This is a genomic window from Mesorhizobium sp. WSM4813, assembly GCF_055811555.1.
This window is the reverse complement of sequence record NZ_JBVVQU010000020.1, coordinates 1-113,730: the sequence shown is the minus strand read 5'-3', so window position 1 is coordinate 113,730 and position 113,730 is coordinate 1. Positions and strand designations below refer to the sequence as shown.

Annotated in this window: 112 protein-coding genes and 6 pseudogenes (1 of these 118 only partly in view); 65 read left to right on the top strand and 53 right to left on the bottom strand. The window is 59.9% G+C overall.

Features of this window, described 5'->3' with window-relative positions; genetic code table 11:
* The 18 genes and pseudogenes from AC0L25_RS14145 to AC0L25_RS14060 all read left to right on the top strand — a co-directional run.
* Positions 1–861: part of a hypothetical protein coding region (locus AC0L25_RS14145; protein ID WP_473596049.1), annotated on the top strand (this coding region is incomplete at its 5' end). Its footprint begins 657 nt before the window's first position; the window shows 861 of its 1,518 annotated nt.
* A 604-nt stretch (positions 862–1,465) separates the two neighbouring features.
* Positions 1,466–1,839, top strand: a pseudogene (locus tag AC0L25_RS14140) (transposase); the annotation flags it as partial.
* A gap of 112 nt (positions 1,840–1,951) precedes the next feature.
* A pseudogene (locus AC0L25_RS14135) lies at positions 1,952–2,485 on the top strand (IS5 family transposase); the annotation flags it as partial.
* Positions 2,448–2,906, top strand: coding sequence for a hypothetical protein (locus AC0L25_RS14130; RefSeq protein ID WP_473596065.1), 459 nt, complete (start codon positions 2,448–2,450; stop codon positions 2,904–2,906). The pseudogene AC0L25_RS14135 and the gene AC0L25_RS14130, both read left to right, overlap by 38 nt.
* Before the next feature lie 107 nt (positions 2,907–3,013).
* Positions 3,014–3,175 (top strand): hypothetical protein, encoded by a 162-nt coding sequence (locus AC0L25_RS14125; protein WP_473596048.1) that lies wholly within the window; start codon positions 3,014–3,016, stop codon positions 3,173–3,175.
* Between the two features lie 154 nt (positions 3,176–3,329).
* Positions 3,330–5,324, top strand: a complete 1,995-nt coding sequence (locus AC0L25_RS14120; protein ID WP_473596047.1) for a conjugal transfer protein TraG — start codon at positions 3,330–3,332, stop codon at positions 5,322–5,324.
* On the top strand, positions 5,325–5,783 hold the full coding sequence (locus AC0L25_RS14115) for a CopG family transcriptional regulator (protein WP_473596063.1): 459 nt from the start codon (positions 5,325–5,327) through the stop codon (positions 5,781–5,783).
* Positions 5,784–5,938: 155 nt separating this feature from the next.
* Positions 5,939–6,979: a P-type conjugative transfer ATPase TrbB gene (gene trbB / locus AC0L25_RS14110; RefSeq protein WP_473596046.1), complete on the top strand. Its 1,041-nt coding sequence runs from the start codon at positions 5,939–5,941 to the stop codon at positions 6,977–6,979.
* A gap of 49 nt (positions 6,980–7,028) precedes the next feature.
* The gene (locus AC0L25_RS14105) at positions 7,029–7,298 is read left to right on the top strand and encodes a TrbC/VirB2 family type IV secretion system protein (RefSeq protein ID WP_473596062.1); all 270 of its coding nucleotides are present in this window, start codon (positions 7,029–7,031) and stop codon (positions 7,296–7,298) included.
* On the top strand, positions 7,298–7,561 hold the full coding sequence (locus AC0L25_RS14100; protein WP_473596045.1) for a VirB3 family type IV secretion system protein: 264 nt from the start codon (positions 7,298–7,300) through the stop codon (positions 7,559–7,561). Before AC0L25_RS14105 ends, AC0L25_RS14100 begins: the two co-directional genes overlap by 1 nt.
* A gap of 13 nt (positions 7,562–7,574) precedes the next feature.
* The gene (gene trbE / locus AC0L25_RS14095) at positions 7,575–10,073 is read left to right on the top strand and encodes a conjugal transfer protein TrbE (protein WP_473596044.1); all 2,499 of its coding nucleotides are present in this window, start codon (positions 7,575–7,577) and stop codon (positions 10,071–10,073) included.
* A gap of 32 nt (positions 10,074–10,105) precedes the next feature.
* On the top strand, positions 10,106–10,816 hold the full coding sequence (gene trbJ, locus AC0L25_RS14090) for a P-type conjugative transfer protein TrbJ (protein ID WP_473596061.1): 711 nt from the start codon (positions 10,106–10,108) through the stop codon (positions 10,814–10,816).
* A 13-nt stretch (positions 10,817–10,829) separates the two neighbouring features.
* Positions 10,830–11,198, top strand: coding sequence for a putative entry exclusion protein TrbK-alt (trbK-alt, locus tag AC0L25_RS14085; protein WP_473596043.1), 369 nt, complete (start codon positions 10,830–10,832; stop codon positions 11,196–11,198).
* Positions 11,195–12,559 carry a P-type conjugative transfer protein TrbL gene (trbL, locus tag AC0L25_RS14080; protein WP_473596042.1) on the top strand — a complete coding sequence of 455 codons (1,365 nt, stop codon included), beginning with the start codon at positions 11,195–11,197 and terminating at the stop codon, positions 12,557–12,559. The genes trbK-alt and trbL overlap by 4 nt, the downstream gene beginning before the upstream one ends.
* Positions 12,560–12,561: 2 nt before the next feature.
* Positions 12,562–13,248, top strand: a complete 687-nt coding sequence (gene trbF, locus AC0L25_RS14075) for a conjugal transfer protein TrbF (RefSeq protein ID WP_473596041.1) — start codon at positions 12,562–12,564, stop codon at positions 13,246–13,248.
* A gap of 50 nt (positions 13,249–13,298) precedes the next feature.
* On the top strand, positions 13,299–14,303 hold the full coding sequence (gene trbG / locus AC0L25_RS14070) for a P-type conjugative transfer protein TrbG (RefSeq protein WP_473596040.1): 1,005 nt from the start codon (positions 13,299–13,301) through the stop codon (positions 14,301–14,303).
* Positions 14,300–15,514: a TraB/TrbI/VirB10 family type IV secretion system protein gene (locus AC0L25_RS14065; protein ID WP_473596039.1), complete on the top strand. Its 1,215-nt coding sequence runs from the start codon at positions 14,300–14,302 to the stop codon at positions 15,512–15,514. Before trbG ends, AC0L25_RS14065 begins: the two co-directional genes overlap by 4 nt.
* Positions 15,511–15,738 (top strand): DUF2274 domain-containing protein, encoded by a 228-nt coding sequence (locus AC0L25_RS14060; protein WP_473596038.1) that lies wholly within the window; start codon positions 15,511–15,513, stop codon positions 15,736–15,738. Before AC0L25_RS14065 ends, AC0L25_RS14060 begins: the two co-directional genes overlap by 4 nt.
* Here the strand turns inward: AC0L25_RS14060 and AC0L25_RS14055 are convergent.
* Entirely contained in the window at positions 15,730–16,146 is a 417-nt protein-coding gene (locus tag AC0L25_RS14055; protein WP_473596037.1) for a LysR family transcriptional regulator, read from the bottom strand. The genes AC0L25_RS14060 and AC0L25_RS14055 overlap by 9 nt on opposite strands.
* Positions 16,147–16,665: 519 nt before the next feature.
* Here AC0L25_RS14055 and AC0L25_RS14050 point away from each other — a divergent pair.
* From AC0L25_RS14050 to AC0L25_RS14025, 6 genes and pseudogenes are all read left to right on the top strand, one after another.
* Complete coding sequence (locus AC0L25_RS14050) at positions 16,666–17,028, top strand: MarR family transcriptional regulator (RefSeq protein ID WP_473596036.1); 363 nt, start codon at positions 16,666–16,668, stop codon at positions 17,026–17,028.
* A 689-nt stretch (positions 17,029–17,717) separates the two neighbouring features.
* On the top strand, positions 17,718–18,026 hold the full coding sequence (gene ligD, locus AC0L25_RS14045; RefSeq protein ID WP_473596035.1) for a non-homologous end-joining DNA ligase LigD: 309 nt from the start codon (positions 17,718–17,720) through the stop codon (positions 18,024–18,026).
* Between the two features lie 57 nt (positions 18,027–18,083).
* Positions 18,084–18,273, top strand: a pseudogene (locus AC0L25_RS14040) (hypothetical protein); the annotation flags it as partial.
* A 342-nt stretch (positions 18,274–18,615) separates the two neighbouring features.
* Positions 18,616–20,121 carry an Ig-like domain-containing protein gene (locus AC0L25_RS14035; RefSeq protein WP_473596034.1) on the top strand — a complete coding sequence of 502 codons (1,506 nt, stop codon included), beginning with the start codon at positions 18,616–18,618 and terminating at the stop codon, positions 20,119–20,121.
* A 265-nt stretch (positions 20,122–20,386) separates the two neighbouring features.
* A complete protein-coding gene (locus AC0L25_RS14030; RefSeq protein ID WP_473596033.1) occupies positions 20,387–21,445 on the top strand; it encodes an alpha/beta fold hydrolase in 1,059 nt (352 codons plus the stop codon).
* A gap of 151 nt (positions 21,446–21,596) precedes the next feature.
* A complete protein-coding gene (locus AC0L25_RS14025) occupies positions 21,597–22,646 on the top strand; it encodes a class I SAM-dependent methyltransferase (protein WP_473596032.1) in 1,050 nt (349 codons plus the stop codon).
* A 717-nt stretch (positions 22,647–23,363) separates the two neighbouring features.
* Here the strand turns inward: AC0L25_RS14025 and AC0L25_RS14020 are convergent.
* Positions 23,364–23,670 (bottom strand): annotated as a pseudogene (locus tag AC0L25_RS14020) (proline iminopeptidase-family hydrolase); the annotation flags it as partial.
* Between the two features lie 815 nt (positions 23,671–24,485).
* Here AC0L25_RS14020 and rnk point away from each other — a divergent pair.
* Positions 24,486–24,935, top strand: coding sequence for a nucleoside diphosphate kinase regulator (gene rnk, locus AC0L25_RS14015; protein ID WP_473596031.1), 450 nt, complete (start codon positions 24,486–24,488; stop codon positions 24,933–24,935).
* Between the two features lie 145 nt (positions 24,936–25,080).
* On the top strand, positions 25,081–25,620 hold the full coding sequence (locus AC0L25_RS14010; protein WP_473596030.1) for a GreA/GreB family elongation factor: 540 nt from the start codon (positions 25,081–25,083) through the stop codon (positions 25,618–25,620).
* Positions 25,621–26,303: 683 nt separating this feature from the next.
* Here the strand turns inward: AC0L25_RS14010 and qhpR (AC0L25_RS14005) are convergent.
* The gene (qhpR, locus tag AC0L25_RS14005; protein WP_473596029.1) at positions 26,304–27,365 is read right to left on the bottom strand and encodes an AraC-like transcriptional regulator QhpR; all 1,062 of its coding nucleotides are present in this window, start codon (positions 27,363–27,365) and stop codon (positions 26,304–26,306) included.
* Between the two features lie 217 nt (positions 27,366–27,582).
* On the opposite strand from qhpR (AC0L25_RS14005), the gene AC0L25_RS14000 reads away from it, so the two are divergent.
* The 7 genes from AC0L25_RS14000 to fabG (AC0L25_RS13970) all read left to right on the top strand — a co-directional run bounded on the left by AC0L25_RS14000 (position 27,583) and on the right by fabG (AC0L25_RS13970) (position 35,378).
* On the top strand, positions 27,583–29,877 hold the full coding sequence (locus AC0L25_RS14000; RefSeq protein WP_473596028.1) for a propanediol/glycerol family dehydratase large subunit: 2,295 nt from the start codon (positions 27,583–27,585) through the stop codon (positions 29,875–29,877).
* Entirely contained in the window at positions 29,874–30,314 is a 441-nt protein-coding gene (locus tag AC0L25_RS13995) for a diol dehydratase small subunit (RefSeq protein WP_473596027.1), read from the top strand. Before AC0L25_RS14000 ends, AC0L25_RS13995 begins: the two co-directional genes overlap by 4 nt.
* A 262-nt stretch (positions 30,315–30,576) precedes the next feature.
* Positions 30,577–31,740: an ABC transporter substrate-binding protein gene (locus AC0L25_RS13990; protein WP_473596026.1), complete on the top strand. Its 1,164-nt coding sequence runs from the start codon at positions 30,577–30,579 to the stop codon at positions 31,738–31,740.
* Positions 31,741–31,829: 89 nt separating this feature from the next.
* Entirely contained in the window at positions 31,830–32,894 is a 1,065-nt protein-coding gene (locus tag AC0L25_RS13985) for an ABC transporter ATP-binding protein (RefSeq protein ID WP_473596025.1), read from the top strand.
* 7 nt (positions 32,895–32,901) lie between these two features.
* On the top strand, positions 32,902–33,759 hold the full coding sequence (locus AC0L25_RS13980; RefSeq protein ID WP_473596024.1) for an ABC transporter permease: 858 nt from the start codon (positions 32,902–32,904) through the stop codon (positions 33,757–33,759).
* A 3-nt stretch (positions 33,760–33,762) separates the two neighbouring features.
* On the top strand, positions 33,763–34,581 hold the full coding sequence (locus tag AC0L25_RS13975; RefSeq protein ID WP_473596023.1) for an ABC transporter permease: 819 nt from the start codon (positions 33,763–33,765) through the stop codon (positions 34,579–34,581).
* Positions 34,582–34,598: 17 nt separating this feature from the next.
* Positions 34,599–35,378, top strand: coding sequence for a 3-oxoacyl-ACP reductase FabG (gene fabG, locus AC0L25_RS13970; RefSeq protein ID WP_473596060.1), 780 nt, complete (start codon positions 34,599–34,601; stop codon positions 35,376–35,378).
* Positions 35,379–35,404: 26 nt separating this feature from the next.
* Here the strand turns inward: fabG (AC0L25_RS13970) and qhpR (AC0L25_RS13965) are convergent, their stop codons facing one another.
* On the bottom strand, positions 35,405–36,415 hold the full coding sequence (gene qhpR / locus AC0L25_RS13965) for an AraC-like transcriptional regulator QhpR (RefSeq protein WP_473596059.1): 1,011 nt from the start codon (positions 36,413–36,415) through the stop codon (positions 35,405–35,407).
* A 335-nt stretch (positions 36,416–36,750) separates the two neighbouring features.
* Here qhpR (AC0L25_RS13965) and AC0L25_RS13960 point away from each other — a divergent pair, with 335 nt between their 5' ends.
* From AC0L25_RS13960 to AC0L25_RS13920, 9 genes are all read left to right on the top strand, one after another.
* A complete protein-coding gene (locus AC0L25_RS13960; RefSeq protein WP_473596022.1) occupies positions 36,751–37,776 on the top strand; it encodes a phosphotransferase enzyme family protein in 1,026 nt (341 codons plus the stop codon).
* On the top strand, positions 37,769–39,061 hold the full coding sequence (locus tag AC0L25_RS13955; RefSeq protein ID WP_473596021.1) for a class-III pyridoxal-phosphate-dependent aminotransferase: 1,293 nt from the start codon (positions 37,769–37,771) through the stop codon (positions 39,059–39,061). Before AC0L25_RS13960 ends, AC0L25_RS13955 begins: the two co-directional genes overlap by 8 nt.
* A gap of 12 nt (positions 39,062–39,073) precedes the next feature.
* Complete coding sequence (locus AC0L25_RS13950; RefSeq protein ID WP_473596020.1) at positions 39,074–40,669, top strand: aldehyde dehydrogenase family protein; 1,596 nt, start codon at positions 39,074–39,076, stop codon at positions 40,667–40,669.
* Between the two features lie 18 nt (positions 40,670–40,687).
* Positions 40,688–41,287, top strand: a complete 600-nt coding sequence (locus tag AC0L25_RS13945; RefSeq protein ID WP_473596019.1) for a BMC domain-containing protein — start codon at positions 40,688–40,690, stop codon at positions 41,285–41,287.
* Positions 41,288–41,292: 5 nt separating this feature from the next.
* The gene (locus AC0L25_RS13940) at positions 41,293–41,706 is read left to right on the top strand and encodes a hypothetical protein (RefSeq protein ID WP_473596018.1); all 414 of its coding nucleotides are present in this window, start codon (positions 41,293–41,295) and stop codon (positions 41,704–41,706) included.
* An 11-nt stretch (positions 41,707–41,717) separates the two neighbouring features.
* Complete coding sequence (locus AC0L25_RS13935; protein ID WP_473596017.1) at positions 41,718–41,969, top strand: EutN/CcmL family microcompartment protein; 252 nt, start codon at positions 41,718–41,720, stop codon at positions 41,967–41,969.
* A gap of 14 nt (positions 41,970–41,983) precedes the next feature.
* Complete coding sequence (locus AC0L25_RS13930; RefSeq protein WP_473596016.1) at positions 41,984–42,265, top strand: BMC domain-containing protein; 282 nt, start codon at positions 41,984–41,986, stop codon at positions 42,263–42,265.
* 136 nt (positions 42,266–42,401) lie between these two features.
* Entirely contained in the window at positions 42,402–43,040 is a 639-nt protein-coding gene (locus AC0L25_RS13925) for a hypothetical protein (RefSeq protein ID WP_473596015.1), read from the top strand.
* A gap of 92 nt (positions 43,041–43,132) precedes the next feature.
* The gene (locus AC0L25_RS13920; RefSeq protein WP_473596014.1) at positions 43,133–43,894 is read left to right on the top strand and encodes an SDR family NAD(P)-dependent oxidoreductase; all 762 of its coding nucleotides are present in this window, start codon (positions 43,133–43,135) and stop codon (positions 43,892–43,894) included.
* A gap of 427 nt (positions 43,895–44,321) precedes the next feature.
* Here AC0L25_RS13920 and AC0L25_RS13915 read toward each other — a convergent pair whose 3' ends face one another.
* The 3 genes from AC0L25_RS13915 to AC0L25_RS13905 form a co-directional block, all read right to left on the bottom strand.
* Positions 44,322–45,125, bottom strand: coding sequence for a sensor histidine kinase (locus AC0L25_RS13915; protein WP_473596013.1), 804 nt, complete (start codon positions 45,123–45,125; stop codon positions 44,322–44,324).
* 87 nt (positions 45,126–45,212) lie between these two features.
* Entirely contained in the window at positions 45,213–46,313 is a 1,101-nt protein-coding gene (locus tag AC0L25_RS13910) for a CBS domain-containing protein (protein WP_473596012.1), read from the bottom strand.
* 313 nt (positions 46,314–46,626) lie between these two features.
* Positions 46,627–47,475, bottom strand: a complete 849-nt coding sequence (locus AC0L25_RS13905) for a LysR family transcriptional regulator (protein WP_473596011.1) — start codon at positions 47,473–47,475, stop codon at positions 46,627–46,629.
* A 699-nt stretch (positions 47,476–48,174) separates the two neighbouring features.
* Between AC0L25_RS13905 and AC0L25_RS13900 the strand changes: the two genes are divergently transcribed.
* Positions 48,175–49,728: an FAD-dependent oxidoreductase gene (locus AC0L25_RS13900; protein ID WP_473596010.1), complete on the top strand. Its 1,554-nt coding sequence runs from the start codon at positions 48,175–48,177 to the stop codon at positions 49,726–49,728.
* Between the two features lie 42 nt (positions 49,729–49,770).
* The gene (locus AC0L25_RS13895; protein WP_473596009.1) at positions 49,771–50,088 is read left to right on the top strand and encodes a hypothetical protein; all 318 of its coding nucleotides are present in this window, start codon (positions 49,771–49,773) and stop codon (positions 50,086–50,088) included.
* Between the two features lie 349 nt (positions 50,089–50,437).
* On the opposite strand, the gene AC0L25_RS13890 is transcribed toward AC0L25_RS13895, so the two are convergent.
* The 7 genes from AC0L25_RS13890 to AC0L25_RS13860 all read right to left on the bottom strand — a co-directional run bounded on the left by AC0L25_RS13890 (position 50,438) and on the right by AC0L25_RS13860 (position 58,355).
* Entirely contained in the window at positions 50,438–51,565 is a 1,128-nt protein-coding gene (locus AC0L25_RS13890) for a porin (protein WP_473596008.1), read from the bottom strand.
* A gap of 365 nt (positions 51,566–51,930) precedes the next feature.
* Positions 51,931–52,647 (bottom strand): antitoxin Xre/MbcA/ParS-like domain-containing protein, encoded by a 717-nt coding sequence (locus AC0L25_RS13885; protein WP_473596007.1) that lies wholly within the window; start codon positions 52,645–52,647, stop codon positions 51,931–51,933.
* A gap of 264 nt (positions 52,648–52,911) precedes the next feature.
* Positions 52,912–53,649, bottom strand: a complete 738-nt coding sequence (locus tag AC0L25_RS13880) for a response regulator transcription factor (protein WP_473596006.1) — start codon at positions 53,647–53,649, stop codon at positions 52,912–52,914.
* A gap of 101 nt (positions 53,650–53,750) precedes the next feature.
* Positions 53,751–54,527, bottom strand: coding sequence for a 3-oxoacyl-ACP reductase FabG (gene fabG, locus AC0L25_RS13875; protein WP_473596005.1), 777 nt, complete (start codon positions 54,525–54,527; stop codon positions 53,751–53,753).
* Complete coding sequence (locus tag AC0L25_RS13870) at positions 54,524–56,239, bottom strand: acetolactate synthase catalytic subunit (protein WP_473596004.1); 1,716 nt, start codon at positions 56,237–56,239, stop codon at positions 54,524–54,526. The genes fabG (AC0L25_RS13875) and AC0L25_RS13870 overlap by 4 nt, the downstream gene beginning before the upstream one ends.
* A 10-nt stretch (positions 56,240–56,249) precedes the next feature.
* Positions 56,250–57,581: an aspartate aminotransferase family protein gene (locus tag AC0L25_RS13865; RefSeq protein ID WP_473596003.1), complete on the bottom strand. Its 1,332-nt coding sequence runs from the start codon at positions 57,579–57,581 to the stop codon at positions 56,250–56,252.
* Between the two features lie 72 nt (positions 57,582–57,653).
* On the bottom strand, positions 57,654–58,355 hold the full coding sequence (locus AC0L25_RS13860; RefSeq protein ID WP_473596002.1) for a GntR family transcriptional regulator: 702 nt from the start codon (positions 58,353–58,355) through the stop codon (positions 57,654–57,656).
* A gap of 268 nt (positions 58,356–58,623) precedes the next feature.
* Between AC0L25_RS13860 and AC0L25_RS13855 the strand changes: the two genes are divergently transcribed.
* The 5 genes from AC0L25_RS13855 to AC0L25_RS13835 all read left to right on the top strand — a co-directional run bounded on the left by AC0L25_RS13855 (position 58,624) and on the right by AC0L25_RS13835 (position 64,093).
* Entirely contained in the window at positions 58,624–59,727 is a 1,104-nt protein-coding gene (locus AC0L25_RS13855; protein ID WP_473596001.1) for an ABC transporter ATP-binding protein, read from the top strand.
* Between the two features lie 2 nt (positions 59,728–59,729).
* The gene (locus tag AC0L25_RS13850) at positions 59,730–60,626 is read left to right on the top strand and encodes an ABC transporter permease (RefSeq protein ID WP_473596000.1); all 897 of its coding nucleotides are present in this window, start codon (positions 59,730–59,732) and stop codon (positions 60,624–60,626) included.
* Between the two features lie 85 nt (positions 60,627–60,711).
* Positions 60,712–61,470: an ABC transporter permease gene (locus tag AC0L25_RS13845; RefSeq protein WP_473596058.1), complete on the top strand. Its 759-nt coding sequence runs from the start codon at positions 60,712–60,714 to the stop codon at positions 61,468–61,470.
* A gap of 39 nt (positions 61,471–61,509) precedes the next feature.
* A complete protein-coding gene (locus AC0L25_RS13840) occupies positions 61,510–62,562 on the top strand; it encodes an ABC transporter substrate-binding protein (RefSeq protein ID WP_473595999.1) in 1,053 nt (350 codons plus the stop codon).
* A 19-nt stretch (positions 62,563–62,581) separates the two neighbouring features.
* The gene (locus AC0L25_RS13835; protein ID WP_473595998.1) at positions 62,582–64,093 is read left to right on the top strand and encodes a M81 family metallopeptidase; all 1,512 of its coding nucleotides are present in this window, start codon (positions 62,582–62,584) and stop codon (positions 64,091–64,093) included.
* 174 nt (positions 64,094–64,267) lie between these two features.
* Here the strand turns inward: AC0L25_RS13835 and AC0L25_RS13830 are convergent, their stop codons facing one another.
* Genes AC0L25_RS13830 through AC0L25_RS13820 form a run of 3 tightly spaced genes read right to left on the bottom strand, consistent with a single transcriptional unit; the run spans position 64,268 to position 66,098 of the window.
* Positions 64,268–64,513, bottom strand: coding sequence for a GNAT family N-acetyltransferase (locus AC0L25_RS13830; RefSeq protein WP_473596057.1), 246 nt, complete (start codon positions 64,511–64,513; stop codon positions 64,268–64,270).
* Positions 64,450–64,791, bottom strand: coding sequence for a GNAT family N-acetyltransferase (locus AC0L25_RS13825; RefSeq protein WP_473595997.1), 342 nt, complete (start codon positions 64,789–64,791; stop codon positions 64,450–64,452). The genes AC0L25_RS13830 and AC0L25_RS13825 overlap by 64 nt, the downstream gene beginning before the upstream one ends.
* On the bottom strand, positions 64,788–66,098 hold the full coding sequence (locus AC0L25_RS13820) for an aminotransferase class I/II-fold pyridoxal phosphate-dependent enzyme (RefSeq protein WP_473596056.1): 1,311 nt from the start codon (positions 66,096–66,098) through the stop codon (positions 64,788–64,790). Before AC0L25_RS13820 ends, AC0L25_RS13825 begins: the two co-directional genes overlap by 4 nt.
* Before the next feature lie 311 nt (positions 66,099–66,409).
* Here AC0L25_RS13820 and AC0L25_RS13815 point away from each other — a divergent pair, with 311 nt between their 5' ends.
* Positions 66,410–66,649 (top strand): hypothetical protein, encoded by a 240-nt coding sequence (locus tag AC0L25_RS13815; protein WP_473595996.1) that lies wholly within the window; start codon positions 66,410–66,412, stop codon positions 66,647–66,649.
* A gap of 622 nt (positions 66,650–67,271) precedes the next feature.
* On the opposite strand, the gene AC0L25_RS13810 is transcribed toward AC0L25_RS13815, so the two are convergent.
* The 4 genes from AC0L25_RS13810 to AC0L25_RS13795 all read right to left on the bottom strand — a co-directional run bounded on the left by AC0L25_RS13810 (position 67,272) and on the right by AC0L25_RS13795 (position 68,952).
* The gene (locus AC0L25_RS13810; RefSeq protein WP_473595995.1) at positions 67,272–67,601 is read right to left on the bottom strand and encodes a hypothetical protein; all 330 of its coding nucleotides are present in this window, start codon (positions 67,599–67,601) and stop codon (positions 67,272–67,274) included.
* A gap of 308 nt (positions 67,602–67,909) precedes the next feature.
* The gene (locus tag AC0L25_RS13805) at positions 67,910–68,209 is read right to left on the bottom strand and encodes a PRC-barrel domain-containing protein (protein WP_473595994.1); all 300 of its coding nucleotides are present in this window, start codon (positions 68,207–68,209) and stop codon (positions 67,910–67,912) included.
* A 188-nt stretch (positions 68,210–68,397) separates the two neighbouring features.
* The gene (locus AC0L25_RS13800; RefSeq protein ID WP_473596055.1) at positions 68,398–68,739 is read right to left on the bottom strand and encodes a transposase; all 342 of its coding nucleotides are present in this window, start codon (positions 68,737–68,739) and stop codon (positions 68,398–68,400) included.
* A gap of 21 nt (positions 68,740–68,760) precedes the next feature.
* Positions 68,761–68,952: a hypothetical protein gene (locus tag AC0L25_RS13795; RefSeq protein ID WP_473595993.1), complete on the bottom strand. Its 192-nt coding sequence runs from the start codon at positions 68,950–68,952 to the stop codon at positions 68,761–68,763.
* 492 nt (positions 68,953–69,444) lie between these two features.
* Between AC0L25_RS13795 and AC0L25_RS13790 the strand changes: the two genes are divergently transcribed.
* Together AC0L25_RS13790 and AC0L25_RS13785 are read left to right on the top strand one after the other, a co-directional pair.
* Positions 69,445–69,666: a DUF768 domain-containing protein gene (locus AC0L25_RS13790; RefSeq protein WP_473595992.1), complete on the top strand. Its 222-nt coding sequence runs from the start codon at positions 69,445–69,447 to the stop codon at positions 69,664–69,666.
* Between the two features lie 122 nt (positions 69,667–69,788).
* Positions 69,789–70,127 (top strand): hypothetical protein, encoded by a 339-nt coding sequence (locus AC0L25_RS13785; RefSeq protein ID WP_473595991.1) that lies wholly within the window; start codon positions 69,789–69,791, stop codon positions 70,125–70,127.
* 19 nt (positions 70,128–70,146) lie between these two features.
* Here AC0L25_RS13785 and AC0L25_RS13780 read toward each other — a convergent pair whose 3' ends face one another.
* From AC0L25_RS13780 to AC0L25_RS13765, 4 genes are all read right to left on the bottom strand, one after another.
* Positions 70,147–70,878, bottom strand: coding sequence for a DUF4336 domain-containing protein (locus AC0L25_RS13780; protein ID WP_473595990.1), 732 nt, complete (start codon positions 70,876–70,878; stop codon positions 70,147–70,149).
* A 144-nt stretch (positions 70,879–71,022) separates the two neighbouring features.
* Positions 71,023–72,117 (bottom strand): sensor histidine kinase, encoded by a 1,095-nt coding sequence (locus AC0L25_RS13775; protein ID WP_473595989.1) that lies wholly within the window; start codon positions 72,115–72,117, stop codon positions 71,023–71,025.
* A gap of 85 nt (positions 72,118–72,202) precedes the next feature.
* A complete protein-coding gene (locus AC0L25_RS13770; RefSeq protein ID WP_473595988.1) occupies positions 72,203–73,243 on the bottom strand; it encodes a sensor histidine kinase in 1,041 nt (346 codons plus the stop codon).
* Positions 73,243–74,730 carry an ATPase domain-containing protein gene (locus AC0L25_RS13765; RefSeq protein WP_473595987.1) on the bottom strand — a complete coding sequence of 496 codons (1,488 nt, stop codon included), beginning with the start codon at positions 74,728–74,730 and terminating at the stop codon, positions 73,243–73,245. Before AC0L25_RS13765 ends, AC0L25_RS13770 begins: the two co-directional genes overlap by 1 nt.
* Before the next feature lie 399 nt (positions 74,731–75,129).
* Between AC0L25_RS13765 and AC0L25_RS13760 the strand changes: the two genes are divergently transcribed.
* The 3 genes from AC0L25_RS13760 (at position 75,130) to AC0L25_RS13750 (ending at position 77,262) form a co-directional block, all read left to right on the top strand.
* A complete protein-coding gene (locus AC0L25_RS13760; protein WP_473595986.1) occupies positions 75,130–75,417 on the top strand; it encodes a potassium channel family protein in 288 nt (95 codons plus the stop codon).
* Between the two features lie 286 nt (positions 75,418–75,703).
* On the top strand, positions 75,704–76,921 hold the full coding sequence (locus tag AC0L25_RS13755; RefSeq protein WP_473595985.1) for a pilus assembly protein TadG-related protein: 1,218 nt from the start codon (positions 75,704–75,706) through the stop codon (positions 76,919–76,921).
* A gap of 56 nt (positions 76,922–76,977) precedes the next feature.
* A complete protein-coding gene (locus tag AC0L25_RS13750; protein ID WP_473595984.1) occupies positions 76,978–77,262 on the top strand; it encodes a PilZ domain-containing protein in 285 nt (94 codons plus the stop codon).
* A 306-nt stretch (positions 77,263–77,568) separates the two neighbouring features.
* Here the strand turns inward: AC0L25_RS13750 and AC0L25_RS13745 are convergent, their stop codons facing one another.
* On the bottom strand, positions 77,569–77,721 hold the full coding sequence (locus AC0L25_RS13745; protein WP_473595983.1) for an excalibur calcium-binding domain-containing protein: 153 nt from the start codon (positions 77,719–77,721) through the stop codon (positions 77,569–77,571).
* Positions 77,722–78,026: 305 nt separating this feature from the next.
* Between AC0L25_RS13745 and AC0L25_RS13740 the strand changes: the two genes are divergently transcribed.
* On the top strand, positions 78,027–79,262 hold the full coding sequence (locus AC0L25_RS13740; RefSeq protein ID WP_473595982.1) for a GGDEF domain-containing protein: 1,236 nt from the start codon (positions 78,027–78,029) through the stop codon (positions 79,260–79,262).
* Positions 79,263–79,477: 215 nt separating this feature from the next.
* Here the strand turns inward: AC0L25_RS13740 and AC0L25_RS13735 are convergent, their stop codons facing one another.
* The gene (locus AC0L25_RS13735; RefSeq protein WP_473595981.1) at positions 79,478–80,314 is read right to left on the bottom strand and encodes a recombinase family protein; all 837 of its coding nucleotides are present in this window, start codon (positions 80,312–80,314) and stop codon (positions 79,478–79,480) included.
* Between the two features lie 316 nt (positions 80,315–80,630).
* Between AC0L25_RS13735 and AC0L25_RS13730 the strand changes: the two genes are divergently transcribed.
* On the top strand, positions 80,631–82,826 hold the full coding sequence (locus AC0L25_RS13730) for an adenylate/guanylate cyclase domain-containing protein (RefSeq protein WP_473596054.1): 2,196 nt from the start codon (positions 80,631–80,633) through the stop codon (positions 82,824–82,826).
* 11 nt (positions 82,827–82,837) lie between these two features.
* On the opposite strand, the gene AC0L25_RS13725 is transcribed toward AC0L25_RS13730, so the two are convergent.
* The 7 genes from AC0L25_RS13725 to AC0L25_RS13695 all read right to left on the bottom strand — a co-directional run bounded on the left by AC0L25_RS13725 (position 82,838) and on the right by AC0L25_RS13695 (position 86,655).
* Positions 82,838–83,362 (bottom strand): YHS domain-containing (seleno)protein, encoded by a 525-nt coding sequence (locus AC0L25_RS13725; RefSeq protein WP_473595980.1) that lies wholly within the window; start codon positions 83,360–83,362, stop codon positions 82,838–82,840.
* Between the two features lie 13 nt (positions 83,363–83,375).
* Positions 83,376–83,966, bottom strand: a complete 591-nt coding sequence (locus tag AC0L25_RS13720; protein ID WP_473595979.1) for an ankyrin repeat domain-containing protein — start codon at positions 83,964–83,966, stop codon at positions 83,376–83,378.
* A gap of 165 nt (positions 83,967–84,131) precedes the next feature.
* Positions 84,132–84,365, bottom strand: coding sequence for a P27 family phage terminase small subunit (locus tag AC0L25_RS13715; RefSeq protein WP_473595978.1), 234 nt, complete (start codon positions 84,363–84,365; stop codon positions 84,132–84,134).
* On the bottom strand, positions 84,323–84,481 hold the full coding sequence (locus AC0L25_RS13710; RefSeq protein ID WP_473596053.1) for a P27 family phage terminase small subunit: 159 nt from the start codon (positions 84,479–84,481) through the stop codon (positions 84,323–84,325). Before AC0L25_RS13710 ends, AC0L25_RS13715 begins: the two co-directional genes overlap by 43 nt.
* Before the next feature lie 351 nt (positions 84,482–84,832).
* Positions 84,833–85,138, bottom strand: coding sequence for a hypothetical protein (locus AC0L25_RS13705; protein WP_473595977.1), 306 nt, complete (start codon positions 85,136–85,138; stop codon positions 84,833–84,835).
* On the bottom strand, positions 85,110–85,625 hold the full coding sequence (locus tag AC0L25_RS13700) for a hypothetical protein (protein ID WP_473595976.1): 516 nt from the start codon (positions 85,623–85,625) through the stop codon (positions 85,110–85,112). Before AC0L25_RS13700 ends, AC0L25_RS13705 begins: the two co-directional genes overlap by 29 nt.
* Before the next feature lie 361 nt (positions 85,626–85,986).
* Positions 85,987–86,655, bottom strand: coding sequence for a DNA-methyltransferase (locus tag AC0L25_RS13695; RefSeq protein WP_473596052.1), 669 nt, complete (start codon positions 86,653–86,655; stop codon positions 85,987–85,989).
* On the opposite strand from AC0L25_RS13695, the gene AC0L25_RS13690 reads away from it, so the two are divergent.
* The 5 genes and pseudogenes from AC0L25_RS13690 (at position 86,634) to AC0L25_RS13670 (ending at position 91,448) form a co-directional block, all read left to right on the top strand.
* A complete protein-coding gene (locus AC0L25_RS13690; RefSeq protein ID WP_473596051.1) occupies positions 86,634–86,897 on the top strand; it encodes a DUF2924 domain-containing protein in 264 nt (87 codons plus the stop codon). The genes AC0L25_RS13695 and AC0L25_RS13690 overlap by 22 nt on opposite strands.
* Positions 86,894–87,661: pseudogene (locus tag AC0L25_RS13685) on the top strand (recombinase family protein); the annotation flags it as partial. The gene AC0L25_RS13690 and the pseudogene AC0L25_RS13685, both read left to right, overlap by 4 nt.
* A 142-nt stretch (positions 87,662–87,803) precedes the next feature.
* A pseudogene (locus tag AC0L25_RS13680) lies at positions 87,804–87,887 on the top strand (site-specific recombinase); the annotation flags it as partial.
* 87 nt (positions 87,888–87,974) lie between these two features.
* Positions 87,975–88,202, top strand: a complete 228-nt coding sequence (locus AC0L25_RS13675) for a hypothetical protein (protein WP_473596064.1) — start codon at positions 87,975–87,977, stop codon at positions 88,200–88,202.
* A gap of 825 nt (positions 88,203–89,027) precedes the next feature.
* Positions 89,028–91,448, top strand: coding sequence for a bifunctional diguanylate cyclase/phosphodiesterase (locus tag AC0L25_RS13670; protein ID WP_473595975.1), 2,421 nt, complete (start codon positions 89,028–89,030; stop codon positions 91,446–91,448).
* Positions 91,449–91,738: 290 nt separating this feature from the next.
* Here the strand turns inward: AC0L25_RS13670 and AC0L25_RS13665 are convergent, their stop codons facing one another.
* The 11 genes from AC0L25_RS13665 to AC0L25_RS13615 form a co-directional block, all read right to left on the bottom strand.
* Positions 91,739–91,921 carry a P27 family phage terminase small subunit gene (locus AC0L25_RS13665; protein ID WP_473596050.1) on the bottom strand — a complete coding sequence of 61 codons (183 nt, stop codon included), beginning with the start codon at positions 91,919–91,921 and terminating at the stop codon, positions 91,739–91,741.
* Between the two features lie 20 nt (positions 91,922–91,941).
* A complete protein-coding gene (locus AC0L25_RS13660; RefSeq protein ID WP_473595974.1) occupies positions 91,942–92,298 on the bottom strand; it encodes a hypothetical protein in 357 nt (118 codons plus the stop codon).
* A 214-nt stretch (positions 92,299–92,512) separates the two neighbouring features.
* The gene (locus tag AC0L25_RS13655) at positions 92,513–93,610 is read right to left on the bottom strand and encodes a 2Fe-2S iron-sulfur cluster-binding protein (RefSeq protein WP_473595973.1); all 1,098 of its coding nucleotides are present in this window, start codon (positions 93,608–93,610) and stop codon (positions 92,513–92,515) included.
* A gap of 8 nt (positions 93,611–93,618) precedes the next feature.
* A complete protein-coding gene (locus AC0L25_RS13650; RefSeq protein WP_473595972.1) occupies positions 93,619–94,659 on the bottom strand; it encodes an aromatic ring-hydroxylating dioxygenase subunit alpha in 1,041 nt (346 codons plus the stop codon).
* Between the two features lie 80 nt (positions 94,660–94,739).
* Positions 94,740–95,894: an aromatic ring-hydroxylating oxygenase subunit alpha gene (locus tag AC0L25_RS13645; protein ID WP_473595971.1), complete on the bottom strand. Its 1,155-nt coding sequence runs from the start codon at positions 95,892–95,894 to the stop codon at positions 94,740–94,742.
* Between the two features lie 151 nt (positions 95,895–96,045).
* Positions 96,046–97,674, bottom strand: a complete 1,629-nt coding sequence (locus tag AC0L25_RS13640) for an aromatic amino acid lyase (protein WP_473595970.1) — start codon at positions 97,672–97,674, stop codon at positions 96,046–96,048.
* 92 nt (positions 97,675–97,766) lie between these two features.
* Positions 97,767–99,422, bottom strand: a complete 1,656-nt coding sequence (locus AC0L25_RS13635) for an ABC transporter ATP-binding protein (RefSeq protein ID WP_473595969.1) — start codon at positions 99,420–99,422, stop codon at positions 97,767–97,769.
* 1 nt (position 99,423) lies between these two features.
* Positions 99,424–100,242 (bottom strand): ABC transporter permease, encoded by an 819-nt coding sequence (locus AC0L25_RS13630; RefSeq protein ID WP_473595968.1) that lies wholly within the window; start codon positions 100,240–100,242, stop codon positions 99,424–99,426.
* Between the two features lie 41 nt (positions 100,243–100,283).
* Positions 100,284–101,237 (bottom strand): ABC transporter permease, encoded by a 954-nt coding sequence (locus AC0L25_RS13625; RefSeq protein ID WP_473595967.1) that lies wholly within the window; start codon positions 101,235–101,237, stop codon positions 100,284–100,286.
* A 180-nt stretch (positions 101,238–101,417) separates the two neighbouring features.
* The gene (locus AC0L25_RS13620; RefSeq protein ID WP_473595966.1) at positions 101,418–102,074 is read right to left on the bottom strand and encodes a GntR family transcriptional regulator; all 657 of its coding nucleotides are present in this window, start codon (positions 102,072–102,074) and stop codon (positions 101,418–101,420) included.
* Between the two features lie 243 nt (positions 102,075–102,317).
* Complete coding sequence (locus tag AC0L25_RS13615) at positions 102,318–103,874, bottom strand: aromatic amino acid ammonia-lyase (protein ID WP_473595965.1); 1,557 nt, start codon at positions 103,872–103,874, stop codon at positions 102,318–102,320.
* 286 nt (positions 103,875–104,160) lie between these two features.
* Between AC0L25_RS13615 and AC0L25_RS13610 the strand changes: the two genes are divergently transcribed.
* On the top strand, positions 104,161–105,759 hold the full coding sequence (locus AC0L25_RS13610) for an ABC transporter substrate-binding protein (RefSeq protein ID WP_473595964.1): 1,599 nt from the start codon (positions 104,161–104,163) through the stop codon (positions 105,757–105,759).
* Between the two features lie 850 nt (positions 105,760–106,609).
* Here AC0L25_RS13610 and AC0L25_RS13605 read toward each other — a convergent pair.
* Positions 106,610–107,230, bottom strand: a complete 621-nt coding sequence (locus AC0L25_RS13605; RefSeq protein ID WP_473595963.1) for a DUF6647 family protein — start codon at positions 107,228–107,230, stop codon at positions 106,610–106,612.
* Between the two features lie 316 nt (positions 107,231–107,546).
* On the opposite strand from AC0L25_RS13605, the gene AC0L25_RS13600 reads away from it, so the two are divergent.
* A complete protein-coding gene (locus AC0L25_RS13600) occupies positions 107,547–108,176 on the top strand; it encodes a TetR/AcrR family transcriptional regulator (protein WP_473595962.1) in 630 nt (209 codons plus the stop codon).
* A gap of 107 nt (positions 108,177–108,283) precedes the next feature.
* Here AC0L25_RS13600 and AC0L25_RS13595 read toward each other — a convergent pair whose 3' ends face one another.
* The 6 genes from AC0L25_RS13595 to AC0L25_RS13570 all read right to left on the bottom strand — a co-directional run bounded on the left by AC0L25_RS13595 (position 108,284) and on the right by AC0L25_RS13570 (position 112,067).
* On the bottom strand, positions 108,284–108,517 hold the full coding sequence (locus tag AC0L25_RS13595; RefSeq protein WP_473595961.1) for a hypothetical protein: 234 nt from the start codon (positions 108,515–108,517) through the stop codon (positions 108,284–108,286).
* 278 nt (positions 108,518–108,795) lie between these two features.
* Positions 108,796–109,038 carry a hypothetical protein gene (locus AC0L25_RS13590; protein ID WP_473595960.1) on the bottom strand — a complete coding sequence of 81 codons (243 nt, stop codon included), beginning with the start codon at positions 109,036–109,038 and terminating at the stop codon, positions 108,796–108,798.
* 478 nt (positions 109,039–109,516) lie between these two features.
* Positions 109,517–110,407, bottom strand: coding sequence for a hypothetical protein (locus AC0L25_RS13585; protein ID WP_473595959.1), 891 nt, complete (start codon positions 110,405–110,407; stop codon positions 109,517–109,519).
* Positions 110,408–110,565: 158 nt separating this feature from the next.
* Positions 110,566–110,997, bottom strand: a complete 432-nt coding sequence (locus AC0L25_RS13580) for a hypothetical protein (protein ID WP_473595958.1) — start codon at positions 110,995–110,997, stop codon at positions 110,566–110,568.
* Positions 110,994–111,686 (bottom strand): SOS response-associated peptidase, encoded by a 693-nt coding sequence (locus AC0L25_RS13575; protein ID WP_473595957.1) that lies wholly within the window; start codon positions 111,684–111,686, stop codon positions 110,994–110,996. Before AC0L25_RS13575 ends, AC0L25_RS13580 begins: the two co-directional genes overlap by 4 nt.
* A gap of 9 nt (positions 111,687–111,695) precedes the next feature.
* Positions 111,696–112,067 carry a hypothetical protein gene (locus AC0L25_RS13570; protein ID WP_473595956.1) on the bottom strand — a complete coding sequence of 124 codons (372 nt, stop codon included), beginning with the start codon at positions 112,065–112,067 and terminating at the stop codon, positions 111,696–111,698.
* 17 nt (positions 112,068–112,084) lie between these two features.
* On the opposite strand from AC0L25_RS13570, the gene AC0L25_RS13565 reads away from it, so the two are divergent.
* Positions 112,085–112,519 carry a hypothetical protein gene (locus AC0L25_RS13565; RefSeq protein WP_473595955.1) on the top strand — a complete coding sequence of 145 codons (435 nt, stop codon included), beginning with the start codon at positions 112,085–112,087 and terminating at the stop codon, positions 112,517–112,519.
* 14 nt (positions 112,520–112,533) lie between these two features.
* On the opposite strand, the gene AC0L25_RS13560 is transcribed toward AC0L25_RS13565, so the two are convergent.
* Positions 112,534–113,223, bottom strand: coding sequence for a recombinase family protein (locus tag AC0L25_RS13560; RefSeq protein ID WP_473595954.1), 690 nt, complete (start codon positions 113,221–113,223; stop codon positions 112,534–112,536).
* Positions 113,224–113,730 lie beyond the last annotated feature (507 nt).

Sequence of the window (113,730 nt, the reverse complement as noted above, 5' to 3'; positions counted from 1 at the left end):
CTCGACGGCGCCGACACGATGACCGGCAATGGCGGCAACGACACCTATTATGTCGACAATGCTGGCGACAGGGTCGTCGAGGCGGTGGGCGGCGGCACCGACAAGGTGCTCGCCTCGTTGAGTTATGCTCTGTTGGCCGGCTCGCAAATCGAGCTTCTCGCCACCACCAGCCAGTCCAGCACGACGGCAATCAACCTAACTGGCAATGAGTTCGCCCAGACCATCCAGGGCAATGCCGGCACTAACATCATCAACGGCCGCGCCGGTGCCGACACGATGGTCGGCTATAGCGGTAACGACACCTATTATGTCGACAATGCCGCCGATAGGGTGCTCGAGGCGGCGGGGGGCGGCACAGACAAGGTGTTCACTTCAGTAAGCTATGCGCTTTCGGCCGGCTCGTCGATCGGGCTCCTCGCCACCACGAACTCCGCCGGCACGGGAGCGATCAACCTCACCGGCAACGAGATTGGCCAGACCATCCAGGGCAATGCCGGCGCCAACGTCATCAACGGTGGGCGAGGCGCCGACATCCTGACCGGCAACGATAGCAACGACACCTTCGTTTTCAATAGCGCCCTTGGTAACGGCAATGTCGACAGGATTACCGACTTCAACCCGTCCCAGGACAAGATCCATCTCGAGAATGCCATTTTCGCCGGGCTGGGCGGGGGCGCGCTCACATCCGCCGCTTTCTTTGCGGGTGCATCCGCGCACGACAGTTCCGACCGTATCCTCTACAACAATTCAACCGGAGCGCTCTCGTTCGACAGCGACGGGATTGGCGGCGCGGTTCAAACACAATTCGCCACTCTCTCTCCAGGTCTGTCGCTTACGGAAGATGCATTCTTTGTGATTTGAATAAGTTGGCGAAGGCGTCCGACAAGCCGATCGCCAATACCGCCCGGGTGGCGGTGAGTTTCTGTACGACACGCCTGAAATGCAAGGCCAATTGGCCGAGCCTCTGCCTATCTCAGCCGACTTCATTCGCGGCTCTAGCCGCCATACTTGTCAAGTGTACAATCCCGAAAGATCTGGCGAACATCATTCCCGATGAAATTCAACAATCTACGATCTCTGCCCACCGCAACTGAATGCTGTTGGGCGGTTCAATGCCCTACCGCTAGTGAGGCAGGAGAAATGGCGTATTTATCGACGGGTCAAGTTCCTGACCGACCATCTCGGAATCGATCCTAAGAATGCAAAGATTGACACCTACGGCTATTTCTATAACGGTGGGGACCGCGAGGCGGCCAGGCTCAACTGGCATCCCAAGGAAGGTAAGGGCGACATACACGCCCGACCGGACACAAGTCGATGCGGCTAGTCAAAGACACGACCGTCATCGATTTCTGACGCTTCGCCTATTCTACCCATTAAATCGGTCTAAGGGCGAGCTTCCCAAGCTGACAGGAATGCCGCCTGTCATGTCGTGATGTGTTGTTGCAGGTCTTGAGGCAGTCGTTCCGGCGAGCGCAAATACTACCTCTCCAACTTGCCCGCCGACACCCGCTCAAGCAGATCGCAGGCGCCATCAAGGCGCGCTGGGTCTGCGAACAGGCGCATCAGCAGCTCAAGGAGGAACTTGGCCTCGACCACTTCGAGGGGCGCTCATGGACGGGCCTGCACCGGCACGCGCTGATGACGATGATCGCCTACGCCTTCCTGCAATCTCGCCGCCTCAAACAAGCGGGAGGGGGAAAAAAGAATCCTCGGCCCGCCGCCCTAACCGAGCCTACCGCCGTCAGGCAAGCCATCCTCTCCGCGCTCGCGCAGCCGCCCCCAATCCGTTGCCCCCACTGCCGCAGAACCCTCTTCGCTAAAAATCTGCCAAAGTAGTGCTAGTCTAAGTATACCGTTAGCTTCAGACGGCCACGAACTCGTCTGGCTAAATGCATCGCGCTTGATGATAAGGACCGCTGCCATAAAGGCCGGTTCAACTGCTTCCCACGTCCACGACGTGGCGCTGATGCTCGACCGGGAGCGAGAGGCGCGCGAGCAAAGCCCGTCCGCAGCCGTTGTCGATAGCCAGTCGGTCAAGGCACCTTCGGCCTTGTCCGGCGGCGGTTACGATGCGGCAAGCGGATCAAGGGGCGCAAGCGCCACATCGCGGTCGATACCGACGGACGATTGTTGATGGTCAACCTGACCACAGCCGACATCTCCGACAGTGCGGGCGCGCAGGAGATCATATCGGCGATCCGCAGGCGCTGGCCATGGCTCAAGCACCTGTTTGGCGATGGTGCCTACGACCGCACCAAGCTGCTCGACGCGGCCGTGTTGCGGGACTTCACCGTCGAGATCATCCGCCGGTCTGACGATGTCTCCGGCTTCAAGGTGCTCCCCCGACGCTGGGTTGTCGAGCGCCTTCGGCTGGATGACTCGCTGGCGAAGGCTCGTCCGCGACTATGAGAAGCGTCTCGACGTGTCGGAGGCGATGATCCATCTTGCCATGGCCAGCAACCTGCTTCGGCGCCTTGCATGAACCCCGATCTGCTGCACATTATATCTATATGGAAGAGCAGCCTTCAGACCGCCTGATCGATCAACGCATTCGCAATCGGATCATGGAAGCCGTCGAAACCTTGGCTGACGGTGACGAAGGCGTGCGCCGCGAATGGCCAGCGGAATATTTTGAGAGTTTCTTCGACTGGGTTCCTCATCGTGGGGATGGGGGAATGCGCCGAAACAGTGCGATCAGCCCGGACGAAGAAGCTTTGCTACTCGAAGTCAGCGGCATTCTCGATGATGCCTGCAATGCCACGCCGGGCAACATGACCGCTGACGAACTTATCGCCACAGGCTGGCCAAAGCGCATACAGCCTGTCGCCTGCAAGGCGCTCAGCCTCATGCGCGTGCGAGGCCGGTTTAGCGAAGAGAACGAAGAGGACGCGCAGTCTGGGTGATCCGACCAGGACACCGCATTCTCAAACGGACTCTCAGCACTTTTTGCTTTTCTATCCACGCTCGCTGCGTTCTCCTGCTAACCCTTTCGCCTGGGTGGCCTTTGCGGATGTTTGGCATCGCCATCACCCCTGGTCATGACAAACTCAATCACGCCCCTGAGTTTGCCGTGCTGGCGACCATCGGAAATTTTGCCTGGTCGGACCACAGCGCAAAGTGTGCTCCTCTGATCGCCCATCACTGTTTAGGAAAAATTCTGACAATTTTGTGAGATAATCGGAATATAACAGGCGATACTACGCCGCACTGTGCAAGTCTCTTCACGTCAAAATACGTACATTACTTTAATATTATATTTGCCCTTGTGTATACAGACGCTTGCCATTCTCTATTTTCTTCCTGTCGCTCGCCCAGGGAGAAGAGAAATGCACGCGACCAAAATATTGTGGGGCCAAATCCTCACTGTCCTTCTGATTGTGCTCGTCACCACATCGGGTGCGACGCAGTGGACGGCGTGGCGGCTGGGCTTCCAGCCGCAGTTGGGCTCGCCTTGGTTCGAGCTTTTTGGCCAGTCCGTCTATCCACCGCCTGCATTTTTCTGGTGGTGGTTCTTCTACGATGCCTATGCGCCTGAAGTTTTCATCGAGGGTGGGCTGATCTCCGCGAGCGGCAGCTTCATGGCGATCGCCGTTGCGATTGGGATGTCGGTGTGGCGGGCGCGGGAAGCAAAGAATGCGGCGACCTACGGATCGGCACGCTGGGCCACGCGCGAAGAAGTCAGAGCCGAAGGCATGATCGGTCCCGACGGCGTCGTGCTCGGGAAACTCGACCGCCACTATCTACGTCATGATGGTCCAGAACATGTGTTGTGCTTCGCGCCAACTCGAAGCGGCAAGGGCGTCGGCCTCGTTGTGCCGACCCTGCTCACTTGGCCGGGAAGCGCTGTTGTGCATGACATCAAGGGGGAGAATTGGGAACTGACGTCTGGATGGCGGTCGCGCTTTGGCCGCGTACTGCTGTTCGATCCGACCAATGCGACGTCGGCCGCATACAATCCATTGCTGGAAGTGCGGCGCGGTGAATGGGAAGTGCGCGATGTTCAGAACGTCGCCGACGTGCTGGTCGACCCGGAGGGCTCTTTGGAGCGTAGAAATCATTGGGAAAAGACCAGCCATGCGCTGTTGGTTGGCGCCATCCTGCATGTCCTCTACGCCGAAAAGGACAAGACACTTGCCGGCGTTGCCAACGTTCTCTCAGACCCACAACGATCGATCGAGACGACGCTGCGCGCCATGATGCTGACGAAGCACCTGGGTGAGGGCGGTCCGCATCCTGTCGTGGCATCGGCGGCACGGGAACTGCTCAACAAGTCGGAGAACGAACGCTCCGGGGTTCTTTCTACAGCCATGAGCTTTCTGGGGCTCTACCGCGACCCGGTTGTGGCTAAGGTGACCTCACGCTGCGACTGGCGGATCGCCGATCTTGTCGAGCGTGAGCGACCGACGACCCTCTATCTGGTCGTGCCGCCATCGGACATCAGTCGCACAAAGCCGCTGATCCGCCTCGTGCTCAACCAGATCGGCCGCAGGCTGACGGAAGATCTCCATGCGAAAAAGCGACGACAGCAACTGTTGATGATGCTTGACGAATTCCCGGCTCTCGGCCGGCTCGATTTCTTCGAGTCGGCTCTCGCCTTCATGGCGGGCTACGGCATCAGAAGCTTTCTGATTGCTCAATCGCTCAATCAGATCGAAAAGGCATATGGTCCAAGCAACTCCATTCTCGACAACTGTCATGTGCGGGTGAGCTTCGCCACCAACGACGAACGGACTGCCAAGCGCGTCTCCGACTCGCTCGGCACGGCGACCGAGCAGCGCGCGATGAAGAACTATGCCGGGCACCGCCTTTCGCCCTGGCTCGGACATCTCATGGTATCGCGGCAGGAAACGGCGCGCGCCTTAATGACGCCTGGCGAGGTCATGCAGATGCCATCGACTGACGCCATCGTCATGGTGTCAGGTCTGTTCCCGATCCGGGCAAAAAAGGCACGTTATTTTGCGGACCCTAGATTTGCTGAACGCGTTCTGCCGCCACCGAAGCCCGATATGGTCGAAGGAATGTCGCGCCTCGACGACTGGACCGACGCAATAATTCCCGCGGTTGCGGAAGACGGTCCTCGGCGATTTAAGGCCCCGGAACCGCAGGACGAGGATCCGGCAAATAGCGGCATTCGCCGCCAGCCAGAAATTCCGAAACACGAGGATATCGCGTCCGACCGAACCACACAGCGCGACGGCGAGTTCGACCTCGACCGGGACGAGCCTGAGGATGACGCCGCCCGTCGGCGCGTGGTCGATCAGGTCATGCGGCGCGCCGCCCGGCAGGCCGCCCTCGATCCCAATGACGGCATGGGGTTTTGAATTGTGAAGAACGCGAAGAAAAAACGGCTGTCGGCCTATCTCGACCCTCACGTCATGAACGCGCTCGCCGACTACGCGGCACGGCGCGACGTTTCGCTGTCGCTGATCGCCGAGGCGGCGATCGCCTCATTCGTGTCACCGGATGCGGAGGAGCGGAAAGAGGCGGCGGTGACCAGGCGCCTCGACCAGATCGACCGCCGCGTGCAGCGCGTCGAGCGAGACGTCGGCATCGCCATAGAGACGTTAGCGCTGTTCATCCGTTTCTGGCTCAGCTCGACGCCGGCGTTGCCGGAATCGGTGCAGGCCGAAGCCCGCGCGAAAGGACTGCAACGCTATGACCGGTTCATCGACGCACTTGGTCGCAGGTTGAGCAAAGGGCCAAAACTCAGGCAGGAGCTCGCCGAGGACATCTCGCCGGCAACGCGCGCCGACGCCGATGATTTGACCGCAAGCAGATAGCGGCCCTGTCGGGGCGCAGCCGCCCGCATTTCGCAAGTCTCTTCACGCCGCAGTGCTATCGCTCGATTTGCTTGTTGCAAGGCCGCCGTCCCTGCCTCTTCTAATCATCCCCGACCGCGGCACAAACCAGTTCGCCGCAAGCGATGGGGACCAACATGGCAACCACGTATGCCGGCACAGAAGCAGTATTGCGCGGGGCGCGCATGCTGCGCACGGCGCTCGGCGCGGCCATCGCCGGCTTCCTTGAAGACCCGGCAATCGTCGAGGTGATGCTCAACCCGGACGGGCGCCTCTGGGTCGACCGGCTGAAGGAAGGACTTGTCGCCACCAACGAAGTTCTGCTGCCCGCCGATGGCGAGCGGATCCTCCGGCTGGTTGCGCACCATGTCGGCGCAGAAGTGCATCCCGGAAATCCGCGAGTGTCGGCCGAACTGCCGGAAACGGGTGAACGCTTCGAGGGCCTGCTGCCGCCTGTCGTCACTGCACCCACCTTCGCCATCCGCAAGCCTGCCGTTGCCGTGTTCACGCTTCAGAATTATGTCGCGTCTGGCGTCATGACCGAGAGCCAGGCCGACGTGCTGCAACTCGCTGTCGCAAGGCGCATGAATATCCTGGTTGCAGGCGGGACGTCTACCGGCAAGACCACATTGGTCAATGCACTGCTGGCGGAGGTGGCGAAGACTTCGGATCGCGTTGTGCTGATCGAGGACACGCGAGAACTGCAGTGCGCGGCAGCCAATCTGGTTGCTATGCGCACCAAGGACGGCGTCGCTTCGCTCTGCGATCTGGTTAAATCATCATTGCGGCTTCGCCCCGACCGCATTCCGATCGGCGAGGTGCGCGGCGCCGAGGCTCTTGACCTCCTAAAGGCCTGGGGCACCGGTCATCCGGGCGGCATCGGTACCATCCATGCCAGCTCCGCTGTCGGCGCTCTGCGTCGACTTGAGCAGCTCGTGCAGGAGGCTGTCGTCACTGTGCCGCGCGCGCTGATCGCCGAAACCATCGATCTCATCGCGGTCCTCACCGGGCGCGGCTCGGCCCGACGCCTTGCCGAGATCGCGCTCGTCGACGGAATCGATCCTGCCACCGGCGACTATCGAATGCTCGACGCCAGACTCGAGACCGAACCAACCCATGAATCCCCAGTCCCAACGGAGCCGCAGAATGAATCCGATCCGCTTCACTTCACCCTCTAGTCCTGGATTTAGTGCGGTGCTGCCGCTGGCTGCGTCGACTTCTGCGGTCATGACTATGATGATCGCGTCTGCACATGCAGCAGGTTCCTCCATGCCCTGGGAGGAGCCGCTTCAACAGATCCTCGAATCGATCGAGGGGCCGGTCGCCAAGATTGTGGCGGTGATCATCATCATCGTCACCGGCCTGTCGCTCGCCTTCGGCGACACCTCGGGCGGATTTCGCCGGCTGATCCAGATCGTGTTCGGGCTGTCGATTGCCTTCGCCGCGAGTTCTTTCTTTCTCTCGTTCTTCTCCTTCGGTGGCGGAGCGCTGATCTGATGGATGAGGACATCCGTGGTTTTTTCGCGCCGGTGCATCGTGCGCTCACCGAACCGATCCTTCTCGGCGGCGCGCCCCGCGCGGTCGCCATCGCTAATGGCACCCTGGCTGGCGCCGTCGGCCTGGGCTTGAGGCTCTGGATTGCCGGACTGATCATCTGGGCGATCGGCCATTTTGCGGCCGTCTGGGCCGCCAGGCGCGACGCGCAGTTCGTCGATGTCGTTCGCCGGCATCTGCGCTATCCCGCGCATCTCGGCTGCTGAGAGGTTTTTCGCCATGATAAACCTCGCCGAATATCGCAAACGCTCATCCAGGCTCGCCGACTATCTGCCCTGGGCCGCCCTGGTGGCGCCGGGCGTGGTGCTTAACAAGGATGGCTCTTTCCAGAGAACTGCCCGTTTCCGCGGTCCTGATCTGGATTCCGCTACGCCGGCCGAGCTAGTCGGCACGACGGCGCGGCTGAACAGCGCGCTGCGTCGTCTTGGCTCCGGCTGGGCCATCTTTGTCGAGGCACAGCGCAACCCGGCCACCGACTATCCCGACAGTGGGTTTGCCGATAGCGCATCTGCACTCCTCGACATCGAGCGGCGCGAGCAATTCGAAGACACCGGTGTGCTGTTCGAGAGCAGCTATTTCCTGACCTTCGTCTGGTTGCCGCCGGCCGAAGAAGCTTCGTGCATGGAGAGCTGGCTTTACGAAGGTCGGGAAAAGACCGGTGTCGATCCGTGGGAACTCCTGAAGAGTTTTGTCGACCGCACCGACCGCGTTCTGAACTTGGTCGAAGGTTTTGTCCCCGAAGCCGACTGGCTCGATGACGGCGAGACGCTCACTTACCTGCATTCCTGCATTTCCACTAAGCGCCATCGGGTTCGCGTTCCCGAAACACCGATGCATTTGGACGCATTGCTTCTCGATCAGTCGCTCGTCGGTGGGCTGGAGCCGAAGCTCAGCGATGTCCATCTGCGCACCCTCACCATCACCGGGTTCCCGACAACCACTTTTCCGGGAATCCTCGACGATCTCAATCGGCTCGCTTTCCCTTACCGCTGGTCGACGCGGGCGATCATGCTCGACAAGGTTGACGCGACCAGGTTGGTGACGAAGATCCGCCGCCAGTGGTTTGCCAAACGGAAATCAGTCGCAGCGATCCTCAAGGAGGTGATGACCAACGAGGCATCCGTCCTTGTCGATACCGATGCCGTCAACAAGGCGGCCGACGCGGACGCAGCACTGCAGGACCTCGGCTCCGACCAGATCGGCCAAGCCTATGTCAGCGCCGGCGTTACGGTTTGGGATGCCGACCCGTCGATCGCCGACGAAAAGCTGCGGCTGGTGGAAAAGGTCATCCAGGGCAGGGACTTCACGTGCATCGCTGAAGGTGTCAACGCCATCGAGGCATGGCTGGGCAGCATCCCTGGCCACGTCTATGCCAATGTGCGTCAGCCGCCGCTGTCGACGCTGAATCTTGCCCACATGATTCCGCTCTCGGCTGTCTGGGCAGGACCGGCTGAGGACGAGCATCTTGGCGCGCCGCCGCTGTTCTTTGCCAGGACCGAAGGCGCCACGCCATTCCGGTTCAGCCTTCACGTTGGCGATGTCGGCCACACGCTCGTCGTCGGCCCAACCGGGGCCGGCAAGTCGGTCCTGTTGGCAATGATGGCACTGCAGTTCCGCCGTTATAGAAAAAACCAGATTTTTGCCTTCGACTTCGGCGGCTCGATCCGAGCGGCCGTGCTGGCCATGGGTGGCGACTGGCACAACCTTGGCAGCAACGCTTCAAGCGGGCAGGGGTCCGACGATCCGGTCGCGCATACAAATCTCTCAGACGTCATCGATAGCGTTGCGTTGCAGCCGCTTGGGCACGTTCATCAGACATCCGAGCGCGCATGGGCCGCCGACTGGCTCGTTGACATTCTTTTGCGCGAGGGTCTCCCCGTAACGCCGGAGGTAAGAGAACATCTCTGGTCGGCGCTGACGTCGTTGGCCAGCGCGCCGGTTCAGGAACGCACGCTGACCGGCCTGACTGTGCTGATGCAATCCTCGCAACTGAAGCAGGCGCTCCGTCCCTATTGCATCGGCGGTCCATACGGCCGGCTGCTCGATGCAGAGCATGAACATCTGGGTCAGGCGTCGGTCCTGGCCTTCGAGACCGAAGGGCTGATCGGCACGGGTGCGGCTCCCGCCGTGCTTGCCTATCTCTTCCATCGCATCGAGCAGAGGATGGATGGGCGCCCGACGCTGCTGATCATCGACGAAGGCTGGCTGGCGCTCGACGATGGCGGCTTCGCCCATCAGTTGCGCGAATGGCTGAAGACGCTGAGGAAGAAAAACGCTTCTGTCATCTTCGCCACGCAATCGCTGTCCGATATCGACGGATCGCCGATCGCCCCGGTCATCGTTGAAAGCTGTCCGACGCGGCTCTTCCTGCCGAACGAGCGGGCGATCGAGCCCCAGATCACGGCCGTTTATCGCCGCTTTGGTCTCAACGATCGCCAGATCGAGATCATTGCCCGATCGACGCCGAAGCGCGACTACTATTGCCACTCGCGGCGCGGCAATCGCCTATTCGAGCTGGGTTTAGGTCCGATCGCGCTGGCGCTATGCGCCGCATCATCCAAATCCGATCAGGCCGCGATCGACCGGATCGTCGCCGAGGGCGGCATGCAACACTTCCTCTCGGCTTGGCTTGCGAACCGCGGTCTTTCCTGGGCGGCCGAACTCGTTCCCGATCTCACCAATCAAATCGACCAATCCGCAAAGGAGATTTCCTCATGAGATCCGTTCGTGCACGTTGTCGTATCCGCCGCATGGCGGCTGGTGCGATCGCCGTCGCCGTCGCGTTGTCTTCGACGTCGGCATCGGCACTGATCGTATTCGATCCCAAGAACTATGCCGAAAACCTACTTTCGGCATCGCGCGCCCTGGAGCAGATCCACAACCAGATCACCTCGCTTCAAAACGAAGCGCAGATGCTGATTAACCAGGCGAAAAACCTTACCTCGCTGCCGATCTCGCTGCTTGGCCAGATCGAAGGCAATTTCTCGCAGATGAAGAGCCTGCTCGGCGAGGCAAACAAACTCGCCTACAGTGTTCAGGATATCGAGAGTCAATTTAAGTCGACTTACCAGCAGCTCGGGTCGGACCTTTCCAGCCAGCAGCTTGTCGATGGCGCGCGTCAACGCTGGCAGACCTCGGTGTCGGCTTTTGAGCATTCGCTCAAGGCCGGCGCCGTCGCCGTCGACAACATCGAGGGGACGCAAGAACAGACCAGTTTGCTGGTCGGCGCCAGCCAGTCAGCCGTCGGCGTTCTGCAGGCGACACAAGCCGGCAACCAGCTTCTCGCCGTGCAGGCGAAGCAGGTTGCCGACCTCACCGCGATGTTGGCCGCACAAGGGAGAGCCGAAGCCCTCGATCAAGCAATGAAGGCCGCAGCGCAGGAGCAGGCACGAGAGCAGTTTAGCCGCTTCATGACGGGCAGCAGCTACAGCCCGTCTTCCACAAGAATGTTCCACGACTGAGGCGAGGGTCCGCATGAATCTCAAGATCGCCGCCCGGATGACAGCCGTTCTTGCCCTCGGCGCCGCCATGACCGCCGCCTCCATGGCGTTGCGCGGCGACGGCTCGCAGGACGCGTCCTCCCCGCGCTCCGCAAATCCGGGCGGCGAGCCGGCAAGGATCCAACTTGCTCGATGCCGGGACATCGGCATGGCCGCAATTGCTGACGAGGCCTGCAAGAAGGCCTGGGCCGAAAACCGTCGGCGTTTCCTGCGGCCCTCCCGGCCCGCAGCACCATACGCGGCTCCATCGACCGAAGAAGACCAGGGCCGACTCCTGCCGCTGCAGCCGTCTACGCGGCCCGGCGCGGAAGACCAGCTTCGCCCGAACAAGGTGGTTCCATGAACGACACCGGCGTCATCGACCGTTTCCTGGAGACTTTTACCCGCTATATCGATTCCGGGTTTGGCCTGCTTGGTGGGGAAGTCGCGTTCCTCACCTCCACCCTGATCATCATCGACGTCACGCTCGCCGGCGTGTTCTGGGCCTGGGGCGCCGACGAAGACGTGCTGCATCGGCTGGTGAAGAAGACGCTTTATATCGGCTTCTTCGCCTTCATCATCGGCAACTTCAATCGTCTTGCCGGCATCGTCTTCGAGAGCTTTTCGGGGCTCGGCCTGAAGGCCGGAGGGTCCGCACTTTCGGGCTCGGCACTGCTGCAGCCAGGACGTGTCGCGCAGGTCGGCATCGACGCAGGCAATCCAATCCTGGAAGCCGCCAGCCAGTTGATGGGCTACATCTCGTTCTTTGAGAATTTTGTCCAGATCACAGTGCTGATGATCGCTTGGGCAATCGTGCTGATCGCCTTCTTCGTTCTGGCTGTCCAGATCTTCGTTACTCTGATCGAATTCAAGCTGACGACGCTTGCCGGCTTCGTGCTGATCCCCTTTGCGTTGTTCAACAGGACTGCCTTTCTCGCTGAAAAGGTGCTCGGCAACATCGTCGCTTCCGGTGTCAAGATCCTGGTGCTCGCGGTCATCGTCGGCATAGGCTCGGGCCTCTTCAGCGAATTCACCAAAGGGTTTGGTGCCGAGCAGCCGACGATCACAGATGCGCTTTCGCTTGTGCTGGGCGCGCTGTCTCTTATGGGCCTCTCGATCTTCGGCCCCGGCATTGCGACGGGCCTGGTCTCTGGTGCGCCACAGCTAGGTGCGGGTGCCGCCGTCGGCACTAGCCTTGGAGCTGTCGGCCTTGGCGTTGCTGGCGCAATGGGCGCCCGCGCCGGCATGGGCGGCGCAGCGGGCGCGCTCACTGCGGGTGGGCGCATGTCGGCAGCTGCCGCACGTGGCGGTGCGCATCTGGCCGGCAGTACTTCTACCGCCTGGGGACTTGCCGCAGCCACATCCGGCCAAAGCGGTGCAGGCTCAATCGCCGCTGGCATGGCGGGTGTCGCCAAAGCGGGTGCCGGCGCCGCCGCGCAGCCGATGAAGCAGGCAATGTCGCGCGCGGCTTCAGCTCTGTCGTCCAGCCATCAGGCCGGCCGCTCGGCTGCATGGGTTGCGACCGGTGGAGAGCCGCCGCCGGCCACCGCTTTCTCAGCCTCTGCGCCGATCCCCGAATCCAGGGCCGGCGCGCCGCCGGCGTGGGCCAAGCGCATGAAGCGAAGCCAGGCCCTGAGCCATGGCACCAGGATGGCCGCGCATTCCATCCGCTCCGGCGATCATGGTGGCGGCTCGATGAATGTCTCCCTCAATCAGGATGACTGACGATGAACCCTTTCAGACGACCCTCTGTTCGTTACGGAAAAACGGCTCAGCCGGAAACACCTTATCAACGTGCCCAGCAGGTCTGGGATGAGCGCATCGGCTCGGCCCGTGTGCAAGCAAAAAACTGGCGGCTGATTGCCTTCGGCTCGCTCGTGCTGGCCGGCGGTTTTGCATCCGCGCTGGTCTGGCAGTCGGCGCGCGGCTCCGTGGTTCCATGGGTCGTTCAGGTCGACAAGTTTGGCGAAGCACAGGCGGTCGGCCCAGCCGTTGCCGACTATCGACCAACCGATCCGCAAATCGCATGGCACCTTGCCCGGTTCATCGAACAGGTCAGGAGCATACCGGACGATCCGGTCATCGTCCGCCAGAACTGGCTGCGTGCCTATGACTACACGACCGATCGCGGCGCCATCTCTCTGAACGACTACGCCCGCCTCGACGACCCTTTTGCCAAGGTCGGCAAAATACAGATCGCGGTAGAGGTTTCCAGCGTCATCCGCGCTTCGCCGGGCTCGTTCCGCGTTGCCTGGATCGAGCGCCGCTACGAGAACGGCAGCCTGGCTGGCACTGAGCGCTGGACCGCAATCCTTACCATAGTGATTCAGCAACCGCACGACGCCGATCGGCTGAAAGCCAATCCGCTCGGGGCCTACGTCAATGCCATCAACTGGTCGAAGGAACTTTCATGATGTGTGCCGCACGAACATGTAGAAGAATATGCGCCAAGCCCAACATCACCATGCGTGTGCTTGCCATAGCACTTCTGTCGGGGACGGCGCTCGCCGGTTGCGCCTCGAAAAGCTACATTCCGCCGGAGATCGGTTACGACAATGCGGTGCCCGCCGTGAAGAAGGTCGACCCGCCTAGTCCGGTGAAGGTAGTGGAGCTGCCGAAACCCCTACCACTACCCGGGCAGTTGAAGCTGGTCGACAGCGGCAAAGCCAAAGCGGAGACGGCCGATCCGAAACAGCGGATCAGCCAGGCAAACGAGGCTGCGCGAATGCAGCCCGTCCGCGACGGTTTCGTAAATGCGATCCAACTCTATCCCTGGAGCGAAGGCGCGCTCTACCAAATCTATGCAGCGCCCGGTCAGGTCACTGACATCGCGCTGCAGCCCGGCGAACAGCTTGTCGGCACGGGGCCTGTCGCTGCCGGGGACACGGTGCGCTGGATCATTGGCGACACCCAAAGTGGAGCAGGGGATCGGTTGCAGGTCCACATCCTCGTCAAGCCGACGCGGCCCGATCTCCAGACCAACCTCGTCATCAACAGCGACCGCCGCACCTATCATCTCGAGCTGCGCTCGACTGAAAAAACCTACATGGCTTCTGTATCCTGGCAGTATCCGCAGGACCAGTTGATCGCGCTACGGCGCCATAACGTCCAGGCTTCCGCTGCCCAGCCGGTCGCTTCCGGCGTCGACATTCAGAAACTCAACTTTCGCTATCGCATCGAGGGCGATGCGGCACCCTGGAAGCCGCTGCGCGCCTTCGATGATGGCGCAAAAGTCTATATCGAGTTTCCGTCGGGCATTGCGCAGGGGGAAATGCCGCCGCTCTTCGTCGTCGGCCCATCGGGCGGCTCGGAACTCGTCAATTACCGCGCTCGCCAGAATTACTACGTCGTTGACCGGCTGTTCGCTGCCGCAGAATTGAGGCTTGGCGACAAGACGAGCGAGAAGCGCGTTCGCATCGTGCGTACCGACGGGAACCGACCCAAGCGTAGCACGGGAATGTTCCGATGAGCGACGTCGAAAATAGCCCAAACCAGGACATCAGGGAGGAACTGCGCTTGCGGCCCGAGCCCAGCAGGGTCACGCGCCTGTCGCGCAAGGTCCTCATCGGCTTGGGAGGCGTCGCCAGCGTCGCCATCCTTGGCACACTGATTTGGGCGCTCGACACCAGGCGGCGCGGTAACGAGCAGCCGTCCGAGCTCTTCACCACTGAAAACCGCGCCACCGCCGACGGACTGCAAAAGCTGCCGAAGGACTATTCCGGCGTTCCGCAACTTGGGCCGCCGCTGCCCGGCGATCTCGGACGGCCGATCCTGCGCGCGTGGGAGCGCGGGCAGCCGGTCGAGGTGCCCAACGTCAGCACACCGCGAGCCGACCCGGAAGAACAGCGCCGCCTTGCCGAGATCGAGGCCGCGCGCGTCGCAAAGCTCTTTGCTGACAGCAACGCCCAGGCAAATCCGGGGCGACAGGATCCTGGCGCAGGAAGGACAATTGCGAACACGATATCCGGCTTGATAGCGCCGGCCGAGCCGTCGGCGCTCGACCTAGGCTCCGCTCAAAACATGCAGGATCGCAAGCTCGCCTTCATCAATGCCGAACCGAACCGACGCTCCGTCAGTTCCGATCGTCTCGAGGAAAAGGCGTCGCCCTACGTCGTGCAGGCTGGGACCGTCATTCCCGCCGCTCTCATCACCGGCATCCGTTCCGACCTGCCAGGCCAGGTCACCGCTCAAGTCACGGAGAACGTCTACGACAGCCCGACAGGAGCGTACCTCCTTATCCCGCAGGGTGCGAGGTTGATCGGCCAGTATGACAGCCAAGTCGCCTTCGGCCAGTCGCGCGTGCTGCTGGTTTGGAACCGGCTCATCATGCCCGACGGCACCTCGATCGTGCTGGAGCGCCAACAGGGCGCGGACGCTGCAGGGTTTTCCGGACTTGAAGACGAGGTCGACCACCATTGGGGCCAAATGTTCCGGGCCACAGCGCTCTCAACTTTGCTCGGCATTGGGACGTCGCTTGGTTCCAGCGATGATGAAAGCGATATCGCCAAGGCCATTCGCGAAAGCGCGCAGGATTCTGTCACCAACATTGGCCAGCAGATCGTGCGCAATCAGCTCAGCCTCCAGCCGACGCTGACCGTGCGGCCCGGTTTCCCCGTCCGCATCATCGTCAATCGTGATCTTGTTCTTGTTCCGTATGGCGCGCCAAAGGATCCATCATGACCAAGCTGAAACTTTCGGCCATCCCCGATGACCGCCCAGTCAAGGTCACGATCGAACTGCCCGCCGCTGTTAATCGCGATCTTGTCGCTTACGCCGAGGTGCTCAGCCAAGAAACTGGCCAGACCGTCGCCGAACCGGCAAAGCTGATTGCGCCGATGCTGCAACGATTCATGGCCACGGACCGAGCTTTCAGCAGAGCCCGGCGCGAAACGAAGTCAGGATAATCGGCCCGCGGCGCGCTTCGTTTCCATGAGGCGGCGCGCAATATCCGGTCTGCTCCGAATGAAGTCGGCAACTGCGTCCAGGAAGTCGATTGCGTGATCGGATGCATCCAAGTTGATTGAGATGCCGCCAGCTTGTCCTGCTCGGGCCGTATCTGCACAGGCAAGTGTACCGTCGAGATCGGCGAGGACGCGACGGAGGTTGTGCAGGAGTCTCATGCCGGTTGGGGTTGGACGGACACCGCCTGCGTGACGCTCGAACAACACGGTTCCAAGCGAGTGCTCAAGGTCCCGGATTCGCCGGCTCAGAGCGGAATAGTGGATACCCACACGTCGAGAAGCGCGGAGAAAACTCCCTTCCTCGGCGACGACGAGTGCGCAATCGAGCGTAATGAGCTGGACTCGCCGCATCTCCCTTCCTTCGTCTTGACGCCATCTGGCTCGTCGGGTCACGGCTCGAGATGGCTCGCTCTCTCACCGGCGTGAAATATGGGCGGCGCGCTCCTCAGGCCACCTCACAAGCTTCAATTGTAGGCTGCGCCAGCCTAGTGCTCGGCTCCCGCATATCGCGTCGCGCACTCTAGCCAAAGGCGGTTTATCTAAGCTCGCGCGGACAGCCATCGCTTGGGTGAGGCCGCGAGCCAATGACGGCTTCATCGAACCGGCTGTGCTCAGGACGTTGGTTCGTGAAGGTGCGCTGAACGCGCTGACCCCATTTTGCGCTGGTTGAAAAAACCTGGTCAAGCAGGTGGCCAAGAGAGCTCCGTCAAGCGCAACACTCTGCTGCACCACAGTCGGTGAGCAGTCAGCGAGGTCGCGCCGGCGACAGGATGCTTGAATTGCTAATTTATACATGGCTAATAAAGATGCGGTGTTCCTATTTGTAAAGCCATCTGATAACATTTAACTGTCTTATATAAATCAGTAAAGATGGTTTCAAGAGCATTGGATAACAGCTGGCGCGCATTGTCGTTCACCGCCTTCGTCATGCGCGAAATCATGGACAATCCGTTGGAGGAGGAAACCGCTTCGTCCCGGCTAAAGCAGGTCGGATTGATGAGCGTGCTTTATTGTATGCATGTCGGCAACCAGCCGCTGACCCTTGCCGCTATCACGGCCGAGACTGGGCTCACGCGAGGTGGTGTCTACGAGACTATCGCATTTTTGGTGAAACGCAGGCTGCTGGACGAAGTTGAGGTCAAGAATACTCTTGGACGTGGCAAGGCTCGTCGGTTTTCCATTCCCGAATCGATCTTCGAACAAATCCGACGGTTCGAACGATCACCTCGCTAATAAACGCTAATGAAGTAGTCCCGATACAAATTTCATGCCGAATGTGTCTTCGGCAACCATCGCAACGGCCAGCGCCGCAAGTGCTGGGAATAGCAGGAGACGGGCGGGATGACGGAAATGGTGAAGATCGAAAGCTGGCACGCAGGCTCCTCAACCTCGACCCGGAGACTTGAGGATGGTTGGACCGGCTGACTAGGGAAGAACGAACAGCTCTCATCTGGGCGGTCCAAGGTACAAGCGCGAACGCCTCGATCTGTTTCTCGCCCTGGAGCAGGACAAAATCCAGGCCGGCCTCAACGATCGTCGAGCTGTGGACGAAAACGGCGTGGGTCGCGGAGACTGCGACAAAGCTGTTGCTGCTCGTGGCGGCACCCTGGTGGCGCTCAACCAGTCATGACCTATTTCGGCGCCTCCGGAGGCAAGCAATGATCTTGAGACGGTCATGGAACGCCTTTTGGCGCAAGGTTGACCTGCGGCGGCCGCGGGGTTCACCATTCCGCTCTCGCCGGTGTCGGCCTTGCCGTCCTGGTTCATCGGCGCTGGACCGTGTCTCGCCGGTCGCGTTTGAACAGGCGACGGTGCTGACGCCAGAGGTTCCGTAAAAGAGGCGTTCTCGATCTCAATATACGATCGTCCAGAACCAGGTTTGTGCAACCGCGGTCGAGCGCTTCTGCCAGGACTTCGCCGAATTGCTGGCCCGCACGGATCCGTCCCGCTTCGTTGCAAACATGAGCAAGGCGAGGCGCAAGGGCCGCATGTTTCTCGACTATCTGCGCAACGGCCAGGGCGCCACGGCAATTTGCCCGTGGTCGACTCGCGCGCGCTCGGGTGCGTCATGCGCCGTACCCGTCACCTGGGATGAGCTGCCGACTTTCAAAAGTGCGAGTGCATTTGATGTTCCCGCCGCTGCTGCGCGGGCTCAGCAGCCCGACGCTTGGAAAGGCTATTTCGATGTCGAACAGACGCTGACAGAGCGGATCCGAAAAGCAGTCCGGTAGCTGCAGCCTGTCCTGGTCTAACGAGACGCGCTCGATGAATGCTGAGCGAGGCCGATGAGAAGCCCTCTGGCCCACCTGGTTGAGGCGAAGCCGAACGCGCGCTGGTCGCCGGACTTCGTCCATGACCAGTTCACCTGCGGGCGGCGGTTCCGGGTGCTCAACATCGATGTGACGCGTGAATGCCTTGCCGCGATCCCGGACACGTCGATCTCCAGCTCGGCGCGTTGCTCGGGAACTGACTGACCTGACCGGGCTCTCCTTCGTGACCTGATCCCTGTGTCTGAATCTTGCCGACGTGAATCGGCTTTGAAAGCAGGTGGTAAAGGTTGCCGCGACCAAACGGCATGGTGACTGCGACTGATGCGTCTTCGCCTGGGTATATAAAACGCTGTCGCCAGAACAGCGACTGTCCATGCCACCAAAGCCAAGGCCCGTGTGAAGAGAGAACCTCCCGCGCTCGAGAATTAACCACATTCGAAGAAAGCGAAGGACGGTTGGGGTTGGCACCGATCCGTCTCGGCTAACATGGTGCTGTTGGAATTGGGGGCATCCACAGCACGTCCAGGCGCAATGGCAAGGAAGAGACAGGATGCCGACCTTAAGCAATGGCAGTGAACTTATCGTATGGACCGAACCAGAGAATCCCAATCCGACCCCTGACGCGGTCCTTTTCAGCATTACGGAAACAGACGGCGACGTAATCGGACCGATAGGCGCAAAGGCGGATTTCCCTTTCGGTGGGATCGAACTAGCTTCGGTCGACGTCTTCGACGGCTTCTTCACCATCACCAGCTTCACCCACGAGGGCAGGACCGAAACCTGGACGACAGTGGAAACGCAGGTCTTCGACAACGAAGGCAATTTTCTCCGCACCGTGTCCGACCAGGCGGCCTTCCAGTCGGTCCAGATCGTCTCGATCAGCGCCGACAGCCCCGACGACCTCACGGTGACATGGATCGGGGCGAACGAATATTTCGGCGGCGAAAACACCCAATACGGTCAGCACCAGATCATCTTGAAAGGGGGCGTGCTTCTGTCCGACACCTTCGTTAATCACGCGCCCACCGTAGCCGACCTGGACTTGTCGATTTCGCAGGCGCAATCTCTCGACGACGTCAAGTTCAGCGCGACAGATGCCGACTACGATCTCTTGAACTTTATCGTCTTGGACGGGCCGGACAGCGGCACCCTGGAGCAGGAGACAAGTTTCGACGGTAACTACTACCCGTTTCACCAGGGTCATTATGGCACTGCCCTGCACTATCATGCGGATTTTCTGAGCGGAAACCTGTTCGACTACACACCGGTGGCCGGCTTCATCGGCACGGACAGCTTTACGGTTTACGCTACGGATGGCCAGGGCAACAGCAATGTGGCGACGATTACGATCACCGTCACTCCGCCGGCCGAATCCATTACTCTGACCGACGCCACAAACATCGCGAGCTACGCAAGCCATGATCATGCCGTGCTCGTCACCGCGCTGGGCGGGGGCGACCGCATCAGCGGCACCCCGTTCAACGATACGCTCGACGGCGGTGCCGGCCACGACCAGCTGTTCGGGGGCGCGGGCGCGGACGACATGATTGGGGGCGCGGGCACCGATTGGCTGAAGGGCGGCGCTGGCGATGACGAGATCAGCGGTGGTGAGGGCGCAGACGGCGTCCGCGGTGACACTGGCGACGACGTCCTCGACGGCGGCGCCGGCTCCGACGACATGCGAGGCGGTGTTGGCGACGACATCCTCAATGGCGGCGCCGGCCGCGACCGGCTGGCCGGCGATGGGGGCAGGGATGTCATCGTGTTCGACGCACTTGGGCCGGCGAACTACGACAGGATAGAAGACTTCAATGCGCTCGACGATGTGTTCTGGCTGGACAGCTCCGCATTCGTCGGGCTGTCGGCCGGCTCGCTTTCCGCTGCGGTTTTCGTCATCGGCAAGCGCGCGAGCGATGACAACGACCACATTATTTACGACAACGAGACCGGCGATCTGCTGTTCGATGTGGACGGGGCAGGAGGAGCGGCGACTGTCAAGTTTGCCGCCGTGGACCCGAGCACATTCCTCACAGTGGACGACTTCTTCGTGTTATAGTCGCGCATGGTGGGGCGCAGCTACATGGACCGGTCGTGATCGCGCCCACGCGCAGGATTTCCCACCAAGCTCGTTGGCCTACTCGCTCCGGTGTTTGCCTTATCGATCACGTTCGTGGCGTTAGGAATCATCGTTAGCTAGGGACCGCCCGCCTTGAGATCTGCGCAGCTAAGTCCCTTCCTTGACGGGACGCGGCTTGGGCGGCATCGGGGATGCCTCCCGCACCAGCTTGTCGCGTCGATCACGACTGCGGTAATGTCGCGGGATGAAACTACGGCAGACAATAACATTCTGCACTTCCGCGGACGGCACGCGCATCGCGGTGGCTTCGTGCGGTAAGGGGCCGGTGATCCTGCGGGCGGCACACTGGCTGAGCCATGTTGACTACGACCTCGAAAGCCCCGTCTGGCGACCTTGGGTGGAGGCACTCTCGGACCACAACCGATTCGTGCGCTACGATCCGCGCGGCTGCGGGCTGTCCGACCGGCATGTAGCGGACCTGTCGATCGACGCCTGGCATGCCGACCTCGAGGCCGTCGCGGCGACCATTGAGGAGCCGCGCTTCGTGCTGCTTGGGCTTTCGCAAGGGGGGGCGCTAAGCATCGCGTTTGCGCTCGGGCACCCAGAGCGCGTCTCACATCTAGTGCTGGTCAACGCCTACGGCCAGGGTGGTCGGGCGCGCGCCCGGAGCGATGCCGACCTGCTGGAGGCCGAAACGCTGGTCAATTTCATTCGAATGGGCTGGGGCCGCGACAACCCGGCGTTCTGCCGGTTCTTCACCAACCTGTTCATTCCGGACGGTAAGCCGGAACAGCATCGCTGGTGGGGTGATTTGGAGCGAGAAACCGCCTCGGCCGAGGTCGCCTCGCAGTTGCTCTGGCAGATGCAAGGCATCGACGTTATGGACCTAACTGCGAGGCTCAGAGTACCGACGCTGATCATGCACTGTCGGGGCGACATGCGGGTGCCGTTCGACGAAGGCCGCAAGCTAGCGGCGGCGATCCCCGGCGCGCGTTTCGTGCCGCTGGAAAGCAAGAACCACGTACTCTTGCCGGACGAGCCGGCGTGGGCGGTGTTCCAAGCGGAGCTCGCAGCGTTTCTTGGGCAGGACAGGCCGGAGCAGCCGCGCGCCGTTCGCGAGGCCGGCCTGACATCGGCAGAAACGGCTATCCTCGACCTCGTTGCCGAAGGGCTCGACAATCGTAGCATCGCCCAACGTCTCGGGAAACGCGAGAAGACAGTGCGCAACCAACTCTCGGTTATATTCGACAAGTTGGGCGTGCACAGCCGCTCGCAGGCGATCGTTAAGTCACTGTCGAATTGAGGGCCGAAGGTCCCGCGCGGGACAACCGTCCCGGCCACGGGCGGAATTTACCTGCCCTGCGGGACAGCCGCCTCATGCCGGCCGGGAAATGCGCCCGCATTCTCCAACCCTCGGAGGGCATTTGGCCATCCGCAGATCAGGAGTAATGACATTGACCCAGATTGACGAGACCAAGCTGAATGAACTGGTCGGCCGAGTGCTCGGCGACCTCGGCGGCGCAGTCAGTGTTCCTCTTGTGCGGATCGGCGATACACTCGGCCTATACGCCGCGCTCCGGAGAACCGGGCCGGCGACGGCCGACGAGATTGCCGTAGCCGCCGGTTGCGCACCACGCTACGTGCGCGAGTGGCTCAGCGCGCAGTCAGCCTCCGGCTATGTCACGCACGAGGGTGGACGCTTCTCGCTGACCCCCGAGCAGGCTTTCGTCTTCGCCGAACCCGACAGCCCGGCTAACCTCATCGGCGCCTTCGATACCGCTGCCGCGATGGTCGAAAACCAGCCGAAGGTGCAGGCGGCCTTCAAGACCGGAAAGGGCGTTGCATGGGGCGACCAGGCCGGCTGCATGTTCTGCGCCGTTGCGCGGCTGTTCCGGCCGGGCTACGTCAACGCGCTGGTGCAGGACTGGCTGCCCGCACTCGAAGGCGTGGTGGAGAAACTGAAGTCGGGCGCCAAGGTCGCAGACGTTGGTTGCGGCCACGGCATTTCGACGATTCTGATGGCGCAGTCCTTCCCGAAGTCGCGTTTCACCGGATACGATTTCCACCCGGCATCAATTGCCGCCGCCACCACGCACGCGCGGGCACACGGGATGAGCAATATCGACTTCGAGGTCGCGCGCGCTCAGGACTTCCCCGGGCGAGACTTTGACCTCGTCACGTGCTTCGATTGTCTCCATGACATGGGCGATCCTGAAGCTGGAGCGGCGCACATCCGTCAGGCGCTGAGGGGCGGCGGCACATGGATGGTGGTCGAGCCGATGGCGGGCGACACACTCGAGGACAATATCAACCCTGTCGGGCGGCTCTATTATTCAGCCTCGACAATGATCTGCGTGCCTACCTCACTGGCGCAGGAGACCGGGCTGGCACTTGGCGCCCAGGCCGGCGAAAAACGACTGACGGAGGTGATTCGCTCCGCCGGATTCAAGAACGTCCGCCGCGCCGCCGCGACCCCCCTCAACATGGTGCTCGAAGCGACATGAAATCTATTCCCCCCAAGTAGCGCCGGCCGCCTTCTAAAAGGGAAGGCCCCGTACGGCTGGGTAGCGACAGCTCGCAGATTAGCGCGGATGGCGGCGGCGTATCTGACCTCCGTTCGGAGTTGAGCAAGCTCGTTGTCGGCAAAGGTCGCGAGCTATCCTGATCATCGTTGATCGTCAGTCCGCCTTGTACGGTGCCTTGGTTCGTGAAGCCTGATCCTTCGTGCCGTGCAGTATTGTAATAAGGGGTGGGGACAGAGCTGCGATTCCAGCCTCCCGCTGAAATGGCTGCCCGCTGCTGCGCCCGCGTTCCGGTCGCGCCAGCTTGTGGACGATGACGCATATCTTGCAATCGCATCCTATGGGGCCTGCTAGCAATCAAGCTGGTGCCTCAGCCTTCGCCAACATGATAGCGTGACAGACTCTGGCTCGCCGAGTCAGGCCGAAACTCCTAACGCACGGGTTGCGCAGGTAACGTCACTCTCGGACTTTGGTGCTGAGCATCTGCTACCGCGTTCTGCATGCCAGAATCTGCAGGCCGGTTTCGGCCCAAACCTGACCGCCGTTGCGCTCGCCATTACAACGGCCATTCGGCACCTAAATGTCCTTGTCGGAGGCAAGCCACGAGAATCCGGCGCCGGACTGTCTCCAAGGAATTCGTCGCCGCGACCTCGGGTAAGTGCGAAAGGTGCACCCCGTGTCCCGATGCTTGTTTTCTCCTCAGTCCTGCGTCTTGAGGAAGTCTGAGACAGTGCGCATGCAGAGCTCCCGCTCCTCGACATGCGGCATCGAAAAGTGCCCATCGAATGCCCCTAACGCGCTCCACATAGGGTTGCACCACCTCGGGCGTGGCCTCGTCGTGGCGGCCGGAGATCAGCAGCGTCGGCACAGCGATGTCGGGCAGCCGGTCCTCGATGGTCCAGTCTCTCATCGTGCCGATCACGTGGAATTCGGTCGGAGCATTCATGTTGCGGTAGACTGTATTGTCCTCTTCCATGATGGCGAAGGTGCGGCATCGCGTCCGCGGCCCTCAGCGCCCCGCTCAGGTTGCACTCGATCTTCGTACGTGTCCTCGGTTGTTTTCTTCGACATGGCTGCCGGTCCGGAGCATCCTCTCCGCGGGGCAAACGTATAATAACGCCAAAGGATGCAGGTGCAGACCTGCGCTCACAACGTGCGGATGCTCGTCAACTCGCTTTTCTGGATCATGGTCGGGATTGTCGGTCTGGCAATATGGACGTCGACAATGCCGCAGTACCAATGACTCGGGCCTTCGGCCAAGAGTATCATTGATACTGAACGGAACGGAGATCGCCGCGATAAAGAGGCTTGGGACCCATCACGCCGTCCACGACGCCGCTAGGAAGAGGATGTCTCCGGTCGGCAGAACCAGGGTCTGGCACGGAACCGCCGGATCGTTCGCTTCAGTAAGGGACAGCGCAAAGGGAAAGGCGAGAAGGATCACGTGGACCGAAGGGAGGGCTGTAGAGCGTGCTGGGCGGAAGCGGCAGCCATGTCGGCTCCTAACGTGCTCAGCCGAAAGTCTTTGACGGACAAGTCCACGACACCCGCATATTCCAGCTTGGTCGCGGAGCTTGACTTTTCCTCCTTGCGATCCCACTTTCATTTCATGTTGACAGACCGCTTCACTCTGCTCCTTACACGGGTGTGCCCCATCGCGGGCACCTGACCCCCGGCCAGGTCGCGTCGCGCCCCGGTCGCGGGGGATAGGCCAGTTTCCCTGACGCAGGGGAATGAGCCGCACAGTGCGACAGCATTCCAACATCAACTTTTCAACGCCGCGCGCGCCGTGCCCGGCGGTTCAACCAGTATGAGACCGAGATGGCTCCCGAGAACAACAGACAGCGCAGGCCCGCGATCAAAATCACGCGCTCCGACCGCGAGCGGCTGTGGCGGTTGGCAGAATCCTCCGTGGCGAGGGCCCCTAATGTCGCGGAGGTACTCATGACAGAGCTCGAAAGGGCGCGCGTCGTCGATGACGCGCGCATCCCGGCCGATGTCGTTCGCATGGGATCCACGCTTCGCTTCACCAGTGACCTGGGAGAAGACAGGCGCGTGACGCTGGTATTTCCGGGCGAAGCTGACATTGCCGAGGGGAAAATCTCGATTCTCACACCGATCGGCGCAGCGCTCATCGGCCTATCGGCCGGACAATCGATCGACTGGACCGCACGCGACGGCCGAGCCCACCGTCTCACAGTTGAGACGGTAGAGGCGCCGCGCACAATCGGGGCGCCTCATGCGACCGCAGAACCGCGGATCGCACCATGACGGGAGTCCAGGGCCCCGGCCGCCTCTCGCTTTTCGGAGGCTGTCTCATCGCAGGATTCTAGCCCCTGCGCCGCGACGCGCGGCCAGGGGATTCTCCATTTCATTTCAATGCAACCGCTCCCCGGCGGAGCGATGGAGAACTGCGATGTCGACCGAAACCTGTATTCTCACCACGAAGGATTTTACCATCCTCGAGGTCATGCGGGAACGCTGCCTCGGCAGCGACGACCCACTGGTACCGATCTTGAAAAGAAAGATCGAGAGCGCGCTTGTGGTTTTGCGCGATGACGTTCCCTCTAACGTCGCGACCCTAAGCAGCCGCGTTACGTTTCGGGTTGACGGGCGCGAGCCCGATACGCGTATTCTGTCGCACGATCGAATGAACTCGTCAGCCGGCCTGTTCCTTCCGATCTCCAGGCCGAGGGCTCTGGCCCTCATTGGACTCGCCGAGGGTCAGGATTTCCTACTGACAGACCCCGACGGGAGGGAAGAGCGGGTCGTGTTGGAAACGGTTCAGTACCAGCCGGAAGCGGCGCGGCGCGAGAAGGGGGCCCTGAACAGCCTGTCCGCTCTCGCGCAGCGCAAGCCGTGGCTAACGTTGGTACGCGGCGCCTTCTACGACCAGCCCCGCTTCGTGCCAGTCAGATCGGACGAATTCGATGATCCGGGCCCCTCGGCCGCATGAAGCCAGAGCGCGGAGCGATGGACGACCGGTGCTCTCGGCGCGAATGCCGGCGTCCAAGAAAACGGCGTCGGGCAGAAGCAAGGTGGAGACCTGCGATCTCCAATAAATGCTGCAGCTGATAGCGTCTCAACAAAGAGGAATTGTCGGCTGGACCGATCCGACCGTGGTGGGGGAGGGGAGTGCGAAGCGAGGGGCGTAGGGCGCCCCCTCGTAGGACCCTGCCAGAAACCAGTCCGGCTATTTGCGAACGATGCCGCGCAATTGATGCTGCGCCGCCAAAGATGGATCGCCCGAGCGGATCGGCTCGTCATCCGCGCCATGGGGGAAGGCTTCCCGCCACGCTCTTGACCGCGTCCCGGGCTTTCGCCGGATCGATCGGAAGCTTGAACGGTGGAGAATAGGCCGGGACGTCGGGGAGCGGGCTCTGAAGCACGTTCCCGTCGCTATCAGATAGATCCCGTTCCCGAGATAGATTGTGAAGGCAGGCTGGGTCATGTGCGCTCCCCCTCATGCTCAATGGTGGATTAGACGGACTGAAGCCGAAAAGCCATCAAAACCAGGCTATAAGGCGGAAGCGATGCAGTACCAAAATGCAGTGCCGCAGATAGCGACTCGCCCGTCCCTCACCCCTCGGGTTGGCGCGGACGATGGTCCAGCTCGACTCTCTGGCTGGGACTCAATTTTCAGTGCCGCAGACATCCGTTGCGGTATCCTAGTGGAGATGTGCCCGCCAAACGAGTGAATGCGCGCGTGAAAGCAGAAAGTTCGGAGTAGCCGAGCAGCAATGCGATCTCAGTCAAGCGTAAGTGGCGTTGGAGTAGATAGTGTTTCGCCAATTGAAAACGCACGGCGTCAATCGCTTCGCGTAGGTTCAGGCCTTCGTTGGCCACGGCGCAGCGAACTGCCGTTGGCGTCGTGCGCAGGGCCCCTGCGATCGCCTCCAATGAGGGCGCGCCGTGCGGGAGGTGCTGGCGAACCGTGGCGCGGATCCGGTCGAATAGCGACTCTGTCTCTGCGCGCGACCCTACCATTTCCAAGCAATTGCGCATCATGGCGAGCAATTTAAGATCGCGTCCCGGCATCGGCCGGTCCAAATGTTGGGACTCCAGAATAATCGCGTTGCTGGAGCAGCCGAAGAACACCGGCGAGCCGAAGGCAAGCGCATGCTGGCGCCATTCGGCGGGGCGCGGGTGCTCAAACTGGATCTCGGTCGGCGACCAATTGCGGCCGCAGCATTCGCGAATGAGGTTGGTAAATTGGCCCAGCGACAATTCGGCGTCCTGCCGCCGGGCTACAATTGAGGGCGTCTGTATCTGATATTCCAACCGCACGCGTTTCTCATCCTCGCGCTTGAAGCGCATCGTGGATGAGCTTTGCTGGTAGCAGAAGAGATCGGCCAACGTCTCCAGGGCTGACCCGAGGGTAGGCGAGGAGAGGGCTGCATATCCCCAGATGCCGAGATCGCGCGGTTGAAACTGCTGGCCGAATAGGAGCCCAAAATTGTCGCAGCCGGTGCGCTCCGCAGCCTCCTCGAAGAGCTTACAGAAAGTGTCCAGCCGAAGCTGAAGCGTCGGGGCGATGATCATGTCCGGTGCGAGCCCGCAATGACCGAAGATCTCGTCCGCGTCGCCGCCTTGTACACCGATGAATTCGACCAGACCAGCCGCTGCCGCGGCCAGCACCACGGGTGCTGCTGCCGCGCCGCCCTGGAACGCAGAAAATGATGAATGCCCGGCCAGAGCCATGCTGTTCCTCAACAAGTGTCAAACATTGGCGGCGGATCGCAAATGATGGCACGCCACCTCCGATGCCGCAAGGCGATCTGTCGCGGCTGTCAAAACGGGTGCGCTTCCCGTCAAGCCGCCGGGTGCGATCAAGTATATGCGAAGACAATGCCAGGGACGCCTATTCCCGGGTTGCGTAACAGCGCGGCACAGCGCCAGCGTCAAGGAGGGCAGACGGATGATCAAAGACATCCGCCCGGAGCCGCATCGCGGCGCCAACCGGTGGCAGCGTTTTTCGGATTGGGATGAGCGGCCGCTGCGGCTCGACAAGTTTGCGGTCGAAGATCCGGAAAACGGCTTTGCGGCCTTCAGCGGCGCGCGCGACCCCGCACCGGGACTGATCGTCGAGGGCGGCCGGATCGTCAGCATGGACGGTACGGCGGCCGCCGATTTTGACATGATCGACCATTTCGTCGCCAATCACCACCTGGATATTGCAGGAGCCGAGACGGCGATGGCAATGGACTCGGCGCACATCGCGCGCATGTTGGTCGACGTCTCGGTGCCTCGCACGGAGCTTGCGCAGCTCGCCCATGGGCTGACACCGGCCAAGTTGGCGGAGGTTGTGGCGCAGCTCTCGTCCATGGAATTGGCATTCGCCTTCTCCAAGATGCGGACACGCAAAACGCCAGGCAACCAGGGCCATGTCACAAACGCCAAGGATGATCCGCTTCAGCTGGCCGCGGATGCGGCGATCGCCGTCGCGTTCGGCTTCGATGAAATCGAGACCACTATGCGTGTCGCCCGCAACGCCTGGTCCAACGCGCTTGCCTGCGCCGTGGGCGCGGCGGTGGGACGTTGGGGCACGCTGTTCCAGTGCGCCAGCGAAGAGGCGGAGGAATTGCAGATCGGTTTGGCCGGCTTCACGTCGTACGCAGAAACTGTGTCGGTGTATGGCACGGAGCGCGCTTTCACCGACGGCGACGACACGCCTTGGTCTAAAGGATTTCTGGCCGCGGCCTATGCGTCCCGTGGGATCAAGATGCGTTGCACTTCGGGGGCTGCCTCCGAACTCCTGATGGGATTTCATGAGTCGAAGTCGCTGCTCTACCTGGAGGCCCGCTGCCTTTGCCTGCAACGCGCGATGGGCGTTCAGGGCACCCAGAACGGCGGCATAGACGGCGCCCCGCTTGCCTCCAGCATGCCAGGCGGCGTCCGTGAGCTGATGGCGGAGAACCTCATCGCCGTCTGGCTCGACCTTGAATGCGCAACCGGCAATGATGCGCGGCATTCGGAATCGGAAATCCGGGTCGGCGCCAAGATCCTGCCCTTCCTGATCGCAGGATCTGATCTGGTCTGCTCTGGCATGGGTTCCATTCTAAAATACGACAATTCCTTCAATCCTTCCTCGTTCAACGGCGAGGAGATGGAGGATTTTCTCGTTCTGCAGCGCGATTTCGAAGCCGACGGCGGCCTGACATCCATCGATGAAGCCGTCGCGCTGGAGCTTCGCAGGCGTGCCATCGATGCGCTGACGGCAGTTTTTGCCGAACTCGAGCTGGGTGCGCCAACGGACGCGATGAAACAGAGCGTCGCCGTCGCATCGGGCTCCAACGACACGGACAGCTACACGCCGCGTGATGTGGCGCTGATCAGCGACCGCATCAAAGCGCGTGGTATCACCGTTCTCGACGTGATCAAGGCGCTGGCCAGACGCGGCTTTGGCGAGGAGGCACAGAATCTGCTCAATGTGGTACGGTTGCGCGTGTCCGGAGATTACCTCCAGACCGCAGCTGTGATACGCAACGGCCACGTGATCAGCGCGGTCAACGATCCCAACGACTATGCTGGACCTGGAACGGGCTATCGCCTGAACGATGCGCGACGCAAGGAACTGAATGCGATCCGGGATGTCCTGACGCGCGAGGAAGTGCTGCGAACGGAGGCCGCCTTCGCCGGTGCCGAGGCGCGACGAATTGGTTACAAAACATTGGGACCGGCGGCGCAAAACGGCCCACGAAACGAAATCGTTATCGGCGTCAGTCCGGCATTTGGGGTGAAGCTCTACCAGACGCTTGCCGGACATCCGCTTTCGGCGGTGCTGCGTGCGCTATCGGACGGCATGCGCTCCAAAGGGTATGTGAAACGTGTCGTGCGCATGCGCCACACCGCGGATACGTCGTTCCTTGGCCTTTCGGCGGCGCGCCTGGCCGGCTCCGGCATCGGCATCGGCCTCCAAGCAAAAGGAACGGCGGTAATTCATCAGGCCGACCGGCTTCCCCATCACAACCTAGAGCTCTTTTCGAACGCCCCCGTCACGACGTTGGCGCATTACCGAGCGTTGGGTGAGAACGCTGCGGTCTATGCTCAAGGCGACATGCCCCAACCAGTGGTCGTCCCAACCCAAGGCCTGGCGCTGGGGGCGCGATATCATGCTCAGGTCGCATTTCTGTACGCGATCGAAACATCTTTGACGCAAACCGGTGCTCCGCCGGAAGACCTAGAGATAACAGATCTGGAGAGGGCGGGATGACCGACGACGATCAAAAACTTCCGCTTGGCATCGTCGACTATCCGCTCGCCGAGAAACGTCCGCAATGGGTGAAAACTGCGAACGGGAAGTCGCTCGATGATCTCACGCTGGCGGCGATCGAGGCGGGTGACGTGAAACTCGCAGACTTGCGCATCACATCGCAGGCGCTACTCGACCAGGCACAGATAGCTGAGGATGCCGGCCGGCCAACCCTTGGCGGCAACTTCCGGCGCGCGGCTGAACTGGTTGACGTGCCACAAGATGTGGTGCTCCACTGCTACGAGCTGTTGCGGCCGGGGCGGGCACAGGACAAGATGGCGCTGCTGACGGCCGCGGCAACTCTGCGGAATACCTACGGCGCAACCAGTATGGCGGCGTTTGTCGAGGAAGCAGCGGATGTCTATGAGCGACGGGGCCTGTTTTCCTACCGGTTCTAAGGCCGCTGGCGTCGGCGACGCGCCTTCCCCTGCCGGGGCTGTCAAGATTACCGGCCTTAATGTCAAGACCGCCCGCCCGCCGGTCCCTATCGTCAAACGACATAAGGAACCGAAGAATAAGAACCTGCGCGCGAATGGCAGGCGATCCAAGGCAGACAAATGACCGTGTTGCTCGCGGCGCAAGGCTGCGGTCGGCATGGTTGATAGAAAGCGACCGATGGGATCGAGGGTGAGTTCCAGGATCGCGCCAATGGAGGGTTGAATGAGCGATTTTACGCAGACGCGACGCGATTTTCTAAAGAATTCCGCCGCAGCGACCGCCGCTTTGGCCGTCGGCGGGGCAGCTGGCTTGCGGCCGGCGGCGGCGGCCCGCACCAACGAGCTGAACATTCTGTGCTGGGAAGGTTATAACTCCGCGCAGGTGCTTGACCCATTCCGCACCTCGACCGGCGCAACCGTGCGTGCCGAGTCGCTAACCAACGATCCGACCATGATCAATCGCCTGCGCGCCGGCGAGACCAACATCTGGGACCTGATCAACGTCAACAATCCGTGGGCGCGCAAGATCATGTTCCCCGAAAAGCTGATCAAGCCGATCGACCGGGCCCGCTTCGAGCCCTATTTCGACAAGATGCTGCCGAACTTCAAGCCGCCTTACAAATGGGCGATGGACGAGTCCGGCCAGCAACTGCTCGGCATGGCGCAGCGCTTCGGCCCCTACAGCTTTGTCGTCAACACCGACAAGATTAGCCGCGCCGCCGCAGAGGACCAGGGCTGGGACCTTTGGAACGATGCCGCGAACGACAAGAAGTACGGAGTGCAGGCATCGGATGATTGGAACGTCTTCGACCTATGCTGCATCGCGGGCTTCGATCCCTTCCGGGAGCACACCGAAGAGGAAGTGACGAAATACACCGAGACAGCCAAGCGCGTGTTCAAGGGCGCCCGCATGGTCGGTGATCTGGCCACCATGAACCAAGCGCTGGTTTCCGGCGAGATCGATTTCTACCTCACCGGCGGCACCTACTCCTGCTCGCCGGCGCGCGCCGACGGCAACCTCAACATCCGCGCAGTCACGCCGCTCAAAGGTCCGATGGCGGGCGGCAAGGGTGGCATCTCCTGGATCGAGATCACCTCGGTTGTAAACAATCCCGATCTCTCAACCCATGCCGAAGACTTCCTGGAATATGTCCAGTCGCCGGAAATGTCGCATACGGTCGCGTTTGCGGAAGGCACGTTCAATCCGGTCACCCAGATGGGAAATCCCGCCTGCTTCGACCTCTTCACAAAGGAAGAGCTCGACGTGATCCAGTGGGACAGCCTCGAGGAGGAAATGACGCGTTCGGTAGAATACGACATCGTGCCGGATTACGATAAGCTGCTCGACATCATGAGTGCTGCCAAGCGCGAAGCCTCCGGCGGCTGACGCTTTGGTAGCATGATACTGACAGACGTCGCCCGTGCTTTTTCCAGCCGGACGACCCGATCGATTTCTCACTTCGGAATGCGAGGTCCATGGCTGCCCTATCAATTTTGCAGCTTCGCAATCTAACCAAAATGTTTGGCGGGTTTGCTGCCGTAGACGGCATCGATCTCGATTTCCAAGAGGGCGAATTTTTCACCATCGTCGGTCCTTCCGGCAGCGGCAAGACAACTCTGCTGCGCATGCTGACCGGCATGGAATTTGCCAGCACCGGCGATATTCTGCTGCGTGGCAAGCGCATCAACGATTTGCCGGCCAACAAGCGGCCCACCTGCATGGTGTTCCAGTCGCTGGCCCTGTTTCCGCATCGCACTGTCGGCCAGAACATCGAGTTCTCACTCAAGATGAAGGGGGTCGATCCCGCGGCGCGAAAGGTCCGCGCGCTGGACCTCATGACCCAACTGCGGCTGCCGGAAACCTACTACGGTAGGAATGTCACAAAGTGTTCGGGTGGCGAACGCCAACGCGTCGCGCTAGCACGCGCGCTCGCTTACGAACCAGATATCTTATTCTTCGACGAGCCGCTCTCGGCGATCGATTACAAGCTCAGGAAGACGCTCGAGAAAGAGCTGAAGGACATCCACCGCGAAACCGGCAAGACCTTCATCTACATCACCCACAGCCTGGAAGAGGCGATGGTGATGAGCGATCGGATCGGCGTCATGCGCTCGGGAAAACTGGTCCAGGTAGGGTCGCCGCAGGAGATCTATTCCGCGCCGCGCACCAAGTTTGTATCCGAGTTCATCGGCGACGTGAACGTGATTCCGGTGACGGCGGATGGATCGGACCATGTCAACGCCCCCGAATTAAATGCGAGACTCAAGAGTCCACCAGTTCCAGCCGGATTTGCTGCCGGCTATGTGGTGGTTCGCCCGGAATCGCTACATTTCGTGGCCAGCCCGACTGGCAGGGAAAACTGCCTCGAAGGACTGCTCTACAATGAGTATGTGCTCGGCTCGCGCGTTCAGTACCAGGTGCGGGTCGGCGAAAATGTCTTCATCGTCGAGAAGCTGCGGCAACAGAATTTTGCGGGCAAACGGGACGACACGGTCTTGATCGGCTGGGATGCGCGCGACAGCATCCTGGTGACGGATTGAGGCGCCGATGAAGACGCTCGGCAAGATTTTCGTTCCCGGTGTGCGCCACTCACTCCCAGTCCTTGTCTTCTTGCTCTGCGGGTTTGTCGCCCCGCTACTGGCAGTCATCGCCTTCAGCTTCGTGCCGACCCGCACGTTCAGCCTTTGGCAAGACTGGAGCCTCGTGAACTACGTCGAGGTCTTCAATTCATCGAGCTACATCACGTTTCTGTGGTCACTGGGCCTAGCCGCAATCACGGTCGTGATCCTTGCCATCATCTGCTACCCCGTGGCCTTTGGTCTGGCGCGCGTGTTCGGCAGATACGCAACCCTGATAATACTTCTGTTCACCCTGCCTCTCTTCGTTTCCGAAAATGTGCGGATTTATGGCTGGATCCTATTCTTTATCAAGAACGGCGTGCTGCTGGGCACATTGAAGTCCACCTTTGGCTACCAGCCGGAAAGTGTCCTCTTCACCACCGGCCTGACGCTGCTCGGCATGGTCTACGTCTACCTGCCGTTCATGCTGTTTCCGATGACGCTGGGCGTCTCCATGGTGCCGCAACAGACCCGCGACGCCGCCTTCGACCTCGGAGCGACGCGTTGGCAGGTCTTCAAAGAGATCGATCTGCCGCTTTCCATGCCAGGCATCGTCATCGGCTTTCTGCTGACCTTCGTGCTGGCGGTCGGAGCCATTGCCGAGGCTAAGGTGTTGGGCGGTCAGCGCATCATACCGATCACGCACGACATTGAGATCGCGTTCACCTATGCGCAGAACTGGCCGCTGGGGGCCGCACTCTCAGTGCTCCTGATGCTGGTTGTCGGCGCGCTGGTGCTGGTGGTGCTGCGGCGCTTCGACCTCGACTCCATCCTGGGCCGGAGGTGACCGATGGACAGCTACGGTGATCGTGTGCGGCGCGCCTTGATCTGGTCATGGGCTCTCGCGGTCATCGTCTTCATGTACCTGCCTGCAATCAGCCTGTTGCTCGCATCGAGCACGGCCAGCCGCTACTTCATGTTCCCCATCCAGAAGTGGGGCTTTGACTGGTGGCAGAAGACATTCGCCTCGCTGGAAGTGCACCAGCTCTTCAGGACCTCCCTCACTATCGCGCTGTGCGTCACGGCGATCGCCGTCGTGATCGCGCTGTTCGGCGCGCTGGCCTTTGCGCGCTACGAATGGAAAGGCCGCTCTCTCTATCAGAAGATCGTGCTGCTGCCGATCTTCTTTCCGCAAACGGTGCTCGGTCTGGCGCTCTTGCTGTGGTTCAACGCACTCGGCTTTACCATGTCATGGCAGACCGCGGTCTTCGCTCATCTGGTGTGGATCATACCGGTTTGCACACTGGTGATTTCGATCCAGGTTTATTCGTTTGATCCGGCCTTGGAAGAGGCAGCTTTCGATCTCGGCGCCACGCGGTGGCAGGTGTTTCGGGAGGTGACATTGCCGGTATTATTTCCGGGCATTTTCTCCGGCGCGTTGTTCGCCTTCCTGCTCTCTTGGGGCAACTTCCCCCTCTCGCTCTACACCACCGGCGCGGATACCACTCTGCCGGAATATCTCTATGCCAAGATGGTCGCCGGCTACACGCCCGGCGTGCCGGTGCTGGGCACCGTGTCCACGCTTGGCGCCGCTCTGCTTTTGCTGCTCGGCTATATCATCATCGTCGTCCTACGTCGCCGCACCGCCGATGCCGACGGCACCCATTAATTGGAGGAACCATCATGTTGGCTGAATCGATCAGAGGCAAATCGGTCATTGTGACAGGAGCCAGCAAAGGCATTGGCAAGGGCATTGCCCGAGTCTTTGCCAGACATGGCGCGAAGGTCCTGGTCGTCGGCCGCGATCTCGCCTCGGCGGAAGCCGCAGCCAAGCTGCTCGTCGACATGGGTCACACGGCGAGCGGATTCCGCGCCGATGTGACCAGGCCCGAGGAGATGGAAGCGATGGCGAAGGCCGCCGCGGATCGCTATGGCGGGGTCGATGTCCTGTGCGCCAACGCCGGCATGTTCCCACAGGTGACGATCGAGAACATGAGCGCGGAGACGTGGGACGAGGTCCAGGCGACCAACCTCAAGGGCACCTTCCTCTCCGTGAAGGCCTGCATACCATACCTCAAGAAGACCGCAGAGGGACGCATCGTCATCACGTCCTCGATCACCGGGCCGATTACCGGCTTCCCCGGCTGGAGCCACTATGGCGCGACCAAGGCGGGGCAGCTTGGCTTCATGCGGACCGCCTGCATGGAACTGGCGAAATATGGCATCACCATCAACGCCGTGATGCCCGGCAACATCGTGACCGAAGGCCTGGAAGGGCTTGGGCCCGACTATATGAAGGGCATGGCCGCGGCAGTACCCCTGGGCCATCTCGGGGATGTGGAAGACATCGGCCATGCGGCGCTGTTTTTCGCCAGCCGCGAAGCCCGCTACATCACCGGACAAACCATCATCGTCGACGGCGGCCAAACCCTGCCGGAATCGCCGGACGCGCTCTCGCAGATGTAACGAACGCTGGCTGGTGGCCTGCGGCCTCAATGACCGCGCTTGCGGTAGGTGCTCGGGCTGATGCCGGTCCAGCGGGTGAAGGCCCGCGTGAAGGCAGAAAGCTCCGAGTAGCCGAGCAGGAACGCGATCTCGGTTAGCGGAAGCTGGCGTTGATCGAGGTAGGTCCGCGCCATCGCCTGCCGCGTCAGTTCGACCGCGTCTTTGTAATTTATCCCCTGTTCGGTCAGTTCCCGCTGGATGCTGGCGGCGGTCACGCGCAATTCATGCGCAATGTGGTCAAGGCTGGGGTAGCCATTCGGCAGATTGGCGCGAACCGCGGTTTTGACCCGATCGACGAGTCCTTCATCGCCGGCCCGATGCGAGCCGAGGGACTCCAGGCAGGTCTCCATCATGCACATCAATTGCAGATCTCTCCCGGGCATGGCTCGGTCCAGCAGCTCCGGGCGAAACAGCAGTGCATTGGTCGGCTGGCTGAAATAGACCGGCGCGTCGAAGGCGGTCTCGTGCTCCTTCCAGAATTCTGGTCTCGGGTGTTCGAAGTGGACTTCCACCGGAGACCATTTCGCCTCGCCGCAATCTCTGATCACGTTGGCGAACATGCCGAGCGACAGTTCGGCATCCTGCCGGCGTTCCACGATCGCGGAGGAGTAGATCTGGTACTCCAGATGCATCAGGCCGTCGGCGCCCTTGGCCAGCCCCATCCAGGACGATTCCTGATGGTGGTGAAATAGCCGCACCAGATTGTCGAGCGCCGCCCCCAGCGTGGGCGCGGAGATTGCCGCATAACCCCACATGCCGAGGTCGCGCGGCTGGAACTGTTGGCCAAACCAAAGACCGAAATTCCCCGGACAAAAATGTCCGGAGCGAACCTGCTTTGCGGCCTCCTCGAACAAGCGGCAATAAGAGGCGAGCTTGACTTTCAAGGTCGGCGCGCCGGCCATATCCGGAGCTATTCCGGAATTGCCGAAGATCGAATCGACATCGCCACGCTGCGCCTCGATGAAGTCGACAAGGCCGGTCGCTGCCGCCGCGAGCACGATCGGCGCGCCTTCCCTTGCAACCGCAGAATTTCGTTCCAGCAGAGCGGATGTCACTTCTAACGTCCTGGCTAAGCGATGGATCGGCGAAATGATTGCACGACCGGTGCGCCAGCTTCAAGGGAAATGACCCGAAGCGAGCAATAGTTGCGGACGGCGGATGTGCAGTCGCTCAGGTCCATCCAGACAGGTGTCAAGATCGCTGCCTCACGGGTCAAGCCGAAGGCCCCGGCGGCAGTCTAGCTTACGAGACATCGGGACATCCGTTCAAAGAGCAGCCAGGCGAGACATCCGGATCGGAGCCGCTTCTCTTTTTGCCGCAGCGAGAACAATGCATGAGCAACGCGCTCACAACGAAAGAGCTGTTGCAGGCGACTGATGAATTGGCCACTGCGGCGCTGCCGCGCTGGGGCCTTGAAGGCGCCGAGCTCACCTTGATCAATCACTCCGAAAACTGGACGTATCGCGTCGAACCTCCGATCGGCCCGCGACCGGTGATCCTGCGGATCCATCGCCACGCCTACCACAGCAGGGATGGCATCCGCAGTGAACTCGCATGGATGCGTGCCCTGAAGGCCGACGCCGGCGTCAAGACGCCCCAGGCCATTAACGGCAATGATGGCGCCGACATCCAGTGGGTCGAGCATCCCACTCTCGCCATGGCACGCAATTGCGTGCTGTTCGAATTCATCGATGGCGTCGAGCCGTCTCAGGACAATCTCATTCCACCCTTCCGCGCGCTCGGCGAGGTGACGGCGCGCTGCCACAATCACAGTCAGACCTGGCACCGGCCCTTATATTTCGACCGCCTGTGCTGGGATTTCGAGCATTCCATTGGCGCTCGGCCCAACTGGGGTCGTTGGCAAGACGGGCCGGATTGCACGGCGGACCGCGCCCGATTGCTGCAGCGAGCTGTCGATCTGATGGAAGGCCGTCTTGCGCGCTTCGGCCAGGGTGTCGAGCGCTACGGTCTCATTCACGCCGATTTTCGGCTTGCCAATCTTCTCGTTCATGATGGAGACGTCCGGGTCATCGACTTCGACGATTGCGGCTTGGGTTGGTTCCTCTACGATGCGGCGACCGCGGTGAGTTTCTTCGAAGATCGCGCCGACGTGCCGGAATTGATGGAGGCGTGGAAAGATGGCTATCGCCGCCATCGCGTCCTGCCTCGTGAAGACGAAGACGAGCTGTGGACCTTCATCCTGATGCGGCGCATGGCGCTGTTTGCGTGGATGGGATCGCATAGCGAAACCGAGCTCGCCCGCATCGAGGGTCCAGGCTACAGCACCGGCACCTGCGAACTCGCCGAACGCTACCTCAGCAACTTTTCGTCATTTGGATCCGGAAACCAAAATGGCTGATCAGAAACAACAGAGTCCGGAAAAGCGCGAGTTCATCGCCAAGTCGAAAACGTTCTGGAATCCAGGCAAGACCCAGGCCTGGCAGGACATGGGCGTCGATCTCGTCATTGACCGGCGTGAAGGCTACCTGCTCTGGGACATGGACGGCAGGCGCCTGATCGATCTCCATCTCAACGGCGGCACCTACAATATCGGGCACCGGCACCCGGAGCTGATCGAGGTACTCAATAGAGGCACGCAGCGCTTTGACATGGGCAACCACCACTTTCCGTCGCAGGCACGCACTGCACTGGCGGAAAGGCTGGCGCAAATCTGCGGCGGCGATCTGCACTATACCATGTATGCCTCCGGCGGCGCCGAGGCCATCGACATAGCGCTGAAGACGGCGCGCCATGCCACGCAGCGGCGCAAGATCGTCTCCATCGTCAACGCCTATCACGGCCACACTGGGCTGGCAGTCGCCGCCGGCGCCGACCGGTTCAAGAAGATCTTCCTGTCCGATCAGCCGGACGACTTCGTCCATGTACCGTTCAACGACCTGACCGCGATGGAGGACGCGCTCAAGGGCAAGGATGTAGCCGCCCTGATCATGGAGACTATCCCGGCCACCTACGGCTTTCCAATGCCGCTGCCCGGCTACCTCCAGGAGGTGAAGAAGCTATGCGAGCGCTACGGCGCCCTCTACGTCGCCGACGAGGTGCAGACCGGGCTGATGCGCTGCGGCGAAATGTGGGGGTACCAGCGTTACGGCATAACCCCGGACATGGTCGTCACCGGCAAGGGCATCTCCGGGGGCATGTATCCGATCGCCTGCGTCATCGTTCGCGAGCCCTATGCCGGGTGGCTCACTCAGGATGGTTTCGCTCATATGTCGACCATGGGCGGCGCCGAACTGGGTTGCCTGGTCGCCATGAAGACACTCGAAATCCTGCAGCGGCCGACCGTCAGGCCGATGGTCAACTACATCTCCGAAACGTTTCGCAATGGCCTCCATGAGGTCATGAAGCTGTACCCCGATTTCTTTGTCGGGATACGCCAATGCGGCGTCGTCATGGGGCTCGAATTCGATTTTCCGGAGGGCGCCAAGCCGGTCATGAAGCACCTTTATGAGAATGGCGTCTGGGCGATCTTCTCAACGCTCGATCCGCGGGTGCTGCAATTCAAGCCAGGGGTGCTGATGACCGCGGACCTGTGCGAGGAGGTGCTCGAACGTGTCGAGCGCAGCGTTGGCCTCGCTTATGCCGAATGCCTGCGTCGTGGGCGCGGCACGAACCGTGCCGCGTAAGGAAAAGATGCGATGACCGCAATCATCGAAGAAACCCTTGCCGGCGATAGGCGCGCGAGCGGATCCGCGGACCTCATGCTGCAGACCGCGGAGTGGGCAGCAACCGCTTTCGCACGCTTCGATCGCGCCCGCGTGGACAAGATCGCGCATGCGGCCGCGGATATCGCCCACGCGCATGCGGGCGAGCTTGCCGAGGCAGCAGTCAGGGAAACCGGTTTCGGTGTGGCCGAACACAAGAAGATCAAGAACGAGCTCACCTCGCGCGGGTTCTACACGTTCTATTCGAAGCAAGATTTCTGCTCGCCCCGGATCTTGCCGGACCAGAAGATGGTGGAATTGCCGCGTCCGGCGGGCATCGTCTTCGCGTTGACGCCGTCCACCAATCCTGTCTGCACGGTCTACTACAAGGTGATGATGGCGCTAGCGACCCGCAACGCCATCGTGGTCTCGCCGCATCCAATGGCCAAGGCGTGTTCGGCCCGTGCCGCGACGCTGATGGCTGAAGCTGCGGAAGCAGCCGGCGCACCTACCGGCATCATCCAGGTGATCGAGCAGCCCAACCTGCCACTGATTGAGCATATCATGAGATCGCCGCGCATCGGCGTGATCCTGGCGACCGGCGGCACGCCGATGGTGCGCGCCGCCTACAGTTCCGGCAACCCGGCCATAGGCGTGGGACCGGGCAATGCGCCTGCCCTGGTCGACGAAAGCGCCGATCTGGCCGAAGCGGCCAAACGCATTGTCGCGTCGAAAAGCTTCGATAATTCCATCCTCTGCACCAATGAAAGCGTTGTCGTCGCGGTGGAGGCCACTGCCGACCGGTTGCTTCAGGACATGAAATCCGCTGGCGCGCACGTGGCTAGGCCCGAAGAGGTGGCGGCGTTGCGCGAATTGCTGTTTGGCCGCGGCAGCTTCAACGTCGAGGTGCTAGGCAAATCGGCTGTCGAGATCGGCGCGATGATCGGACTGCGCCTGAGCGCCAACATCAAGATCATTATTGCCGAGATAGACCGCGTCGGCATCGACGAGCCGCTGTCGAAGGAAAAGCTCTGCCCAGTGCTTGGCTTTCTGCGTGTGCCCCACGCGCAAGCCGGTATCGCCCAAGCGCGGTCCCTGATCCGCTTCTCCGGGGCGGGCCATTCCGCGGCGATCCACAGCAAGGACACCGCAACGATCCTCGCCTACGGCGCGGCGGTGAAGACCTTGCGCGTCGTCGTCAACGCACCATGCAGCCAAGGGGCGGCAGGCTATGGCACCCATCTCGCGCCCGCTTTTACCATCGGCACCGGCTATTTCGGCTCATCATCGGTCGGCGAGAATGTCGGGCCGCAGCATCTCATCAACTGGACCCGCATCGCCTACAATGACGACCCCAAGGAGGCATTCGGCGATTTCGCGCAGCTCGACGCCTGGGCCGGCGGGCCGGCCGTGGCGCTCGGGCGAGAAGCCCCGATGTCTCTTGGACGCCTGCAGGAGGGGGCGGAGCAGATGCGGGAGGCCGCGCCGCGAAAAGCAGGCGCGACAGGCGATGTGGAGGACGTCACCCAGCTGCGCGAAGAGATTCGCCGTATGGTGCTCGAAGAACTCCGCGATGCGTTGCGGCCATGAGCCAGGCGATCTGACAACATGGCCGAGCTGCGCTCCTTCATCTTCATCGACCAACTGCAGCCGCAAACGCTGTGCTACATGGCGAGCGGCATGCGTGGGCGTTTGCCGCGCACCAATATGGCAGCACAGATCATCGAGGTCGCGCCGGGTCTCGATATCGAGGCCCTGACGGATGTGGCGTTGAAGCACGCCGACGTCAGCGGTGGTATGCTGGTCGTGGAACGTCAGTTCGGCTATCTCGAATTCCATTCGCGCTCCGTCGCCGCGGTGAAATCGGCAGCCGGCGCCGTGCTCGACATCCTCGACGCAGGCTCCGGAGCGGCCATCAAGCCCCAGATCCTGGCCTCCAAGATCGTTACCCGGATCGATCACGGCCACGCCTTCCTCATCAACCGCAACAAATCGGGATCGATGATCCTGCCGGGAGAGTCGCTTTTCGTCCTGGAGATGCAGCCCGCAGCCTACGCGGTGTTCGCCACCAACGAAGCGGAGAAGACCGCCGACATCAAGGTGGTCGACTACCGCATGTTTGGCTCCACCGGGCGGGTATATCTGTCCGGAGCGGAATCCGACGTACGCATGGGCGCGGAAGCAGCACTTGCTGCGCTAAGGGGATGACCCGCATGCTGGACAAGGACGTCATCCGCAGCCTCATTCGCGATGTGATCGCCGAGGAAGTGAAGCACCTTAGGCAAGGACAGGCGTCGGCGGGCCCCCAACCAGTCCGGATCACAAGTAGCGCCGACCTCGCCAGCTTCGCCCGCGAGGTTCTGCGGCTCGCCAAAGACCCGAAAATCCGCGCGGCCATGGAGGCCGGGCATCATCCGTTTCGCCTCGCCGCGGATGCCGTTGTCGCAGGTGCCCCGGCCGCAAGCCCGAGCCATCGCATCGATGTGGGCATCGTCACCGAAGCGGTGATCGGCAAACTGCCGACACACGTCACGCGTCTCCAACTCGGCCCTGGCGTCAGCATCACTCCGTTGGCCCGCGACAAGGCGAAGGCCCGCAACATCAGCGTAGAGAGGATCAGACAATGATACGTGGTCGCGTGGTGGGCCGCTACTGGGCCACAAAGCGCATCGAGCACATTCCGTCCGGAGCTTTCCTTGAAGTGGAGGGCGCCGGCGGCGGGCTTTTGGTTGCCTTTGACGTCCTGGGCTGCGGCGAAGGCGAGGAAGTCCTCATCGTCACCGGTTCCACTGCCGCCTCATGGCTCGGCGGCGGCAAGATTCCGATCGATGCACTCATCATCGGCTCGCTCGACGAACACCAAAACCGAAATCCAAATAGCTCAACGTAAACCAGGAGAGCACTATGTCGAACGCAATTGGAATGATCGAGACCAAAGGGTTCGTCGCGGCACTGGCCGCGGCCGACGCCATGGTGAAGGCAGCCAATGTGACCGTGGTCGGACGCGAGGAAGTCGGCGACGGTCTCGTCGCCATCATCATCAATGGCGATGTCGGCGCGGTAAAGGCCGCGACCGAGGCGGGCGCCGAGGCGGCCACCAGCGTCGGCACGCTGGTCTCGGTGCATGTCATCCCGCGTCCGCATCCCGATCTCGGCAAGCATTTCGCCTCCGCGACCGGCAAGTGATGCGCTTTTTTGTCCTCGGAAAGCCCTCCCGCTTTCGGACAGGAGTTGTATCCTCGGGCAGTCGCGCGCGGGTGGTGCAGCCGTACCGACCAGCTGCGGTTTCCTGTGACGGCGAGGGCGATCAGGGCTGGAAGGCATGAAGACCGAGCTTCGCGTCTATCTGCTGGTGAAGGATCTGGGCCGCCAGTTCGCGGCCTACATGTCGACACCGACGCGCGGGCGCGGCTATCCCCCAATGTCGGGAGAACACTCGCTCATCATTGAGGTCGCGCCGGCGCTCGCCATTCACCGCATCTGCGATCTCGCTATCAAGCAGATGCCAAACATGGAGCCGGGTCTGCTTTACACCGAACGTCACTATGGCATCCTCGAGCTGCATTCGCCCGATCTTGCCCAGCTCGACCAGGCCGGCAAGGCGATTCTCGACGGCATCGGCTGCAAGCCAGAGGAGCAGCTGAAGCCGCGCACGCTGTACGCCGACATCATCGAAAACGTGTCGGACCAGCATGCAATCATCCTTAATAGAACACGCGAAGCGTCGATGCTGCTGCCAGGAAAATCACTGCTCGTCTACGAGCTGGAGCCGGCGCTGTTTGCCACCGTCGCGGCAAACGAAGCCGAACGGGCGGCTCCCGGCATTACACTCGTCGACGTGCAGATGATCGGCGCCAGCGGCAGGTTGTTTCTGGCCGGAACGCGCGCGGAATGCGAGAGCGCGCGGGACAGCATCGACAAGATGTTGGGTAGCGTGATCGGCCGGACCGGAAAGGCTTAGGGCAGACCTAGCCGAGTCCCACGGTTTGCTCGCGTTACGACGGGCGCCGAGCTCCCGTTTCGGCACAAGACAACTGCGGAAGGATAAGCTCAATGATCCTGAAGGACAGAGTGGCGATTGTGACCGGGGCGGGTTCGGGCATCGGGCGCGCCAGCGCCGAAATCCTCGGGCAGGAGGGCGCCAACGTTCTGATCGCCGACCGCGATGGCGAGAAGGCAGCCGAAACGGCCCACGCCATCGAGCAAACGGGTGCGCACGCACTGGCGATTGCCATCGACGTGTCCGACGATCTGCAACTTGACGTGTTGATCGCGCGCTGCATGGAAAGGTTCCGCCGGATAGACATCCTGCATTCCCATGTCGGCTTTCAGGTGGAAGGTTCGCTGGAGCAGGCGGACGTGGAGGGGATGGACAGATCGTGGCGGCTGAACGTGCGCCAGCACTTCCGCCTGGCGCAACTGGCGGTCCCGCATATGAAGGCGCAGGGCAGCGGCTCGATCATCATCACGGCGTCGAACTCCGGCGTGCTCTATGACCGGGGGATGATCGCCTATGCCACGACGAAGCACGCGGTCGTCGCCATGACGAAACAGATCGCACTCGACTATGCACGCCATAACATACGGGTCAACGCGCTCTGCCCGGGCTGGGTCGACACGCCGTTCAACGAACCGTTCATGCGACAGATGGGCGGACGCACTGCGCTTGAATGCTATGTAAGCCAAAAGATCCCCATGGGCCGCTTTGCCACAGCCGAGGAAATCGCCGAGTCGGTGCTGTTCCTCGCATCCGATCGCTCTTCCTTCATGACTGGCCAGGCGCTCGTCATCGACGGTGGCGAATGTCTAGGCTGACGTCTCGCTATGGTCATACAATTTCTTGCGGCTGTAGTATTCCCCAAGCTCGATCGCCGGAACGGTGCTCACGCCGAGCTTGCGAGCCGCCTTTGCCGATATAGAGGCCGATCAGGACGCGATCGCGCAGACCGCCTTCGCCGATTGCTGTCTCTTCGGATTGGATGCCGCTCCTTGCCTTAGCAGGTCTGGAACTTGCCGCCCGCTACGGTGACTTCGGACGCCCGCCTGATAGGTTTGAGCTTGCCCCGGGGCGCCCGCAGCGACGAGCACTACGGCGGCTGGGATCGAGCAATCGTCTGACCTGAAAAATGGCTGAGGAGAACGAACCGGGGCCGGAGAATACGAGATGGAGTTGGAAGGTCAGTGCGAACTAATCGTTCGGTCCATCCGTGGGTCGCCCCCGGATTTCGCGACAACTGCCGGTTCACGTGACGGCAGGGAAAAGCAGGTCGACAGTCGTCCCCGCTTCGGGTTCGCTGGAGATCGCTATCATGCCGCCGACCATTTCCATGAACGCGCGCACCTGCGGAAGCCCGAATCCCGTCCCGCGATCACCTTTCGTACTAAAGAACGGATCGAACACTTCGCGGATGATGTCGGCGGGCATGCCACAGCCTTCATCTCTGACCCTGACGCGAACGTGGCTCGATGTAAGGTTGATTCCAGGTGTGTCGGAGCCTGAAACATGTCTGGTGCTGATGTCGATCCTGCCGCCGTTCGGCATAGCGTCTCTGGCGTTCGTGACAAGATTTAGAACGGCCGCCTCGAAGAAGGCGGGATCCAACAGGCAGTTCGGCAGGTCGGGAGTTAGATCCAGTATAAGACGAACGTTCGGCCCGGCGCCGTATCTGAGAAAGGGCTCGAACGTGTGCAAATACTCATTCACGTTGCCGGCATGGGGATCGAGGCTCTGATGCCTCGCAAATGCGAGAAGCTGAGACGTCAGCGCAATTCCTCCATCGACCGCGATCTTCGTCTCCGCGAGGTGTGCACGCAGTTTGGTGGGATCGTCCCAGGTGTTTTCAGCCAGCCTGAGGCCTGACCCGATGGCTGTCAGCAGGTTCTGGAAATCGTGGGCTATTCCGCCGGTGAGTTCACCAAGCGCTGCCAGCCTGCGTGTCGCAGTTGCCCGCTGCTCCGCCGCAGCGGCGGACGGTAGCGGAGTCTGAGGCTGGACTGACGTTTCCTGGGTCACCTTGTTGCCAATTTGCGGCTTGGGCGTCGTCACGACAGCCCAGAGTCAATCCGGGACAATCCCTGCTTCCCTTATACTAGCATAACAACACGCAGGATGTTTTCTTGCCACCTGCGCCCATCACACGGCAAAGGTCGGAAAGCTCAGAATCATACGATGATCCTCGACTTTCTGAACACCCGGAATGTTTTCGCATAGGACCCGGAGGGCGTCGCGTTCCTCGTCGGACTCTAGGGTGCCCCAGAAGGAAACCACGCCGTTCCTGACCGTAAAATTGGGCGTGCTGGCGCTCGGCCATGCCTCATCGCGCAAAGCCAACTGAATCTGCTGACGGATAGTTTCGTCGTCTGCCTTGCAGGCGCTTCGTGGAAGGTTCGCCGTTGCAGCCAAGGCGCGAACTATGTTGGCGCGACTGACTATCCCCACGACCTTCCCGCCGCGCATCACGGGAACCCGCCTTATTTTTCGCTGCGCCAACAGGTCGGCGATGTCCGCGATCGGCGTGGATTCTTCGACGGTTACGACGTTCTTGGTCATAACGTCCATGACGCGGGTTGAATGCTCGCGGCTGTACGCGGCGGCAAGCACCGCCTTGCTCTTGAATATCCTGGACCACCATGACACCGGGCGCGCGGCCGTGCCGATTTCGGCTCGATGGAGGAGGTCTCCTTCGGTCACGATGCCCACCAGAACATCGTCGTCCAGGACGGGCAATCCGCTTACGCCTTGGGTGACGAGGAGTTCGGCGACAGTCCGAATAGCGGTGTCGGACGCCACAGTGATGACGTCGGCGGTCATTACATCTTTGGCCATCAGCATTTTGACTGCTCCTTCGATACCCACGCCTGGGCTCCGATCCCAGCGGGCTGCCGCGGCGTTCGACGACAAGGTCCGATAATACGAAACTGCTCGCTGCAGTTCTCTTGCGTGGAAAGCCCGCGCCTCGAGTTCATCCGACAGTGGGACCAGTCGTCCGGACTTTCGAGCCTTGCTGAAGAACCATGGCTCCGGAAGGCCACCTGCTTGGGGACCTATAACAAGAGCTGTCACGAAAGGCCTGGCGGCGATCGTGTCCTCATCCATCAGTCTTTCAAGTGAGGCCCTGACAAGAGTTTCGTCGACGCCTGCGACGGTTCCAACTGATCGGAGCAGCTGCCTGTAAGTGGTGGGTATTCCTTGGCACGCGTGCCTGATCAGTTCCTGCTGCAGGCGAATGCTCATGAGCCGTTCCTCCCGCTGCCCCATCGGTCTGCCGAACCTCATAGAGCTTTGCGCAATCGAAATCGGGAGCTCGGATCTGGAAGAAGTATGGGGAGGCATGCAAGCGCCCTTTCCAGTGGCAAGTGCCACTGGGCCTGAGTTCGGAGACTGCAATCGATGCCCGAGTGTTTACCGAAAAGTGTGCTAGGTCCAACGAAAGTTATTGCCACTTGAATGCAGGTTCGTTGCTTGATCTCGCCGTCGAGCCTGACCGGTGGTCATCAACGAATGCACGACAACAGCGTCAGCAAAAAGCTCACTGCCGAAGTTGGACCTAATCGGGGCTGTCGTTTAAAATGGAATGCAGTCCAGCCATGGCTGGCCCTACAACGGTTTCATCCGCGCTGGCGGACTGCACCGCGTAGACCGGATAGGAGAATTGCGGCATCTCGGGCACGAGGTGAAGCCTGCCTTCCGCTATATGAGGCTGCACCGCACTCATCCTGACATAGCCGGAACCGCCGGCCGAAAGAAGGTAGCTGAGCGCAAGTGGGCCGAGATCGAAAGAGAGATCCGGTGCGACATCCGGGAAATTCATGTCGTGGTGAAGCACAAAGTCGGGTCCCCAATCCGTATACACATACTCAGGGCCGCCTAGAAGGCGCGCTTCGGGATCGGTGGTCACGAGCACGAGCTTTTCTTCCGTGAGCAGGTCAATTTTCAGACCCGGGCGATGCTGGGGCGCGTACATGATCGCGACGTCGACCATCCCCGATGCAACTTGATTGATCAGATCCTGCGGCACATCAACATGCACTCGAAGCGCGATGTCCGGCAGCGACTGGCGCATCCATCGTACCCAGTCAAGGAGCAGCGGTTGCCAAAGGCTGACCTCGCTACCGACTGTCAGAACGGCGCGCCGGCCTGGCGGCACGGCAACCTGGTGAAGCGTACGCTGCCATAGCTGGACGAACATCGGAGCGTGACGCAGGAATTGCTCGCCTGCCGGAGTGAGCGAAGCTCCGCCCTTATGTCGAATGAAAAGCGCACGTCCCAGCTGTTGCTCGAGGCTGCGGATTCGGGCGCTCACGGTGGTCTGAGCGACATTCAGCCGCTCCGAAGCCCGGATGAAGCTTCCGGTCGAAACGATCTCGATGAAAGTTCGCGCGAGTTCGATGTCCATCCGACATAGCATAAAACTTGCATTCAAATGTCAATCAGCTTCGTTTGTCAGATAGGTGGCCTGCGCGGTACGCTTCGGTGAACCTAGAGCCGAGGTCGGCGCCTGAATCAGGCCGCACGGCGACGCCCCGAGTGCCGAATGCGGAGGATGCTCCGCATTGCTAGAGGTGTAGATGCTGGATCTGAGCGCGTCACGTGACCCAGGCATGTAGTGGGCATTCGGCTGCCCGCGGGGGAAGGACTGGATATGACGCATCCGCCATCTGAAGAACGCCCACAGTCGGGTTTATCGGCGCGTCAGCAGGATCCCGGAGCACGACGGCATCGTTGTGGGTCTCGTCATGGGCCGCGTAGACAGGGTAATAGGACCTTTCCGCGCCCGGTCGCGCAATCGGTCGAACACTTCGCGATGTTCGCGGATCTCCTCCGGATGCCGTCGGCGGAATTCTTCAAGCGGGGAGCTGGCAACCATAGCGGATATATTGAGCGATCATAAAAGTTGCACTCAATTGCCGGTTAAATTCGTTTGCGTGAGGCCCGAAATGCTCGGACACTCGCTTAAACGCAGCCCACCGGCTCGAAGGACACAGCTGGTACGCGACAGAGAAATCCGAAGTTGCCGGCAGATAGAATCCGAAGCTCGCGTTTCCAGGCGCAAAGGCCTGTAACATCGCCCATTTCACCTAGGGGAGAAGGAACAATGGCTGAAAGCCAAAACAGACCGGATCTCGTTGAGGGCATCGCGCTTGTTGATCTCCCCGATGGCGGCAAGCTCGTCGGTCATTGCGGCGACGAGCAGGTGATGGTGGTGCGCCGCGGGAACGAGGTGTTCGCAGTCAGCCCGACTTGCACACATTACGGCGGGCCGCTTGCCGATGGTCTGGTGGTCGACGACACCGTCCGTTGTCCATGGCATCACGCGTGCTTTGATTTGCGCACGGGCGAGGCTTTGCGCGCCCCCGCCTTCGGTCCGCTCGCGAGCTGGTCGGTCGAACAGCGAGAAGGCAAAATATTCATAGGCGAGAAACGCAAAGGGGTGACACCGAAGCCGGGTGATGAATACCCCACCCGGGCTCCCGATAAAATCGTGATCGTCGGCGGCGGCGCGGCCGGTTTTGCCGCGGCCGAGAAACTGCGCCGCGAACGATATCAAGGCAGCATCGTCATGCTCAGCGACGACAAGGTGCCGCCCGTCGATAGGCCCAATCTTTCCAAGGACTACCTCGCCGGCAAGGCGCCGGAGGACTGGATTCCGCTGCGCGGGCAAAGCTTTTATTCGAAGAACGAAATCGATCTCCGTCTCGAGACGAAGGTAACCGGCATCAACGCCGGTTCCGGCGAGCTGGTGCTCGCGGACGGAAGCAGAATTCCCTACGACAGGCTGCTGCTCGCAACGGGAGCCGAGCCCGTCCAACTGACCATCCCCGGCGCCGACCAGCCGCATGTGCACACGTTGCGTTCACTTTCCGATTGCAAGGCAGTCATCGCCAGCGCCAAGACCGCGCGCCGCGTCATGGTGCTGGGCGCCAGCTTCATCGGCCTTGAGGTTGCGGCGGCGCTTCGGGCCCGTGATATCGAGGTTCACGTTGTAGCGCCGGACAAGCGGCCGATGGAGCGGATACTTGGCCCGCAGATGGGCGACTTCATCCGCACCCTGCACGAGGAAAACGGCGTCGTCTTTCACCTGGAGGATAGGGCGAGCAGCATCGGCGGGGCGACGGTCAGACTCGAGCGCGGTGGCACATTGCCCGCGGATTTCGTCGTCGCCGGCATCGGCGTGCGTCCGCGCACGGGCCTTGCCGAGGCGGCGGGACTGAGCGTTGACCGTGGCGTGATCGTGAATGCTTATCTCGAAACGAGCGTGCAGGGGATCTTCGCGGCTGGCGACATAGCCCGGTGGCCCGATCCGCACACGGGCGAAAACATCCGAGTCGAGCATTGGGTGGTTGCGGAAAGACAGGGGCAAACTGCGGCGCTCAACATGCTTGGCCGGCGGGAGAAGTATGCCGGTGTACCATTCTTCTGGAGCCAGCATTACGATGTTTCGATCAACTATGTCGGCCATGCCGAGCATTGGGACATGGTCGAGATCGACGGCGACATTGCGGCCAGAGATTGCCTTCTCCGGTTCAAGCGCAATGGGCGGACACTGGCAGTCGCATCAATCTTCCGGGATATCGAAAACCTGGAGGCCGAGGTGGCCATGGAACATCAGGGGGCGCAGGGAAGCGCTCTCGGCAAGCACCTCGCATAAAAGCGGAATCACGAGGTCGCGGTGATGGAAAGGATTAGCCTCATGGCAACAATGCAGCAGGAACCCAACACCGGCAGCGGCGTACACCCGGTTACATCGCCTCAGCGCTATTCGGCGCTCGTCAAGTTCATCGACGATGTCATGGACAGAGAGTCGAGCCCAACATCCGTCGAAATCTATGCGGTCGGTAACAACTGGTATTGCAATGTCCGCTGCGGGGACAAAATAACCCGCCCCATGGGGCCTTATAGCAAACAGCAGGCGGAGCAAATGCAGGATATCCGCAGGAGGCTGATTGCAAAGGGGGGCACTGCCCGTCTGATGTTCGACCAGAATGGAATGAACCCACAAGCCTCGTAGCGCGTTGCAGTCAGCTGCGTGACCAGCGCTGCCTCGGCGGATATTCCTCAGCTGGGGAGCCTAGGCGCACGCGCCCGCAACGTGGCGACTTGTCCGCTCGACACATGGAGCGGACGGGGTCACGGGCCAGCCGTAGCGACAATCTTCCAATAGAAGCCAGGCGTCTAAGTTGTGCGGTAAACAGTCATTCCCGCGCCAATCAACGTCGCGATCATCGGTGTGGGCGGCCGGGCAATTCGTTGGGCCGGCAGAGCGCTAAACGCAGATCCTTAGATTCCGATTCGCTGCTTGTAGGAGCTGACACGGCCCACAATTTTCATTGCGGGCCATCTCTTGCATCGGCTGCCCGTCAGAACGAGCGCTGAAAGCGGACGATGCCGCCGAGGTTGGCTTTGTTGGTAGCACCGGTCCAGTTGTAAGTGTCGTCCGAACCCACTCTAAGGTAGTCAATTTCGCCCGTTACCTTGACTCCGGGCATGATGTCATAGGCAATGTTCGTCGCGACGGCCAAGTTCTTGTGCTGGTCGCTTGAGATCTGGGCATTGAACGAAGTCTTCTCGTTGATCCTGTAGGTGCCACCACCCCAGACCGCCCAGTTCCCACCCCACTGCTTGAAGAAGTTGCGGCCTGTGAACGTGTTCCTATCGGTGCCGTAACCCGCCATGATAAACAGCGTAAGATTCTGGGCCACATTCACGTCCAAGCGAACCTTCGCGGTCCACTCTTCGTAGTTGCTACCATAGGCGCCTACCCCTGTGATCGCACCCCAGGGTTGCTTGTACTTCACGCCCCCAACGAGATTCGGCATATAGCTGTCGATCGAAGTATCGCCCGATCTATCGCTGGCGCCTTGTTCTAACGACGCCACAGCCGTGAAGCCATTGCCGGCCTCAAAGTAGTACTGAACGACATTGGTGTCGAAGCCGCCATATGGAACCAGCGTGTCGTTGATGACGTTGCCGGCATAGCCGATGAAGGTATTGAAGGCGGATTCGTCCTTGCCGACACGCAGACCACCGAGCTGCATCCAGGCAAAGTTCAGCGTCAGACCCTTGTCGCGGGCCTGCCAGTTGGTACCTCCTGCGGAATAGTCGCCGCCGCTGTTGCCGAAGCTGATGCGGGTCTCGGTATAGGTCTTCAAAGTGCCGAGCTCGGTCTCCTGGCCGGTCCAGGTTTTCACCGTGAAGCGGGCATTCATTTCCCAGGCAGAGTTGGTGCCGCTGCCCATCTTGTCTGGAACATGATTAACGCCATCAAACGCCCCGGTGTCGCCGGCGGCGATGTCGTAGCGGACATAACCGCCGATGCGCAGGCAGGTTTCGGTGCCGGGAATGTAGAAGTAGCCAGCCCCGTAGACATCGCAGATCTTGACGTAGTCGGCGTGTTCTGGCTCCGCGACTACGGCTTCGGCAGCGCGCGTACCGGAAACTGCGATTACGGCCACAGCGGGGCCGAGTAGAAGGCTTGTCAAGTTCATTTTTGTACCTCCAAAAGGTTTAAAAAAAGGGTTTGGGCCTTTTTACTGAAGGACAGCGTCCCACCCGCGCCCGTGATCGAGAAGGACGGGACCCCGCACCAATCTCTAAATCAGATTGAAACTAGTGATGTAGAGATTCAATAAATCACTTTTGGAACGAGTAATATTTGATCAATATCATAATAAGATGTTGCGTAAACAACACAAATATCTCGAAACTTTGTTCATGTAGTTCAGTTAGTACATTTCGTGTACGGCGTGCAATGTGTGCATATTTTTTTATTCTACTGGTGGTTCCACAAGATAGGTGGTGGCACGCGATCGTGTGCCGCCTGGATGTTGATTTGGCAGCAGCTTAGGGCGCTTTAGGATGACGAGTTCTGGCGCAAGGCTGAGACGACCTCTACGACCAAATCTTGCCGGAGCATGGTGATGGGTGTCCGGCCGCCAAGACAGGCCGACGGGTTCTTAAGCCAGAACCATGCTCGTCGTGGATTCGCGAAGCAGGAGAGCACATCCCTTATGCCGGGAACTGGCCTGCCGTCTACGAATTGCGCCAAAGGAAACACATGCTTACGGGCGCCCGTCCTCAATGCGACCACCTCATTATGCCGCCTCCATAGATGGAGTGTCGATCGGGGTATACGAAGCTGTTCTTCCAAGTACGTCTGCCCCACTACCTGCCCAGCCCAATCCCCGATCAATATCGTCTCAAGCTCGTCCCTCTGATGCGACAAATCCTGGAAAACTTGTCGTGGCTCGCCTGGAGTTGAGGCGGCTGGGGCATCTTGCGCCTGGCTGACAAGGCTCATTTCCAAACGAAGCATCGCCTTGGCTGCAAGCGATTTAACTAACTCTGACGCCAGCCTGGGTAGGTCGTCCTGCATAGCGTCGATGGCGCGCAAATGGTTAGGAGGAAGAAGCGCCACGGCCGCAGCGACTCCGCCAGCGATCTTGCCGGCTGAGATCGAGGTTTTTCTCGATTGGGCGCGCCGAGCCAGTGCACGCTCGACCTCCAGCGCTATGAAGGTTTCGAATTCATCTACGTAGTGCTTGGGTTCGGAGTTGGGCCAGTCAATCATGCAGTGTCGCCAACGCTGAGGACGGGAAAGGAACAGTCCTGAGCAAAGCTCAGCGTTTCGGGACTATGATTTCGATTGAATGAGGCACATTCCGTTGCCGTTTCTTCTGTCCATCCACCGGAAGTGCTTGTAGAACCAAGCCGGCGACCTTGCTTTTCTTCGGGTTCGGAGGGTTCATGCGTTCCCGCCCGCCCGGCGCGATAGGTGCCGGGGGTTGGACACCAGTTGAGAAAGCAAGAGAGAGCTTCAGACAAAATCAGTCCTCTACAGCACGCTAATGCTGAGATGGCCTTTGGCGCTGCGGGTCTCGCGGGCTTCCAACACGTAACCGGCCGCGCGGATTGTTCGGATTGCGTCGTAACCGCTTAATGGCCGCAACGCCTGCCGCAATCGCCCGATATGTACGTCGACAGTGCGGGGATCGACTGACCTCGTTCCGCGCCATGCCGCCGCGATAAGCGATGGTCTGCTGTGCACCGTGTTCGGAAACCGAAGAAAATACTGCAACAGCCGGAATCCGATCGGCGCCAGATCCAGCGGCCGCCCATTGCATCTGACGCTTTGGCTGGCAAGGTTCATTTCGATCTCTAGCTGTCGCAGCGTCCTGCCTGATCCTAGTTGGCCGAGATCCTCGCCATATACACCACTGGTCGCACCGTTCTTCAGAAACTGCAGCAGTCTGGCAGGCGCCAAAGGACGGACAAGGCTGTCATCGATACCGGCTTCTATCAAGTCGATGTGACGTTCGCTGCTGGCGCTAACCAGTGCCGCGATCGGAACGCGCCCTGTTAGTGCGCCGCGTCTCAGTCCTTCACATATCGCCCCTAGATTATCCGACAGGCAATCAAGAAGGATCGCACGTGTATTGGGATGATCCGCAAGACGGACCACCTGATCCGGTCTGCTAGCCAGACAGACCGCATATCCCTCGGCCTCAAGGATATATTGGAGCAGAAAGCAGAATTCTGCGTCTTCAGAGCTCAACACCACAACAGGTTTCATTTTGACACCTCCCGTCGCGTTCGCACATTTCTACGATTCAAATCGTTGTCATTGCGCATCCGCCGCACCCGTCGGCTCGCCGGATCGCCTTGATCAGCCCACTACAGAGGCAGGAATTCTCCGCCATTAACGTCCACGACCGCACCATTCACAAAACCGGCTTCGCGAGAGATCAGAAATTCGACAACGGCCGCGACATCATCGGGTTGGCCGAGCCTGCCGGCCGGAATGGCGGCAAGTGCTGCCTTGTTGGTGGGCGTGCTCGGTTCTCCGGCCATGTTCGTCAGGATTCGGCCGGGTGCGACCAGATTTACGGTGATGCCAAAAGGAGCATAAGCAGCAACGAGAGACTTGGTCAGTCCCGACAGCGCTGCTTTTGAAGCGACGTAGCTCGCCCCCGCAATTTTGGGCCTTGTCCGCGCTGCGACGGAGCCGATCAACACTATACGGCCGAAACCGCCCTCCATCATGGCTGGGCCGACTGCCTGGCAACAAAGCATTGCACCGGTCAAATTGACGGCCAACACTTCGTTCCACTCCTTCAAGTGGATCTCGTTAAAGGGGGTGGCGCCTTCACGTCCCTTTGGCGAAACACCTGCATTGCAGACTAGTGCGTGCGGTGAACCCCATTTTGCGCGAAGTGCGAAAAAAAACTCTGCAATCTGCGCCGGTACCCCTAGGTCAACGCGTTGGGCGAAGACCCGCTCCGCGCCGAACTCCTGGGCCAGTTCGTCGCGCGCAGACTCGACGCTTTCACAACTCTGGCTGAATACCGCAACCAGGTAATTTCGACTAAGAAGTAGACGCGCGGTCGCGAGTCCTATCCCGGTGGTGCCGCCGGTGATCACGGCGATCTGCGAATGGCTGCTATCGATCATGCTGCGGCATCGACCTCCGCAAACAGCGACAATGGTGGATGAGCAGCTGGATCGGTCATGACTTCGATGACAAAAGGAGAATTTGCAGCCATGCCGGTGCGCAATGCATCAGAAATCTGGTCCGCCGATTCAATCCGAACCGCCGTGCAGCCGCAGGCTCTGGCGATCATTGCATGATCGACTTGACCCAAATGGCACGCGCTCGTGAAGGCACCGAACTTGACTGACTCGGCGTCCCGCTGAAAGCCAAGAATGCCGTTGTTGAGCACAATCACCGTGATTGGAAGTTTGCAGCGAACCATGGTTTCAAGTTCAGCCCAACTGTGTGCAAATCCACCATCGCCGACGATGACTACCACCGGGTATTCCGGTCGCGCCACCTTGGCTCCAATGGCGAGTGGGATTCCCCACCCAAGCCCAGCCAGACCACGCGGAGTCAAAAATCGCATCCCCGGCGACCGCGCGCGCAATTGGCCGGCGACCCACATCGACGAATAGCTAGCGTCGGCCACGACGGTCGTGTCCGGCGTAATCTGGGCCTGCAGTTCGGCCATAACCCGCTCGGGGCGGATTGCCCCCCTCTCGCTTTCCAAGCGGCTTGAACGCGCATCATGAAATTGCGTCCAGAAGCTGCCTATACGACCTGCAATCACGCTCCTGGCGGTGAGCCGTCGCGAAAGATCGGATTGGCAAAGCGCAATGCGCAACGCGCGCAGGGTTTCGGCAGCGTCGCCAACCAGGCGCACCTTTGCCTCGTAGGTGCGGCCAACTTCCGCCGGATCCACATCGATGTGGATGATCGCTTTGTCAGCAGATATTTGCGTCCAGCTGTCCGTGCCGTTCTGGTTGGTGCGGGTGCCGACCAGCAATACGACGTCTGCTTCCTTTAACAGCGCTACCGAATGACACCCAAGCGAACAGGGCCCAACAAGAGAACCAAGGACTCCGGCCGAGAGCTCATGAAATTCGTCGACCGCTCCCTTGCCCATGAAGGTCGTGAAAACAGGAAGTGCGCATTCGTCCTGAAACAGAGCAAGTTCGGCTGACGCCCCGCTCGCATGCACACCGCCGCCGGCGATGACGACCGGCAATTTTGCATCGCTCAAAAGTCCGGCTGCGGCGGCGATATCGCGTTCGCAGGGGCGCAACCTGTCAATTGGCCAGTGACCGAGATTGGCTGTTCGCTCGAATTCCGTGCCAGTCCAGTTCGCGCGCAACAGGTCTGCCGGTAAGACAAGCGCAGTGGGGCCCGGTCGCCCTGACCCTGCAATGGCAAACGCAGCGTCGATGTAGTCTTCGATCCGCTCCGCCACCACAACCTTGCGCACCCATTTGGTGCAGGACTGAAATAGCCCCAGATGGTCGAGTTCCTGGAAAGCATTGCGGTCGGCTTGAGCGCGCTCGACATCCTGCACGATCGCTACGATTGGTATGCTGGCCTTCAGTGCCTCTGCCAGAGGGGGGACCAGCAGCGTGGCGGCTGGCCCGTTTTGCGCGGCCACTACGCCGATCTTTCCAGAGCGACGGGCATATCCATCCGCCATTGCGCCGCCCATGTTTTCTTGTCTGTAGGCGATCTGCCGGATTCCCAATGCCTCCGCCGCCAGGATGACCGCGGATGGCAAGCTCTGTGCAAAAATATGAGAGACGTCATGGCGTCTGAGTGCCAGCGCAATGCGGCCGGCAACCGTGTTGGAGAGATCTGCTGACATCGGCCCCACTTCAAGGTTGGTTTGCTAGTCTGAGAAAATCGGCGAAGCAGTCGACGATCATGGTCGTTTCTGCCGCCCCCATGGGCGTCGACAATGAGGCCGCTGCGCCATTTGGCAAAAGGATTCCAGACGCCAGGAAATGTTGATGCAATCTCGTCAACGTTGCTGCCTCGTCTCCATTGCAGAATGCTTGCCTGAACTCGCGCGGCGGTTTTTCCTTCGGATGAATCCGGAAAAGCGAAGCTGCGCCAGTTACTGAAAACCGCGCGCCATGGCGCTTGATCGCATCACATAGGCCGGCCCTGACTTCGTTGCCCAATCGTTCGAGCCGATCGAATTGGTCCCTCGTCAACGCCTGCATGGCTATGGAGCCGGCGAGCATCGATATCGGGTTCGCCGAAAACGTGCCCCCTTGCGGTAAACTCCCTTTGGCCTGTCGAGTGCCGAAAACGCCCATTACGTCTTCTCGACCGCCGATGGCGCCTATTGGAAAGCCGCCGCCAATGATCTTGCCCATTGCGACAAGGTCAGGCTTGAGCCCATATCTGGCAGACGCGCCTTGGTAGCCCTGACGCAGGTTTAGCACCTCATCAGCGATGATGAGGACGCCATGTCTGCGTGCCGCTTCCATCAGTGCCCTGAGGAAGTCTGGCTCTGCTGCGATCAGGCCGGCGCGGCTGGGCATGGGATCTATAAGGATACATGACAGTCTGTCGGCGGTATCCTCCAGGCGCTGCAAACCTTCGACATCGTTGAACCGCAAAATGAGCACGTCATCGGCGACAGTCGCCGGCACCCCAGCATATAGCGGGACCGGCACCGGATCTTCTGGTGGCCCCCAACTGGAAGGTGTTCCTGCTTGACCTATTTCTGCCCAGTCATAGGCACCATGAAAGCAGCCTTCAATGCGCGCGATGCCAGGCCTGCCAGTGAATGCACGCGCCGCCTTTATCGCGAACATTACCGCCTCGGTGCCGCTGTTGACGAAGCGGATATGATCAATCGACGGAATACGATCGATCAGAAGTTCGGCAAGGGTGATTTCATGCTCGGTCGGGTTGGCAAAACAGCTTCCGCAGGCAAGCTGTGCTGAAACGGCCTCTATGATGGGTGCGTAGGCGTGCCCGTGAATGAGCGTGGTGAAGTTATTGTTCAGGTCGAGAAGACGGTTTGCGTCTACGTCTTCCAGGTAAGCGCCCCGACCCGCCCTCGCATACCGCGGGACCGGATCACGCTCGACGGTAACCCGTGTCGTGCCATCGGGAAAAACGCGAAGCCCCCGGTCGAAAAGCTGATTGGAAGCCTGGCTGGCCTGTTTCAGCCAATCCTGTTGTGTCGTCATCGATCATTTCCGTCGCAACCCAGTTATGTTGCAACAAAAAACACACAAAATGGTTTGACGCAACATAAAACGTCAAAAAGATCGCGATTGTCCGGCGCGTTCGCGATTGGCGTGTCTCATGCGTCGATACCCGTCCCGAATGTCGCTCTCAATCGCCGCGCGAACGGCGCTGCCGTCACGTTCGGCCAGTCCCTCCAGCGCAGCCATGTGGTTGTGAACGCCATATTTTGCTTCGGCGAATTCTGGATAGAGATCATTAAATGAGGCTCCGATCCGTAACCACAGCGTTTCGATCGTAGCCAGCAGATGAGGCATGCCGCAAAGCTTGTAGATCGAAAAATGGAATTCCTTGTTGCTCCACAACGCCTGCGCATACCGCCTGTCATTGAGGGCGGCGTTGATCCTTAATTGAGTCTCTTTGAGCGCTTCGATGTCCTCGTCTGCCACGCGAGCGGCGGCCTTTTCGGCAGCAAGGCCCTCAAGAGCCAGACGCATAAGTGTAATTTCTTCAAGAGCTTCGGGGTCTAGAGACGGAACAATAACCGTCTTGGGTCCGGCATAGACCAGCGCGCCCTCGAGAGCCAGGCGGTTGATGGCATCCCTTGCCGGCGTGGAACTCACCCCCAAGGCCTCCGCGAGACCGCGAACGGTCAACTTGTCGCCGGGGCCATAGGCGCCTCTGATCAGTTGTTCCTTGATCTGCTGATAGACGCGATCACCCAGGCGAGCCGGCGGTCTGTCATCCTGTGTGACGAATTGGGTGCTGGGGGCCATCAAGAAATCCTGAAGTTGACAGGGTGAAAATTTTGTTGCATCAAACTTGCACTGTGAAGGTAAAGTGAACTTTGTGTGACATCTGGATTATCATATATCCGGTCTCCCGTCTTATGTTTTGGATCTCGACCCTCTGTTTTGGGGGCGACGAGGGGAACTGGTGTCAAAGCCGTATCCGGGCTCGCACGGACGGCAATGACAAGGCCTCGGTCCTTGACCAGCGGTTCTGATGGTCGCGAGCCGCATTCTTCGTAGGAGGAACACCAGCTTGATCGGCGAAACACTTTCTCTCCAATCCCTTAGCAAGCGCTTCGGGCCAACCGTTGCCGTTGAGGACATATCGTTCAACATTGCAGCAGGCGAGTTCGTGTCGGTGCTGGGACCGTCGGGATCCGGCAAGACGACCCTGCTGACCATGATCGCCGGGTTCGAGTCGCCGAGCTCTGGCCGGATCTCGATTGGTGGCCGCGATATCACCGCAGCCGCACCCAACCGGCGCAACATCGGTATGGTTTTTCAGAAATATGCGCTGTTTCCGCATATGACCGTTCACCAGAACGTCGCCTTCCCTTTGCGCATGCGCCGGGTGGAGCGTCTCGCGATCAAGGATCGCGTGAGGCGGGTCCTCGATCTGGTGCAGTTGGTCGGTTTCGACCACCGCTATCCAAACCAGCTTTCGGGCGGCCAGCAGCAACGCGTCGCTGTCGCCCGAGCGCTGGTGTGCGAGCCCCCTGTTCTGCTGATGGACGAACCACTCGGCGCTCTCGACAAGAACTTGCGCGAGGCCATGCAGCTCGAAATCAAACGGATCCAGTCCAGGCTCGGCGCTACCGTCGTCTACGTCACCCACGACCAGGACGAAGCAATGACCTTGTCCGACCGTGTGGCCGTGATGTCTGGTGGCAATCTCGTCCAGCTCGGCGCCCCGGCGGACATCTACCATCGACCGCGGTCAGCTTTTGTCGCCCAGTTCGTCGGAAAGATGAATTTCATCGATGGCGAATGCCAGCGCGACGAAGCCGGCACTTGCCACATCCGCATATCGGACAGGATCACCATCGCCGCCCCGTCCCCGTCCTTGGACATTGCGGGCCGCCTGCAACGGGGTTGGGCCGTCAAACTCGCCGTCCGGCCCGAAAGCCTGTCCTTCGCACAAATAGATTCAGCGACTGCCATACCCGGCCATATCGACGCGGAAATCTTTGTCGGCGCGTTCCGCCTGTATCTCGTGCGCCTTGCCACGATCGGTCAGCCCATCGTGCAAATCCAGCTTCCTGCCTCCACTTCGGTTGGTCCTTTCAGACGGGGCGAACGGGTTGGCGTGCATGCCGCCAAAGAAGCCTTCCATGTCTTTGCAGCGCCTGAGGCCTGATCATGGCTGACGTACATTTCAAGCCAAACGATCAGAGCTTCAAGCTACCGGGCGGCTCGACGAACCGCTATTCGCCGGCGTTATCGCTTGCTCTGATCGCTCCGTTGCTGCTGCTGATGTCGGTGGGTTTCCTGTATCCGATTGGAGCGCTGATCAAGCTGAGCCTGTTTATGCCGGCACTGGATTTCACTGCATACCGCAAGATCATCGAGCAGCCGATCTACCTTTCGGTCATGGCGCGAACGTTTAGAATAGCGCTGTTCGTCACCATCGCCTCCTTCGTGCTTGGCTATCTAGTCGCCCTTGCTATGGCGAGCCTCAAACGGCGCCTGGCGGCGGTTGCGACGGCCGCGGTCTTCATCGCTCTCTGGTTGCCGGTGCTAGTACGCTCCTATGCCTGGATCGTGCTTCTGCAGCGAAATGGCGTGGTCAACAACCTCATAGCGGAACTCGGACTGGTGGGAGCGCCTCTCAAGCTCATCTACAACGAAGGGGCGGTTATCCTGGCAATGACCCAAGTCCTTCTCCCATTCATGGTGTTGCCGATCTATGCGGCGCTGCGGTCGATCCCGCAAGAGTATGTCTGCGCCGCCCGCAACCTCGGGGCAGGGGCGTCAACGGCATTCTTGCGCATCACCCTGCCTCTCAGCCTGCCCGGCGTGTTTGCCGGATGCGTCATGTGTTTCATTCTCGCGCTCGGCTTCTACATCACCCCGGCACTGGTCGGCGGCCCAGGCACCCTGATCGTCGCCACACTGATCGGCCAGCAGGCGACCGTCCTTCTCGACTGGCCATTCGCCGCCGCCCTCTCGACGACGTTGCTGATCGCGACGCTGACAATGGTGGTGGTTTTCCGCAAGGCCTTTTCCATGTCCAAAGGATTTGCAAGTGTCGATTGAAACCGGATATCCCCGTCAGGCAAGTCCTATAACCGGCTGTCGCGTCACCATCCGGCAAAGGCCTTGGGCAGCTGCGGTCGCCGTTCTGCTGCAAGGCGCGGTGCTCGCCCTGGTTCTCTTCTACCTTGTCCTGCCAACCCTCATCATTCTGCCGATCTCACTGGGGACCGCCGATTATATCGAGTTTCCGCCCCGCCAGCTGACGCTGCACTGGTATCGCGAATACCTGTCCGACCCGGACTGGATGGCCGCAACTTGGTTCAGCCTGAAAATCGCGCTTGCAACCAGCCTTGCCGCAACAGTCATCGGCACACTTGCGGCAATTGCTCTGACGCGCGGGGATCTGCCGGGTAAACAAGCCGTTCAGGCGCTTTCGCTTGGGCCCATGGTGGTCCCCCACGTGGTCTTCGGTGTGGCACTCTACCTGGTTTTCGCGCCCTTGCAGCTGACAGGAAATTTCGTGGGGTTCCTCGTCGCCCACACCGTACTGGCCGTTCCCTATGTGCTGATCACCGTGACGGCTGCACTGCAACGGTTCGATTTCACGCTGGAACTTGCTGCACTTAGTTGTGGGGCCAGCCGGACGCGATCGTTTCTGCTCATTGTGCTGCCAAACATCTCGCCTTCGGTCGCTGCCGCGGCAGTGTTCGCCTTTCTATCTTCCTTTGACGAAGCGACGGTGGCCTTTTTCATTTCCGACACAGGCGGGAAAACCATCAGCCGGAAGATGTTCGAGGACATCGATTTCAATCTCACACCAGTGATTGCCGCGGTCTCGACGTTGCTTGCCGGCGTGTCGCTCATGCTGATGGTAGCGATCAGAGCCAGCACCCGGCAGCGCTAGAGATTGGGGCTTAACAAACCAGACGCGGGAGGAACTTCGATGTCTTGGACTTTACAGAAAGTGATTGCAACAGCTGCAGGTTTGGCCACCCTGGGTGGTGGCGCTGCCGCCGAGCAGATAGTGGTCGCGACGACCGGTGGCGCATACGAAAAGGCACTGCGGGACGCCTGGTTCGATCCCTTTACGGCAAAGACGGGCATTGAGGTCGTCACCGTTGCAGCCACAAACGCTGAAATGCGCGCCAAGGCTGCGGCCATGGTCAAGACCGGCAACGTCAGCTGGGACCTCTATCTGCAAGGGGAGATACAGGCGGCTTCCGAGCAACACCTGCTTTACGCCGAGAACCTCTCGGAATTTTGCAAGGAATTTTCCACACACGCTCATCTCGAGCCGGATTCTTGTACCGCAGCGGGTGTGCGGTTGCTCTCGAATTCCACCCTTCTGGCATACCGCGCGGATGCGTTCGCCGGTGCAACACCGCAGACCTGGGCAGACATGTGGAACCTCAAGAAATTCCCGGGTGGCCGCTCCTTTCCCGACTTCAGTGACCCTTGGCGCGTTATGGCCGCGGCCCTGCTTGCCGACGGCGTGAGCCCAGAAAAACTGTTTCCGCTCGATATCGACCGGGCCCTGGCGAAGTTGGAACAAGTCCGACCGGCGGTGGCGCTATGGTGGAAGACCGGTGATCAAAGCATGCAGGGCTTTCGCAACGGCGAATATGTGATCGGTCAGATCTGGCTGACCCGCGCCAAGGCTCTGAAAAGTGAAGGCCTGCCTGTTGCATGGTCACACGCCGCATCTTTCCTTGTCGGGGACCGGATCGCACTTATCAAGAACGCACCGCATCGCGAGAACGCGCTCAAACTTGCCGAATACTGGCTGAACACCCCGGCTGCCCAAGCGAAGGTCTGCGAATTCTTATCCTGCAAGCCGCCAAGCGGCGAGGCGATCAAGCTGATGTCCCCACAAGCGCGCGCCGACATGCCGAATACGACAGATCCCCAAAACAGTCCCGTCATTCCAGATGCCAAATGGATCAACGACAACGCCGCCCTATTGCTTGAGCGGTGGAACGCTTGGATTCAGCAGTGAACAAAATGGTAGGTTGATCATGAGCAAATCTGCGCCGCGTGTCCTGGTCGCACGGATATGGCACGAGTCGAACGGGTTTAATCCGCAGCCCACTTCCGCAGCCGATTTCCAGATATCGGAAGGCGACGAGCTGATGTCAGCTGCCGGGTCTTCGGGGTCGACCCTGGCTGGTATCATTCAGCAGCTCTTGAAGGAGCAGGCAGACGTTCTGCCCAGCATTTCGGTTGTCGCGCCTCCAGGCGGACTGGTCGATCACGCCTTTTTCGTCGAGGTCAAGCAACGTCTGATCTCCGACGCCATAACGCTCAGACCTGACGCGATTGCGCTCGAACTGCATGGCGCCATGGGAACCACACTCCGCGCCGACGCAGAAGGAGATCTCCTCGCTGGGCTCCGAACCGCTGTGGGCGAAACGGTGCCGATCGGAATCGGGCTTGACCTCCATGCGCATGTCACGGATGCCATGCTGTCTGCCGTCGACATCTGCATAGGCTGCAAGGAAAATCCGCACTCCGACGTTATCGAATGCGGTGAGAAGCTGGCTGCCTATCTTTTGGCGATGCTCAACGGCTCCTTGCGCCCTGTGACAGCCATGGCCAAGATACCGATGATTCTGCCGGGCGCGGCAGAAACAGCCGCAGGCCCTTTGCGCGAGATTCATGACCAGGCGCGCATCGCCGCGAAGGATTGTCCGGCAATCTGGGACATCTCCCTCTTTAACGTATTCCGCTATGCAGACGACGAGGACATTGGCCAAGCGGCCATCGTCTTGACGAATGATGCCGGGCAAAAAGGTGAGCTGGTGGCGGATTCGCTCGCTCGCGCTTTCTGGGAAAAGCGGGCCCGCTTCACTGACAACCTGTTGTCGATTGACGAGGCACTCGACGCCGTTGCCAAAGCCGGCACCGGCCGGCCTTTTGTGCTCGCTGATATGGGCGACCGCGTGCTTGCCGGCGCTCCTGGCGACAGCACAGCCATCCTGGCCGCCGCCTTGGAACGCGATGAGGGCGGCTTGCGGGGGGCTATCCCCATCACTGATCCGCAAAGCGTTGACATGGCCTTCGAAGCTGGAGAGGGCAACGTCATGTCATGCGCTGTGGGCGGTCGGATCACTCCAGGCTTCAGGCCCTTGCCGATCACCGGCAAAGTCATCCACCTGAGCAGCGGTGAATTTACGCTGGCCGGTCCCTTCCAAGGCGGCGAACCTTCAAGCATGGGACGGACCGCCATTGTGGAAATCGATCGTCGGCTGCTCGTCGTTTTGACAACCAAGGCAGCGTTCAGTCACGACCCTGCCGTGTTCACCAGCCAGGGCATCGATCTGTCCTCACAAGACTTTTTCGTGGTCAAGTCTGGATATCATTTCAAGCTGAATTTCGGCGCCGCAGCCACGCCGCTGTTGGTCCGCACGCCAGGGGTCGGGTATTACACCAAGGGCTCGCTCACCTATCGCAGAGCTCGCTTCTGGCCGGAGCACGATACTGGTGATCCTGTGGTCAATGCGCGCATTTTCGACAGGGCGGCATCATAATCTGCGGCCCTTGTTCCAGATGCGAACGTGCAACAACGCCCGCCAGGCAACGCTCCGAGCTGAAACTAGGTGCGTGAACTCAGACCGACGCCACGATGGCTTCAGCTGCAAATCACGGTTTCTGAGGCTCGAACGACTCTGGGTGGCCGCTGGCGGGGTAGATGATTCAATACTTCAGATACGCGCACTCTCACTTTTGTTCCGTTCGAAACTCAGATAATCGACGTCGCGATGCCGTGTCATACGGTTCTGCTTGAAGCCAAGTTTCTTGAGCACCTTTTGCGATTGCTGGTTGGCGGGCCGGACCAATCCGACCAGCTTGCGGCAACCCAACCTGCCAAATGCGTCGGCAGCGATCAGACCGGCGGATTCGGTCGCCAAGCCACGTCCCGAGGCGCGCCCGGAGAAGCAATAGCCGATTTCGACGGCGTCATGTTTGAAGCTGCGCAGGCCGCATCGCCGGCGAAAAGAAGATCGCCGTTTTTCTGTTTTTCGAAGACGGCAAAGAACCTCAGTCCGAATTCTCTCTCCTCCCGAAGATAAAGGTCGAGGCGCTCGTCCGACTGGACGCGGGTCATCGGCTGACCCTCCGTTGTGAGCCGAACGACGAGTGGATCGCGGTGAAGCTGAAACAACGCTTCCGCGTCCGATGGCTGAAGAGGGCGCAGGAAGAGCCGATCCGTTTCCAGAACAGTCAACGACCTTCTCCCGCCCTTGTGGCGTTCGATGCAAGCGAGGTCGGCGGCTCTGTCGCCCCTTCAGTTGGCACAATCGCGGCAAGCGCCTCGCTCAGACGCTCGATGTCTTCAGGCAAATGTCCGGCAGTGGGACATATGCGCAATCCGGATTCGCCCCTCCGGACAGTCGGAAAGAAGACCGCCGACACGTAGAAGCCGCGGTCGAGAATGGCGCGAGCCGCCCCGATCGAGACCAGTTCGTCGCCAATAGTTATTAAGCGAATCGGGAGCTTGCTCTGGGCTCCGCGCGTCGCGAACAGTCCATCGAACAGCTGCAATCTGTCCTGGAGCGTCGATTGCAGGCGATGCAATTCGGGGGTGCGATGCAGTTCGGCCGACGCCAGTGCGGCACCGATAGCCGCAACATTCGGCGAGGCCGAAAATGCGTGCGCGATGGCAAAGCTGCGAAACAGCTCTTCTTGTCGCGAGGTGCCCAGCATGATCAAGCCTCCAGACGCGCCAAAGCCCTTTCCGAGCGAGGCCGCAATGATGGTGCGATCCCCGAGTGGGCCCGCAATCTGAGAGCGGGCGTAGCCTTCGCCGTTGCAACCAAAAATCGAGATGCCGTGGGCATCGTCGATATAGAGGAAAAGCCCGTAACGCTGCTGTAGAGCCAGCAGATCCTCGATCGGCGCGCCGCCACCCATCGAGTAAATGCCGTCACAGATGTAGGCGACAGCGCCTTGGTCGCGGCAGATCGCCTCGAGTGCCTGCAAGTCGTTGTGGGGGATTGTAACGACTTCGGTTTCTTCGGCGATCGTGCCCTTGTGAAAGGCCAATGAGGCATGCGCGAACTGGTCGAAAACCATCACAGGCTTCTTGCCGCCGGTAAGATGCCCGGATGCCAGGATGGGAAGAGCGCCCATATTGGCGGCTAGCACCGTTGTGTAGACGATCACGCGGGCGTCTAACAGATCCGACAGACTGTCTTCCAACTCCCCGATCAAACCGAAGTTGAGGCGCGTACGCGCGCACGACCAGTGTAGCGTTCCATAGCGCTCGATCGCGTCAAGCGCGCCGCCAATGAGCTTTGGGTGGTTATCCAGGCCAAGATAGGAGCAGCGGACGTAGTCGACCACCGAACGTTCTTGATTCTGGCCAATGCTGATTGCGACGCCCCGCCCCGCCAGTGGACGCGCATACAATGCCATTAGCCCCTGGAGGCGCGCAGCGGCGAAATGGCTGCTTGCGTTCTCGATCAGGCCCTGAGTGTTCCGGCTTGCGCGCCTGTCGCTCTTCGCTCTATTTCCGGCAGACTGACTGACCATCGAATTCCTCCAGCGCTCGACGCGACGAGTCAGAGGACGGGGTCCGATGAAGGGACAGTTCCGGCGCCATGTCTCGACGTTCAAATAGTCGGCGCCTGGCCCGTGAAATTCCATAAAGCCGGAAACAATTTTGCGACAACCTTTGATGACAACCATTACGCACGCGACGGGCAGGGCAGGGCACCTGGATCTTCGCGGCGTCGTGCCACTAAGGTTTGCACTTGACGGCATGCTATACGAGCGGGTGGTCAAAGCATTGGCCCGTGGGCAATCCAGCCGGATTTGTTCTATGACCACAGGAGATATTCGGCATGAGTAACGTCGTAACACTTCATGGCGACAAGCGCTGGAAAGCGGTTCTCGTCTATGGCCACCAGAACGGCCCCATTACGATCGAGCATTTTCTAGAAGAGATTTCCGAGCTTCATAACCTCATTGAACACGGCCCGGACTGGAACACCCTGATCACGGGCACGGTGACACTCAACCGTACAGACGGTGGTGAAGAGCAGAATAGCCAGGAAAAGAAGGCACGCCATGAACATCGGTGAGATCGCGGACAAGTTCATCCGGGCGGCTGAGATCGAGCGCGCTCGCCGTGAGCTTGTCGGGCCGGCCGCGGCGCGGGGCGCAGCAGCTGCCCTATTGTCCACAGCTACACCGATAGGCTCGGCTGGCGGAAGGAGGTCGGCGACAAGCTCGCTCCCAAGCTGATCCGCTCCGAAGAGCGCAAGGCATTATGGGGCCGGCATCGGCGTCATGCCGCCGGCACAGGAACTCAGCGACTCGAGCCGCTGCATGAGTGGCTCCTCTCGTTCCGGAGCTGGTGTTTCAAGGTGGAGGGCGTTCACCGGACGAGACCGGAAAAAGGCGCTTTGCAGCAAATTTCAGGAATTCTCGCCCGCAGGACATCGCAGAATAGCGAAAGCGCCGAAATCAGGCTGTTGCATCACACCCACGAAATCAGGGATGTTTCAGCGACAGTCACAGAATATGCGGGCGAACGAGATTGCCTGAATGTCTGAATCGCATGCGACGCCTTCGCAAATTTTCATCGGGGCATAACGACTTCTCTTGGCAGCCAAGCGAAATGAGCGCCGGCGCCAGCAGGTCGCAAGGCAGAAGGCGGCGGCGTAGACAGCGCGTGGCCGAAACCACGCGCCGCAATTTCACCTAGTCCTTGCAATTATCGTCGGCTTGAGCAGCAGCGGTTTTCTTGCCCTCTTGCTGGGCTTCAACGTCCTGCTGGGAAGTGGCCAAGTTTTTGTTGCCGCCACCCTCTTCAGTCCCCATAGGCATGGTCGATCCGTCTTTTTGGGCGGAGTCCTTGTTGTCGGGTGTTGCCGATTTTGGTTCCTCTAACGGCGCATGCGTACCATCCTTCGAGATCCCTGCGGTCTGCTCGGTGCCATTGGACGACGCCGAATTTTCAGGGCAGGCAGCCATTGCTGTCCCGGCACTCATCGAGATCAGGGCTGCGAAGATCAAAGCTGATGTCTTCATAATATTTGTCCTCGTTGCGGAAGGTGCCCAGGAAAACAACTGGCAGCAGGTCGCTTTGTTCCGGAGCAGAAGTTCGCATCCGCTACAATGTGACCGCTGTTGGCCTGACCGGCGAAAAGGCGGTCCGCGCCAAGCCGGCATCTGCAAGCCGAAGCGGGCGATGTGAAGCTGATGCGAGGACTGTGGAACGAAACCTTCCTCGACGAGGTCTGCTCGGTTTCCAATGCATAATCCGACGATCAGGTCGGCGCCTTCGCCGATGCCCTGAATGAGCTGGCGTTGGCGTCGACCTTCACGCTCGATACTGTTTAGGTGTCGGTATACTCCGGCATGTTCGTGAGCTGGTCCTCCGTCCATGTGGTGACCGCGTGAACATCGCCGTCTTCGTCCCGCATGAACTCTAGTTGGCTGGCAGGAACCGCTACTGACTTCGTGCCAATACCGAGGAAGCCGCCGACGTCGATGATGACTGTGGCGGTACTCCCGGTGCCGTCCACACGTGAGACCGATCCAATGTTCTCATCATCGGGGCCGTAGATCGTGGCGTCCTCGAGAATATCGGGTGTGAGTTCCGCCTCAGTTAGGCGGACATGATTGGTGTGGTCCATTGCCTGGCTCCTTGTGGGTTCGATTGGCCTTAATCCCCGGCAAGGCCATCTGTTCCGCAGGAAGCCCGGTAGACGTCAAATGTGATCTCGATGTTTCGCGACAGCCTGCCAATCCGGTCTCTCGCTGGACAGAGCGGCAGATTTTTGGGGCTGCCGCAACGAAACATCCGGCCAGTTTTGCGTTCGGCTCAAAAGGAACTGCTTATGAGCGGGGATGCTAGCGAGGAAAGGGCGGATGGCAGGTCTGTCGTCGAGATTCTTGCCCGGCGATTGGCCGAGCAAACAGGTATCTCGGAACCTGATGCTCGGCTGCTGATCGAACTGATCGGCACCAACTCGAATTTGTTGGTGCGTGAGGTCTCATCGGGAGCCACGACAACTTCCGCAAAGCCCGACTCGCGGGCTCTCACCGCGCGGCGCCACTTATAGATCAGGCTGGTCGCGACATCGTACTGACGCGCCACCGCCACTACTGTGGCCCCGGGCGCGAATGCCGCGGTAGGATTCGAATAATTCCGTGATCGCGGAATGTGAGGAGGCGGTCACGACGCTCAGTCCTTTGCACCGTCACCGTCCTGCACAGAGCCGTCGTTTTCATCTGCCGGCCTTTCTAACTCGGCCAGTTGCCGATCGGCCATTTCTTTGGCGAGGCCCACCAGGGCATCGGCGACGCGTTTCCGGATTCTCTTCAGTTGGTCAGAGGTAAGTCGCAATATTCCGGCGATGGACGGCTGCTTGGCCATGCCTGCATCTCCCGCATCCCAACCCTCGAGACGAGCAAGCGTTCCGGCCCGAAACTTTTACGGCAAAAGTCGACATTCAATCGACCCGCTTTTAATCCGGATCATGAAGTCCCGCCATCCGTTGCGCGAGCTCGAGCGGCCCAGCGGCTTGCGGTTAGGGGGAGACCGCCGGGCCTGACCAGCGAGCGTTAGGGGAGCTCGCATGGCTGAATATATATGAGTTAATTCTAATGTAACCGAAACATGCAAATGAAGTACGTGGGCGGTCATCCGCTGTGTAGAATCATAAGGTGCCCCGCGATGGGTCAATCCGTCTGGCACCGCAATTGCACGGTCAGCAATGCCGGGTACCCCAATGCACGGCACTCATGGGGTCCCGTCGCTTCGCAAATGTAGCGGCGGGTCTTCTACATACCGGTCGCGCCCCAGCGCCCCAGCCTACGCACGCGTGTTCAAGCTGGAACTAATATCCGTTCGGTAGCTTATGCCCAGATGAGCGCACGTGGCATCACCTTCCTGCACAAGTGGATTGCGAACAACGTTCCTGAAACGGCCCGGCCGGATTTGATTTTGATCAATGAGCTGACGCACAAGCTGTTTGCCGACGCAAAGTCAGTGGGCATCAGGCGTGAAGAGATCGATGAGGAAGTCGACAGTTTCTACCGCACCATAGTTGATGCCATTGTGCATTCCGATCCGGGATTGCCGGAATAGAGGGTTATCCACGGGAGCCGGCCTAATCTGTCAGCTTTCGGTTGATCGCTGGCGGGGAGAGGCCGGCGCCGCTTCGGGGGCGGGGTAGATCGCCTTGTTGGGCCTGCCCCGGCCGGGCGGCATTGGGATCCGGCCACGGCGCGACCGCCAGCAGCGACGCATTTGCAACACCAGATGCAGATCAACCGGACCCATTCCGGCTGGGCGTCGAACAGCAAGCGTTCCAGTGGAAACACATGCCGGAAACAGGCGAGTTCGCCACAGTGATCGAACTTGCCGCGGCCGAAAGGCTTGACCGCTCCTTCGTATCCCACGTGCTCCAGTTGACGCTGCTCGCGCCCGGGCTGGTCGAAGCCATACTCGACGGACGGCAGTCCATGGGGGTTCAGCTCCAGGCGCTCGTCAGGGGTTTGCCCGTCGAATGGGAACGGCAACGGGAGTTGATGGCTACTTCCTGCTGACCACCTTCTCTGCGGCCCCTCAGAGAAGCCAGGCCAGCGACTGGCGAAGTAGTGTCGTCCCATCCTCGTGGAACCACCGGCCATGGCTGAAGATCACGCGCTTTGGCTGAAACGCCACGAGGCGCTCCGCGGCCGCCTTCGCCTTCTTCCGTTTGATAATCATCCGCAGGTAGATGGGGGCCTTCCCCACAGGTGCCGTGACGCCTAAGAGTCGCGCCGCCGGCCTGATGATGAACGGCAGCTTTTCCGGCTCGAGATTCAGAACTAGATCCGTAAGCACCATAGTTCGGCTGTTCTTGTGATAGAACGCGACTTCGGTGAACCCACCGGCTCCTGGAATGAGAACCTGGTCGAGATCTTTCGACCAGGCTTCCGGCGCCGCTGCGGACAGATCGTGATCGATCCTGACGCCAGCCCGGCGGACCTGTGCCCGATGGCGCAAGCCCGGAGCGGCCCAAGTCGACGCTCCCTGGACATGGTTCTGCCACTCCTTGAGGAAGGTCCAGTGTGCACTGTTGGGCGCAACCAGATGCACTATCGGACCAATCTGCTCGAGCTGCTTTCTCAGCTCAAAGGCGAACCGTGTTGGTGAATGCAGCAGGAGACCGCCATTCCCGAGCTGGATAACGGTCATGCGCACCGGGACTGGGATGCCCATCACGCTAAGCGGTCCGCTATCGACGATCCAGATCCCCGGGGCGACAGGCTTGGCGACATCAAGAGGAGGGTAGGTGGCGTCTTCGGACTTCATGGTTGTGCTCCAATTCAGCTTGGAGCTGGCGCAACACGCCGTCGCAGAGGCAGGAAGCTTCACGCGCGCTGCGGCTAAGCGCCTTGATGCGGTAGGTCGAGCCGAACTAGCCTTGCAGCGTAACAACGGTCGAGCAGCAGCACTTCAGATGGATTTCAGAGCGGACCTTTCTGCCTCGGACCGCTTAAAGATGATAGTGACCGCAGTCCCTTCGCCAGCACTCGACTTTACGTCGAACTGCGCCTTGGCATTCTCGGCTAACGAGCGGGCGATCAGCGCGCCAAGCTTGCCGGTCTTGGGCCATGATTCGCCCTCCGGCAGGCCGATACCATCGTCGGCAACGATGACCCGGCAGCCGTCGCCATCTACGACGCTGTGCAGCGTTATCGTGCCGCCTTCGCGCCCCTGGAAAGCATGTTTTAGTGAATTGGTCAGCAATTCGTTCACGACCAGTCCCGCCGGCATGGCGACGTTTATTGAAACCGGATATGTGTCCACTTTCATGTCGAGGCGAATACCCTCTACGGCGTGGGAAGTCATCACCGCGGACGCGATCTGGCTGAGATAGACGCCAAGATCGACCTCCTCCTTCTGCTCGTCGGCCGATAGCGTCTGGTAGAGGATGGCCAGAGCGTCGACACGCCCGGCGAGCCTCTCAAACCGCTTCTGATCGGGCTCTGTGGCGTTGCGGGTTTCGAGACGGATCAACGCCGTGATCATCTGGAGGTTGTTCTTCACCCGATGCTGGAGTTCGCGCAGCAGCGTGTCCTTCTCGCGAACGAGCTCCTCCACCGGGCGCCCGTCGTCATTTTCACCATGGGCTGACACGTCGACCAGAGCCACCAACCGGAAGCACCGCATGCCATTGTCGTCCACGATGATGTTTGAATAAACGTCAGTTACTACGGCCCTGCCCGCTTCGCGCTCCAGCCGGAAGGTGCCGACGAAATCGGTCCCCTCAACCACGGCTTCGCCAAGTGGCCGGCCCTGGTGCTGATGGAGGCCGATACCAGGGAGTGCTGCCCAATTCTGCAGGGTAAGCGCGGCCGCCGTTAGACCTGACAGTTTTTCGAATTCCGGATTGGCATAGACCACGCGCTCTTTCGCGCTCAAGTCCGAAACAGCAATCGCGATTGGCACCTGGTCGAGGAATTTTTTGAACTGATCGCTTTCCAGAGCGGTGGCAAGATCGGGTGTATCGAGCAACTGCTCAACGGCCTTCTCTGAATCAGATGTCATCTCGGGGCCCGTTCTTTTCCCTTAAAAGCACAGTACCAGTCATGGGCTCAACCGGCCATCGCCAAATTTAAAGCCGCGGTGAGGTTCACGAGTAGGAAGGCACGAGCCTTGTCTCGCGGAGCGGTAGAACCAAGGTGAAGCGCAGGCCATCTTGTTGATAGTCGAGTTCAACCTTGGCATCACATTGCACGGGTACCACCTTTTCTAGAAGCGCGGTGCCAAAACCCCGCCGTGTCGGCGTCTGAACCGGGGGTCCGTTGCGCTCCTGCCAGGCGAGGCTGAGCGTCTGCCCAGCACCAGAACTGCCGACGGACCAACAGACGGCAAGCTGACCTTCAGGCCGAGACAACGCCCCGAATTTCGCCGAATTGGAGGCAAGCTCATGGAGGGCCATGCCGACCGGTACGGCAACGTCGGCAATGAGCGCGACGTTCGGTCCTTCAAGCCGTATACGTGAGCTGTCGTCTGTGTCGTAGTGTCGAAGTTCCCCCTCAAGAAGTTTGTTCAAAGAGGCGGTCTGCCAGTAGTCGTCCGTCAAAATCGAATGCGTTTCGGCCAGTGAGACGATCCTGGCCGAAAAATTACGCACGAACTCCTCAACGCTATCGGTTGACCTGGCCGTTGCGCCCATCATGGCCCTAACATTGGCCAGCGTGTTCTTGACGCGATGATGCAGTTCCCGGATCAGCAGGTTCTGCCGCTGGGTCACTTCCTGCTTCTGTTCGATATAGGACTTGACCTCGATCTGGCGGGCGCGGGCGCGCAGAGCAGATCGCACAGAGTTGGCCAAACTCGAGGCCAGAAACGGCCGTTCAAGCACAATCAGATGACGATCGAGAAACGCAAGACGCTTGTCGAACTCGGTGCCACGCATTGTCAGAAGCACGATTGGAAAATCTGACCACGCCGGCTGATTCTCGAGCCAAGCTGCAAACAGACTGCGATCGGCGCTGACCAGTGCCTCCTCGGCAACGACAAGGCAATGTGCGCGGTCCAGAAGCGGGATTACTTCGTCGAGACTCGAGCAGATGCATGAACTGATCCGATTGGCAGCGAGGATCGAACTTGCAATCTTGCCATCACGCCCTATCGGCGCAAGCACAAGAACTTCCGAGTCCAGTGTCATCAGGACGGCTCATCTTCGAGAAGGTCGGCCTTCTTGCCCTCGAATGAAGGCACGCCCGTAAGGATGCCTCGGAAATCCTCCAGTGGCTCACCCACAGCCAATCCAGCGGCGGTGATTTTGAACTCACGAATGGTGTCTTCGTGCGGGCCGACGCGCCTTTTTACGACCGAAATAGCGCGCCTCAAGCGACCGCCACTCTCGAAGAAGCGCAAAAGCATGACGGAATCGCAGAGATACGTCATTTCAACAGGAGCTGCCACCTGGCCAATCAGTCCATGATTGGCCAAAACCAGAATTGTAACCACTCCCTTGTGATTGAGATAGGTAAGGATCTCGTGCATTTGAAGCACGAGATGCTGCTCTCCAGACATGGTGTTAAGATAGCCGGTGAGGCTGTCGACGACGACGATCCTTGCATTGGACCCTTCGACGGCGGACCGAATGCGCGCCGACAACTCACCAGGCGAAAGCTCCGCCGGGTCGATCTGTTCCAGCAACAATCTGCCCTCTTCGGCAAACGCCTCCAGATTCATGCCGAGACCTGAAGCGCGCGCCATGAAGATTCGTTTTGTCTCGTCGAACAAGAGCACTAGGACGTTCTCGCCTCGGAGGAGCGCAGCATGACAATAAGCGCTGGCAATGGTTGATTTTCCGACCCCGGAGGGACCCATAAGCAGGGTGCTGGTGCCGCGCTCCAAGCCTCCGCCAGCCAGGTTGTCAATTGCAGTTTCGCTTGAGGCAGGCGGGCCATACTCGACCATCTCATGCTCGGAAGCGACAAGCCTGGGAAACACGGTCAGGCCGCCCGGCCGAATGACGAAATCGTGGTAGCCACCGCGGATTTGTACCCCACGCATCTTGATGACGCGCAGCCGCCGTCGCTCTCCGCCGTACACCGGCGACAGCTGTTCCAACCTAATGACGCCGTGACTGATCGAGTGTAAATTTAGATCGTCATGTTCTGCAGTCAGGTCATCGAGCAATAGGACAGTTGCGTTGCTGAGCAGGAAAAAGCTCTTAAGTGCCAGTACTTGCCGCCGATAGCGCAACGAGCCTTGTGACAAGAGACGAATTTCGGATAGCGAATCGAACACGACCCGGTCTGGCTTGAGGCGCTCGATTTCAGCCAGCGCTGATTGCACGGTCTCACCAAGCTCAAGATCGGAAGAATGAACCAATGTCTGGAGCTGGGATGGATCGAGGCTAAGCTCTGGAGGGACAAGCTCTAGGATCTCTATGCCATCGAGGCTCAAGCCATGTCGGCTCGCGACCGAAAGCAGCTCGCGCTTACTTTCGGAAAGTGTGATGTAGAGGCATCTCTCCTTGTTCTGGGCGCCATTGAGCAAAAACTGCAGCCCGAGTGTGGTCTTTCCCGAGCCGGGTGTGCCTTCGACGAGATGAGATCGGAACTTGGCGTACCCACCTCGAAGGACATAATCGAGGCCTTCAACTCCTGTGACTATCGGTGAAGCGTCGTCGGTTTCCACGTTGGCCCCTTCGCATTGGTGAACACCCTAACGGCCAGCATTTTCAATGGTTCCGTACGCCCGATATGCCGTTCTCACGCCCGTATATGCTGGGACGGACATGCGGCGGACGAAGTCAGTTCGCCTCCACGCGGCCCAGCCGCTCGTAGCGGCACCAAAGATGTTCAACACGTGACGCGGCACCCGTACGGAGCCGCATTGCGATCTTGGCTACCGGAATCCGGCCGCCGACAGAGTGTACCAGTCGCTGAGCGGCCCGCTCGCCTTGAACCTACTTTTCATACTTGAAAATCAAGAGCGGACTGTGATGCCGATCGGGGCTTCAAGCAGTTTCTGTCGGATCCAGTTGTCCGCCATCCCCGAGCCGGGCTTGCGCATTTCCTCCACCCAGCGTCGTATTTGTGTCTTGGTCCGCTGTCTCCTCAGTATATTTCCGGGCCTTGCATACGTGGTAACGCCAAGCCGGACTGCGCCTTGTCGTGCAGTCTTCTTTTCCGGAAGCGCAGCGGATTCTTCTATTTCTCGGTTACCTGTTACACGACGATCGGCTTTGGCGAAGTCTATGCCACTGGACCGATGCGAATCGTTGCTGCCTTGGAGGGTCTCAACGGACTCGTCCTGATCGCTTGGTCAGCATCGTTCGCATACGCATCGTTTTCGGATCTGTGGAAGCGGAAGCAAGACTGACGCGCGTTGCAGAGGTCGTGTTCTTTCGTCATAGCTGTTCGCGCCGAAAAGGTGCGGCGGGCTTTTTCCGTTCAGGCGCCTATGAGCTTGTAACCGTTTACCTGAATGTTCCCCATAGGGGCTTATTCAAAATTCGCCAAATACGCGCACGCGCGCGAGGGGAGTGAGACCAAGCAGGGCCGTGCCTGCCGCGCCGAGGAGCGGACATATCAAATGGAGCGAAATTCTTAGTCATTCATTAATCAGTTTTTCCTTAAATACCTCCATGGAATTGGGCGCCCGAATCTTGAGGCGGTTTGTCCGCTGTCTGCGACAATGCATCGGCACGAGCGGCAACGTTGCCACCATCTTTGCCCTGTCATTGCCGATTATCGTTGGTGGTGCGGGTCTCGGGGTCGAGACCTCCTATTGGTATTATAGCAGCTTGAAACTACAGGCGGTGGCGGACGCGGCAGCCTATGCTGGCGCTCTGGAACAGGTTTCGGGATCCGACAAACCCGCGATTGTCTCGGCCGCGACGTTTTCAGCGACCTCGAACGGTTTTGCAGCGTCAACGGGCACGATTGAAGTTTTCACACCCCCGTCATCCGGACCGAATGTCGCAAAAAAGGCGGTCGAGGTCATCGTCCATCAGACGCTCGATCGATTTTTCACATCGATATTCAGTCAAAGCGCGGTCGGCGCACAGGCAAGGGCCGTGGCTCTTATCACGGACGCGTCAAAAGCCTGCGTTCTGGCGCTCAACCCTTCCGCTTCGAGAGCGGCGCTCTTTTCCGGCAGTTCAACCACAAAACTGACGGGCTGCTCCGTCATGTCGAATTCGATTGCTCCGGACGCCTTCAAGCTTCAGGGATCGGCAAGCCTTGACGCCGACTGCCTGATATCGGCTGGTGGGATGTCATTGGCCAATCCGGTGAAGACCGTCTGCGCCAGCCCGATCACCCAGGCGTTGCCCGCTGCCGATCCTTTTGCCGATCTTTCGGCGCCACCGGCCACGAACCCCTGTCAAAACGGCAATCAGTCGACGTTGCAGCCTGGGACATACTGCAAGGGACTCAGCCTGAGCGGCAATGTAACCCTCTCGCCTGGGGTATACGTTATTCAGGGGGGCGATTTCAAAGCGAACTCGAATGCAAATATTTCCGGCGAAGGAGTCATCATCTATCTGGCCGGCAGCTCCGGCGTCAGCATGAACGGCAACGCCACCGTCAAGCTTAGCGCACCGACATCGGGCACCTATTCGGGTGTGCTGTTTTACGGCGACAGAGCAAACCTGGCGGGATCGAACACGTTCAATGGCACGGCGGATTCGCTTTTGACCGGCGCCCTGTATTTTCCAACGCAGGGGGTCAATTACCTCGGCAATTTCTCGGGCCAAGGTGGTTGCACACAGGTCGTCGCCAGTACCGTGCAGTGGTCCGGCAACGCAAACGTCAACCAGGATTGTACGAGCCTCGGGATGCGACAGATCCCGGCGACGCAGTCCGTTCGCCTTGTCGAGTAACCGTCATGGAACCAAGCTGTCGCCCTTGAAGCGACGGTCGCCGGGGATTTGGCGAAATGGCTGAAGACGAACAGAGGGGCCAACGCAGGCAGCGCGTCTTCAAGGGCGCGACGATCCTGACCGGCATGACCAATTCCGAGGTCACGTGCACAGTGCGCAACATGCATGACGGCGGCGCCGAACTGAAGGTCTCGATCGACGCACGCGTGCCCGACGAGTTCCTGCTCTATGTGCCGACCGACGGCATCGCCTACAAGGCAGTGGTCCGCTGGCGCCGCGAAGACCGCATCGGCATCATGTTCACCGGCACCGAGCCAAAGCCCCACTGGCACTACGGCTAAATCCCTTTAACAATGCCTCCTAGCCGTCTGCTCGGCGGCGATGACCCCGGTCCTTTGGACGCCTTGTTCCAGGTAGCCCTACCGCTGTTAAAACAGCGGGGTAACAGTGAGAAACCCGCGGCCCAGACCCTCTTGAACTTTTGAGTGTTCGCAGCAAGGGGCTCGTACGAATTTTGCACATTGCGGTGGCCGATTATTTGCCATCCTGCCGGGGCCGAGATCAGGTCCGGCCCGTTTCCATCCCCCCGGCCGGCGGATGCCGAGCGATTAGGTTCGATCCTTCGACAATGCCGGTTGCGGGCTCCGCTAACACAGCGTTTCGCACGGGACCCCGTCGCCATCGCGATCCAGCTTGCGACCCCATGGGCAGTTGTTGAGATACCATTGGGCTTGGTCGCAGGAGCTTATCTTAGAGCATGTTCGGCGAGGCTGGCACGTCGAAAAACGTGAGGCCTTCACGTGTCCGCGACCGCGGCGCTCGTGTCTCGCTGGACTAGCCGGCGATCGGCCGACGCGGCCGCGATCTCCTTCAGCGACAGCGCCGCAACGTTGCCGTACGTCGCGCCTTTAGACCGGTAGCAGCTTAAGCGGAGAGCCGGCTTCGAGGGTGACCAAGAGGGTCCAGGGAAATAAACGCCTTTGGCAATCAAATCTTCAGGATAGCCTGACATGCTTGCCCCTCAGCCAGACCACCGGATGGCTCAAATTGTTCAGGAAAGGGGGGCTTCAGGGCCCGTCGATTGGTAGATCGGACGCACCTCGACATGCAGGACGACCCTGCCGTCACAGCCGAAGTTGAGCGACTTCTGGCGCATCGCACACGCGACATCCGGCTCAAAGGCGAGATCAAACGCCTGTTTCAGGCACGTGTCTGGTCGCAAACGGCCAAGATCATCCGCGCCTGGATGATCTGGGTGGCTTTCCTTGATGTACTGACGTTGGCGCTCAACATGGTGATGCTTCCAAGGACGATCGCGTTATCAATGCTCCTGCCTGGCGCCATCATCCCGCCCGTCGCTGCAGCCGTAGTCTTTGTCTGGCGAAAACGGCGCCCCTCCTGGGTCCAAGGGGTCTCGCTGATTACAGGCATATTCCTCATCCTGTTGTCGATCGTATTGGTTGGCGCAAGCGCCGGCGGCGAGTTCTACGAACGACACTTGAACATCATGCTGTTCGTGGCGATTACGGCCATCATCATCTTCGGCATCCCTCAGGCATGGACCGTGACGGTCGCCGCCTTGGCTCTCGGTCTCTATCTCGTCTTTCAGTTGCAGAACCCGGACCTTGAGATTGGCAATGCTGTGGCTGCCACGTTGTTTTTCGCCAGCGGCATTCTCGCTACGGTCGCCGCGCGCCGTACGATGACAATTCTCGCTCAGAAGACTTTTCTGTTTGAGCTTCGAGACCGGCACAGGGTTGCCGAACTGGCCGAAGCGAACGATCGGCTGGAGCTTCTAGCGAGAACCGATCCGCTAACCGGTATCGACAATCGACGCCGGATGACGGAAACGCTCGACCACGTTTGGGGCGGTGGCGGGAAATGCCCCGGCGGTGCCGCTATGCTGATGTGCGACATCGACGACTTTAAGAAGCTTAACGATCATCTCGGTCATGCTGAGGGCGATCGTTGCCTCATTGAGGTCGCCCGCTTGATCCGGGAGAACGTGAGGCGCGATCGCGATCATGTGGCGCGCTACGGCGGTGAAGAATTTCTCGTGCTCCTTCCAAGTGTGAGCGAGCAGGAGGCCACCGTTGTAGCCGAGCGAATCCGCGAGTGTGTGGAAGCTGCCTGTTTTCCTAATCCTGAATCGCGCGTGTCCCGCTATATCACTCTTAGCATCGGCGTGGCGGTCCAGGCGCCGGCCCAGGCCATTTCGCCAGAGCAGCTCCAGCGCCAAGCGGATGAAGCACTCTATGTTGCTAAGCAAACCGGCCGCAATCGGGTGGTGTTCCACAGGCTGGCGTCATTGAGACTTTTGGGTGCTCCGTCGATACGGTGAATACCGGCGAGTGGCAGGCGACCAGCCAGTCGTTATGCCCACCGGGCCTTCGCTGAATAGCTACCAGCGCTGCGGCGAGTAGGGGCGGTCTTCCCAGTAATAGATAGCCTGCTGCGGTCGCCGTGCGCGGGGACAGGCCCACGCCCACCTCGGTTCATGTGATCGGTCGTCGAGGCACCGCTAGGATTGATAGTTCGAGCGACTCAGGCTCCTAGTTACTCCCGCCTATCAAAGTTGCCAGCAGATTGCCGCGCGAGAACGTTGCGCAAATTCGAGACTTGCCATTGGCCGTTGCGCGCTGTTCGAACGCCTCGATTGTTCAGGGCGATTGCCAGGCCACGCAGGCTGGTGATGCCGGACTGCTGGATGGAGGCGATGATCGGCAGCACGGTCTGGGCAAATCTGTCAGCCTCCCGGATTGAGATTTTCCGACCTTTCGCCGCAGCTTCCGCTGGGTTGGTCGGATTGCTGAGTTTTATGCCAGTGATCTTGCGTGAGGCGAGGGCGGCTTTAGTCCGTTCCGAGATCAATCGACGCTCCTTCTCGGCCAAAGCGGCGTAAAGGTGCAACATGAACGGATCGGCATCAGCACCAAGTTCGGCGACTATGAAAGGAACGCGCTGGACCATCAGGCCGGCTATGAACGCGACATCTCGCGACAGGCGGTCGAGCTTCGCCACTACGACCGGGCATTTTGTCTGGCAGGCCAGGGCGAGGGCGGCTGTCAGTTGCGGCCGTCGATCAAGAGCATCCGCGCCCTTGCCGGTTTCGATCTCGGTGAACTCCTGGAGGATGATCATTCCCTCGGCCTCGGCAAAGCGGGCGACCGCGGCACGCTGGGCCTCGATGCCCAAGCCCGAGCGTCCTTGCCGCTGTGTAGAGACTCGATAGTAGGCGACCGCGCTCGTCATGCTGCTGTTTCCGGGGTGTTCAAACTGCAAACCACCGTTTGCAGTGTGCTCACAGGCGAAAGAGAAGCAACTTCTAAGTGGTTGATTAATTCTTCCGGTTATCGGCGAGCGTAGCATGGCGCACCAGCCGGTTTCCTCCATAAGACGCACTCCCGACTAGGCGACCGGGATGAGAAGCCATCACAAGCGTTCTACGACGTAAATTGACCCAATCCGGTCATTTCCACCGCATCTCCGCATCTCCAAAGCGGCCGGACAGCCAAGCCGGCGCTGATGACCTAAGCGGTCATCTTATTGAAAGAGCATTCCGTTCAGAACTCGTGGATGAGGTGTTGCGTATACGGAGTAACGCCGCCATCCTCTAGAGCACAGTCGCGCACACTCGCGTCCGGATAAGGACTAGAATAGGGTGAAAGGCAAAGCCGCTACGACCGATCAGGGAAGGCGCACGGCACGTATGGACCGACGGCTTACGGCAATACTTGCTGCCGACGTGGTTGGCTACAGCCGCCTCATGGGCGAGGACGAGGTAGGCACGCTCGAGGGACTGAAGAGCTGTCGTCGCGAACTGATCGACCCTGAGATCAAGAAGCACCACGGCCGCATGATCAAGCTCATGGGCGACGGCGCGCTCGTCGAGTTCGCCAGCGTCGTCGATGCCGTCCAGTGTGCTGCTGCGATCCAGCGCCGGATGGCCGACCGCAACAAGGGCACCGCCGAAGCCCGGCAAATCCGGTTTCGCATCGGTGTCAATCTTGGAGATATAATCGTTGAGGGTGACGATATCTACGGCGACGGGGTAAACATCGCCGCCCGTCTGCAGGAGATCGCAGAGCCCGGCGGAATTTGTATCTCCGGGACGGCGTTCGATCACGCGGTGCACAAAGTGGATGTCGGCTTTGCGGATCTCGGAGGGCAGCGCCTCAAGAATATCGCGGATCCGGTTCGCGCCTATCGGGTTCTGCTCGATCCCGGAGAAGCGGGGAAGATCCTGGCGGCACCACGCCGGCCAGGTTCGCGCATCATGGTTTTGGCAGGAGTAGCAGCGCTGCTCATCGTCTTGCTTGCAGGCATTTTTGCATGGCAATGGCAAAAACCCTCCGCGCTCCGAAAGCCATCCATTGCAGTACTGCCGTTTACGAACCTGAGCGGCGATCCTGGCCAGGACTATTTTGCTGACGGCATCACCGAAGATTTGATCACCGACCTTGCCAAGCTTTCCGGCCTCGATGTGATCGCCCGCAACTCCGTATTCGCGTACAAGGGAAAGCCCCTGGTTTTGGCAGATGTTGGGCGTGACCTTGGCGTGCGCTTTGTCGTTGACGGCAGCGTGAGGCGGACCGGCGATCAAATCCGCCTCAACGCGCAACTCATCGATATCGCCACTGGCGACAATCTATGGGCTAATCGGTTCGATCGCGGCATCGCGGACGTGTTTGCCGTCCAGGACGAGATGAGCCGGGACGTTGCCAAAGCACTCGGCGTGCAACCTTCTGCTACGGAGAGCGAGCGGATGGCACGCCCGCCGACCTCCAATCTTGAAGCCTACGATTACTACCTGCGCGCTGAGCAGGCGGCTCGCTCCGGTGGGGGCTCAGGTCTGAGGAAAGCACTTGCGCTCTATGAAAAGGCGGAGGAAGTCGACACCGCTTTCGCTGAAGCCTTCGCGGCTGACGCACGAACGAGTATCTATGTTTGGCGGGCTAGCTTCGACGACATCACCCCGAGCGCGCTTGCGAGAAAGAGAGCTTATGAAAGGGCAGGCAAGGCATTGGAACTCGATCCGGACCTTTCATCGCCCTATGCCCTTCTAGGCATCATGCAGGTCATCGATCGCCATTACGACGAAGCGATCGCCTCGGCGAAGCGGGCCGTCGCAATCGGCCCGGGAGACGCTGGGTCTCATATCGCCCTCGGATACGTGCAGTTGTTCGCTGGCAATCACGCCGAGGCGGCCAATGCCGTCGAGACGGCATTGAAGCTCGATCCCAATCTGCCCCCCATGGACCGGGAAATCGCTGGTCTCGTTTTTCTCCTTCAGGGCGACACCGCGAAGGCCATCGAGACTCTCGAGCGTACCCGCGACGATGCCCCGGCGGATGGTGGTTTTCGGATTCTGCTCGCAGCGGCATACGCTCGCGCCGGCCGTTTGCAGGATGCAAAAGCGGCAATCGCCGAGGGCCTCCGCGTGACTTCGACGTCCGAATCCCCTGCTCGGCGGCGGTCCTTAGCTGCATGGCGACATTTTTATGCCAATTTGCGCAACGCTGAGGATTTAGCTCTGATCCTCGACGCCATGCGCCAAGCAGGCTTGCCCGAGTGGCCTTTCAACTTCACCGCCGACGAACAGAACCGGTTGAACGGCGCAGAGATCGCTTCTCTCGTCCTGGGCCATACACTGCAGGGTCAGCTCGAGCCCGATCGTCAACCTGCCATCATGCAGGTCGCACAGGATGGCACAGCGGGCTTCCGCACGATGACGCGAATGCTCACGCTAAGAGTCTACGTCGATCATGACGTCTTATGTGAGCAGAGCGAGAATTCGTTTGGACGCCCCGAGTGTGGTCCCGTTTACAAACGCAGCGATGTTCCCGGTGAGGAATATTCCTACGTCAATTCAGGTAAGGTGTTTCACTTCGTGACGGTGAATTGAGCTTGTGACTTTCAAGGGTTATTGATCGACTCCCAATCCGGCTCATGGACTGCCAACTTTGCTTCGACGACCGGCCATTTTGCATCGCCCTTCGGAACAAGATCATCGGCATTTTCCGCAAAGGCGGCCGCGTTGCCTTCGTCGTAGATCAGGTAGAGCTTGCCATCGATGATCTTGAACGCTTCCGGATCGACATTGACGGTGACGGATTCATTGAGTGCGACCTCGCCCGCGCAGTAACCACCATATTGAGGAGCGTATTTGGCAGGTTCGCTCATGAACATTTCTTTGTGTTCCTTGCTGGCGAAGTGCCACGCCGTTCCAAGCCACTCATAGGAAAATTCTTCGGAACCCTGAACGGCCTTGCCATCGGTGAAATACGCGACCGTGTCGTAGCCCATGATCGCCACTCCGCCGAAGTAGCCGGTATTCACCGAGTCGGCGAAGGCAGAGCCTGCACCGGCCATCAAGGTGAGCGCACATACGACTGCCGACGCCGAATTGCGAACCAGTCTCCTCGTGATCGATATGTTCATCTGCGTTCTCCCTTCAATCGTGGATAGCTTCGCACTTCGCAGCGTTCGCTTCGCCAAGGACTTTCGCCTGGCACGTGGCGCCGTGCCGTTTGAATAGTTTTATGATGTCAGTATTGCCCTTCCAGAACGCGCGGGTAATCGGCATATAGCCATGACCCTCGGCCCGGTTCACATCCGCACCTTGCGCAATGAGGAATTCTGCCAGTTCGACATGGTTTTCCTCACCCGCTATCACCAAAGGTGTGACCCCAGACTTGTTAGCGGAGTCTTCGAGCACCGCCCCCTGTTCAAGCAACAGCTTGGCGATTGGGAGGCTTCCAGAAAAGGCAGCCGCGTGGAGGGGGGTAAACCCACCGGAATTGCGCGCCATGACGTCGGCGCCCTTGCTCAGCAGGAATTTCGCAATGGCAAGCTGATCGTCGAGAGCAGCGGCGATGAGGGGGGTGGCCTGGTCGCGTGCCCGGCTGTCGACGTTGGCACCGTCAGTCAATGCTTGCTCGACGGCGGCTTTGTTGCCGGCGGCGATGGCGTCGAACAGCACATCACCTGCGTCTGCCGGTGTCGCGACAAACGCCAACACACAAAATGTCAACAGCCCACGCATCCCTACTGATATCACGCGTGGGGATGGCGTACAAGTTCGGCAGGGGACGGTGGTCCGCGACATGGCGCTCTCGCCTTGCCGGCCATCGGAGCAAGCAACGGGAATGTCCGGTTCGGATTGCGCCAGGAATGGCCGGGATTGGGGCGATCCCGACCTCGGGCTCGCTCAAGTAAAGAACTCGTCCTCGTCCTCGCCGTTGAAATCCCATGGCTTGGGTCCGATATGGTGCGTCGTTGCCACCCGACTGCGTGACACGGGCGAGAGGCCGAGCTCGCTCATGAACTTGTGCATCAACTCGACATTCTTGTTGGAGATGGCAAGCCAGGGCGAGGGCTGAACGTAGCCGGCCGGCGTCCTCAGAAGGGGAGGGGTTTCCTTGAGCTTCTTCTCGGCCTCCAACCGCGGCCATAGGCTTGACAGTAGGCAGCGAGTGCGGCCCGATCCAGTTCGCTGATGATGCCGAGCTCGTGGAGGTATTGCGCAAGCCGCTTCCACTCGGCTTTGGCCGTTGGCATCAGATGAGCCGGGCAGGTCGGGATCGCCGTCACCGGCTTTGGCTCACGGTTGTTGAGGGGCCGCTTGCCTGGATTGCCGAGCGCAATCTTCAGTGCCGTCGGCGTTGGCTCGCGTCCTCGCATCATGCTTCCTTCATTCCGTCGCACCGTCGCTATGTGCTCCGGAGTTTGTCGACCATTTCGCGGCTGCAATCATGCTGCCGGAAGGCCGAAAGCCCCGGTATTTGGCCATTCCCAATCCAGCCGTTACGCTGCTACCCCCTGCCAATTTCGCGGTTCTTCGAAGAAACGGAAGGCACCGGTCGCTGAGTGAAAAGCTGTAGAGATATGACCGCCCCCCCCCGCGAGGCACTACAGGAGCTTCATATCTTCGTAGGTGGTCACGTAGGTCACTGATGTATCCAGTTTTCCCTCTAGCGCATGGATGGAGGTCTCCTTCCAGCGCGCCCTGGTCTTCAGCCAGAAAATTGCTGCAGTGACGGCCTCCCGACCTTCACCGGTCGCCTTGCGGTAGAGGCTTTCGGCGACCCGTGCGTTGGCCTTGATGGCGCCGCTCTCGAGCTCATGAGCGTAGGTCGCCTTGAGGTCCTGCTCGTCTGTGGCGAGCACGCAGGCGATGTCGGCCGTGCTAAGCCCGAAGCCGGCCAGCGCCTCCACCCTGGAGCTCAGTGGCCGGTTTTCCAGAGGAGCGTCGGTATCGGGGTTCATTCGCCGCGGTCCGCGTCCCAGAGGGTGACGGGAAGTTTGCTGGTGGTGAGCCGGCAGGAGTCTTGCCCAAGCTTGCAGGATCCGGAGCGCGAAGGATGATGCGGCGGATCTCATGCACCTGCTCGATCGGCTTGCCGTCCAGGCCTGAGTGCTCGTTGACCGAGGTCTCCTTCCAGCGGCCGCGTGCTTTGAGCCAGAAGATCGCGGCGATGACCGCTTCACGACCTTCGCCCGTTGCCTTCCGGAAGAGGTTCTCCGCCACCTTGGCATTGGCCTTGGTGTGGCCAAAGGCCAGTTCGTGTTTATAGTGCTTGCGCAGCGTCTTCGCATCGATGCCGACCATGCCGGCAATGTCCAGCTCCGGAACACCATAGCCTGCCAGCGCCTCCACCTGACGGCGATGAAAGGCATCGGGCTGATGGCTGGGGCGGGCCATCAGCCTGCCTCACCAGATGCCACACTCGCCGCCTGGCATGCATTGGCCTCGCCTTCCCGCCAACCATGCTCCAGGAGGCCAATTCCCGACGAAGAGCGATTTTGGGCCGCCGGAGTGCCGGTGGAGGGCCGTTGCTCAGAATTGACCTCCAGGAGGCACTTTCTGGTGTAGGGATGGCGGCCGGCTCTGAATGGCCAGAGGGCCTAGGTCGCGGTCTCGCAGAGCTTTACCTCAGCCAGTTGCTGGCCTGAGCAGTCCAGGCACTACAGTCGGATCGCCTCAACCGGGCTCATCGGCTTATGGCCCGCAAGCCCGGCAGCATCGCGAGTCGGCGGCCAAACCCGGGCAAGTTCCATCCTGGTCATGCCACTCCTCCAGCTCTTGCCGCCGCGATCTCGGAGAAGGTCCGTTCGTCGCCCTCCAGCATCGCTGCCTGGCCGGTAAACGCCTGCCAGCGCAGCACCGCGACGTGGACATAGGCCGGGTTCAGTTCGATCGCATGACAGCAGCGACCGGTCATCTCGGCAGCGATGATGGTGGTTCCAGAGCCGCAGAACGGCTCGTAGACCGCTTGTCCGGGCGAGGAATTGTTCTCGATTGGTCGGCGCATGCATTCGACGGGCTTTTGCGTGCCGTGGCCCGTGTCGGACTTCCTATGAGGAATGGCCCAGACGGTGGTCTGCTTGCGATCACCCGCCCAGTGGCCTTTCCTGCCCTTCCTGACGGCATACCAGGCTGGCTCGTGCTGCCAGTGGTAATCGCCGCGGCCGATGACCAGCCTGGTCTTGTCCCAGATGATCTGGGCGCGAACGGCAAAGCCGCTGGCCTCAAGGCTTGAAGCGACCGTGGCGGCATGAAGGGCGCCATGCCAGACATACATCACATCTCCCGGAAACAGCGCCCATGCTTCCCGCCAGTCGGCGCGGTCGTCATTGAGCACCTTGCCTCTGGCGAGACCTTCTCCATCGCCGAACCGCTCTCGCCATGAGGGATCGTAGCTGACGCCATATGGAGGATCGCAAACGCACAGAAGATCTAGAGCCCCGCTCGCGCGAGCGCGGTACCCGCTTTGATAACCGACCCATCGCCGGCACCAGGCTGATGCGCGAATGGCGGGGCATCGAACATTGCGCGACGGTCCTGGCCGACAGCTACGAATATAATGGCAGGCCCTACAAATCGCTCTCGGCAATCGCCCGCGCGATCACCGGCACACGCTGGAACGGCTTGGTCTTTTTCGGCCTGAAGAGCCAGAGGGGGAGGGCGCAATGAACGTGCACTCACCCGACAAAAAGCAGGTGGTGCGAAAGCTGCGCTGCGCCGTCTACACGCGAAAGTCATCGGAAGAGGGGCTCGACATGGAGTTCAACTCCCTCGACGCCCAGCGAGAGGCCTGTGAGGCTTACGTCGCCAGCCAGCGGGCTGAGGGATGGGTTCTGGTGCCTGATCGGTATGACGATGGCGGCATCTCCGGCGCCACGCTGGAACGGCCCGGCCTGAAGCGGCTGCTGCGGGACGTCGAAGCCGGCCTGATCGACGTGGTGGTCGTCTACAAGATTGACCGGCTCTCGCGGGCGCTCACCGACTTTTCCCGGCTGGTCGAGCTGTTCGAGGCGAACAACGTCACCTTCGTATCGATCACCCAGAGCTTCAACACCACCACCTCCATGGGCCGGTTGACGCTCAACATCCTGCTCTCCTTCGCCCAGTTCGAGCGCGAGGTCATCGGAGAGCGCATCAGGGACAAGTTCGCTGCATCCAGGCGAAAGGGCATGTGGATGGGTGGCAACGTTCCATTCGGCTACAGGGTCGAAAACCGCAAGCTTCTGATCCAAGAGAATGAGGCAGCCATTGTGCGCTCGATCTTCGAGCGGTTCCTGCTGATAGGTTCGACAACCATCCTGGCGCGAACGTTGAATGCGGAGGGTCTCAGGCGCAAGAACGGGACGGCCTTCGACAAGGGCCTGCTCTACAAGCTTCTCTCGAACCGGGTCTATATCGGCGACGCGGTGCACAAGGGCACAAGCTATCCCGGCGAGCATCAGCCTATCATCAGCCTGGACCTTTGGGACAAGGTCCGCTCGATCGTGGCGGAAAGCCCAAGCAAGCGGGCCGCACAGAGCCGCAGACAGACGCCGGCACTCCTCAAGGGTCTGATTTGCTCCGAGCGGCTACGCCATGACACCTGTCCATACCCGCAAGAAGGGAAAGCTCTACCGCTACTACGTCACCACGAGCGTGCAGAAGCTCGGACCGGAGACATGCTCGGTAAGGCGCTTGCCTGCGGGAGAGATCGAGGCCGCAGTCATTGATCAGATTCGCGCCCTGCTGCGATCCCCAGAGATGATCGTGAAGACATGGGCGGCCGCACGCGACCATGGCGATGAGATCAGCGAGACCGAGGTGCGCGATGCCCTCCTTCAGTTCGATGGTCTTTGGGAGGAACTCTTTCCCGCCGAGCAGGCTCGCATCATCCAGCTGCTAGTCGAGCGCATCGACGTCGATGCCGACGGCATCTCCATCCGCCTTCATAGCCAGTGTCATAGCGGAGCTTCGGGAACTACCAAAACTGGATAGGGCAGCATGAAGAACAACCGCGAGATGAGCCGCGACGGTACCTTGCTAACAGTTTCCATCCCGATGGCGATCCGCAAGCGTGGCGGTCGCAAAGTTGTCGTGTCCCCGGCTGGCGCAGAGCATTGGGCCCCCGCGACCTCGGATCGACAACACGCTGCTGAGAGCTCTCGTCCAGGCATTCCACTGGCAGCATAAGCTGGAATCAGGGCAACACGCGACGATCAGCGAACTCGCTGCGGCTGAGAAACTCGACCGGTCTTTCGTCTCCCACATGCTTCGACTAACGCTCTTGGCGCCGGACCTGGTTGAGGCAATCCTCGACGGGCGACAGAGTCCAACGATGCAATTGCAGCCGCTGGTGCGCGGGTTTCCCGTTGAGTGGGAGCGCCAACGGCGCAATTGCCTCCGGTTGTGAAGGACTGGTCCTGCCTTAAATGCGTCTTCGACGGCCGCGCGTTCGGATGACCGCTTTGCGTCGCATCTCGACCATTTAGACCGGCCTTTGCCGCTGTCCGTAAGCAGACGCTACACTGGGTCGAACTGAGCCCCTTGTCGCTGATTTGTTTCCTCAGACCACCGTCGCCGTCGGCAGCCCGAGCGCCAAGGCGCCGGCGTAGCGAGCTTGAGGTGCAGCCTGAGCGGATGGAAGCGCGCGCACCCTGGATGAGTTGAGCATCTGACGGCGCATAGCTGCTCTACGCCTAAACTGATCGCGCGAACGCCTCCAAGGAAGAAGTCGTCAAGTTGAATTGCCCTTATAAGCATTTCTTCAAGGTTTGACCGTAGGTTTCTCTCCGAAGCTCGTAGCCGACTTCGGGGAAGAGCATGTTGAAGGTCTACACCTGCATTGCGACGCAGCATGATTTGCGTCTGGTTGCTCTGGCGGCCTTAGTCTGCGCCCTGGCCTCGTTCACGGCCGTCAACCTCCTCCATCATGTCAGGCGCAGCGAACGCGAAATGCGACGGATCTGGCTCGCAGTAGCTGCGGTCGCCACCGGTTTCGGCATCTGGTCAACGCATTTCATCGCCATGCTGGCGTTTCAGCCCGCAGTGCCGAGCGGCTACAATATCGCCTTGACGATCGTCTCGCTGGTCGCCGCGATCGCTTTGACGGGAACCGGCCTCACCGTCGGCATATCGCCCCGCATTCCGTATGCGCGCTGGATCGGCGGGATGATCGTGGGGGGCGGTATCGCCGTAATGCATTATACTGGCATGGCTGCCTTTGAGATCGCGGGACGCGTCGTCTGGGATATGCCGCTCGTCGCAGTGTCGATCGCCCTCGGTGGACTGTTCGGTGCCGCAGCCATGCCAGTTGCCCTTCGGGCCAACACGATCAAGTGGAAGGCACTCGGGGCGTTGGTGCTGACGGTCGCAATTTGCAGCCATCATTTCACTGCGATGGGCGCGGCCGCGATCGTGCCCGATCCTCGCATCGTCGTTTCGGCCACGGCGCTGCCAGCGGAATGGATGGCAATCGGACTTGCGCTCGCTTCGATCGTGATCATTCTTCTGGCCCTTGTCGGTCTTGTCGTCGATCTGCGCGATCTTCGTCGCGCTGGGGAGACGGCGCGTATGCAAGAGCTGGCCGACGCCGCCGTCGAGGGGCTGGTTGTGTACAACGAGACGACGATCGTGGCAGCCAATCACAGCTTCGCCGCCCTTGCCTGTGTCGATGGCTCTCAGCCTGTCGGCCGCTTGCTCGTGTCTTTCTTCCCCACCGTCTCGCAGGGCGAACTCACGGCCACCGCCCGAAAGCCGCTGGAGGCCGAGCTATGCGCAACCGACGGCAGTATGATCCCGGTCGAGCTGATCCGACATAATATCCTCTATGCCGGTAAGCAGCATCAGGTCGTGGCGGTGCGCGATATCCGCGGGCGTAAGCGGGCGGAGGAGCAAATTCACTTCCTTGCTCACCACGACCCCCTGACTAAGCTCCCGAACCGCACGAGCTTCAACGAGAAGCTGGAGGCAGAATTCGCGGCGCATCGTGGGACCGACAGGTGCCTTGCCGTCCTTTTCCTCGATCTCGATCGCTTCAAAGAGATTAACGACCTCTTCGGCCATCTGATCGGGGACGCCGTACTCCAGTGTGTGGCCGAGAAGATTAAGAACGTCCTCAAGCCGGAGCATATGGTCGCGCGCTTGGGAGGCGACGAGTTCGCTGTGATCGTTCCAGGCCTGCCGAGCCCAGCGTATGCGACGCGCACCGCTGAAGCCATTTTGAACGCTTTCGACGAGACCGGCGTGAACCTACCCGCCGGCGTCACTATCGGAACCAGCATCGGCATCGCTGTCTTCCCGAACGATGCGCCCGATCGCGCGACCCTTCTGAGCCATGCTGACGCGGCGCTTTATGAGGCCAAGTTGGAAGGACGCGGCATCTATCGCGTCTTCGAACCGTCTATGGGTGAGCATCTACACGATCGACGTCAGTTCGAGCACGACATCCGTCATGCGATCTCACGCAACGAGTTCAGTCTCGTCTTTCAGCCGCAAGCGGAGCTTCACTCCAATAGGGTCTTCGGCTTCGAAGCGCTCCTTCGTTGGGATCATCGCACGAGAGGTGCCATTGCCCCAACGGTGTTCATTCCGATCGCGGAGGAATGCGGCGCGATCCTGAAGATCGGCGAATGGGTGTTGCGAACGGCCTGCGCCGAGGCGGCGACGTGGGACCGGCCACTGGGAGTCAGCGTCAACGTCTCGGCCGTACAACTCCATGGCGGCAATATCCCGGAGCTGGTCGAGGAGGTTCTGAAAGAAACCGGCCTGGACCCGTCACGCCTCGAGCTGGAAATCACAGAATCGTCGCTGATCAAGGATATTGGGCGGGCCCTCACGGTCTTGCACAAGCTCAAAGACCTGGGCGTCCAAATCGCGATGGATGATTTCGGCACCGGCTACTCATCGCTGTCGAACCTGCGGGCCTTCCCGTTCGACAAAATCAAGGTCGACCAGTCCCTTGTCCGTGCGGTGGATACCAGCGACGAGGCGGCCGCCGTCATGCGCGCGGTCTTCGGGCTTGCTCGAGGTCTCAAGCTCCCCGTCTTGGCGGAGGGCGTCGAAACCGACGCGGAACTGAGCTTTCTGCGTGCGGAAGCCTGCGATGAAATGCAGGGCTATTTGCTCGGCCGACCGTGTCCCATAGCTGAGTTTGCGCAGCATACAAGCGGCGAAGGCAAGGTAGCCGCTCCCCAAAGGCTGCGTAAGAACAGGTTGCGAGTAGTCAAGGACAGCGCAGCCTAGCCTGCCACTTCCATAATTGGACTTCTGCAATTGTCAGTCCAATGTTGCTTGTCTATGCGACTTTGGTCTGCTCGTTCGAGCCGCCGGTAGCGTCCCATCGATGATGTCCTGCGATTTCGATGGTCAGCTGACCTTCTGTCCAGGTCTCTCCGTTGCCCGCAATTCAGGGAAAGCTGTCGTTCCGGTCAAGTCTGATGGTTGGGCACGATGGTACCACGTCTTATAGCAACTAAAGCCCTGGCGGTGCAAATTTTCGGGGCAGGACATCTGGCCGGGAGGCCGGCCTCGCTTCAAGCGTCATTTCTCGATTCTGGACGTGACGGCGGGGTTTCCTTGAGCTTCGTCTCAGCCTCCACCCAGCGGCCATAGGCTTGACAGTAGGCAGCGAGTGCGGCCCGATACAGTTCGCTGATGATGCCGAGCTCGTGGAAGAAAGTGGAGGCACCGGTCGCAGGGTGAAAAGCTGTAGAGATATGACCGCCTCCCCGAGGCGCTACAGGAGCTTCATATCTTCGTAGGTGGTCACGAAGGTCACTGATGTATCCAGTTTTCCCTCCAGCTCATGAATGGAGGTCTGCTTCCAGCGCGCCCTGGTCTTCAGCCAGAAAATTGCTGCGGCGACAGCCTCCCGACCTTCACCGGTCGCCTTGCGGTAGAGGCTTTCAGCGACCCGTGTGTTGGCCTTGATGGCGCCGCTCTCAAGCTCATGGGCGTAGGTCGCCTTGAGGTCCTGCTCGTCTGTGGCGAGCACGCAGGCGATGTCGGCCGTGCTAAGCCCGAAGCCGGCCAGCGCCTCCACCCTGGAGCTGTGTGGCCGGTTTTCCAAAGGAGCTTCGATTTCGGGGCTCATACGGCCCGGTCCCGTCCCAGAGGGTGACGGGAAGGTTTGCCGGTGGCGTGCCGGCAGGAGTCTTGCCCAGGCTTACAGGATCCGGAGCGCGAAGGATGATGCGGCGGATCTCATGCACCTGCTCGATCGGCTTGCCGCCGAGGCCTGAGTGCTCGTTGACCGAGGTCTCCTTCCAGGGGACAGACCATGTGCGGCCTCCATACGATTTCGGTCCCTAACTATCAATCACAATGGGTCCTTGCGGCTTCGAGCAGCAGAGCAGAACTTCACCGTCGTCCAATTCTTCGAGCGGTTCTTCAAAATAGACGACCTCACCGACTAAGAGATGAGATTTACAGGTGCCACAGATGCCAGCACGACAGCTGAAATCAAGCGACAGCCCCTGCTCTTCGGCGAAAGCTAGAAGCGATTCCGCCTTGCCATCCCACACCGCTTTCAGTCCAGACTTACGGAACTCCACCGTCACAGCTCCGGCTAAAGACTCGGCCGGAACCGGCGGACTAAGAGTGCTGGCCGACCTCGGTTCAAGCACAGTCCCCGGTCCAAAGAACTCATAGGCTATGCGATGCCTGGGCACGCCGAGATCGCAAATGATTCGATACAATGCCTGCATGAAAGGCGGCGGCCCGCAGAGATAGATATCGTAATCATCGAGCGGAAGGAGGCTCTGCAGCAACTCGCGCGAAATTATCCCCTCGCTGTGGTGCCTTCCAGCGGCTGTGTCGCGCTCCGTCGGAGAGCGATAGCAGAAATGCACGTCAACGCCGGCCCGGGCGGCCGCCAACTCGTTGACCTCGTCGCGCAGCGCATGCACGTCGCCATTTTCGCAGGCATGGATGAAAAAAACCTGGCACTCGGCCTCGGCAGCAAGCTCTTGCAGCATTGAGGTCATCGGCGTCAGCCCGACGCCGCCGCTCAGCAGGACGATCGGCCGCTTGCTCGATCGGTCCAGTACAAAATCGCCGCGAGGCCCCGCAGCTTCCAGCAAATCGCCGACCTCAATGTTGTCGTGCAGGTAACAGGAACTTAGGCCGTCGGGAAGATCGGGTTTTGGCGCCGCTTCCCGTTTCACAGTTATGCGGTAGTTGCCCTCGCATGCGGGCGAACACGAAATGCTGTAGTTGCGCAGTACAAATTTCTGCTCACCGGGGACTGGAATGCGAAATACAAGAAATTGCCCGGGCTGGAAAGCGCGCCACCCATCCGGGTCGACTGGCCTCAGGTAAAAGGACGAGATGATGCTGCTTTCGCGCACCTTGGCGACCACCTTTAGCTTGCGAAACTCGCTTCCGGCCGCGATGTCCAGCGCCATGGGGGAATTCACTCCGCAGCTGCCAGACTCTGGCCCTCACTGGCGACCAGCCGGTCAAGGTTACGGCGAAAGCGCAATGGTCCAACATCTATTTTGAGGTCAAGATTCGGCGTGCGCTTGTTGGCCATGCCCTTATGCACAGCGGTGAGAACTGCGCGATCTTCCTCAAACGCCCCACGAACGGATGTTGCGAACCGGCGCGACACCTCCTCGTCATTGGGAGCGAAATTTCGCATCTGGAACCAGTAATACTTAGTGTGGTTTTCATCGACCGGCGTCATAAAATTGTAGCTGTCCATGAGAAACACGTCCTCATGGTATGGCTCGCTATGGGAAGCTGTGCCCGCCGGTACGAAGATCGCTTTGATGATCGCGTTACTGGGGTAGCGGACCTCGTAATGCTGCTTGCGATCGCAGTTGCCGGAGAATTTGAGGAAAGGCGCGTAGAACGGTGCCGGTTCGACATCCAGCATCCAGCGCCAGACAGTCACTCCATCCTCACCAATTGTGGTTTCCAACGGAACGTTCTCGATCGCCTGAACGCCTCCAAACGAAGTCTGATGAACCCATGAGACATGCGAAGGGTCGAGAAGATTGTCGGTCATGTAGAGGTAGTTGCAGTCCAGGGTCATCGATTCGCCCTGGTTGAGACCCCAGGCCGGATCGCCCCAGTGCTCGACCTGGAAGATCTCGGCCGGATCAGCTTTTTCGGCTTCGCCCATCCATATCCACAACAGCCCGTAGCGTTCAGTCAGCGGATAGGACTGTACGCGCGCCACATGCGGGATTTTGTCGGCGCCGGGCACGCGCGTACACGTGCCGCTGCAGTCAAAAGTCAAGCCGTGATAGCCGCACTCGAGGTCGTCGCCCTTGATGCGCCCCATCGAGAGAGGAAGCTTCCGGTGCGGGCAGGCATCCTCCAATGCCACCGGAGTTCCATCCGCCTTGCGGTAGAGAACGATTTGCTCCCCAAGGATCTTCACCGCCTTCAGATCCCGGGTGACTTCATGATCCCATCCTGCGACGTACCAGGCGTTTTTCAAGAACATTAGATCTCTCCATCAAGCCCTTTCCAAGAGCGATGCGCCAACCGTCAGGGCCGAAAGAACGGTTGGATATCAGTCAGAGATCAGGCGTCGGACAGGTTTCGATCGGCTCCGAGCATTCGACCCATGTAGCCTAGGAAGTCCCAGATCGTGCCTTCCAGATCGTCTGGCGCAAGCGGGCCGGTCTGGAGATACCGGGTGTTTTGTGCCCGTTGAAGCGTTTGAAGTTTCTCCCTGTCTTCATCATTAAATGCCTTGCACAGGTTCACATACTTCACGACCTCTGGATCCTCCGGATCCGTCTTGAACCCGCTGACCCCCCAGCGGATGGAAACCTTGTCGGCGCCATTTGGGCGGAGGCACAAGTGCAGCGTGTAGTTCGCCGCAACCGCCACAACGAAACTGGGATAGGTGTTGAAGAGCAAGGTGTTGCGCTGCTCATCCTCGGTCATGTCCGGGTGGAAAGGCCCGCGTGGCGGAAATTCAGGCGCGTAGTAGGAGCGGTATGCGGTCCAGCGTTCTTCGCCCGGCATCTTCCGGCACAGTTGCGTCGGCGTCATCGGCTGCAGCGTCTTTGGATGAGTGGCGAAGAGGTGATAGCCCTCCATGAAGTTCTCGACAAGGTTCTTCCAGTTGGTGTTCCAGACCGCTTCATCCGTGAAAAGCAGGTTTCGCTCTTCGTTGTGATAGTTGTGCAGGATCGTCTGAAGGCCCTCGAGTTTTGGAGCGAGAGGCTCGGCCGTTACGTCGAGATTGACGAAGATGAAATTGCTCCAGATTTCAGTCTTCAGATTTGGCAGACGGCAGGTCGTGGGATCGAAAGTCGACACCTTTTTCATGAGCGGGGCGGTCTTCAGCCTGCCATCAATGTCATAGGTCCAGGCGTGATACTGGCAGATGAAGCTACGGCGGTTGCCGCTTGCCTGCGCCTCAACCAGATTGCCGCGGTGGCGGCAGACATTGGACAGAACATTTACCTCACCGTCGCGTCCACGGGTCACAAGCAGCTGTTCCCCGACCAGCTCGGTGGTAAAAAAATCGCCGGGGTTGGGAATTTCGCCGACGTGGCCCAAGCAGATCCATTCACGACGGAAAATATAGTCCTTCTCCAGCTCTAGAAACGCGGAGGAGGTGTAGAAGGCCGGCGGCATTGTGCGCGCCCGTTCCCGGTCGAGTGATTTGAGGACGGTCAATTCCTGCCGTAAGGTTTCAGCGGTGGCATCTTGGGTGGCGAGCATGTGATCTCCCTGCAGAAACTGTGATCACAGATCGTCTAGCACAAACTCGCGATCGTAGCCAAGACGAAATTCTATCTTTTCGTTAGCCACGCGGGAAAAATGAGAATTAATCTTCCGAAAGGATCGGGCAGCCCGATTAGCCAGCAAAGCGTCAGAGTCGAACCTGGAGCGTATAGTATTCGATCAACGGCGCGAGGCTGTATTGGCTGTCGACGGGGACCGCCAATGGCGAACGCTCGATAATATTTCTCTGCACTTCACGAAGTGCGGCGGGAATATCGTCAACCGTCAATGGTCCCGAACGTACTCGGCGCTCGATCGCGACACTTCCGATCAAAGCCTCAAGCGTCGATATCTTTTCCACCAGCCCGACAAGCTTCCGTGCCATCAGGACCGAATTCGGAAACGCCGGCGAATAGTCTTCGTCACCCTCGGCCATGTAGCTCTCGGTGAGCGCCAGCACCGGGGTGGTTTCCATCAGCGCCGCTCGCGCAAGACTGGTCATTGTGTAGGTGATGTTGCGTGTGTAAATGCCGTCGAATGCATCCGGATCGCCAGCAACAAGGCCGGACGGCAGATCGACGAAGGGATGGGAGACCAACTTTAGTCCCCGGCTGTTGCTCCCGATGGCCACCAGCCCCAGCGCCGCGCGCAAGGCATCCATGCCAAGGGTGACCTGGCTTGTGTCGTAGTCGGGCACCGAAATAAGCTCCTGGGTGTCCAGGATGACAACAGGCGATCCCTGGTTGGAGTTGGCAAAGGATTCGAGGACGGGCACATACTGATCGAGCGCAAGACGAAGCGCAGCCAGAGTGTGAACTCCATCGCGAAGGCTGACGAAATCCTGAAGCTGCCGAGGTCCGCCCCGTTCCCAGAGGCGGCTACCCTTGAGCAAAGCCTGCATGTTCTCGTGCACGGTTTGTTGTGACCCCGTCATGTCCTGCCGCGAGCCGACCTGTCTCAATGGGGCAAGATTGGCGCGGAAACCTTCGATGGTCAGTGCAAGCGCCACTTCCTGGGCCCGAAGCAATGCTTGAGCCCGGTGCACCGCCTGCGCCGCGAAAGCAACACTGACAAAATTGTGCGTCAGAAGATTGGTTGCCTCACCGGCTTTCAACTCGAAATCCGGATCTGAGAGCAAGGCCATCGCAGCTTGAGCGTTGGCGGTGAGGTCTGCTGCCCCCATCGAGTTTCCGTACTCGACATTTTCAGGAACAGCATTGGCATTCACGCGATCGACCAGCGTCATGACCAGGTCGAAACTGGCGCCCGAGAAGCCGCGCGCGTAGCTGTTGACGAGAAGAGCCCATGTTGCACGCATGGTGCTCCGGTCGACCAGCGGCAGCGTCCCGTCGCCGACACGCGTCGCCTCCTGGATGATATTGATCCGCCCAAAGCGTCTCATCGCGGCCGGAGGCAGGGTGGTCTGGAAATCAGCCCCATACATCGTCGTGATGCCGTAGGCGGGCAGCCCCTTGTCGATGTAGTGATCGACAACGCCGCGGGCCAGCCTGATACGCTCCATCCCCTCCCTGGACACCGCAATCGCCGCTCGGCCTTCAGCGATGTCCACGATGTCGGCGATGGTCAAACGGTCGCCGTTGAGGACGACGACCCGGTTTGTCTTGGCCGGCGGTTGAGCCGGCACAGCCTGCATTTCACACGTGGCGCTGCCGGTCCCGGCAATGGCAAGCAAGAGCAACATTGAAAGAAACCGCAAGATGGATGTCACCGCACCTTGGAAGGGCAAGGCAAGCGCGGTTGCGGGATCTCTGGTCATGGCTTCCTCCCTTGATGAAATCGGTACGTTGCCGTTAGGACCCCGGTCCGCGATCGTGCTGGCGTCCCGCGTCAGTGCTTTTTCAGCGGTTGTCAGGCGGGTTCGAGTAAAGACATCAGCTTTCTTCGCTTGATAACGGCCCCATCCAGCCAGTCGGTGCGCATTTCAGGCACTGAGTTCAACAGCAACTGCGTGTATTCGTGACAGGGCGGCGTAAGGACCTCGCCAACGGGTCCCTGCGCCACGATCTTCCCATGCCGCATCACGGCAACTCGATCCGAGATCTTGGAAACCGTCGCAATGTCGTGGGTGATGAACATGTAGCTCAACCCCAGCTCATCCTGCAGGTCCTTCAAGAGATCCAGGATCTGCTGCGCCACGATGGTGTCTAGAGCCGAAGTAATCTCATCGCAGATGATCAACCTGGGCTTGGCTGCCAGAACGCGCGCGAGATTGACCCGCTGCCGTTGCCCGCCCGAAAGCTCCGGCGGATAGCGCCATGCGAAGGAGACAGGCAGGTCGACTCGCTCAAGAAGCCGGGCTACCTCCTTGTCGGCCTCACGCTTACCAATGCCGTCATAGAACATCATGGGACGGCTGAGGATCTTGTTCAGTCGCTGCCTGGGATTGAGCGCCACGTCGGCCATCTGGAAGGCGAACTGGATCTGGCGCAGTTCATTGCGCGTGCGCTGGTGAACGCTTTGCGCCAGCTGATGCCCATCCAGATATACGCCGCCCAGTTTCGCCCGCATCAGGCCGGTAATCAGCCTACCCAATGTCGTCTTCCCCGACCCGGATTCTCCAATCACGCCGACGGTCTCACCGGAATTAATCGTCAGGCTGATGTTGCGCAGTGAAATAATCTCCTGATTGGCGCCATAACCGGCAGTCGCGTCCTCAACACGCAGAAGAGGTGGCTTTGTGCGCGGCATCAAACGCGGCGCAGGGATCTCTTCTGGCATCAGATGGGCAGCCGCTATCAGAGCCTTGGTGTATTCATGCTGGGGATTGCTGATGATCTGCTTTGTGTCGCCGTACTCGATAGTGCGGCCATTCTTCAGCACAAGAATATGATCCGCGACCTGTGCCACCAGCGACAGGTCGTGGCTGACGTAGAGCGCTGCCGTTTGGTTGTCCTTTATCAGCTTCTTGAACGACGCCAGAACCTCGATCTGCGTCGTCACGTCGAGCGCCGTGGTCGGTTCGTCGAGGATCAGCAATCGTGGATCACTGATCATTGCCATCGCTGCCATCAGCCGCTGCAACTGTCCCCCGGAAACCTGGTGCGGATAGCGCTTGCCGATATTGGCTGGGTCTGGCAGGTCCAGATCCCTGTAAAGTTTGACCGCCTTAGCGTGTGCGTCTGCACGCGTCATTGAGCCTGTAATGATCGGGATTTCGGTCACCTGCGCGTCAATGGTCATCGACGCATTGAACGAGGCTGCCGCCGATTGCGCGACATAGGTGATTTGCTTGCCGCGCAACTCCTGCAGCTTGCGCAAGGGCTGGTCCAGGATGCTGATGTCACGCAGACGGACCGACCCGCTGGTTACTTGGCAGCCGGACCGGGTGTAGCCCATGCAAGCCAGCGAAATCGTGGTCTTTCCCGACCCGGATTCGCCGATCAGGGCAATGACTTCCCCCGGTTGCACGTCAAAGGAAATGTCACTGACAATCATAGATTCACGGCCCTTCTTGTCGCGAACCGAGACCTCGAGATTACGTACTTTCAGCAGCGGTTCGGGCATGTCAGATCTCGCCGGGCAATTTTGCGCTGGAGTGCTGCAGCAGCCAGTCTACGAAGACGTTCATCGAGATGGCGATCAATGCGATGCCCAAGGCTGGATAGAGCGTGGTGTATTCGCCGTAGAGGATCGCCTGCATGTTCTCCTTGACCATCACGCCCAGATCCGACTGCGGCGGCTGCACCCCAAGGCCAAGGAAACTGAGCGCCGAGATGAACAGGATCGAATAGGTGAAGCGGATGCCGAATTCCGCGGCCAGCGGCGTCAAAGCGTTCGGCAACACCTCGTGCCACACGATCCACGCCTTGCCTTCCCCCCGCACGACCGCGGCCTCGACATAGTCCATCACCATGATGTCGACCGCTAGCGCCCGCGCCACACGATAGACCCGCGTCATATCGATGAACGCCATGGTGCAAACCAGCACGACAAAGGACGACCCCAGCGAATTGATGATGATGAGCGCAAGCATCAGCGCCGGGAAGCTCAACATCGCGTCGTTCAGGCGGCTCATCCAGCTGTCCACCCGCCCGCGAGAGGCGGCCGCCAAGAAGCCGAGGCCGACCCCCGCGAAGAAGGACAGAAAGGTGATGATCAGAGCGAGAAAGAGGGTGATGCGGACGCCGTTTATCAGCCGCGACAGCACATCCCTTCCCAGATAGTCACTGCCCAGCCACATCGTTGCGCTTGGCGGCGCAAAGCTTTCGTTCGTCAGGATCATGCCTTCTCCATAAGGCGCGATCCACGGCGCCAGGGAACCGACAATGAAAACGGCGATCAGGAACAGGATGCATAGCGTTACGCCGGGCGTTAGATCTGACATTGCCTCGCGCAATTCACCCCGCCAGTTCCGAGCTTCTGGGATCACTTCTTGTACCTCACGCGCGGATTGGCCATTGTCGACAGGATGTCCGCTATCATGTTCAGCAAGACATAGAAGGTGCAGAAGATCATCGCGCAGGCCTGCACGATCGGAACGTCCCGATTGGTCACCGCCTCAACCATGTAGCGGCCAAGGCCCGGGAAATTGAACAGCGTTTCAATAACCACCACCCCGCTGACCAGATAGGCAAGGTTCAGCGCCACCACGTTGATGATCGGCCCGAGCGCATTGGGCAGCGCGTGGCGCAGCAACAGACGACGCCGTGGAACGCCCTTGAGGATCGCCATCTCGATCGCCGGACTGGCCAACACGTTCAAGACCGCAGATCGCGTCATCCGCACCATGTGGGCCAGGATCGTGAAGGTCAGGCTCACGAGCGGTAGGATAAGGATGCGGATCCATTCGTGCAGCTCGTAGTGAGGCCTGAACGAAGCGATTGCCGGCAGCCAGTGCAGTTTGACTGCAAATATGGTCACCAGGACTATCGCCACCAGGAAATCCGGGAACGAGATCAACGCAAGGGAGGTCGAAGTAATCGCTCGGTCCAAAAGTCCGCCCGGCTTCACCGCCGCCGCCAGTCCTAGAAAGATGGCCAATGGAACAGCAATCAAGGCCGTCGAAAGCGCCAGAATGATCGTATTGCCGGCGCGTTGGGAAATTTCGGTCCGGATATCTGTCCCATTCGCCAAGGAAGTTCCGAAGTTGCCGGACCCAAAATTTGTCAGCCATACCCAGTAGCGCACGTGGAGCGGCTCATTCAGGCCCAAGCGATCCCGCATCTCCGCCACCAGTTCCGGCGTAGCCCCCCGTCCCAATATGGCATGAGCAACGTCACCGGGCAGGATCTCGGTGCCCAAGAATACGAGCAGGGACACGAGCAATAGGGTGCCCACGCCAAATGCCAACCGATTTCCAAGGATTTTCTGCAAACTCATCGGATCTCTCACGCAATGTCAGCGCATCTGGAGAACCCGTATATCTGTGATCACACATTTACAATATTGCAAGCGATTTGCTTGCCTGTGCGTGATATTTTTCAGCATCCCGATGCAGTTCCGGACCTGGCCCATAAATACCGCCTTGGTTCTAAGGGGGGTAAGACCCGTTGAGACGGCCTAGTGCCGATACAAGGACATACCCCAGAGGGCATCGCTTTCGAGAAGATGGCGGGCCTTGACAGCATCGCGAGATTTCATCGCCTCTATGATTTCGCTGTACCGACCCATCCAGTCGGCGGGCTTGACCAGATTCACAATCCCGTAAGCCAACCAGGGTCCGGTTCGGACATAGAGGCTTTCGATCATCGATTGAAGCGCGCCATTATTCGTCAGACCACAGATATGGCTGTGGAAATTATAGTTTTCACGCAGAAAGCTTCTGGCGTCCTTCTTGATCCAGGCATTTTCGATCGCGACCTGGAGATAACCAAGCATTTTAAAATCGGAAGCCTTTGCTCTCGCGGTTGCAACTTCGGCCGCTGCGCCCTCCAGGACCGACTGGACGAAAAATAGGTTTGCCGCTTCGTCCGTGGACAAGTTCGGAACGCGATAGGATTTCTTGGCCGCACCAACCAGTGCACCCTCAGAACCCAGTTGCCGCAACGCCTCGCGGACAGGCATGGCCGAGACATTGCGTTCTTCGGCCAATGTGCGGATTGACAGGGGGGCACCTGGCTTTAGATCCCCGACGATCAACTTCATCCGCAGATCCGCGTAGATGCCGACACTCAGGCTTTCGGGCGTGCTCGGGGCCCGTATGACGGTCTCATCCATGGTTAGTTTCTCACTGCCATCTCTTGAATCCAACATGCCCACCCGAGCAAATGCCGCCCCCGGCCACCGGTGTCGCGATCTTAGGGGTATCTGCCTTCAGGCTCTGGACGCCTGAGGCGCCCCTTCCGGAACGCGAACCGAACCATTCCGCTGATGGCGTCGCCTGCACTGGAGGGTGAGCAGGGCTCCCTACGCGACTACCCTTGCAGACCGCGAAAGACAAGCTTGCCTCCGGAGTGCGTTTCAATGACCGATCCTTGACGATACTGTCGGTGGCGTGCCCTGCGGAGCGTACCCTGTCTCCGCAAATCCTGACGGCGACAGCAGCCCAGCAACCCGCTTTACGATCGGCGCGAAGTCGAAGACCACCTTGCCCTCCGTGCCTATAGGAAGCATCGGGCGGATCGCTTCAAAGACGGCCCTTGTCCCCTTGCCGAGTCTCTCGAGGGGCAGCTGGCGCATACTCAATGCCCAAACCGCCACCACGATCTCTACCGCCGCGATCTGCCAGCACAGTTCGACGACCTGTGCTGTGCGGTTTACCGATAAAGGTCCAAGGCCTGAAATATCCTCGACACCGTCCGCGAGTGCCTGGCCGCAATCCAGGAGAACTGGGGCCGCCAAGCCGCGCAATTCCGCCTGGCGGGCGACGGCAAGATAGCCGATTATCAGGTTTTGAATTCCTCCATCCGGCCGACCGGGTTGCGCCAGACCGGTTGGCAGACCGGAATATTCCGGGTTCTGGCATTTTAGACTACGTTCGGTGCTGACCGCTGCAGCCATTGCCAGCGTCTGCCGCAAACTGTCGGTCACGACCGTCAGCGGCGTAGAATCCATGTTAATGCCCGTCACGAGTAAACCTTCTTCAAGCGACACAATGGGATTGTCGCAAACACAGTTCAAATCCATTGTGTAAACCTGCTCTGCATGGGCCAGCGCGGACTCGGCACTGCCGTTGATACGCATTGCAAAGCGGAAGCTGAGCGGATCTTGCAAAAATCGCCACTGCGACGGCTCCCACAGCGAGGAATTTTCCAGCGCGTCAGCAATCCGCTGACAGGATCTCAACTGATGCGGATTGCGATAAGCGGCCCGCATCTCAGGGCGATAGTAACTGAGATTGGCCCGGAAGGCTTCGAAAGTCGTCGCAGCAGCCAAATCGAGCGTTGCTATCAAGCGGCGAACCTCGTCGATGACAATCGCCCCATGCGCCAACGTGAATGCGTTGCAGTTGATCAGTGACACTGCTTCCTTCGCTGCCAGATCATACGGCCCTTCGAGCATCGGCGGACTTCCGTCAAGACTGTGCCCGACAAGAGGAAGCGCCAACTGGGCCAGGGGGCCCAGGTCAGACGAGCCTATCGACGTGCCCATCCGCACTTCGGGCAGAAAGGCACACCGCGACAGCAATAGCATGCGCTCCACCAGTTCCGGCCGAAGCCCCAGTCGGCCGGTAGCCGCATTGTTGATCATCACGGCCAGTGCACCGCGCACCACCGCTGGATCGAATGCCGGCCCAGGCATATTGGTTGCTTCGGCGACAATCAAATGTTCGTTGAACCCGGCAAGCTCCGACGGCGCCACCCGAAAGTTCTTCTGCGAGCCAACTCCTGTATTCAAGCCGTAGTGAATGCCGTCTCCTGAAGAGATGCGGTCGACGATGTTCCGGCCCTCACGAATACGGTCCTTGGCCGCTTCCGTCAGATCCCACCTCCCCCTCGTTCTCGACAATGCGGCAAGCTTTCTGGGATCGAGTGTTTCACCGTCGAACCAATGAACCTCATCAATTGCAATCGACATAAACTTCCTCATGTGACTAAGCCGACGAACACTGATCTTCGATCACAGTTCTTGATGCAAGCCATATTCTAGCATTCACATCGTTAGTCGACATGTACTGCACGAGTTGGCTTGGGGCTCGAGCGCGATAACGGAGGCTGCAGCGGCCTTTCGACAATGCGCGCATCGCAAAAATCACGCAAAAACTAACCGTTGACCTATGATAAAATCTGTGATCACAGTATGGGAAATGTGGTGTGGGGGAAGTGTCACATCAAGTGCAATAGAGACTGCAGGGAGCGCCAACATGACCGACAGCAACCTCAACGAGTATCTCTTTAGCGAGTACGTCAACAATCGAATATCCAGACGCCAGTTCATGGGATCCCTGGCGGCGGCTGGCGCGTCGGCAGTTCTCATCAACGGCCTCCTGGTTCAGAGAGCGAAGTCCGCTGAACCGAAGCGTGGAGGCCGGCTGGTTGTCGGGACAGAAGGCGCTCAATCGCCGGATAGCCTTGATCCGACGAAATACTACAGCACCTCAAACTATCAGATGGGCTATTCTGTGCATGAAAACCTGGTCAATAGAGGTCACGATCAGAAGCCGATTCCATGGCTTGCGACATCATGGCATCCAAATGCAGATGCATCATCGTGGGTGTTTGACCTACGCAAGGGAGTGACTTTTCACGATGGGTCCGACTTTGGCGCTGATGATGTAATTTACTCGTTGCCGCGCCATTACCGAAAGGGTTCGGAATCTCCTTCAAAATCCTATATGAGTCAAATTGCAGGCATTGAAAAACTGTCCGAGCATCAGGTTCGCTTCAATCTTGCAGCGCCGAACGCCGATTTTCCCACGATCCTGTCCGACACACGTGCTCATATTACCAAGAATGGTCTTGAAGATTTTACCGGTACTCCTCCTGGTACGGGTCCTTTCAAGGTGGTCGAATTCAGTCCAGGCAGTCGATATGTCTTTGCACGCAATGAAAATTACTGGGGGGAAGACGGCCCGTATGTTGATGAGCTAGAATTTATTGGTATAGGCGACAGCAATGCTCGTATCAACGCTTTGATTGCGGGCGATATCAACCTTTTGATGCAGCTCGATCAAAAGGCCACAAAGCTGATCGAGAACAGTGGCGTGGCTTATCTTCTAAACGCACCCAGCGGCGCCTTCATTAACTTGGCGATGATGTTGGATCGTGAACCGACCAACAATCCGGATTTGGGCCTCGCGATGAAGTTTGCCATCGACCGAGTTGGCATTCGTGACAATATCTTGAAGGGCTTTGGATCCGTCGGAAACGATCATCCCATTTCCCCGATTGATCCATACTACAACAACGATATCCCCCAACGCGCATATGACCCTGACAAGGCCCGATTTCATATTAAGAAAGCCGGGTTGGAAGAGGTACCAATGGACATCTATGGCTCGGACGTGCCCGGCTCGGGGGCACTGGCAGCCGCCCAGCATGTCCAGCAAAGTGCGGCTGCTTCGGGGGTCAAAATTAACGTCATTAACCCTCCAGCCGACAGTTACTGGTCGGCGGTGTGGATGCAAAAGCCGATCGTTACTTCCGGTTGGGATCCTCGTCCAGTCCCGGACCTAATCTTCGGGATCGCTTTTGACAGCAAGTCGTCATGGAACGAAACAGCTTGGCGAAACGAGCGGTTCGACAAGTTGTTGGTTGAGGCGAGGTCTATTACTGACTTCGCCAAGCGGAAAGAGATGTATGGAGAGATGCAGCTTATGTTGCACGAAAACGGTGGCCAGGCGACATTGGGCTTCCGCAACTTCGTCGATGCCTCGCGCAACGAGGTTCAGGGCATCAAGCCGCACGGCGCGGGTCCCTTGGGTTTCTATCAGGCCCAGCGGACCGCCTGGATTGACAGCTAAAGCGCCTGAAAGCGAGTAGCGTGTATCGTGCGCCCAGAAATCTCTGAACTCCGCGATACGATCTATCGGATTAACTGGGGATTAGTTGCCATGCTGCTCGCCGCAGGAAGCCATTCCGGACACCCACCACCGATAGCGATATTAGCATCGACGAGTGAGTGAAACGCTTCGCGCGAAGCGCGTCGACCCGCCTCGAACTAACGGTTTGCATAACACCTGCTGCCCGTGCAGCCGATGTCCGCAACTGCGGCGCTACTGACCAATGTGCGACGCTGCCGACATTAGCTCCTGCATATTCGGAGTGCCGAACAGGCGCCATCGAGAACCTCGGTGGAGGTCCAGCGAACGACACCGCCGGCAGGGACGCAGGATCGTAGCGTTGCCGGTGACAGATTGCGGTGAGCCAAATGTCCTCGATTGTGCGGCGACGAAGAGGACTCAACTCTGACGTACATCGCCCCGATCACTCGGCGCGCAATGCCTCGATCGGCCGGAGCTGGCGAACTTCACCATCACGCCGTCGCCCGTCACCTTAAAGACCCGGCCATGGTGCCTGGCGACCAACGGCTGCAGCACTGCGTGAACGAGTCGATCAGTCCGAACTCCCGAACTCCCCTCGGAGGTCAGGACTGCCCCGACTCCTTCCGCGGGGAAGGTCGAAAGGGAATCGCCTCCGGTCGTACTGCGTAGTTGGCTCTGGGAAGCATCCGGAATGAGTGGTTGGTACGCGGTCGAGGCACGACCCCGATCCGTCATCCGGGCGAAACGCTCTCGTTGCACGGTTCGTTTAGCAACCTCGGATTTGAGGCAGGTTGATCTGATGCCTGCGGCGCTCAGGTCTCAGGGGCAATCAGTAAAAGCACGTCGTCCGAAGCAAGAGCGTGAACTGGTCAATTTTGAAATCTCTCGTCAGATCGCTCCCGAACAGCGCAAGCCATTTCTCTTGTGCCTCGTAGGCCTGTTTCTCTCGTGCCTCCGGGCATTCGAATTTCTGGCCAGCCGAATTCTGCATGTGATGCACCATTTCATGCACCAGAACCGAGAGCTCTGCCGCCGTTCCTCCTGTCCAACCTTCCGGCAGATAGATCGTCCTTGCCTCGTCGTCGTAGACGGCCACGACATCGGCTTGGTGGCCAGCCCAACGATCTGACGGCACATCCCGCAAGCGCAGTCCGATCATTCTGCGTGCCGAAGCAAAGGCTATGGTGGGCAGGTTCTGAATGGCGGGAAGGTCGAACTCGGATGAGAGCCATGCCGCTATCGCTTTCAGAAGGTCCTGCTGGGAGTTGCTCCACTTGGAGCCGATGTTACGTTTTCCCACCTCTACCGCATATTCGGTCAAAACTAGAGCCGGTACGGGCACCATGCCACCAGACGGCAGCGGTGCCGCGATTTCTTCGCCCGATGCGGGAAGTGCAGCGGTTGTCGCTAGCACCCATGAAGCTGCAAGCTTACCTATCCAGCTGGTCATTTTACCCTCCAGGCTGTCATGAGGATTGCCGATCCTTCCGCCCTGAACCGGTAGACGCGCCCCTTGAGCCAGCCGTGAGACGGCTGTTCGGCGGCTTGAACAATGAGCAGATCAACTGTCCCCAGTGGAAATTCTCTGGCACCGTCGAGCGCGGACCACAACCATGAGTTCTCTGCCCGCAGCGTCAGAACTGACGCGTAGGTGGAAATCGATTACGCTACTGCTTGCCTCGTCTTCAACCGTCTGTTCAACCGTATGAATTCACTCTGGATCATGCTCGTAATGATGTAAATTCACTGTAGAGTATACTTTGTGTGTGTCGCTTCACCGGGGCCAGAAAATCACCCGATCCGCAAAACCTACACGGCAGGCCATCCTCGACGCTGCCTATGTCCTGCTTCGCCGGAAGGGATTTGCCCGAGTGAGCCTGGACGAGATCGCGGCGGCGGCGGCCGTAACGAAGCGCACGCTCTACCACCATTTTACCAGCAAGGACGCCCTTCTCGCCGCTGTGCTCGAATCCCAATCGGCACTTGCTCTCGGGGCCTTCCAGACATTCGGACGGGACCTTGTCGGGACACCGGAGGCAATCATCGACGGGCTGTTCTCCGAACTGGTGCGATGGTCGGCAAAGCCGCGCTGGGCGGGCTCGGGATTCACCCGTCTTGCCGTGGAACTTGCCGATCTTCCCGGGCATCCGGCTCGCGAAATAGCCCGACATCACAAGGCCGCTTTGGAAGCACACCTGGCTGCGTTGCTCACCAGCGCAGGTCTCCCCGGTGCGGAAAAACGAGCGCGGGAAGTCTACCTGCTTGTGGAAGGTGCCATGTCGCTGATCCTCATCCACAATGATCCAGCATATGCGGCCACTGCCGCCGAAGCCGCAAAGCGCCTGATCCAAGACGTTCCGGCTCACTGCTCGCCGGCCGCATCAGCGACATCCTGACGGCTCGGACCCTGCTCAGACCTTCCTGGGGCCGGAAGCCTTCCAGAAAGGCGACGTTCGCAAGAACCCCGCACATCAGTATCCGTCTTCTACCGCGATGCCCGGGCTTAGGGAACACATTGCCGAGCGGTCAGCATGTACTCTTCAATCTCGGCCCGAAACAGGTGCACGGCTTCATCAAGTCCCTTCAAGGCATGAAAACCGTGATCTCCGAAGCGAAGGTTTGCGCCTGCGACGAGATCACGAACGGTGTTGGACACGAGCACCTCATCTGCTCCGGCCAGGGCCTCCGCAGGGGTCCTCGCCTGATTTACACCGTCATCCTTCACGACGAGGAGCATATCGGCCTCCCATACGGGGCGCGCTCCATACGCCGCCGGCACAGCGGCACGGCGAGCATTTTTGTTGTCTGGGGAGGAACACGATCTGGCGGCAATCGTTCGGGCGCCAACAAAGCGGTACCGTCAGATGGAGGACAGGAAAATGCGTGAAAGACAAGGCTTGACCCATAAAGAAAAACACGACAGACAGGAGCGCACGTCGGATGCTGCAAGGGCATTAACAGACATTGAGCGCGTCGCACGAGATGCAAAGACGGCTCGGCTGCGGGAGCAACGACTTAAAGCCCAGACTGCTCTTCCTGCTGCATCGGCACCGAAACCGAAGAGGAATTGGGAGGGCAAGAAGTCGTCGTAGGCAAGCTGCACCTGACGCCCTCCGTGAGCTCGATCTGCTGCCCCTTCTTCACCTTGGTATGATCGATGATCGAATGTGGAAAGCTGTAGCTCAGAATCGAGACGCTCACGCGGTCCTCAGTGACCCGCGTGCGGACGGTGGCCCTGATCGCCACCAGAATCTCCAATCCCAATTCCCCGCGCCATTCCATGAGTTTGGAGCGGCCGGCGACATAGTCAAGAGATTGCTAACATAGGGGACCGCTTCATCCAATCGATGGACGAGGCCCCTCAAGGGCCAGTGCTATTTTGATGCATGTCGCGACCTTACGTATCCCCGAGCCAGCTTGCTATCGCTCTCCTCGCGATCAGCGTCAGCTATGCCGAAGCCGCGGATCGCAAGGTCGAAACCGCGTCGCTCGGTGCGTACGCCAATCGAAGAACCTGCCGGTTTGCACCGCGTCTAGCTCACTCTTAGAAGTCCTGGGTGGCAAGTGTTTTCTCGTCAAAGGTTCGATGATCTATGGCGACATCGCCGAGCTTTCCCAGATAGTCGCTTTGAGCCGGTAGCCGGAGCATCTATTGAAAACACACAGTTTAGGGCGGCTCACGCGTCGCGCAAGATCTGCCGCGCTGGCTTGGCGCGTGAATTTGTCTCCGACCGGCTTAGTCTCGGCGATGGATCCGCATCTCGATGATGTTGCTCTCGACCAGCGACTGAACTCCCGCGTTTCCAAGGCCTGACGAGCAATCGGCGAGTGCCCAGATGCCCACGTTAAAGGTGTAGTCGCCCGGGTCGATTCGTCCTGCCATGCCACTGGGGAATACGCTCGTGAAGTTAGTCCGGCCCCTCGCATTCTCTGAGAGGCTGCTTCCCCGCCTGCGCCACCACGGAAAGGTGCCCGCCATCAAGACCTCGCCACGCTTCATAAAAGTCGTCTCCAGGCCACCCTCCGAGGTGGCGCTCGCACCAATGCCGCGTGCGCCAATGGCGAAGGAATGGCGCGATGAGCGCGGCGCGAACAACTCGACGGCGATCGGACGGTCGGTCCGCACGATGCAGCCGACGCCGATGTGTGCGTGGACAAAACGGCTGGCGCCGCGCGCGCCGCCGCCGCCGGCCCGCGCATCCAAGCCGAGGCGTCCCCGTTGGTCGCCGCTCTGGCTGAACGGAGGGACCCCTCCGACGTGATGCCATCTCCAGGCGAAGTCGTAGGGAGGACGCCGCAGCTCGACGCTGCTGTCAGTCGCCGACACCGGGATCACGCGATCGCGTGCTCTGCCAGGCGGGCCCCGTAGGCGCAGGCTGTCCTCAGCCTTGACTTGCCGCATACCGACCCCCTCGAGCGCCTCTGCCGCGCCGGGGGCCGCTCGGACCAGCTCCGCAAGCCGCGCGGTGATCGCGTCATGCAGCTTGTCCTCCTCGGCCGCTCGCGCGCGCGCGGCGTCGGCCTCCGCACGCGTGCGCTCCACCGCCGACGCTATCGACTGCTCGACCATCTCGCGCTGATCCGGCGCCAGGCTCGCACTGAAGTAGATTTCGATGCCGTCAGGCATGGCGACATCTCCCGTTCGAACGCTTGAGCCTAAGACCACGATTTTGGTGCCGGCGAAGCGATCGATCAAGCAGAAAATTAGCTACCTCTAATAATTGTCCGTGGGGCCAGCTTGCGCGCATACCGCAGATAGCAAGAACGCCCCGCAAGCAGCCTGACTTACAACGCCTTTCCTGCCCGGATCATTGCGCGGGCTATCGCGATCTGCGCCTCGACCTTGGCGTTTTGTGGCATGTTGTCTGCGGCGATCAGGCGCCGCAGCGAGCGCATGATCTCCCCACGCGTCCAGCCGACCTCCAGCATACACTCGACGATCGCCTGAAAGCCTGGCTCCATGGCCTCCTGGCAGTCGATCTCGCGGTCGGCGTATTCGCCCTGTCGCCTTGGCTCTCTGATCATGCAGGTCTTGTCATAGGTATCGCTCCCCCCCTCGGCGCGGTGCTCGAAACAGAACCAGTGCGATGGCTGCCGCGGCTTGGCGAAACCCCATCCGGCGTTCTTGCCGCAGCCGGGATGCTCGCACGTATGGCGCTGAATACCGGGGCGGGTGACCGGCTCCATTGTGCCGGGAAGGCGGATTTCGTCACTCATAGCAGCGCTATCGGGTCGATCATGTGCGGGCTGTCGTTTGGCAGCTTGTTCTTGACGGAGGTGTTCACGTCGCGGCTGACACGGTAGAACTCCAGGTCCTCATCGAGGTTTTCGTGCAACAACTGTTTGGCGTCGTTTGGCGGCGTTTCCGGGTCCAGCCAGGCATCATACATGTCCGGATCGAGGATCACCGGCTGCCGATCATGGATCTGGCGCATCGTCTCGCCAGCCGGCATGGTGACAATCGAACAGCTCGTCACGTCGAGGTTCTTGTTGTAGGCCCAGATGCCGGCGAAGCTGAACGGCTGATGATCGGGCAGGAAGATATGCCAGGGGTCACGCCCCTTGTCAGCCGGGCTGATCGTCCACTCATAAAAGCCGTCGGCAGGGATCAGGCAGCGTTTCGACTTGAATGCATCCTTGAAGGCTCCAGAGGTATCGATGGTCTCGGAGCGGGCGTTGAACATGGTGGCCTTGGGGAGTTCCTTGGCGTGCCAGGGAACCAGCCACCATCGACCTTGGCGGAGCTTGTGGCCCCCATTCTCGCCGGCCGTGACGAATGGAACTTCCTCGGTCGGCGCGATGTTGTAGCGGGGCGCGTCGTTGCGGCCGATTTCGGCTGGCGCCGTCAGTCGATAGAGCCGGTGGATTTCCGACCAAGGCAGATATCTGGTGAATCGTCCGCACATGCCGATGCATCAATTGCGAAGGGTCTCAGGGACGTCAGCGGCCCAAATCAGGAATTCACTTTTACTCGCCCGTCCTGCGCCAGACACTTTGAGCGGCAGTGAACGGATGAGAACAAAATTGTCAAGGGAGTCTTGACTGAAGAGGAATATCTTCCTTATCTCAGATGCATCTGAACAGGATGGGCTATAGGAATGCGCCAAAGCGCGCCGGCCGGCGAAGCTATTTCTGAATTGGAACTGGTTGCCCAGCAGGCCATAGCGGCGGCAGGCGGCGATGCCGTGGTTGCTCTGCTGAACGTGCTCGTCCGGAATGCCGAACTCGAGCGCGAGCTTGCCTTGTCGCGGGTAGCTGTCTCGAGTGGCTTTTCTCGTGGCTGGCATAAGGCGCGACCCTAGCCATGGCAATAACAGCGGAGGACAATTTCCGGATCGAGGTTTGGGACCGCGAGGAGAAGACGCTTGTCGAGACCATCTGTCGATCGCCGGACTCGTTCGTCAGCCAAGCGGCCTGGCAAACCGCCATCCGGCGTCGACCCGGCATGCTCCTGATCCACTACAACAGCCGGCATGTGATGGAGAAGATCATCACGCCCGGCGAGCCGACAGTGCCGCCGCAGACCATCGTTGAGGGCAGCATACATGCCGGGCTGGACGTATCACTGGGCGATCTCCGCGAATGGCACACGTTCCGCGCCTGGTGCAGAAACTGCTCGCACCACGCCAAGGTAAAGGCGCCGGCCCTCATCAGGCGCTACGGGTCTGGCGAAACAACGGTTGCCGAAGGTCTAGACGGCGAATTGGAGCGGGATTCCATCGAGGCCGCAGAGCCGTAGTGAATTTTTTCCGCCTATAAAAGGAAATTCGCAGAAGCTTGCCGCCCCAAAATGTTGCGCACGTTCGACACCTGCCAGCGGCCATTGCGCGTTGTTCGAACGCCTCGATTGTTCAGGGCAATGGCCAGGCCACGTAGGCTGGTGATGCCGGACCGTTGGATGGAGGCGATGATAGGCAGCACGGACTGGGCAAACTGGTCCGCTTCGCGCACCGAGATCCGGCGCCCCTTGGCGGCCGCCTCGGCCGTGTTAGTCGGATTGCCGAGCTTCATTCCAGTGGTCTTGCGAGAGGCGAGGGCGGCTTTGGTTCGTTCCGAGATCAGCCGCCGCTCTTTTTCTGCCAAGGCGGCGTAAAGGTGCAACATGAACGGATCGGCATCGGCGCCAAGTTCGGCCACGATAAACGGGACCCGCTGGACCATCAGGCCGGCTATGAACGCGACATCTCGCGACAGGCGGTCGAGCTTCGCCATTACGACCGGGCATTTTGTCTGGCAGGCCAGGGCGAGGGCGGCTGTCAGTTGCGGCCGTCGATCAAGAGCATCCGCGCCCTTGCCGGTTTCGATCTCGGTGAACTCCTGGAGGATGATCATTCCCTCGGCCTCGGCAAAGCGGGCGACCGCGGCACGCTGGGCCTCGATGCCCAAGCCCGAGCGTCCTTGCCGCTGTGTAGAGACTCGATAGTAGGCGACCGCGCTCGTCATGCTGCTGTTTCCGGGGTGTTCAAACTGCAAACCACCGTTTGCAGTGTGCTCACAAGATACGGTTCAGCAAGTTCTTTCCAGGAATTAGGCTTCAACAGCAACGCGGTTGAGCTGGAGCGCCGCCTATATGATGCAGACTTGTTGAAAGGCACTATGAGGACGCCGAGTTTTCGCCTCCAGTGCAGATAACCATCCTTTGTCAGCACGTTGGTTCCTTATCGCGCCCGCCGCTGAGGCGCAGCCCGTCGCGGATGCAGCGACTTCCAATTCGTATGAGCACGCCCCTTAGTCTGCGGCCAGAACGCAATCTCGCGACGATCGTTCACGTCAGTGTGGATTACAGGTGCGGCTGTGCAGGCCCTATCGAGCTCGGCCCTAGCCGAGCTAGCTGCGCCCCCTCACTAGGTCGTACCGATGCAGAACAAGTCCTTAGCAGCCACTGGCTTTCTCTGCCTGGGCGTTCTCGTCTTCTCACTGCAGGACGTGATCCTGAAGGGCCTCTCGGAC

Excerpts from the sequence above, each read along its gene's own strand:
- AC0L25_RS14125 (WP_473596048.1), top strand. The coding sequence starts at position 3,014 with ATGTTTGGCATCGCCATCACCCCTGGTCATGACAAACTCAATCACGCC.
- AC0L25_RS14120 (WP_473596047.1), top strand. The coding sequence starts at position 3,330 with ATGCACGCGACCAAAATATTGTGGGGCCAAATCCTCACTGTCCTTCTG.
- trbB (WP_473596046.1), top strand. The coding sequence starts at position 5,939 with ATGGCAACCACGTATGCCGGCACAGAAGCAGTATTGCGCGGGGCGCGC.
- AC0L25_RS14105 (WP_473596062.1), top strand. The coding sequence starts at position 7,029 with ATGACTATGATGATCGCGTCTGCACATGCAGCAGGTTCCTCCATGCCC.
- AC0L25_RS14100 (WP_473596045.1), top strand. The coding sequence starts at position 7,298 with ATGGATGAGGACATCCGTGGTTTTTTCGCGCCGGTGCATCGTGCGCTC.
- trbE (WP_473596044.1), top strand. The coding sequence starts at position 7,575 with ATGATAAACCTCGCCGAATATCGCAAACGCTCATCCAGGCTCGCCGAC.
- trbJ (WP_473596061.1), top strand. The coding sequence starts at position 10,106 with ATGGCGGCTGGTGCGATCGCCGTCGCCGTCGCGTTGTCTTCGACGTCG.
- trbK-alt (WP_473596043.1), top strand. The coding sequence starts at position 10,830 with ATGAATCTCAAGATCGCCGCCCGGATGACAGCCGTTCTTGCCCTCGGC.
- trbL (WP_473596042.1), top strand. The coding sequence starts at position 11,195 with ATGAACGACACCGGCGTCATCGACCGTTTCCTGGAGACTTTTACCCGC.
- trbF (WP_473596041.1), top strand. The coding sequence starts at position 12,562 with ATGAACCCTTTCAGACGACCCTCTGTTCGTTACGGAAAAACGGCTCAG.
- trbG (WP_473596040.1), top strand. The coding sequence starts at position 13,299 with ATGCGTGTGCTTGCCATAGCACTTCTGTCGGGGACGGCGCTCGCCGGT.
- AC0L25_RS14065 (WP_473596039.1), top strand. The coding sequence starts at position 14,300 with ATGAGCGACGTCGAAAATAGCCCAAACCAGGACATCAGGGAGGAACTG.
- AC0L25_RS14060 (WP_473596038.1), top strand. The coding sequence starts at position 15,511 with ATGACCAAGCTGAAACTTTCGGCCATCCCCGATGACCGCCCAGTCAAG.
- AC0L25_RS14055 (WP_473596037.1), bottom strand. The coding sequence starts at position 16,146 with ATGCGGCGAGTCCAGCTCATTACGCTCGATTGCGCACTCGTCGTCGCC.
- AC0L25_RS14050 (WP_473596036.1), top strand. The coding sequence starts at position 16,666 with ATGGTTTCAAGAGCATTGGATAACAGCTGGCGCGCATTGTCGTTCACC.
- AC0L25_RS14035 (WP_473596034.1), top strand. The coding sequence starts at position 18,616 with ATGCCGACCTTAAGCAATGGCAGTGAACTTATCGTATGGACCGAACCA.
- AC0L25_RS14030 (WP_473596033.1), top strand. The coding sequence starts at position 20,387 with ATGAAACTACGGCAGACAATAACATTCTGCACTTCCGCGGACGGCACG.
- rnk (WP_473596031.1), top strand. The coding sequence starts at position 24,486 with ATGGCTCCCGAGAACAACAGACAGCGCAGGCCCGCGATCAAAATCACG.
- AC0L25_RS14010 (WP_473596030.1), top strand. The coding sequence starts at position 25,081 with ATGTCGACCGAAACCTGTATTCTCACCACGAAGGATTTTACCATCCTC.
- qhpR (WP_473596029.1), bottom strand. The coding sequence starts at position 27,365 with ATGGCTCTGGCCGGGCATTCATCATTTTCTGCGTTCCAGGGCGGCGCG.
- AC0L25_RS14000 (WP_473596028.1), top strand. The coding sequence starts at position 27,583 with ATGATCAAAGACATCCGCCCGGAGCCGCATCGCGGCGCCAACCGGTGG.
- AC0L25_RS13995 (WP_473596027.1), top strand. The coding sequence starts at position 29,874 with ATGACCGACGACGATCAAAAACTTCCGCTTGGCATCGTCGACTATCCG.
- AC0L25_RS13990 (WP_473596026.1), top strand. The coding sequence starts at position 30,577 with ATGAGCGATTTTACGCAGACGCGACGCGATTTTCTAAAGAATTCCGCC.
- AC0L25_RS13985 (WP_473596025.1), top strand. The coding sequence starts at position 31,830 with ATGGCTGCCCTATCAATTTTGCAGCTTCGCAATCTAACCAAAATGTTT.
- AC0L25_RS13980 (WP_473596024.1), top strand. The coding sequence starts at position 32,902 with ATGAAGACGCTCGGCAAGATTTTCGTTCCCGGTGTGCGCCACTCACTC.
- AC0L25_RS13975 (WP_473596023.1), top strand. The coding sequence starts at position 33,763 with ATGGACAGCTACGGTGATCGTGTGCGGCGCGCCTTGATCTGGTCATGG.
- AC0L25_RS13960 (WP_473596022.1), top strand. The coding sequence starts at position 36,751 with ATGAGCAACGCGCTCACAACGAAAGAGCTGTTGCAGGCGACTGATGAA.
- AC0L25_RS13955 (WP_473596021.1), top strand. The coding sequence starts at position 37,769 with ATGGCTGATCAGAAACAACAGAGTCCGGAAAAGCGCGAGTTCATCGCC.
- AC0L25_RS13950 (WP_473596020.1), top strand. The coding sequence starts at position 39,074 with ATGACCGCAATCATCGAAGAAACCCTTGCCGGCGATAGGCGCGCGAGC.
- AC0L25_RS13945 (WP_473596019.1), top strand. The coding sequence starts at position 40,688 with ATGGCCGAGCTGCGCTCCTTCATCTTCATCGACCAACTGCAGCCGCAA.
- AC0L25_RS13940 (WP_473596018.1), top strand. The coding sequence starts at position 41,293 with ATGCTGGACAAGGACGTCATCCGCAGCCTCATTCGCGATGTGATCGCC.
- AC0L25_RS13930 (WP_473596016.1), top strand. The coding sequence starts at position 41,984 with ATGTCGAACGCAATTGGAATGATCGAGACCAAAGGGTTCGTCGCGGCA.
- AC0L25_RS13925 (WP_473596015.1), top strand. The coding sequence starts at position 42,402 with ATGAAGACCGAGCTTCGCGTCTATCTGCTGGTGAAGGATCTGGGCCGC.
- AC0L25_RS13920 (WP_473596014.1), top strand. The coding sequence starts at position 43,133 with ATGATCCTGAAGGACAGAGTGGCGATTGTGACCGGGGCGGGTTCGGGC.
- AC0L25_RS13910 (WP_473596012.1), bottom strand. The coding sequence starts at position 46,313 with ATGAGCATTCGCCTGCAGCAGGAACTGATCAGGCACGCGTGCCAAGGA.
- AC0L25_RS13905 (WP_473596011.1), bottom strand. The coding sequence starts at position 47,475 with ATGGACATCGAACTCGCGCGAACTTTCATCGAGATCGTTTCGACCGGA.
- AC0L25_RS13900 (WP_473596010.1), top strand. The coding sequence starts at position 48,175 with ATGGCTGAAAGCCAAAACAGACCGGATCTCGTTGAGGGCATCGCGCTT.
- AC0L25_RS13895 (WP_473596009.1), top strand. The coding sequence starts at position 49,771 with ATGGCAACAATGCAGCAGGAACCCAACACCGGCAGCGGCGTACACCCG.
- AC0L25_RS13890 (WP_473596008.1), bottom strand. The coding sequence starts at position 51,565 with ATGAACTTGACAAGCCTTCTACTCGGCCCCGCTGTGGCCGTAATCGCA.
- AC0L25_RS13885 (WP_473596007.1), bottom strand. The coding sequence starts at position 52,647 with ATGATTGACTGGCCCAACTCCGAACCCAAGCACTACGTAGATGAATTC.
- AC0L25_RS13880 (WP_473596006.1), bottom strand. The coding sequence starts at position 53,649 with ATGAAACCTGTTGTGGTGTTGAGCTCTGAAGACGCAGAATTCTGCTTT.
- fabG (WP_473596005.1), bottom strand. The coding sequence starts at position 54,527 with ATGATCGATAGCAGCCATTCGCAGATCGCCGTGATCACCGGCGGCACC.
- AC0L25_RS13870 (WP_473596004.1), bottom strand. The coding sequence starts at position 56,239 with ATGTCAGCAGATCTCTCCAACACGGTTGCCGGCCGCATTGCGCTGGCA.
- AC0L25_RS13865 (WP_473596003.1), bottom strand. The coding sequence starts at position 57,581 with ATGACGACACAACAGGATTGGCTGAAACAGGCCAGCCAGGCTTCCAAT.
- AC0L25_RS13860 (WP_473596002.1), bottom strand. The coding sequence starts at position 58,355 with ATGGCCCCCAGCACCCAATTCGTCACACAGGATGACAGACCGCCGGCT.
- AC0L25_RS13850 (WP_473596000.1), top strand. The coding sequence starts at position 59,730 with ATGGCTGACGTACATTTCAAGCCAAACGATCAGAGCTTCAAGCTACCG.
- AC0L25_RS13840 (WP_473595999.1), top strand. The coding sequence starts at position 61,510 with ATGTCTTGGACTTTACAGAAAGTGATTGCAACAGCTGCAGGTTTGGCC.
- AC0L25_RS13835 (WP_473595998.1), top strand. The coding sequence starts at position 62,582 with ATGAGCAAATCTGCGCCGCGTGTCCTGGTCGCACGGATATGGCACGAG.
- AC0L25_RS13820 (WP_473596056.1), bottom strand. The coding sequence starts at position 66,098 with ATGGTCAGTCAGTCTGCCGGAAATAGAGCGAAGAGCGACAGGCGCGCA.
- AC0L25_RS13815 (WP_473595996.1), top strand. The coding sequence starts at position 66,410 with ATGAGTAACGTCGTAACACTTCATGGCGACAAGCGCTGGAAAGCGGTT.
- AC0L25_RS13810 (WP_473595995.1), bottom strand. The coding sequence starts at position 67,601 with ATGAAGACATCAGCTTTGATCTTCGCAGCCCTGATCTCGATGAGTGCC.
- AC0L25_RS13805 (WP_473595994.1), bottom strand. The coding sequence starts at position 68,209 with ATGGACCACACCAATCATGTCCGCCTAACTGAGGCGGAACTCACACCC.
- AC0L25_RS13795 (WP_473595993.1), bottom strand. The coding sequence starts at position 68,952 with ATGGCCAAGCAGCCGTCCATCGCCGGAATATTGCGACTTACCTCTGAC.
- AC0L25_RS13790 (WP_473595992.1), top strand. The coding sequence starts at position 69,445 with ATGAGCGCACGTGGCATCACCTTCCTGCACAAGTGGATTGCGAACAAC.
- AC0L25_RS13780 (WP_473595990.1), bottom strand. The coding sequence starts at position 70,878 with ATGAAGTCCGAAGACGCCACCTACCCTCCTCTTGATGTCGCCAAGCCT.
- AC0L25_RS13775 (WP_473595989.1), bottom strand. The coding sequence starts at position 72,117 with ATGACATCTGATTCAGAGAAGGCCGTTGAGCAGTTGCTCGATACACCC.
- AC0L25_RS13770 (WP_473595988.1), bottom strand. The coding sequence starts at position 73,243 with ATGACACTGGACTCGGAAGTTCTTGTGCTTGCGCCGATAGGGCGTGAT.
- AC0L25_RS13750 (WP_473595984.1), top strand. The coding sequence starts at position 76,978 with ATGGCTGAAGACGAACAGAGGGGCCAACGCAGGCAGCGCGTCTTCAAG.
- AC0L25_RS13740 (WP_473595982.1), top strand. The coding sequence starts at position 78,027 with ATGCAGGACGACCCTGCCGTCACAGCCGAAGTTGAGCGACTTCTGGCG.
- AC0L25_RS13735 (WP_473595981.1), bottom strand. The coding sequence starts at position 80,314 with ATGGAGGAAACCGGCTGGTGCGCCATGCTACGCTCGCCGATAACCGGA.
- AC0L25_RS13730 (WP_473596054.1), top strand. The coding sequence starts at position 80,631 with ATGGACCGACGGCTTACGGCAATACTTGCTGCCGACGTGGTTGGCTAC.
- AC0L25_RS13725 (WP_473595980.1), bottom strand. The coding sequence starts at position 83,362 with ATGAACATATCGATCACGAGGAGACTGGTTCGCAATTCGGCGTCGGCA.
- AC0L25_RS13720 (WP_473595979.1), bottom strand. The coding sequence starts at position 83,966 with ATGCGTGGGCTGTTGACATTTTGTGTGTTGGCGTTTGTCGCGACACCG.
- AC0L25_RS13710 (WP_473596053.1), bottom strand. The coding sequence starts at position 84,481 with ATGCCAACGGCCAAAGCCGAGTGGAAGCGGCTTGCGCAATACCTCCAC.
- AC0L25_RS13700 (WP_473595976.1), bottom strand. The coding sequence starts at position 85,625 with ATGGCCCGCCCCAGCCATCAGCCCGATGCCTTTCATCGCCGTCAGGTG.
- AC0L25_RS13690 (WP_473596051.1), top strand. The coding sequence starts at position 86,634 with ATGGAGGATCGCAAACGCACAGAAGATCTAGAGCCCCGCTCGCGCGAG.
- AC0L25_RS13670 (WP_473595975.1), top strand. The coding sequence starts at position 89,028 with ATGTTGAAGGTCTACACCTGCATTGCGACGCAGCATGATTTGCGTCTG.
- AC0L25_RS13660 (WP_473595974.1), bottom strand. The coding sequence starts at position 92,298 with ATGAGCCCCGAAATCGAAGCTCCTTTGGAAAACCGGCCACACAGCTCC.
- AC0L25_RS13655 (WP_473595973.1), bottom strand. The coding sequence starts at position 93,610 with ATGGCGCTGGACATCGCGGCCGGAAGCGAGTTTCGCAAGCTAAAGGTG.
- AC0L25_RS13650 (WP_473595972.1), bottom strand. The coding sequence starts at position 94,659 with ATGTTCTTGAAAAACGCCTGGTACGTCGCAGGATGGGATCATGAAGTC.
- AC0L25_RS13645 (WP_473595971.1), bottom strand. The coding sequence starts at position 95,894 with ATGCTCGCCACCCAAGATGCCACCGCTGAAACCTTACGGCAGGAATTG.
- AC0L25_RS13640 (WP_473595970.1), bottom strand. The coding sequence starts at position 97,674 with ATGACCAGAGATCCCGCAACCGCGCTTGCCTTGCCCTTCCAAGGTGCG.
- AC0L25_RS13635 (WP_473595969.1), bottom strand. The coding sequence starts at position 99,422 with ATGCCCGAACCGCTGCTGAAAGTACGTAATCTCGAGGTCTCGGTTCGC.
- AC0L25_RS13630 (WP_473595968.1), bottom strand. The coding sequence starts at position 100,242 with ATGTCAGATCTAACGCCCGGCGTAACGCTATGCATCCTGTTCCTGATC.
- AC0L25_RS13625 (WP_473595967.1), bottom strand. The coding sequence starts at position 101,237 with ATGAGTTTGCAGAAAATCCTTGGAAATCGGTTGGCATTTGGCGTGGGC.
- AC0L25_RS13620 (WP_473595966.1), bottom strand. The coding sequence starts at position 102,074 with ATGGATGAGACCGTCATACGGGCCCCGAGCACGCCCGAAAGCCTGAGT.
- AC0L25_RS13615 (WP_473595965.1), bottom strand. The coding sequence starts at position 103,874 with ATGTCGATTGCAATTGATGAGGTTCATTGGTTCGACGGTGAAACACTC.
- AC0L25_RS13610 (WP_473595964.1), top strand. The coding sequence starts at position 104,161 with ATGACCGACAGCAACCTCAACGAGTATCTCTTTAGCGAGTACGTCAAC.
- AC0L25_RS13605 (WP_473595963.1), bottom strand. The coding sequence starts at position 107,230 with ATGACCAGCTGGATAGGTAAGCTTGCAGCTTCATGGGTGCTAGCGACA.
- AC0L25_RS13595 (WP_473595961.1), bottom strand. The coding sequence starts at position 108,517 with ATGCTCCTCGTCGTGAAGGATGACGGTGTAAATCAGGCGAGGACCCCT.
- AC0L25_RS13585 (WP_473595959.1), bottom strand. The coding sequence starts at position 110,407 with ATGCCTGACGGCATCGAAATCTACTTCAGTGCGAGCCTGGCGCCGGAT.
- AC0L25_RS13580 (WP_473595958.1), bottom strand. The coding sequence starts at position 110,997 with ATGAGTGACGAAATCCGCCTTCCCGGCACAATGGAGCCGGTCACCCGC.
- AC0L25_RS13575 (WP_473595957.1), bottom strand. The coding sequence starts at position 111,686 with ATGTGCGGACGATTCACCAGATATCTGCCTTGGTCGGAAATCCACCGG.
- AC0L25_RS13570 (WP_473595956.1), bottom strand. The coding sequence starts at position 112,067 with ATGCCAGCCACGAGAAAAGCCACTCGAGACAGCTACCCGCGACAAGGC.
- AC0L25_RS13565 (WP_473595955.1), top strand. The coding sequence starts at position 112,085 with ATGGCAATAACAGCGGAGGACAATTTCCGGATCGAGGTTTGGGACCGC.
- AC0L25_RS13560 (WP_473595954.1), bottom strand. The coding sequence starts at position 113,223 with ATGACGAGCGCGGTCGCCTACTATCGAGTCTCTACACAGCGGCAAGGA.